Below are 115,343 nucleotides of genomic sequence, written 5' to 3' on the forward strand. Positions count from 1 at the left end.
ACTCGCTCCAATCCCAGCCGTCCAACGCCATCGCGCATGCGCTGGCCAAGGAGGGCCTGGCCGTCGGCGACCTGGACCTGATCGAGATCAACGAGGCGTTCGCCGCCGTCGCCGTGCAGTCCATGAAGGACCTGGGCGTCACCACCGACAAGGTCAATGTCAACGGCGGCGCCATCGCGCTCGGCCACCCCATCGGGATGTCCGGCGCCCGCATCGTGCTGCACCTGGCGCTTGAGCTGAAGCGCCGGGGCGGCGGCGTCGGCGCTGCCGCCCTCTGCGGCGGCGGCGGCCAGGGCGACGCCCTGATCGTCCGGGTGCCCCGGGCCTGACCCACGGGTCGGGGGGTGCCTCCGGGGCTCCGCCCCGGAGGCACCCTCCTTGTGTCCCGCCCCGCCTGCCTCTGCGCCCCGCCCCGGGGCACACCCCTTGCGTACGGTCCCCCGGCCACCCTTCGCGTCCCGCTCCCCGGATACTCCTCGCCTCCAGCCTCCCGCCCCCGTCCCACCCCTCGCCTCCCGCCTCACCCCTCGCGTCCCGTCTCCCGCCTCACTCCTTGCGTCCCGCCCCCCACTCCTTGCGTCCCGCCTCCCGTCCCACTCCTTGCGTCCCGCCTCCCGCCTCACCCCTCGCGTCCCGCCCCCCCACTCCTTGCGACCACCGACTGCCGGAAGAGATGACCTTCATGATCGATGTGCCGACGCTGGTGGAGCAGGCGCGGCAGGGCCGCCCCCGTGCGGTGGCCCGGCTGATCTCGCTGGTGGAGAACGCCTCCCCGCACCTGCGGGAGGTGATGGCCGCGCTCGCCCCCTACACCGGCCGCGCCTACACGGTGGGGCTCACCGGTTCGCCGGGCGTCGGCAAGTCCACCTCCACCTCCGCGCTGGTCACCGCCTACCGCAAGCGCGGCAAGCGGGTCGGCGTGCTGGCCGTCGACCCCTCCTCGCCGTTCTCCGGCGGGGCGCTGCTCGGTGACCGGGTGCGGATGCAGGACCACGCCACCGACCCCGAGGTCTACATCCGCTCCATGGCGACCCGAGGCCACCTGGGCGGGCTCTCCTGGGCGGCACCGCAGGCGCTGCGGGTGCTGGACGCGGCCGGCTGCGAGGTGATCCTGGTGGAGACGGTCGGGGTGGGCCAGTCCGAGGTGGAGATCGCGGCGCAGGCCGACACCACCGTGGTGCTGCTGGCCCCGGGCATGGGCGACGGCATCCAGGCGGCCAAGGCGGGCATCCTGGAGATCGGCGACGTCTTTGTGGTCAACAAGGCGGACCGGGACGGCGCCGACGCCACCGTCCGGGAACTGGGCCATATGCTCGCGCTGGGCGAGTCCCGCAAGCCGGGCGACTGGCGTCCGCCGATCGTCAAGACGGTGGCGGCGCGCTCCGAGGGCGTGGACGAGACGGTCGAGGCGCTGGAGAAGCACCGCGCCTGGATGGAGGAGCGCGGCGAGCTGGCCGCCCGCCGCCGGCGCCGGGCCGGTGACGAGGTCGAGGCCATCGCGGTGGCGGCGCTGCGCAGCCGGATGGGCGACCTGCACGGCGACCGCCGGCTGGAGTCGCTGGCCGAGCGGGTGGCGGCGGGCACCCTGGACCCGTACGCGGCCGCCGATGAGCTGGTGGACGGCGTCACCCAGGCTTGAGCAGGCCGGTCAGCCTCGGCCGCGCAGCGCCCGCAGATGCTCGGCGACGGGGGCCAGCGCCTCGTACAGCGCGGCGATCTGGTCCTCGTCGAAGCGGTCGATGAAGTGGTGCCGGACGCTGCGCACATGCTCCGGGGCGACCTTGCGCAGCACCTCCCAGCCCTTGTCGGTGAGGACCGCGTACAGGCCCCGGCGGTCGCCCGGACAGCCCTCGCGGACCACCAGCCCGGACTTCTCCATCCGGGTGATCTGGTGCGAGAGGCGGCTCTTGGACTGGAGGGTGGCCGTGGCCAGGTCGGTCATCCGCATCCGGCGCTTGGACTCCTCGGAGAGCACCACCAGGATCTCGTAGTCGTTCATGGCCAGCCCGTGCGGCTGGAGCTCCCGACCCAGCTGGTACTCCAGCAGCCGGCTCACATCGAGGTGGGCACGCCACAGCCGCTGCTCCTGGGCGGTGAGCCAGGGCGCCCGGTCCTCAGCCGGGGTGTCGGCGGCCGGGGATGCGGTATGCGTGTCCATGCGGTCATGATACCTGATGAAGTTGAACTTTGTACAAAGGTCGGGGTCCGCGCCGCTGCGGCCCCCGACCCACCACCTGACCCGCAGGAGGCGTCAGAGCCCGAAGCGCCGCCCCAGGTCGCCCAGCCCCGGGACCTGCTGGCCGCCGCCGTACGGCCGACCGGTCTGCGAGGCGGCGCCCGCACCCGGGATACCCGCCTCGTTGGGCACCCGGCCGATGTCGATGTCGGCCATCAACTGCTCGGACGACTGGAGCAGCACCTGCCCCGCGCCGATGAACTCGAACTGGTGCTCCTCGCCGGAGACCCCGCCCAGCCCGGTCAGCTGCCGGATGCCGCCCAGGACGCCCCGCAGATAGCTGTGGTCGTAGTGGTGGCAGGGGGACGGGCAGTCGGCCCAGCCGACCAGCGCCTGCGGATCGACCCGGATCGGCGGCTCCACGAAGTGCACCGGCCCATTGGACGCCGCCACGAACTTGCCGGTGCCGATCAGGGTGAGGAACCCCGGGATGATCGACTGCTTCAGCGACAGCTCGGGGTCGAACGCCAGCAGATTGCCGGACCGGACCGTGAGGTTGCCGTCCTCCAGGTCGTAGGAGTTCAGGTCGAACGCCCGGTCGGCCAGGATCATCTTGCCCTGACCCTCCGCAACCACCCAGTCGGCGGCGTGCAGCGGCGAGTGGAAGCTCTTGCCGATCAGGGAGTCCAGCGGCCCATGGCCGATGCCATGGAACTGGATGTTCCCGTAGTACGCGACCATCTTCCCCTTCTGGAGGAAGTACTGGCCGTTGAGGTCCACCGAGAAGGCATGGTCGTTGACGTTGTCGTTGCTGGGCAGCGAGTGCGCGTCATGCACCACCGGACCGCCCGCCGGCGTCTGCGGCAGCGGCGGCCCGCCGAACTGCTGCGGCGGGTAGCCCTGTTGCGGGTAGCCCTGCTGCGGCGGGTACCCCGGGGGCTGCGGCGAGTAGGACATCAGAGCTTCTCCTCACTGGCCTGCACATAGACCATCCCGTGGCCGGACAGCTCCAGCTGGAATGCCTCACCCGAACCCCGGCCGATCATGTCGCGCCAACCCAGCGCCGAGGACAGCTTGTTGCGGACGTCGCCCCGGTGCGCCACATACGCCTGCGGGTCCACATGGATCGGCTGCTGCGGGCTGATCGGCAGCTCGATGACGCCCCCGTGGGCCATCACCGCCACCGAGCCCTGGCCGCTGAGCTGGGTGGTGAAGAGCCCCTGCCCGGTCACCTGGCCGCGTACCAGGCCCATCACCCCGCCCTGCGAGCCCATGAACATGGTGGACTGCTGAAGGGTGCCGTCGAAGGCGAGCAGCCGGTCGGCCTCCACATAGAGGGTGTCGCCGGTGAGGTCGATCACATGCACATGGTGCCCGCCGTGCCCGAACATCACCCGGCCCTGGCCCTCGACCGTCATCAGCGGGGTGTCCTCATTGGCCACCCGGCGGCCGAGCATCGACATCATGCCGCCCTGGCCGCCCATCAGATTGGGCGCGAAGGTGACCTGCCCGCTGTAGGCGAGCATCGCGCCGCGCTGGCTGAACACCCGCTGGCCGGGGAAGAGCTGGGCCTCGACCATCTTCCCGTTGATCCTGGTGAACGGCATCAGACGTTACCGCCGATCGTGCTGCGCTCCGACGGCTGCACATACACCAGGCCGTCGCCGGTGAACTCGATCTGCATCGCCTCGCCGCCCCCCTCGCCGAAGAAGGTGCTGAACCCCGCCCCGGACTTGAAACCCCGGTTGAGGTTGCCGGTGTGCGCGATGTACGCGCCCGGGTCGACCCGCAGCGGCATCCCCTGGGAGACCCGCAGGATGATCGCCGGTCCGTCCGACATCACCGCCGCCCAACCCTGGCCCTCCACCTTGGTGGTGAAGAGGCCGTTGCCGGAGGCCGCGCCGTGCAACCCGGTGAAGGAGGTGCCGGTACGGAGCGTCGCCTCGGTGCAGAGCAGGTTGTCGGCCTCGACAAAGAGCGTCTCGCCGTTCAGCCGGACCAGGTTCACCTCGGTGGCCCGGTCCGCGAAGTAGCAGGTACCCTGCCCCTTCACCTCCATCACGGTCATCTGCTCACCGGTCAGACGGCGCGTCACCATGCCACGCAGGCCGTCACCCCCGCCCGTGAGCTTCTTGAACGACATCTGGCCGCTGTAGGCGACCATGGACCCGTTGCGGGCCTTGACGGCGTCGCCCATCATGTCGACGGCGAGCACCTTGGACCCCTGGAGCCGAAACTGTGCCACGGGCCACAAGGTAACGGCGACCGGTCCGGTAGGCGAGAGGCACGCGCCGTACCGGTACCGATCCGGGACATTCCAGGGACAGCCGGGCGCGCTTCAGTCCGCCGCAGCGGCCGCAGCCGCCGGGTCGGCCGTCGGAATCACGGCTGTGACGGCGGCTGTGACGTGGCTCGCAACGGGTGCCCTGCGGCGGGGGAGCGGAGTGCGGATGGTGATAATGGGGGCGAGCTTGTGCGTCCGTTCACAAGCATCCGCCCCCATGTCAGTGAGGTCATCCGCCGTGAAGAGCAGCGCCGTCCACCGTCTGCGCCTCGTCTCCGCCCCCGAGGCCGCCTCCTTCCTCGTCCTGCTGGTCTGCGCGGTGCTCAAGCGCACCACCGAGTTCAATGCGGTGCCGGTGATGGGCATGGTGCACGGCGTGCTCTTCGTCCTCTATCTGCTCTTCCTCGCCGACGCCTGGAAGAAGCAGCGCTGGGACGCCCGGCGCGGGGTGCTGATGCTCGTGCTCTCCGTCCTGCCCGCCGGGGGCTTCTTCGCCGAGCGGATGCTGGCCCGCGAGGAGCGGGAGGGCTACACGCCGGCCGGGGCCGCAGAGGCCGCAGAGGCCGCAGAGGCCGCAGAGAAGGCCGCCGCCTGATGATCGTCGCCTTCTCGGTCACCCCGCTGGGCGTGGGTGAGGACGTCGGAGAGTATGTCGCTGAGGCGGTGCGGGTGGTCCGGGAGTCCGGCCTGCCCAACCGTACCGACGCCATGTTCACCTCGGTCGAGGGCGAGTGGGACGAGGTGATGGCCGTGGTCAGGCGGGCCGTCGACACCGTCGTCGCCCGCGCCCCCCGGGTCAGCGTGGTGATCAAGGCGGACATCCGCCCCGGAGTGGTGGACGGCCTCACCGCCAAGGTCGACTCCGTCGAGCGGTATCTCGCCTCGGAGTCGGACCAGAGATGAGCCAGGGGCCCGGGCGCACCGCCCGGGCCCCTGGAGGGCATCGCGTCAGTTGACGTTGACGCCGGTCCACGCGGCGGCGACCGCGTTGTACTCGGTGGAGCCGCTGCCGTAGAGGTCCTTGGCGGCGTTGAGGGTGGCGGTGCGGGCGGACGCGTAGTTGGTGGTCGAGGTCATGTAGACGGTCAGCGCCCGGTACCAGACGGCGGCGGCCTTGTCGCGGCCGATGCCGGTGACCGTGCTGCCGCTGTAGGTGGGGCTGTTGTAGCTGACGCCGTTGATGCTCTTGGCGCCGCTGCCCTCGGCCAGCAGGTAGAAGAAGTGGTTGGCGACGCCCGAGGAGTAGTGGACGTCGAGGTTCTTCACGCTGGACGACCAGTAGTCGGCGGAGGCGCCGTCCTTGGACGGCTTGTCCATGTAGCGCAGCGGCGTGCCATTGCCGTTGATGTTGATCAGCTCGCCGATGAGGTAGTCCGGCTTGTCGGTGGGCAGGTTGGCGTAGAACTCCACCATGGTGCCGAAGATGTCCGAGGTCGCCTCGTTGAGGCCGCCGGACTCGCCCGAGTAGTTGAGGCGCGCGGTGCGGCTGGTGACACCGTGGCTCATCTCATGGCCGGCGACGTCCAGTTCGGTGAGCGGGTGGGTGTTGCCCGAGCCGTCGCCGTAGGTCATGCAGAAGCAGGAGTCGTCCCAGAAGGCATTGACGTAGTTCTTGCCGTAGTGGACGCGGCTGTAGGCGCCCTTGCCGTCGTTGGCGATGCCGTTGCGGCCGAAGGTGTTCTTGTAGAAGTCCCAGGTGACGGCGGCGCCGTACTGGGCGTCCACCGCCGCCGACTGGCCGTTGGAGACGGTGCCGGTGCCCCAGATGTTGTCGGCGTCGGTGTAGAGGGTGCCGCTGCCGCTGGTCTTGCCCGCCAGGTCGGTCGTGTACTGGTTGCCCCGGGAGGCGTCCTTCAGCTGGTAGGTCGAGCCGGACTGGGTGGTGGTCAGCGGGACCGTGCCCACGAAGATGCCCTGGCCGGTGCCGGCCGCGGTCTGGATCGCCTCGTGCTGCTGGAGCACGGCGCCCGAGGCGGCGTCGGTGACCACATGCTGCTCGCTCGGGGTGCCGTCGGCGCGGGTGCCGCTGACCACGGTCTCGTACGCCAGCCGGGGGGTGCCCGAGGCGGCCCAGACGACCAGCTGCGGGGCGTCGGCCGTGCCGACCGCCGCCAGCGGCGCCTCGTCCTTGTCGGAGGTGTCGCCCACCAGCGCCTTGACGGTGGTGGTCGCCTTGGCGGCGGCCTTGGCCGAGGTGAGGCCGGGGGTGAGGCTCTTCAGGTCGAGGGCGCGGCCGGTGGCCCGGTCCACGGACTTCACGGCGCCGCCGGCGGTCTGGTGCACCACCAGGTCGCCGCCGAGCACGGGCAGGCCGCCGTAGGTGCGGTCGTAGCGCAGGTGGCGGGTGCCATCGGCGTCCACCACGACATCCCTGACGACCAGCTTCTCCTGGCTGCCGAGGGCCAGCGACCGGGCCAGGCCGGGCGCCTGGGTGGTGGCCTGCTCGACCAGCTGGGCTCGCTGCCCGGCGGCGGCCGGACCCGAGAGCGACCCGGGAAGGGCATTGGCCGTACCGGTGCTCGCCTGTATGCCCACGACGAGCATGGCCGAGGCCGAGAGGAGGGCTCCGGCTGTCAGCTTTCGCTTCACTGTGTTCCCTTTCGGTACCACCGCGGGTGCGCGGTCGCGCCTCGCTCCGGGGCGTCGGGTGAACGCCTTCGTGGGCGGAACGGGCGCTGACGTGCTGCTCCGTGCGGTCTCACGGCGTGCGCGCTGGGTGGGCGCGGACGCCGTACGGAGCTGGCTGGCGAGAAGCATGACAATTGAAGACCTGAATTGACAGGTCTCGTTCATCTATTGGCGGACTCTCGCCACGGCCCCGACGCCCGCTGCCCGTCCGACAGCCGCCAACCGGTCGTCGGCTGCGGGGCCGACCCAGGCGCGGTGGGTGGGGCGCGGGCGATCCGCCGGGTGATCACCGGACGACGGGCGGCCGGTCCTTCCAGGTGGCGGGGGGTGGCCACGGCGTCCGCGCACCGACACGCGACCGCGGATCACCCCGGCGCGGACCGGCCGCCGCAGCGGCGGATCTCCGCCACCGGCCGCCCCGGCGACCGGCCTGTGGACCGGCCTGTGGACCGACCTCGGCCGCCCGCCCCGGCGCCGGTACGGTGGGGGCGTGCCCAAGCCGCTCAGCCTTGACTTCGACCCGATCGCCCGCGCCGACGACCTGTGGGCCAGGCGCTGGGGAACCGTCCCCGCGATGGCCGCGATCACGTCGATCATGCGCGCCCACCAGATCCTGCTCGGCCGGGTCGACGCGGTGGTCAAGCCGTACGGGCTCACCTTCGCCCGCTATGAGGCGCTGGTGCTGCTCACCTTCAGCCGGACCGGGGAGCTCTCGCTCTCCAAGATCGGCGAGCGGCTGATGGTCCACCCCACCAGCGTCACCAACACCGTCGACCGCCTGGAGCGGGCCGGCCTGGTCTCCCGCCGCCCCAACCCGCTCGACGGCCGGGGCGTGCTCGCCGCCATCACCGACCAGGGCCGCCGGGTCGTGGAGGCCGCCACCCGCGACCTGATGGCCATGGAGTTCGGCCTGGACGAGTACGACCCCGACCGGTGCCAGGAGATCTTCGACATCCTCCGCCCGCTCCGCATCGCCGCCGGCGACTTCGCCGACCCCGAGCCCGCCCCCACCACCGGCCACGCCGACACCGCCGAGCCCGCGACCCGCCGCTGAGCGCGCTCGCCGGGCGGGGTTACCCTCGGGGAGGCGGTGCCGAGTCCGGACGTGCCGCCTGGACCCCTGGCATGTGAGGCGAACGCCGTGAAGTCGAACCCCCTGCTGACCTGGTACCGGGTGCTGGCCTATGCGACCGGCTGCGCGCTGCTGCTGCTGTGCGGCTTCATGGTCGCCAAGTACGGCTTCGGCGCGGGCAAGGACGCCACGCTCTATGTGGCGCAGCTGCACGGCTACCTCTACATGGCCTACTTCGTGGTGGCGTTCCTGCTGGGCATGAAGCTGAAGTGGCCGCTGGGCAAGCTGGTGCTGGTGCTGCTGGCCGGGACCATCCCGCTGGCGTCGTTCTTCGCCGAGCGCCGGGTGGTGCGCGACGCGGCGCCGCAGAAGGCGGTACCGGAGCCGGTCGGCGTCTGACCCGAGGCTGTGCGGCGGGCGGTTCCTTCCCGAGGGGAAGGGGCCGCCCGTTCCCGTCGACAAATACTAGGACGTCCGAGTAAATTGGTTGGACGTCCTAGTAATCGCACGGGAGCGGGGTCGCGGCATGGATGCCGAGGAGATCGAGGCGGGCCGGAGCCGCTGGCAGCAGCGGTACGACAACGCGCGGAAGCGCGATGCGGACTTCACCACCCTCTCCGGGGACACGGTCGAGCCCGTCTACGGGCCCGCGCCCGGGCAGCCCGTGGAGGGCTTCGAGCGGATCGGCTGGCCCGGCGAGTACCCCTTCACCCGGGGGCTGCACCCCACCGGGTACCGGGGCCGGGCCTGGACCATCCGGCAGTTCGCCGGGTTCGGCAACGCCCGGCAGACCAATGAGCGCTACCGGATGATCCTGGACGCGGGCGGCGGCGGCCTCTCGGTGGCGTTCGACATGCCGACCCTGATGGGCCGCGACTCCGACGACCCGCGTGCGCTGGGCGAGGTGGGCCACTGCGGGGTGGCGATCGACTCGGCCGCCGACATGGAGGTGCTCTTCGAGGGCATCCCGCTGGGCGAGGTCACCACCTCGATGACCATCTCGGGGCCGGCCGTCCCGGTCTTCTGCATGTACCTGGTGGCCGCCGAGCGCCAGGGCGTGGACCCGGGGGTGCTCAACGGGACCCTCCAGACGGACATCTTCAAGGAGTACATCGCCCAGAAGGAGTGGCTCTTCGCCCCCGAGCCGCATCTGCGGCTGATCGGCGACCTGATGGAGTACTGCGCGGCCGGCATCCCCGCCTACAAGCCGCTCTCGGTCTCCGGCTACCACATCCGGGAGGCCGGAGCCACGGCCGCGCAGGAGCTGGCCTTCACCCTGGCCGACGGCTTCGGCTATGTGGAACTGGGCCTCTCCCGGGGACTGGACGTGGACGCCTTCGCCTCCGGCCTCTCCTTCTTCTTCGACGCCCACCTGGACTTCTTCGAGGAGATCGCCAAGTTCCGCGCCGCCCGCCGCATCTGGGCCCGCTGGATGCGCGAGGTGTACGGGGCGAGGACCGACAAGGCGCAGTGGCTGCGCTTCCACACCCAGACCGCCGGGGTCTCGCTCACCGCGCAGCAGCCGTACAACAACGTGGTGCGCACCGCCGTGGAGGCGCTGTCGGCCGTCCTCGGCGGCACCAACTCGCTGCACACCAACGCCCTGGACGAGACCCTGGCGCTGCCCTCGGCACAGGCGGCGGAGATCGCGCTCCGCACCCAGCAGGTGCTGATGGAGGAGACCGGGGTCGCCAATGTCGCCGACCCGCTGGGCGGCTCCTGGTACGTGGAGGCGCTCACCGACCGGATCGAGGCCGAGGCGGAGGCGATCTTCGAGCGGATCCGCCGCATGGGCGAGCGCAACGGCGGGGCCGAGCACCCGGTGGGGCCGATGACGGCGGGCATCCTGCGCGGGATAGAGGACGGCTGGTTCGTGGGCGAGATCGCCGAGTCGGCGTTCCGCTACCAGCAGGCGCTGGAGAAGGGCGAGAAGCGGGTCGTCGGCGTCAACTGCCACACCTCCACGGTCACCTCCGACCTGGAGATCCTGCGGGTCAGCCATGAGGTGGAGACCGAGCAGGTGAGGCTGCTGACCGAACGCCGGGCAGCCCGCGACGACGCGGCCGTGCGGGCCGGGATCGCGGCGATGCTGGAGGCCGCCCGGTCCGGGGCGAACATGGTGCCGCCGATGCTGGAGGCGGTGCGGGCAGAGGCCACGCTGGGCGAGATCTGCGACGCGCTGCGCGAGGAGTGGGGCACCTACACCGAGCCGCCGGGCTTCTGAGGCCGGGGGAGGCCGGGGGAGCCCGGGGGAGCCCGGGGTACGGACCGGAGGGGCGCCACGGAGACTGACCCGTGACGCCCCTCCCTCGTCATGCCTGCCTGTGTCCTGCCTGCTCGGGTCGGGCCTGCTCGGGTGTCGGGGGGAGGCCGGAGAGCGGGGCCAGCAGCAGGGTGGTGAAGCGGCGGACCCAGGACTCGGAGGCGGGTTGGCCGCTGACCAGGATGCGGTGCTCCACGGCGCCCGCGATGGTGTCGAAGATGAGGTCCACCTCCTCCCGGGCGGCTGCCTCGTCCTGGTCGGGCGGGAGTTCGCCGCGCGCCTGGGCATTGGTCCGGCCCTGGCGGACCAGCCGCTTCTGCGGGTCCACGATGGCCTCCCGGATGCGGCGGCGCAGCAGCGGGTCCCGGGTGCCCTCGGCGAAGAGCGCCAGCAGCGCCGCCTGCGTCTCGGGCCGGGAGAGCAGCGCGGCGAACCGGTGCACCACAGCCTCCACATCGGCGCGCAGCGAGCCCAGGTCGGCCATCTCTAGGTCGTCGAAGAGGTCCGCGACGGCGTCCACCACCAGTTCGTTCTTGGACGGCCAGCGGCGGTAGACGGTGGTCTTGGCCACCCCCGCGCGGACCGCGACCTGCCCCATGGTCAGCCCGCCCCAGCCCAGGTCGGCGAGGGCGGCGCGGGTGGCGTCGAGGATGGCCCGGTCGGTCGCGGCGTTGCGCGGCCGGCCCTTGGCGCGGGCGGAGGCGTCCGTCGGTAAGGCCACGAGCGGTCTCCTGGGTGGGGAGGGGCGCATGGGTGGGGTGCGGCGCAGGGGTGGCAGGGGAGCGCGGCAGGCAGCGTCGGTGCTGTCGGGCGAGGGTATACCCGTACGCGGGCGGCCCCGGGGCACGGGGGCGGTGCGCGGAGTGAGCTGTTTCACGACGGCGGCGTCTCCGGCGGTGTGTTCCGCCGGGGCGCCCGAAGATACGCTACGAGCCGTAGCGAAAAGCAGCGGCAACCAGGGCGCGGGTGGGGACCCGTGCCGACAGGTCCAGCGCAGGGCCCGGAACCGGGCGCCATGGCGCGCGCAGCGGCCCCCGGCCCCGCGATCCGGCGGGGTGGGCGGGTACGGAGCGTGCGGCTGCCGGGCGGTGTCCGGCCCGGGTCGTGGGCACCCGGGCAGGGGCGTTCCGGGCGCGATGGCGACACTCGGGTGCGGCGGCCTTCGGGGGGATGGCGTCCGCACCCCTTCGGACGGGGGAGGATAGAGCCATGCAGCCACGGAACATGTCCATGCGCGGCGTGGTCGACCTCGCCGCGGTGAAGGCGGCCGGCGAAGCCGCCCAGAAGGCGGAGCAGTCGCGGGCCGAGCGGGCCCGCCAGGTAGCGGCGGGAGGTGCACCCCCGGCGCCGGAGTCCCTCGTCGTCGACGTCACCGAGGAGACCTTCGAGGCGGAGGTCGTCCAACGCTCGGCGGAAGCGCCCGTCGTGGTCGACTTCTGGGCCGAGTGGTGCGGGCCGTGCAAGCAGCTCAGCCCGATCCTGGAGCGGCTGGCCGAGGAGTACGCCGGGCGGTTCGTCCTGGCGAAGATCGACGTCGATGCCAACCAGATGCTGGCGGCGCAGTTCGGCATCCAGTCCATCCCGTCGGTGATGGCGGTGGTGGCGGGCCAGTTGGTGCCGCTCTTCCAGGGCGCGGTGAACGAGGCCCAGGCCCGCCAGTACCTGGACCAGCTGATCCTGGTGGCCGAGCAGCGGTTCGGCATCACCGGGCTCGGCGCGGCCGAGGCGGGGGAGCCCGGCGAGGCCGCGGCCCCGGCGGTACCCGAGGACCCGACCCTGGCGGCGGCGCATGACGCGCTGGACCGGGGTGACCTGGGCGGTGCCATCCAGGCGTACCGGAATGTGCTGGCCGACCGGCCGGGCAGCGAGGAGGCCAAGCTGGGCCTGGCCCAGGCCGAGCTGCTCCAGCGGGTGCGGGACAAGGACGCGCAGGCCGTACGCAAGGCCGCGGCGGAAGACCCGAAGGACGTCCAGGCACAGCTGGACGCGGCCGACCTGGACCTGGTGGGCGGTCATGTCGAGGACGCCTTCGGGCGGTTGGTCGACACGGTGGGCCGTACGGCGGGGGAGGACCGCGACCGGGCGCGGGTCCATCTGCTGGGCCTCTTCGAGGTGATCGGAGCGGAGGACCCCCGGGTGGCCAAGGCCAGGACGGCGTTGGCCCGGGTGCTCTTCTGAGGCACCGAGGGCGACCTTCGGTGCCACGGTGATTTGGCGACAATGAAGGAGCTTTACCAAATCTTGATAACACCCCGGGGTGGTCACGGCGAGTGGCCACCCCGGGGTTTTTTGTCCCTGTTTCGCAAGGCCGCTCCCTCCCTGCATCTGCGTGAGTTGACGCTCCGTGTCCGCCGGATGCTCAGCGTGGCCGGTCGGCCGAAGTGTTGGATTACTCGTCAGTAATGGAGGTCTTGTGCTGGCGCGTGGTTTGGACCACGATCGGCCACGCTCGGTCCCTTGCTCCCCACGCCGGCAGCCGGCCGGGAGGGCGAAGCGGGGGTCCCCACCGGGCAGGTTCCGGCTCCGGCCGGCGCCTTGGGGGCAGGGGGGTCTTCGCCGTCCCGGCGAAGCCTGCCCTCATCGGCCGTGCACCCCGCACGGTCGCTGGTTGTCGCTCGGGGGTGATCGCCGATGACGTCGGTTGGACGACACGCGCCGACGGAGCCGACGGCGCTCCTTCCCGAGGACGTAGCTCTTCTCCCCATCCCAGGCCAGGGCCCGGTGAGGCACCACGGCCGGAGGTGTACGTCCGAGAAGGAGGACATGTATGTCCCAGACTTACGGCAAGACCCGCTGGACGCGGTTCGCCGTCGTGATGGTGCCGACCATCGCGGCCACCGCCGCGATCGGCGTCAGCGTGGCCCAGGGCGCGCTGGCCGCGTCGATCAATGTCTCCGGCCAGCAGTTCAAGGTCTCCGCCGGACACCTTGAGGGCACCGGCTTCGCCCAGTACGGCTCGGTGGACGTCGAGAAGGCGGGTGTGCCGCACGCGGTCGCGGTCTCGTCCTTCAAGAACGCGACCATCAACAAGCTGTGCCAGTCGGTGGTGCTGGACGCCCCGCTGATCGGCAAGGTGTCGCTGAACATCAACGCCGGCGACAATCCGAAGAAGCCCGTCGAGGCCGAGAACCTCTACATCGACCTGGACGACCTCAGCGCGGACGCCACCTTCACCAACATCAACATCGGTGTCGCCGCCGGGGCCATCTCCAAGGGCAACGTCAACCCGGCGGACCGTGCGGCGGCGGGCCAGCTGGGCGCCGGCGCCCAGTTCGAGAACTCCTTTGCACAGGAGGCCGACAAGGCGTCCCTCGACGGTGTGAAGCAGACCGCGTGGGCCACCTCGGCCGGTACCTTCAAGCTGAACGGCCTGCACCTGACCGTCAAGAAGGGCGTCTCCGAGTGCTTCTGATCCGCCGTCATGCGGATCGGCCGCACTCCTCCTCCCGGTCCGACGGCCGCCGGGTCTGACGACCGAGCGGTGGGGAGGGGCCGCCCCGGGCTCCTCCCCACCTCTGCACCACCAGCTGCTACTCCACAGGGAGCTGCAACGTGACCAGCGCGTCCGCGCCCGTGCGGCCCGATGACGTCGGCGCCTTCATCCGGACCTTCCGCAGATTCCGGGACTGGTGCCAGCGCCGACCCTTCTGGGGCGGTCTGCTGGCGATCATCGCGGGACTGCCCATCCTGTACTTCCCGTACGCGCATCTGAGCCTCGGCGGGCTGACGTTCGCCATGGCCACCACCGGCGGGGCCGGAGCCCTGATCATCGGCGTGCTGATGATGGTGCTCGGCGTCAGTGTCTGGGTGCAGCCCATGACCCGGGTCTTCGCCGGTGTGGCGACCATCCTGCTGGCCCTGGTCTCCATCCCGGTCTCCAACCTCGGCGGCTTCGGGTTCGGCCTTGTCCCCGGCCTCATCGGGGGCGGGCTGATGGCCGCCTGGGCCCCGCTCAAGGAACCGGCCGCCCCGGCGCCGGTGAAGTCCGTGACCGTTCCGCCGCCGCCTGTTGCGCCGCCGACTGCCGTACCGCCGCCTGCTGCGCCGCCGACCGTCGTGCCGCCGACCGATGGGCTGCCCGTGCAGCGCTCCGGGGCTGCCGAGGCCGACGCCCTCGGGGGCTCGGAGCCGGGTGAGCAGGGTGCCGGTGCCGCAGGGGAGGCCCGATGACGGACGAGGACATCAGCGACGAGGGGTCGAGACCGCCCGCCGGTGGCCCTCGCCACGCGGCCCCGCGCGGGCAGTTGCGCCGCAGGCTGCACTTGCCCGCAGGCAGGGTGCTGGCCATCGCCGCCGTCCCCACCGCGCTGCTGATGGGCGCCGGTTACACGCCGACCCTGGCGCTGGCGGACGAGTCCTCGGCCAAGGCGGGGGCCCGGACCTGCGCCACCGCGACGGACACCCCCGTGCCGGACGCCACCCCGTCGGCGACCGGGAACGGCAGCTCCGAGCCCGCCCCGGGCGGCGGCTCACCGACCGCCGAGCCCTCGGCGCTGGAGTCCAGCACGCCCGCGCCCCAGCCGACCGAGCCCGCCGAGCCGACCGAGCCCGCCGACACCACGGCGCCGGACCCGACCGAGGCCGCGTCCGGGCCCGCGTCGGGGCCCACGTCGGGGCCCACGTCCGTCTCGCGCGGCACCCTGGACGCGTCGGCGGCCCGCAGGCTCACCCGGGCGGTCCGGGTGCCTGCGGCCCTGGCCGTTCCGGCCGCCTCGGCGACCCGGGGCACCGCCGCTGCCCATGCGCAGTCCCAGGGCCTGATCGGCGACCTGCTCGGCGGGGTCGGCGACCTGCTGACCGGCGGTTCGGCGTCGTCCTCGCCCTCGCCGTCGGCGTCATCGACCTCGATATCGCCGCCGCCTGCCGACCCCTCGCCCGAGAACACGACGCCCGAGCCGTCGACCCCCCAGCCGTCGACCCCCCAGCCGTCGACCCCCCAGCCGTCGACCCCGGCGGGGAAGGGCGGCAGGGCACCCAAGCCCAAGACGGCCAAGGACACCGCCGCCAAGGCGGCAGCCGCCGAGACCACCGGCTCGCCCTCGGTCACGGCCACGCCCGCGTCCACGCCCATGCCCTCCGAGAGCGCCGATGTGGACCCGCTGTGCGCCACCGACGCCTCCGGGCTGAAGGCCAGGACGGAGCCCGGCGGGGGAGTCGTGCCGGACCAGCCCTGGACCCTGAAGTCCAGCCGCCTGGCGCTGCACGGCGCGGTGTTCGGCGGCGTGGTCGAGGTCACGACCAGCTCCGGCACCGCCAAGCGGGTGCTGAAGTTCACCGTGGACAGCATCGACATCGGCGACCTGGACATGTCGACCATCGAGTACAACGCCAGGACCACCCATGTGAAGAGCCGCCCCGGCTCCACCTCGACCATGCGCAGCGGCCCGATCGTGATGTACACCGAGTCGCTCACCGGCCATCTCTCCAGGCTGGTCGGCGTCCCGGTCCCGGACGTGGGCGCGATCACCCTCACCCCGGACACCCTGCCGAAGTTCCTGTACGACCTCATCGGCAAGGTGCCGGTCCCGCTGGACCTGGAGCTGACCGGCGTCAAGGCCGTGCAGGCCGGGCAGTTCGGCGGCACCCTGAAGATCCCGGGCATGCACCTCTACACCGACGGCGAGCCCTACGACGGCTGAACGACGACGGCGCGGGACGCCCCCTTTTTCCAGGAGGCGCCCCGCGCCGTCATGCTGACCTATCGTCAGGCAGTGGCGTTCTCGCCGAGGTGGTGCACCCGGACCATGTTGGTGGTGCCGGGAACGCCGGGCGGGGAGCCGGCGGTGACGATCACCGTGTCGCCCGCCTGGAGGCGGCCCAACTCCAGCAGCTCCTCGTCGACCTGCGCGACCATCGCGTCGGTGTTCTCCACCTGGGCGGAGACAAAGGTCTCCACGCCCCAGCTGAGCTGGAGCTGGTTGCGGGTGCCCGCGTCCGGGGTGAAGGCGATCACTGGGATCGGCGAGCGGTAGCGGGAGAGCCGGCGGGCGGTGTCACCGGACTTGGTGAACGCCACCAGCGCCTCGGCCGAGAGGAAGTCGCCCAGCTCGCAGGCGGCGCGGGCGATGGAACCGCCCTGGGTGCGCGGCTTGCGGCCCGGGTTGAGCGGCTGGAGGCCGCGGGAGAGCAGCTCCTCCTCGGCGGCCTCGATGATCCGGCTCATGGTGCGGACCGTCTCGACCGGGTACTTGCCGACGCTGCTCTCGGCGGAGAGCATCACCGCGTCGGTGCCGTCCAGGATGGCGTTGGCCACGTCGGACGCCTCGGCGCGGGTCGGCCGGGAGGCGTGGATCATCGACTCCATCATCTGGGTGGCGACGATGACCGGCTTGGCGTTCTGCCGGCAGAGCGTGATCAGCTGCTTCTGGACCAGCGGCACCCGCTCCAGCGGGTACTCCACGGCCAGGTCGCCACGGGCGACCATCACGGCGTCGAAGGCGAGGACGATCTCCTGCATCGCCTCCACCGCCTGCGGCTTCTCGATCTTGGCGATGACGGGGACCCGGCGGCCCTCCTCGTCCATCACCGCGTGGACCCGCTCGATGTCCGCGGCGTTGCGGACGAAGGAGAGGGCCACCATGTCGACGCCGAGGCGCAGCGCGAACCGCAGGTCCTCGACGTCCTTCTCCGACAGCGCGGGCACATTGACGGCCGCACCGGGGAGGTTGATGCCCTTGTTGTTGGAGAGCACGCCGCCCTCGACCACCACGGTCTTCACCTGGGGGCCGTCGACGCTGACGACCTCCAGCGCGACCGCGCCGTCATTGATCAGGACCGGGTCGCCCTTCTTCACATCGCTGGGCAGGCCCTTGTAGGTGGTGCCGCAGATGTGCTGGTCACCGGGGACGTCCTCGGTGGTGATGATGAATTCGTCGCCGCTCTCGACGGTGACGGGACCCTCGGCGAAGGTGGCAAGGCGGATCTTGGGGCCCTGGAGGTCGGCCAGCACGCCGATGGCGCGGCCGGAGTCCTCGGAGACCTGGCGGACCTTGAGGTACCGGCCTTCGTGCTCGGCGTGGGAGCCGTGGCTCATATTGAGGCGGGCCACGTTCATCCCGGCCTCGACGACGGCCTTCAGCTGTTCGTAGCTGTCCGTCGCCGGACCCAGGGTGCAGACAATTTTCGCTCGGCGCATATGGATCATTCTATCCGTTCGTGCTATAGGTGCATTCCGGTCGTTTAGGCTCTGATCGCCTGTGAATTGTCTCGGAATGCGGACGGCTCGTGGGACGGTCGGCGGCGGTTCACCCCCGGGACCGGTGCACCAGCGCGAAGGTCTGCCGGGCGATCTCGAACTCCTCGTCGGTCGGCACCACGGCCACCGCCACCCGGGAGTGGTCGGCCGAGATCAGCCGGGGACCCTGCGGCGGCAGGGCGTTGCGCGCGGGGTCGACCGCGATGCCGAGCCCCTCCAGGCCCGCCGTCGCGGCGGACCGCACCGGGGCGGAGTTCTCGCCGACACCGGCGGTGAAGGCCAGCGCGTCCACCCGGCCCAGCACGGCGCAGTAGGCGCCGATGTACTTGCGCAGCCGGTGGATGTACACATCGAAGGCGGTCCCGGCCTCGGCGTCGCCCTGCTCCCGGCGGCGGACGATCTCCCGCATGTCGTTCTCCCCGCAGAGGCCCAGCAGCCCGCTGCGGCGGTTGAGCAGTTCGTCCAGGGCGTCGACCGACAGGCCGCCCACCCGGTGCAGATGGAAGACCACCGCCGGGTCGATGTCGCCCGACCGGGTGCCCATCACCAGGCCCTCCAGCGGCGTCATCCCCATGGAGGTCTCCACGCAGACCCCGCCGGCCACCGCCGAGGCGGAGGCACCGTTGCCCAGGTGCAGCACGATCACATTGACCTCGGCCGGGTCCCTGCCCAGCAGCGCGGCCGTGGAGCGGGAGACGTACTGGTGCGAGGTGCCGTGGAACCCGTAGCGGCGCACCGAGTACCGGTCGGCCACCGCCCGGTCCAGGGCATAGCGGGCGGCGTGCTCCGGCAGCGTGGCGTGGAAGGCGGTGTCGAAGACGGCCACCTGCGGCAGGTCGGGGCGGAGCGACCGGGCCACTTCGATCCCGGTGACATTGGCCGGGTTGTGCAGCGGTGCCAGCGGGGTCAGCGCACGGACCTCGTCCAGCACCTCGTCGGTGACCAGGGTCGGTGCGGTGAACCGGGTGCCGCCGTGCACCACCCGGTGCCCCACCGCGGCCAGGCCGGGGGCGTCCAGGCCCAGGCCGTCGGCGCGCAGCTCCTCGGCCACCGCCTTGAGTGCCGCCGCATGGTCGGGGAAGAGATGGCTCTGCTCGCGCGGCTTCCCGCTGCCGGACGTGTGGACGATACGGCCGCCGTCGCCCTCGCCGATCCGCTCGGCCAGGCCGCCGGCCAGCCTGCGGCCGTCCGCCATGTCGACCAGCCGGTACTTCACCGACGAGGAGCCGCAGTTGAGGACGAGGACCCGGGTGGCCCCACGGCCGCCGCCCGGAGTCACGGCGTCCGGAGTCACGGCGTCCGGGGTCAGGGGATCGGGGCTCACGGGGGTCGGCTCCTCGGTCGGTGGGACGCCGGTCACCGCTCGCTCCGGCCCTGGGCCTGCACGGCGGTGATCGCGACCGTATTGACGATGTCCTGCACCAGGGCGCCGCGTGACAGGTCGTTGACCGGCTTCCGCAGCCCCTGCAACACCGGGCCCACCGCCACCGCACCGGCCGAGCGCTGCACGGCCTTGTAGGTGTTGTTGCCGGTGTTGAGGTCGGGGAAGACCAGGACGGTGGCGCGGCCCGCCACCTGGGAACCGGGCAGCTTGGTCGCGGCCACGCCCGGGTCCACCGCCGCGTCGTACTGGATCGGCCCCTCCACCAGCAGGTCCGGCCGCTGCTCGCGGACCAGCGCGGTGGCCTCGCGGACCTTGTCGACATCCGCGCCGGAGCCCGAGGTGCCGGTGGAGTAGGAGAGCATCGCCACCCGGGGCTCCACACCGAACTGGGCGGCGGTCCCGGCCGACTGGATGGCGATGTCGGCCAGCTGCCGGGCGTCCGGGGCGGGGTTGACCGCGCAGTCCCCGTAGACCAGCACCCGATCGGCCAGGCACATGAAGAAGACCGAGGAGACGATGGCGGCGCCCGGCGCGGTCTTGATGATCTCGAAGGCGGGGCGGATGGTCGCGGCCGTCGAGTGGACCGCGCCGGAGACCATGGCGTCCGCCAGACCCTCCTGGACCATCAGGGTGCCGAAGTAGGAGACATCGGCCACCACGTCATAGGCGAGCTCGGCGGTGACGCCCCGGTGCTCCCGGAGCTTGGCGTAGACCTCGGCGAAGTTCTCCCGCAGCGGGGAGGTGGCCGGGTCCACGATGCGGGCGACCGCGCCACCGGCCCTCCGCTCCTCCGCCCCGGTGTCCAGGCCGAGGTCCACCCCGAGGTCGGCCGCGCGGCGGCGGATGGTGTCCTGGTCGCCGAGCAGGGTCAGGTCGCAGATATTGCGCCGCAGCAGCACCTCGGCGGCGCGCAGCACCCGCTCCTCGGTGCCCTCGGGCAGCACCACATGGCGGCGGTCCGCCCGGGCCCGCTCCAGCAGGACGTGCTCGAACATCATCGGGGTCACCCGCTCCGAGCGGCTCAGCTCGATCCGGCTGATCAGCTCGGCGGTGTCGACATGGAGCTCGAAGAGGCCCAGGGCGGTCTCCGCCTTGCGCGGGCTGGCGGCGGTGAGCCGCCCCTCCAGGCCGGAGAGCGAGGCGGCGGTGACCCAGCTGCCCTCCGGGGCCACCACGACCGGGGTGCCGGGGGCCAGCCGACCGGCCAGTGCCATCACATCGGGGCCGGGGCGGATGCCGAGGGTGAGCAGCACGCCGGCTATCGGCGGGGAGCTGGCGGCATGTGCGGCGAGCGTGCCGACCAGCAGGTCGGCGCGGTCCCCGGGGGTGACCACCATGGCGCCCTCGGTGAGGGCGGCCAGGAAGGTCGGCAGGGTGGCGCCGCCGAAGACGAACCCCCGGACGTCGCGGGCCAGCCCGGTGGCGTCGCCGAGCAGCACCTCCGCGCCGGTGGCCTGGACCACCTGGGCCACGGTGGGCGCGGCCAGCGCCGGCTCCTCGGGCAGGATGTAGCAGGGGACGGGCGGGCGGGTGGTCAGTCGGCGGGCGATCTGCTGCTTGTCCGCCGGGGTCACCCGGTTGGCGACCATGGCGAGGGTGTTGCAGCCCAGGTCGGTGTAGGCGCGATAGGCATTGCGTACCTCGGCGACCACCGCGTCGGCGCTCTCCCGCAGGCCGCCGACCACCGGCAGCACCCAGGCTCCGAACTCATTGGCCAGCCGGGCGTTGAAGGCCAGCTCGTCCGGGATGCTGGTGTCCGCGAAGTCGGTACCGAGCACCAGCATCGCCTGGCACTTGCGCTCCAGCGTACGGAACCGCTCCACCAGCACGGAGACCAGCTCGTCCACGCCGCGCTCGGCCTGGAGGGCGGTGGCCTCCTCATAGGTGAGGCCGTAGAGGTCCGCCGAGGGCAGGTCGATCCGGTAGCGGCCGCGCAGCAGCTCCACCACATGGTCGGTCCCGGGGCCGCCCGCTGCGGCGGTGTGGACCAGCGGACGGAAGACCCCGACCCGGTCCACATGGCGGGTCAGCAGCTCCATGACCCCCAGCTCGACCACCTGCCGGCCGTCCCCGCGACCGATGCCGGTCACGTACACGCTGCGCGCCACGCGTTCTTCTCCGTTCCATGGGCCTGCTGTGCCGTCCTGCTCCGGGCGCACTGCCGGCGCCGCGCCGAGGCACGCTCTCGACCATACCCGCGTCCCGGATGCGCTCGGCCACGACGGCGGGCCCCGGACGGGGACGGGGGACGGAGGTCCCGGGAAGAAGGGCCAGGCAGGGGCCTCGGCCGGAGCGCGGCCGGGCCGTGGAAGCGCGGTCGAAAATATGGACGGGCGCGTGGCCGAGGGTGCGGGCGGTCGGCAGCCGGCCGGCAGTGGGCAGCGGGGCGGCCGGCGGTCGGTGGTCGGCGGTCGGTGGCCGGCCGGTGGGGGATGGGGGGCGCGGACGGCCGCCCGGGACTCCTCCCGGACGGCCGCCCACGTCTCGCCCCTCGGTCCCCCCTCGGCGAGTCTCCCCCCTGGAGCCCTTCTCCCCCTGGGCTCCCTCTCCCGCGCCGGGGAATCCCCCTACCCCGCGCGGGCCCCTCGGCGTCGGGTCCGGCTCCCGTCGGACGGTCCCCCGACCGTCCACGGCCCCCCGGTCGTACGGGGCCGGACCTCGACACCCGGCCTGCTGGTCCCGGCTACTCGGCCACCGTGGCGTCGGGTGCCTGAAGCTGCATCAGCGTGGCCGTGAGGCTGTAGACCAGGGTCCTGCCCTGGATGCTGTTCCCGGCGTGCTCATCGATCCGGCCGGTGACGGTGACCCGCTGCTGGTCGCCCGGGTCGAGCTTGAAGTAGTCCGCGAACCCGGCGTAGTCCGCGTCGGTCCGGGTGTATGGGACGTCCCCGGACTGCGGTGCATTGGGCCCCAGGCTGTGGGCCAAGGCGTCGTCCAGGTCGATGTCGAACTCCTTCCCCCCGAGGTACCGGCCGCCGCTGCCGCGACGCTCGATGGTGATGTGCAGATGGAAGTACTTGAGGTCGGCCTCCCGGACGGCCTGGACGCTTCCGCTTGATGGACCGGCCGTTGGTGAACCGAAGGTCTTGGCAGGGCCCTCGGCGCCGTCCCGGTGCAGGGCGAGCCGTACCTTGCCGCTCAGCGAGCCGCTGCCGGTGAAGACGGCCGTGAGCGTAGGCAGTGGGCTGCCCGGCACCAGGTCGGTCGCCGACGGCCCCGGGGCGGTGGAGGCGGAGCCGAAGGTGAGCGTGCCGGACTGCACCGTCGTGGAGCCGGTGTTCTGCGTATCGGTGAACCAGGCATACGTCCCTCCGGTGACGGCCACCGCAGCGGCGGCCAGGGATACCGATCCGGCGAGCGCGGCGACCTTCCTGCTGCTCCTGAACACGCTCATCCCGTCCCGACCGCCCTCATGTCCGCCCGCCCGCCGCTGCACCCGACAGGGCGGGGCAGCTGCCCGTCCGCACCTCCCTGCCGGTGCGGCGTCTGACGACAACTGTGCCGGGGTGCGCCCACCCCGCACATCACCAAAGCGCGGTAAGCGCCTATCCCCACTTTTGACGATGCGTGGCGACCGCCGGACGGCAAGGATCGACCGGGCGACCGGTGTCAGGGCCTCCGGCCGCGACGCACATACCGCCCGGCGGCCCACCGGCCGGGCGGCAGGCAAGAGCGGGAGATCATCTGTATGGCGACCACCGCTCCCCGGGCGAGGGGAACGCACCGTCGCCCCGCAGCCGGGCGCACGGCGCAGGGCGGAGCCGGGGGAGTGCGGCGCCTTCGCGGCCTCGGCCGCACCACGCCGGCGGAGCCCGGGCCGCCGCGCGGCCCCCGCAGCGCACCCGCCGGGCGTGCCCGCGTGCTGCGCACGGCCGGCCATGCGCTGCTCCTGCTGGCCGCCACGGCGGCGGGCGCGCTGGCCCTGGCGCTCACGCTGCTCCCCCTGGCGGTGCACGGCTCGGTGCTCACCGTCCTCACCGGCAGCATGGCCCCGACCATCCCGCCCGGCTCAGTGGTGGTGGACCGGCCGGTCCCGCCGGAGCTGATCAGGACCGGTGACATCGTCACCTTCCGGGCCGGCCGCTCACCCGGCGGCGGCGAGCAGCTGGTCACCCACCGGGTCGTCGCCGTCCACAGCAGCCGGGTCGGCCTCTCCTTCACCACCAAGGGCGACGCCAACCGCGTGGACGACCCCGGCCGCCGGGACGCGTCCGATGTCCGGGGCCGGGTCTGGTTCCACCTGCCGCAGGTCGGCCTCTGGCGGCAGCGGCTGCTCTCCCGGGCGGGCGCGCTGGTCGTCGGCGGGCTGGCGCTGGGCATCTGGGGCGCCCGCACCCTCGCCTGGGCGCTGCGCCCGGGCGAGGGTGCGGACAGCGATCCGGACAGCGACGCAGACGGCGGCCCTGGCCGTGACCCGGCCGGCGGCCCGGCCGGTGACCGGGGCGGCGAGCCGCAGCGGCCCGCCCCCCGGCGGCCCGGTCGCCGGGCGCACGGCATCGTGGAGTGGGACGGCGGTGCCTGACCCCGGACGCCACCGCCGGCGGCCCACGCCCACCGCCGTTCCGGGGCCCCTGCGGCGCCTGGCCGCCGCCGTCCTCTTCGGCGCCGCCGGTGCCTGTGCCGGCACCCTCTGGGGTTCCACCGGGGCCTGGTTCACCGATATCACCGAGTCCGAGACCGTCCATGTCGACACCGCCCCCGAAGCCCCCGAAGCCCCCGCCGCCCCCGAAGCCCCCGCCGCCCCCGAAGCCCCCGCCGCCCCCGACCCCGGCGCAGAAACGCACAGCCTGGACAGCACCCCCACCGACCGGGCCGCCACACACCGGGCCCCCACCGACCGGCCCACAGCCGCCCCGCCACCCGGTGGCCACTCCGGCCCCGGCTCCGGCTCCGGCCCCGGCTCCAGCCTCGGCTCCGGCTCCAGCCCCGGCGCAGCGGGCCGCACCCGGGGGCGTGGACCCTAGTGCCTCGCCCGTCGACCTTTGCCCCGCCCACCGCCCCGGCACGCACAGCTGCCGCGTTGGCGAACCACCCACGGACAACCCCGGGACGCCTCGCTCCCGGGCAGACGTCGGCAGGCGTGGACCCTAGCGGGCATGGCGTTGCGATGGGGGGAATCCGCCGGTTCGGCACCGGTTGTCGGTGCGCTGGACTACTATCCGTCACGCTGCGGTGCAGTACGGTTGCACCGCGTTGATCTGCCCGCCTGCGGGCCGCGTCCCAGCCCGCCGCCTGCGCGTCCGGGCCGGGCCGGGGTTCGCCTCGGCGGCTGGGGGATGCGTATGACAGCCGGACACCAGACCTCCGCCCGCCGGGAGCACCGGGCCCCACGGCGACCGCTGCCCTGGGTCCCGAGCCGCTGGGGACCGACCGGCGACCTGGTCGCCACCGCCGCCGCAGCGGGCGCCACGGCCCTGCTGGTCGCGGCGGGCTCGGCCGGCCGGCTGCTGCCGCTCCGCCAGACCCATCTGCTGCTCGTCCTCGCCGCCGCCGGCGCCGGGGCCGCAGCGGTCGGCATCGCCGCCCTCACCCCCCGGCTGGCCGGTGGGATCGGCCGCCCGCACCCCTATGTCGCCGCCGCCCTGCTGCTGCACAGCCTGGTGCTGATGCCCGCCTCGGTGGTGGACACCAGCTCCGACCAGGCGCTGCGCTGGCTCGCCGCCACCCGCTTCACCGCCTCCGGCTGCTTCGTCCTGCTGCTGGCCGCCGCTCTGCTCCCCCACCCGCCCCGCTGGACCCGGGGTCTGCGCGGCGCCCTGGCCGCCGTGGCCCTGACCGCCGCCGGCGGCCTGCTCGGCCCGTCCCTCGGGGGCCTGCACACCGCCCTGGGCGGACACCGCCCGGCCGCCCTGGTGGTGATCACCGGCTGGCTCGCCGTCGCACTGGGCCACCTCCGCACCGGGCTGCGCCGCCGCGACCGGCTGCGCAGCCGCCTCGGATTGGGGCTGACCGTGGCCGCCGTCGCCCAGCTGGGCCGGGTACTGGCCGGCCACCCCGCCTGGGCGCCGGACCTCACCTCGGCCGCCCTCCGGCTGCTCGGCCTGTCGATCGTGCTGGCCGCGCTGATCGCCGACTTCCTGCACCAGGCCGACCAGGTGGAAGGCCGCCTCCAGGCATCGGACCACCGCGCCCGGCAGGCCGCCGAGCGCGACCATGAGATGCGCAATGTGCTCGCCGGGCTCTCCGGCGCCGCCTATCTGCTGCGCGCCACCGGCTCCCGGCTGGACCCCGGCGAGCAGGCCGAGTTGGGCGCTGCCGTCCAAGCCGAGCTGGAGCGGCTGCGGGAGTTGCTGGCCCGCGACGGCGACCGCCCGCCGGGCGCCCCCGGCGGCCATGAGGTGGAGCCGGTGCTGCGTCGGCTGGTGATGCTGCGCCGTACGGTCGGCGCCGATGTCGAGCTGACAGCCGACCCCGGACTGCGGACCACCGTGCCCGCCTCCGTGGTGGCGCAGACGGCCACCAATCTGCTCGCCAACTGCGAGCGGCACGCCCCCGGCGCCCGGGTCCGGGTGACGGCCCGGCTGCGGGACGGCCGGGTCCGGGTGGAGGTGGCCGACGAGGGGCCCGGCCTGGCCCCCGGCGCGGAGCAGCAGGTGCTGGGGCGCGGGGTGCACGACTCCGGGGCGGGCGGCAGCGGCCTCGGCCTCTACGTCAGCGCCCGGCTGCTCGCCGAGCACGGCGGCACCGTCCGGCTGCTGCCCCGAGACCCGCTGCTGCCGGGCTGTACGGCGGTGCTGGAGCTGCCCGCCACCGAGGCTCCGCGCTCACACGCGTCCGCCGCCTGACGGGCCAAGCCCGGCGCACCCGCCCGGCGAACCCGCCCGGCGAACCCGCCCACGAACCGCCCCCACCGCCACCTCCGGGGAAGACCGTGACCGTTCTTGTCATCGACGACCACCGGCTTGTCGGTACCAGCCTGGTGCTGGCCCTGCGCGGGCACGCGCTGGACGCCCGCAGCGCCACCGGCCGTACCCTCGCCGCCCTGCTGGACGAGGCCGCCGCGCTGCCGCCCGGCCTGGTCCTGCTCGACCTGGACCTCGGCCGGGGCGACGACGGCACCGAGCTGGACGGCGTCGAGCTGGTGGCCCCGCTCTGCGCGGCCGGCTGGACGGTGCTGGTGGTCACCGGCACCTCCGACCGGTCCCGGGTCGCCGCCGCGGTCTGCCGGGGCGCGGTGGGCTGGGTCGCCAAGTCGGCGCCCTTCGAGGACCTGGTGCGGGCGGCGGTGGACGCTGCGGCGGGCTTCCCGGTACTGGCCCCCGCCGAGCGGGCCGAACTGGTCGCCCTGCACCGCCGCACCGTCGCCGACCGCACCGGCCGCCCCGCCGACCGGGACCGCCTGCTGGACCGGTTGACCCCCCGTGAGCTGGAGGTGCTGCGAGCGCTCGCCGAGGGCAAGCGGGCCCGCGCCATCGCCGAGGAGTCCTGGGTGGCGCTCTCCACCGTCCGCAGCCAGATCCGCGCCATCCTCACCAAGCTGGAGGTCAACTCCCAGCTCCAGGCCGCGGCGCTGGGCCGTGAACTGCTGGCCCCGCGCCGCGACCGTGACTGAGAGTGGGTCTGAGCCGGAGAGACCCCGGCCCCCGCTCAGGCCGGGCGGAGCCAGATGGTGGCCAGCGGCGGCAGTACCAGTTCGGCGCTGAGCTCGCGGCCGTGCCTGCCCTCCGCCTCGGCCTTGACCGGGTCCGGGTTGCTGACCCCGCTGCCGCCGTAGACCGCGGCGTCGGTGTTGAGCACCTCGGTCCAGAGGCCGTGCGATCCCGCCGGGGCGTGCGGCAGGCCCACCCGGTAGCCCTGCCGGACCACCGGGGAGAAGTTGCTGACCACCACCAGCGGGCGCCCGGCGGTGTCATAGCGGACGAAGGAGAAGACATTGTCCTCGGCCGCGCCGCCGTCCAGCCAGGAGAAGCCGTCCGGGCTGGCGTCCAGCTCCCACAGCGCGGGGGTCTCGCGGTAGGTCCGGTTGAGGGCGCGCACCAGCTTCTGCACGCCCCGGTGGTCCTCGCTGGCCGGCCAGTCCTTCTCCAGCACCCACCACTGCGGCCCGGTGTCATGGTCGAACTCGGCGCCCTGGGCGAACTCCTGGCCCATGAAGAGCAGTTGCTTGCCCGGGTGGGACCACATGAAGGCCAGATAGGCCCGCAGGTTGGCGCGCTGCTGCCACCAGTCACCGGGCATCTTGGAGACCAGCGACCCCTTGCCGTGCACCACCTCGTCGTGGGAGATCGGCAGGATGTAGTTCTCGGAGTACGCGTACACCATCGAGAAGGTCATCTCGTTGTGGTGGTACTTGCGGTGCACCGGGTCCTTGGACATGTAGACCAGGGAGTCGTGCATCCAGCCCATGTTCCACTTCAGGCCGAAGCCGAGGCCGCCGATGCCGGTGGGGCCGACGACATGGGTGGGCCGGGTGACGCCGTCCCAGGCGGTGGACTCCTCGGCGGAGGTCACCGCGCCGGGGCAGCGCCGGTAGACGGTGGCGTTCATCTCCTGGAGGAAGGAGACCGCGTCCAGGTTCTCCCGCCCGCCGTACCGGTTGGGCGTCCACTGGCCGTACTCACGCGAGTAGTCCAGGTAGAGCATGGAGGCCACCGCGTCCACCCGCAGCCCGTCCACGTGGTACTCCTGGCACCAGAAGACCGCGTTGGCGACCAGGAAGTTGCGGACCTCGGTGCGGCCGTAGTCGAACTCCAGGGTGCCCCAGTCGGGGTGCTCGGCCCGCTGCGGGTCGGCCGGCTCGTACAGCGGCTCGCCGTCGAAGCGGGCCAGTGCGAAGTCGTCCTTGGGGAAGTGCGCTGGCACCCAGTCGACCAGCACCCCGATCCCGGCCCGGTGCAGCGCGTCCACCAGGAACTTGAAGTCGTCCGGGGAGCCCAGCCGGGCCGTCGGCGCGTAGTAGTAGGAGACCTGGTAGCCCCAGGAGCCGCCGAAGGGGTGCTCCATCACCGGCAGGAACTCCACATGGGTGAAGCCCAGGTCGGAGACGTACGCGGGCAGCACCTCGGCGAGGTCCCGGTAGGAGAGGCCCGGCCGCCAGGACGGCAGGTGGACCTCGTAGACCGACATCGGCGCCCGGTGCTGCTGCGCCGCCTCCCGGGCCGCCATCCACTCCTGGTCGCCCCACTCATAGCTGGAGGTGTGCACCACCGAGGCGGTGTCGGGCGGGCACTCGGCGGCGCGGGCCAGCGGGTCGGCCTTCTGGATCAGCCGCCCGTCGCGGGTGCGGATCTCGTACTTGTAGCGGGTGCCCTCGGCCATCCCCGGTACGAACAGCTCCCAGACGCCCGAGGCGCCCAGCGAACGCATCGGGTAGCAGCAGCCGTTCCAGCCGTTGAAGTCGCCGACCAGCCGCACCCCCACCGCATTGGGGGCCCAGACGGCGAAGGAGGTACCGGTGACCGGCCCCAGCCCGGTGTCGTAGCTGCGCACATGGGAGCCCAGCGCCTGCCACAGCTGCTCGTGCCTGCCCTCGCGGATCAGATGCAGATCCACCTCGCCGAGCGTGGGCAGGAAGCGGTAGCCGTCGTCCTGGACGTACTCCACCCCGGCGTAGGTGATCAGCAGCCGGTAGTCGGGGACCAGTTCCACCGGCAGCAGCCCGGTGAAGAGGCCGTCCCGCTGGTGGACCAGCTCCGCGCGGCCGATCGGCGTCTCCACCACCACCCGCTCGGCCATCGGCCGCAGCGCCCGCACCGCGACCCCGCCCGGCACCGGGTGCGCTCCCAGCAGGCCGTGCGGGTCGTGGTGGGCGCCCGCCACCAGCCGGTCGATCTCCCCGGGGGCCAGTGGCGCCTCCGGCAGCCGGATGGGCTCCGACCCCGCCTTCCCCGCACCCCCGGCGGACGCCCCGGCGCTCGGGGGCCGCGTGTCGGCGGTCGTGGCGGCGGCCTCCGGCGCACCGGCCGGCGTCGGCCCGGCGGCAGCCGCCGCCGCTCCGGTGGGCGCGGACTCCGTATCGGGGCGCGGCGCCACCACGGACGGCTGCTGCCGCTGGAGCTGCGAAGTCGGGCGGGTCGGGTCGGGCGCGGTCACGGCCGATGCCTCCTCGGGCGGGTCTGTGTCGCAGGGATCTCGGATGTCAGGGGGTCTGGGGTGTCAGGGAATCTGGGGTGTCAGGGAATCTCGGGTCAGGGCTTGGCTGAGCGGTCGGTTGTACCGGGACGGCCCGGGTCACACCTGGCCGGTGCCGGCAGCGAGTCGGCGCACGGCGGACATCGGGATCGGCAGCCAGTCGGGCCGGTGCCGGGCCTCGTAGACCACCTCGTACACCGCCTTGTCGATCTCGAAGGCCCGCATCAGCGCCGGGTCGGTACGCGGGTCCTCGCCGCCGCCCGCCGCGTACCCGGCGCAGTACGCCGCCCGGTTGCGGACCGCCCAGGCGGTCGCCAGCCGGGCCAGGTGGTCCCGGTCGGCCGACTGCCGGCCGCCGCCGCGCGGGTCGGGCACGGTGGCGGGCTGCTCGGCGAGCAGATGGGCGGCCGCGTAGTCGAAGGAGCGCAGCATCGCCGCCACATCCCGGATGGCGGGCTGGAGCCGCCGCCGCTCGGCCAGCGGCTTGGCGGGCTCGCCTTCGAAGTCCAGCAGCACCCAGCCGTCGGCGGTGCGCATCGACTGGCCCAGGTGCAGATCGCCGTGGATGCGCTGGATGCGTACCGGCCGCTCGTCGCGGGCCGGGTCGGCCAGCGCCCGGAAGGCGTCCTGGAGGGCCGGGCGGTACGGCAGCAGGTCGGGCACGGCCACGGTGGCGGCGTCCAGCCGGCGGGCCATGCCGGCCGCCAGCTGGTCGGTCTGCGCCCGGTCCAGGGCGCCGACCGGCAGCGTACGGCCCAGCGCCAGGTGGACCTCGGCCGTGGCCCGGCCCAGCAGGAACGACTCTGCGGAGAAGTTGCCGCTGATGTGGTCGGCGGGCCGCCCGTCCCGGCCGCTGGACCACTCCGGCTCGGAGCAGAGCCGCTGCACATGCTCCAGCGCCAGCTCCCATCCGTCGGCGGCGCCTGCCAGGAACTGCTGGAGCAGGCCCAGGGTGGCCGGGTCGGACTCGCCGCTGCCCGCCAGCCGGGTCTCGAACCAGGCGGCCGGCCTCGGGATGCGGGTGGAACCGGCCCGGGCCAGGGCCAGCGACAGCTCCAGGTCCGGGTTGACCCCGGGGCTCACCCGCCGGAAGAGCTTGAGAATCAGGGAGTCGCCGTAGACCAGCGAGGTGTTGCTCTGCTCGGCGGTCACCGCCCGGCCGACCAGCCCGCCGGGGATCTGCGCGCCGGGCAGCCGGCGGAAGGCCAGCGGGCCCACCTCGCCGGGCTCGGCGAACCGGGTGAGCAGCCAGCGGGTGAGGTCGGTGTCATGGGCCGCGTCATAGACCACGGTGCCGTCGTAGGGGCCGCCGGACAGCCTCCCGATGGCGGCCCGGCCGAGCCTGCCCGGCAGGTCGGCGCGGGCGGCCAGCAGCAGCTGGTAGACATCGGCGGTGGACTGGTCGTCGCCGCCGGTGCGCTGCTCGACCCGGAGCAGCAGATGGATCAGGGCGGGGTCGCCCTCCAGCAGGGGGGTGGCGGCAAGCGGCGTGATCCCGGTCACCGGCCGCCCCTTCCCGGCGAACCAGCGCTGGCCGGGCAGCCAGGAGTGCAGCAGCGGGAGTGCCGCGCCGATCAGGGCGTCGGTGCCGGCCTGGGTACCGGCGCGGGCCGCGGTGCCGCTGCGCGGTCCGCTGTTGACGGTGGCTCGTCGAGACCGGGAGGTGTCCGACATGACTCCCTTTCCCCGGATGACACGGTTTGCCCGGCTCGGGTGGGTTGGCCGGATTTGCCAGTCTTCCGGATTTCGGCGGCGCGGCGGCTCCGGCACGCGGTCAAGGGACCGCATGTCACGCCATGGGCGGTGTGTGGGTTCTCTTGTGGTCTCCGTACGTGGTGCTACGTGGTGAAACGGGTGCTGCGTGGTGGTACGAGGTGCCGATCCCCCTTCCCGGAGCGGCCGACGAGGCCGCCCCGGGAAGGGGGTGAGCCGGGTTCCCCGGAGGGTCAGAGCGCGTCGGCCCGGCGCAGCCGGAACCAGTAGAAACCGTGCCCCGCCAGGGTGAGCAGGTACGGGAGTTCACCGATCGCCGGGAAGCGCACCCCGCCGATCAGCTCCACCGGATGGCGGCCCGTGTACTCGCGCAGGTCGAGTTCGGTCGGCTGCGCGAACCGCGAGAAGTTGTTCACGCACATGACCAGGTCGTCCCCGTACTCGCGCACAAAGGCCAGCACCGCCGGGTTGCTGGACGGCAGCTCGGCGTAGCTGCCCAGACCGAAGGCCGGATTGAGCTTGCGGATCTCGATCATCCGGCGGGTCCAGTGGAGCAGCGAGCTGGTGTTGCTCATCTGCGCCTCGACATTGGTCACCTGGAAGCCGTAGACCGGATCCATGATGGTCGGCAGATTGAGCCTGCCCGGGTCGCAGGAGGAGAAACCGGCGTTGCGGTCGGGTGTCCACTGCATGGGGGTGCGCACCCCGTCGCGGTCGCCCAGCCAGATGTTGTCGCCCATGCCGATCTCGTCGCCGTAGTAGAGGACGGGCGAGCCGGGCAGGGCGAGCAGCAGCGCGGTGAAGAGCTCGATCTGGTTGCGGTCGTTGTCCAGCAGCGGCGCCAGCCGGCGGCGGATGCCCACATTGGCCCGCATCCGGGGATCCTTGGCGTACTCCGCGTACATGTAGTCGCGCTCTTCGTCGGTGACCATCTCCAACGTGAGCTCGTCGTGGTTGCGCAGGAAGATGCCCCACTGGCAGCCGGACGGGATCTTCGGGGTCTTGGCCAGGATCTCCGAGACCGGGTAGCGGGACTCCCGGCGCACCGCCATGAAGATCCGTGGCATCACCGGGAAGTGGAACGCCATATGGCACTCGTCGCCGCCGCCCTCGAAGTCGCCGAAGTAGTCGACGACGTCCTCCGGCCACTGGTTGGCCTCGGCCAGCAGCACCGTGTCCGGGTAGGCGGCGTCGATCTCGGACCGCACCCGCTTGAGGAAGGAGTGCGTCTCCGGGAGGTTCTCGCTGTTGGTGCCCTCGCGGGCGTAGAGATAGGGGACGGCGTCCAGCCGGAAGCCGTCGATGCCCAGGTCCAGCCAGAACTTCAGCGCCGCGATCACCTCCTCCTGGACCGCCGGGGAGTCGAAGTTCAGGTCCGGCTGGTGGGAGAAGAAGCGGTGCCAGAAGTACTGCTTGCGCACCGGGTCATAGGTCCAGTTGGACGTCTCGGTGTCGACGAAGATGATCCGCGCGTCGGGGTACTGCTTGTCGTCGTCGGCCCACATGTAGTAGTCCCCGTACGGCCCGTCCGGGTTCTTGCGGGACTCCTGGAACCACGGGTGCTGGTCGCTGGTGTGGTTCATCACGAAGTCGATGATCACGCGCATGCCGCGCTGGTGGGCGGCGTCCACGAACTCCACGAAGTCGGCCAGGTCGCCGAACTCCGGGAGCACCGCGGTGTAGTCCGAGACGTCGTATCCGCCGTCGCGCAGCGGCGAGGCGAAGAAGGGGGGGAGCCAGAGGCAGTCCACCCCCAGCCACTGGAGGTAGTCCAGTTTCGCGGTGAGCCCCTTGAGGTCTCCGACACCGTCTCCGTTGCTGTCCTGGAAGGAGCGGACGAGGACCTCGTAGAAGACCGCGCGCTTGAACCACTCCGGGTCGCGGTCCTTCTGCGGGGTGTCCTCGAATGTGTCGGGAACTGGCTCGTTGACGATCACTCTGCGGTCCTCCGAACCGTGAGGATGTGCGCCGGCTGCTGGGACGGGTCGAGCCGGACGTAGTTGTGCTGACCCCAGCGGTAAGTGGCACCGGTGAGCTCGTCGCGCACCGTCAGGTGGTCGTGCCACTCCAGCCCGAGAGCGGGCAGGTCGAGGGAGACGGTGGCCTCCTGGGGGTGATGGGGGTCGAGGTTGACCACCACCAGGACGGCGTCGTCAGGGTCGGCGGCGGCATCGGGGCCGACGCCGCCGCCCGGGATGTGCTTGGAGTAGACCAGCAGCGCATCGCTGTCCGCGTGGTGGAAGCGGAGGTTGCGCAGCTCGCGCAGCGCCGGGTGGTGCCGGCGGGTCCGGTTGAGCGTGGTGATCAGCGGGGCCAGGGAGCGGCCCGCCGCCTCCGCCGCAGCCCAGTCGCGCGGCCGCAGCTGGTACTTCTCGGAGTCCAGGTACTCCTCCGAGCCCGGCCGGACAGGCGTCCCCTCGTACAGCTCATAGCCCGCGTACATCCCCCAGGCGGGGGACAGGGTGGCGGCCAGCACGGCGCGCAGCGCAAAGGCGGGCGGGCCGCCGTGCTGGAGCGCGGCATGCAGGATGTCGGGGGTGTTGACGAAGAAGTTGGGGCGCATATACGCGGCCGCCTCGCCGCTGAGCTCGGTGAGGTACTCGGTCAGTTCCTGCTTGCCGGTGCGCCAGGTGAAGTAGGTGTACGACTGGTGGAAGCCGACCTTGCCCAGGGTGTGCATCATCGCCGGGCGGGTGAACGCCTCGGCCAGGAAGAGCACATCGGGGTCGGTGCGGGCGATGTCGCCGAGCACCCGCTCCCAGAAGACCACCGGCTTGGTGTGCGGGTTGTCCACCCGGAAGATCCGCACCCCGTGGTCCATCCAGAAGTGCAGCACCCGCAGCGTCTCGCGGACCAGCCCGTCGAAGTCCCGGTCGAAGTCCAGGGGGTAGATGTCCTGGTACTTCTTCGGCGGGTTCTCCGCATAGGCGATGGAGCCGTCGGCGCGGTGCCGGAACCACTCCGGGTGCTTGTTGACCCAGGGGTGGTCCGGGGAGCACTGGAGCGCGAAGTCCAGGGCCACCTCCAGGTCCAGCTCGCGGGCGCGGGCCACAAAGGCGTCGAAGTCGTCGATGGTGCCCAGGTCCGGGTGGATCGCGTCATGGCCGCCCTCGGGGGAGCCGATCGCCCACGGCGAGCCGACATCGTGCGGGCCCGCCGCCAGCGAGTTGTTGGGGCCCTTGCGGTAGGCCCGGCCGATGGGGTGGATCGGCGGCAGGTACACCACGTCGAAGCCCATCCCGGCGACGGCCGGCAGCCGCTCGGCGGCGGTGCGCAGGGTGCCGCTGCGCGGCGGCTCCAGCCCGGCCGGGTCGACCACCGCGCCCTCCGAGCGGGGGAAGAACTCGTACCAGGAGCCGAACAGCGCCCGCTCCCGGTCCACCTGGAGCGGCAGCGGCCGGGAGGCCGTCACCAGCTCGCGCAGCGGATGGCGGTCCAGTACCCGGGTGACCTCGGCGGAGACCGCGGCCGCCAGCCGGGTCATCGGCGGCAGGGCGGAGTCGCGCAGCGCCTCGACGGCGGCCAGCACCGCCGCCCGGCCGCCCTGCTCGGGTACGCCGGTGGCTGCGCGTTCCAGCAGTTGGGCGCCCTCCTCCAGTACCAGGGCGGTGTCCAGTTCGGCGGGGACCTTGATCCTGGCGTGGTGGCGCCAGGTCTCCACCGGGTCGCTCCACGCCTCCACCGTGTACGTCCAGAGCCCGGGGCCGGTGGGGGTGACCTCGGCGCCCCACCGGTCGGTGCCCGGGGACAGCTCCCGCATCGGCGTCCATGGACCGGGCTGCCCGGCGGGGTCGCGCAGCACCACATTGGCGTTGACCGCGTCGTGGCCCTCCCGGAAGACGGTCGCCGTCACCGGGAAGGTCTCCCCGACCACGGCCTTGGCCGGCCGCCGGCCGCAGTCGACCAGGGGGCGGACGTCCAGCACCGGGATGCGGCCGACCAGGGTCCCGCTCTCCGCCGCTGCCGCCGGGGGGGTTGTTGGGGCGGTCTTCCGGGCGGCTGTCTTCTTGGCCGGAGCCTTCGTCGCCGTCTTCTTGGCCGGAGCCTTCTTCGCCACTGCCTTCTTCGCCGGGGCCTTCTTGGCGGCCTTCTTCGCCGTCGCCTTACGGACCGTCGACTGCTCGGCGTGCTCGGCGTGCTCGGCTCGCTCGGCGTGCCCGACGTGCTCGGCGGCGGGCCTGGCCACGGCTTCGGCGGCGGCTCCGGCGGTCGGCGTCTGCTGCGTCGGCACCGGAGCGGGGGAGTCGGCCGTCAGGGCCGCCCGGGTCGGTTCGGCCTGCGGCGCCCGTCCGGTGACCCGGCCGGGGGCGCCCGGCGGTGTCGTCGGGTTGGACGGTGTCCGCTTCTCGTCGTGCATGGCGAAGCTCCTGCCCGCGATCGGCGGCAGCTCCCACCTGGATGCCCACCACGTCCGGAACTGGGCGGCGAGCCCGGGGGAGTACCGGGAGGACTGATGTCGGGACGACGGACCGGGTCCAGTTGCGGTCCCGGAGAGCCTTCCCCCGCCTTCCCGTCCGGCAACCTGTCGGCAGCCGGGCCACCGGCGGCACGCCCTTGAGAGGGTCCGGGCGCACTCCGGCACGCGCCTCGATCGGAGGCGCCTCGACAGCCGTCCCGGAGGGTGGTCCGGACGAGCAGTCGCACCCGACTCGACAACGAGCGCGCACAGGACGAGGACACGCGGACATCAGCCACCGGTGATCATGTCGACGCGGAAGCGGATACAGGCGGGAAGGAGGGAAATCCGGGCAGGACCCGCACCGGAGCGACACCCTGGCCGCACCTGTGCGAGGAGCCCTCGCCCCGCACGCATCCTCGCACCGGGGTCCGCCGCCACGCAGCAGTTTGGTCCTGTCTGCGGCGTGTCTCGGTCACCGTCGGACGCCCCCCGGGCGACCCCGCACGCCGGGCGCGTGAGCCGCCGACCGCCGTGCGCCCCCTGCGCCGCCGCATGCGGCCGTACGCGCCCGGCGTGACCTCCCCGCTGGGCCGAACGGCCCTCGGAGGCCGAGTTGACGCTGCTTCTGCGGCACCCCCGAGGTTAGGCTTCGCCGAGTGAAGGCAATCCGCAGATTCACAGTCCGCACCGTCCTGCCCGAGCAACTCCAACCGCTGCACGAGCTCGCCCTCAACCTGCGGTGGTCCTGGCACCCGGAGACCCGGGAGCTCTTCCGCTCCGTCGACCCGGAGGTCTGGGAGTCCACCGGAAAGGACCCGGTACGCCTCCTCGGCGAGGTCCCCGCGGCCCGGCTGGCAGCCCTCGCAGCCGACCGGCGCTTCCTGCGCCGCCTCCACGACACCGCCGACGAACTCCAGGACTACCTCACCGGCCCCCGCTGGTACCAGTCCGCCCTGACCGGTGACGACGGTGAGCCGCTGCCCGCCGGTATCGCCTACTTCTCCCCCGAGTACGGGATCGCCGCCGCCCTGCCGCAGTACTCCGGCGGCCTCGGCATCCTGGCAGGCGACCACCTCAAGGCCGCCAGCGACCTCGGCGTGCCCATCATCGGGGTCGGCCTCTTCTACCGGCACGGCTACTTCCGCCAGTCCCTCTCCCGGGACGGCTGGCAGCAGGAGCGCTACCCCCTGCTCGACCCCAACGAACTCGCCGTCAGCCTGCTCCGCGAGACCGACGGCAGCCCCTGCCTGGTCGTCCTCCACCTCCCCGGCGGCCGGCGGCTGCACGCCCACATCTGGAAGGCCCAGGTGGGCCGGGTCCCGCTGCTGCTCCTCGACTCCGACATCGAGGAGAACTCCGCCGCCGAGCGCGATGTCACCGACCGCCTCTACGGCGGCGGCAGCGAGCACCGGCTGCTCCAGGAGATGCTGCTCGGCATCGGCGGAGTCCGCGCCGTACGCACCTTCTGCCGCCTCACCGGCCACCCCGACCCCGAGGTCTTCCACACCAACGAGGGCCACGCCGGCTTCCTCGGCGTGGAGCGCATCCGCGAGCTGACCGGCGGCCCCGGCCTCGACTTCGCCGCCGCCCTGGAGGCGGTACGGGCCGGCACCGTCTTCACCACCCACACCCCCGTCCCGGCCGGGATCGACCGGTTCGACCGCGACCTGGTCACCCGCCACTTCAGCGGGGACGCCGCACTCACCGGCGTCCCCGTCGAGCAGGTGCTCGCGCTCGGCGCGGAGACCTGGGAGGGCGGCGACCCCCGCCTCTTCAACATGGCGGCCATGGGACTGCGCCTGGCCCAGCGCGCCAACGGGGTCTCCACCCTGCACGGCGAGGTCAGCCGCTCCATGTTCAACGGCCTCTGGCCCGGCTTCGACGCCGCCGAGGTCCCCATCACCTCCATCACCAACGGCGTCCACGCCCCCACCTGGATCGACCCCGCCGTCGTCCGGCTGGGCGCCCGCGAGATCGGCGCCCAGCACGCCGAGAGCGCCATGATGGTCGGCGAGGCCCGGCACTGGCACGGCGTCCAGTCCATCGCCGACGCCGACATCTGGGAGCTGCGCCGGGCGCTCCGCGCCCAGCTGGTCGACGAGGCCCGCCGCCGACTGCGCGCCTCCTGGCGGCAGCGCGGCGCCGGAGACGCCGAACTCGGCTGGACCGGCTCGGTGCTCGACCCCGACATCCTCACCATCGGCTTCGCCCGCCGGGTGCCCTCGTACAAGCGGCTCACCCTGATGCTGCGCGACCCCGACCGGCTGCGCCGCCTGCTGCTGCACCCCGAGCGGCCGGTGCAGATCGTCATCGCCGGCAAGGCCCACCCGGCCGACGACGGCGGCAAGCGGCTCATCCAGGAGATGGTGCGCTTCTCCGACGACCCGGCGGTGCGGCACCGCATCGTCTTCCTGCCCGACTACGACATGGCCATGGCCCAGCACCTCTACCCGGGGTGCGACGTCTGGCTGAACAACCCGCTGCGCCCGCTGGAGGCGTGCGGCACCTCGGGGATGAAGGCAGCGCTCAACGGCTGCCTCAACCTGTCGGTGCTCGACGGCTGGTGGGACGAGTGGTTCGACGGCTCCAACGGCTGGGCGATCCCCACCGCCGAGGGGACCGGGGTCGGCGGCACGGTGCAGGGCGCCGGGATGACCGGCGGCCAGGGCATCGACGACGAGCGGCGCGACGACCTGGAGGCCGCCGCCCTGTACGACCTGATCGAGCACCAGGTGGCCGCCCGCTTCTACGACCGGGGGTCCGGCGGCCTTCCGTACCGCTGGATCGAGATGGTCCGCCACACCCTGGTCCACCTCGGGCCCAAGGTGCTCGCCGGACGGATGGTCCGCGAGTACGTCGAACGGCTCTATGCGCCGGCCGCTGCGGCGCAGCGGCGGCTGGCCGGGCCGGTGCCGGACGGCACGCCGTACTCCGGCGCCCGTGGGCTCGCCGAGTGGAAGGCCCGGGTGCGGGCCGCCTGGCCGGGGGTCCGGGTGGAGCATGTGGAGGCCGGCGGTCCGGCCGACGCCCCCGAGCTGGGCTCCACGCTCGCCCTCCGGGTGCAGGTGGCGCTGGGCGCGCTGGAGCCGTCCGACGTGGATGTCCAGGTGGTGGCCGGCCGGGTGGACGACAGCGACCGGATCACCGATGCGAGCACGGTCTCGCTGAAGCCGTCCGGCCGCCCCGACCTCGACGGCCGCTGGCTGTACGAGGGCCCGCTGGAGCTCAGCCGCACCGGCCCCTTCGGGTACACGGTCCGGGTGCTGCCGGCCCACCCGATGCTGGCCGCCACCGCCGAACTCGGCCTGATCGCGGTCCCGCCGGAGTCCGCCGGGATGGACGCCGGACTGCTGCGCTGACACCCCGCCGACACCCGTCGGCCGACGCCCCCCACCCACCCGGGTGAGGGGCGTCGCCGCTGGCCGCTGCCCGCTGCCCGCCGACCGGGACCGTCGCCTAGACCAGGCTCTCCCGCCAGGCCTGGTGCAGATCGGCGAAGCGGCCGGCGGAGCCGATCAGCTCGGCGGGGGAGCCGTCCTCGATGACCCGGCCCTGGTCCATCACCAGGACCCGGTCGGCGATCTCCACCGTGGAGAGCCGATGGGCGATGATCACCGCTGTGCGACCGGCCAGCACCGTGCGCATGGCCTCCTGGACGGCCCGCTCACCGGGGACGTCCAGCGAGGAGGTGGCCTCGTCCAGGATGAGCACGGCCGGGTCGGCGAGCAGGGCGCGGGCGAAGGCGACCAGCTGCCGCTGGCCGGCCGAGATCCGGCCGCCGCGCTTGCGGACATCGGTGTCATAGCCCTCCGGCAGGGCGGCGATGAAGTCATGGGCGCCGATGGCCCGCGCCGCCTGCTCCACCTGTTCCCGGCTGGCCCCGGGACGGCCGACCGCGATGTTGTCGGCCACCGTCCCGGAGAAGAGGAAGGACTCCTGGGTGACCATCACCACGCCGCGCCGCAGGTCCGGGGTGGCGAGGTGGCGCAGGTCCACGCCGTCCAGGGTGACCCGGCCGCCGGTGGGGTCGTAGAACCGGGCCAGCAGCTTCGCCAGGGTGGACTTCCCGGCGCCGGTGGCGCCGACCACCGCGACGGTCTGCCCGGCGGGCAGCAGCAGGTCGAGCGGGGGCAGCACCTCCTTGCCGGTGCGGTAGGCGAAGGAGACGCCGTCGAAGACCACCTCGCGGCCCCGGGCGGCGGCCTCGGCCCGTTCGGGCAGCGGCACCGGATCGGACGGCTCGGCGACGGTGGGCTCATGGGCCAGCAGCCCGGCGATCTTCTCCAGCGCCGCCGAGGCCGACTGGTAGCTGTTGAGGAACATCGCCAACTGGTCGATGGGGTCGTACAGCCGCCGCAGATAGAGCACGGACGCGGCCAGCACCCCCAGCTGGAGGCTGCCGTCGGTGACCAGGTAGGCGCCCCACAGCACCACCCCGGTGAGCCACACATTGGCGGTGGCGCGGGCGGTGGCGACAAAGCGGGCCATCTCCAGCATGCCGTCCGCATTGGCCTTGGCATACAAGGAGTTGACGGTGGCGAAGGCCGCGTCATTGGCCCGCTCGCGGCGGAACGCCTGAACCGGCCGGATACCGTTCATGGTCTCGGTGAAGCGGACGATCACCGTGGCGACCGCGGTGCGCGAGGTCCGGTAGACCTTGCGCGAGCGGCGGCGGAAGGACCGGGCGAGCAGGAACATCGGCAGGAAGGAGGCCAGCGAGGCCAGGCCGAGGCGCCAGTCCATGACCAGCAGCAGCACCGAGACATAGGTCACCGAGAGCGCCACCGCCAGCAGCTCCTGCAACCCCTCGTTGAGCAGCTCCCGCAGGGCGTCCACATCGCTGGTCGCCCGGGAGATGATCCGGCCGGAGGTGTAGCGCTCGTGGAAGTCCAGGCTGAGCCGCTGGGCGTGCCGGAAGATGCGGCCTCGCAGGTCCAGCAGGATGTCCTGGTTGATCCGGCCGGAGATCCGGATGAAGGCGCGCTGGAGCAGCGTGCCGAGCAGGGCGCAGCCCAGATAGGCGGCGGTGACGGCGATCAGCGGGCCGGAGTCGTGGTCGCGCAGCGCGGGGATGGCCCGGTCGATGGCGACCGCCACCAGCAGCGGCCCGGCCTGGAGCGCGGCCTGCTCGACCAGGATCAGCAGCATGGCGGTGGCGATCCGCCGCCGGTGCGGGCCCATCAGGGAGAGCAGCAGGGCCCGGGGTGCTCCGACCGGGACGGGGATGTCCTCGTCCTCCGGGGTCGACCCGCCGGGCGCGGGCGCCGTGGCGATGGATACGCCGGGAGGGGCGCCGGGAGGGGCGTGCGGAGGAGCGTAGGGCTCGGCCGGGAGGGCGTCCTGCTCCGAGTCGGTGGCGGAGGTCATCGGGCGGTGCTCCCTTCGCGGACCCGGTCGGCCGGGTCGCCGGACATCAGCTCGCGGTAGGCCGGGCAGGACTCCAGCAGCTCCTGGTGGGTGCCGACCGCGCTGATCCGGCCGTCGGCCAGCAGGGCCACCCGGTCGGCGAGCAGCACGGTGCTCGGCCGGTGCGCCACCACCAGGGCGGTGGTACCGGCGAGCACCTGCCGTAGCGCGTTCTCCACCAGGGCCTCGGTGTGTACGTCCAGGGCGGACAGCGGGTCGTCCAGGACCAGGAACCCGGGGCTGCCGACCACGGCGCGGGCCAGCGCCAGCCGCTGGCGCTGGCCGCCGGAGAGGCTGAGGCCCTGCTCGCCGACCTGGGTGTCCACCCCTTCGGGCAGCCGGCGGGTGAAGTCCGCCTGGGCGGTGTCCAGGGCCCGCTCCAGCGCCTGCGGCCCGGCCTCGGGGGCGCCCATCAGCACGTTCTCCCGTACCGAGGCGGAGAACAGGGTGGGCTCCTCGAAGGCCACCGCCACCAGTTCGCGCAGCCGCTGCCGGGGCAGGTCGCGGATGTCGGTGCCGTCCAGGGTGATGGTGCCTGCGGTGGCGTCGTACAGCCGGGGGAGCAGCGCGGTGAGTGTGGTCTTGCCGCTGCCGGTGGCGCCCACCAGCGCCATCGTCTCGCCGGGCCGGATGTGCAGATCGACACCGCGCAGCAGGTCGGGGGTGTCCGGCGGGGCGTCCGGGTAGCGGAAGCCGACCCCGGTGAAGCGGATGCCGTCGGGCTCGGCGCCCTCCGGCCGCAGGTCGGTACGGGGGGTGTCCTGCTCCTCGGCCGGCCGGGCGTCCATCACCTCGAAGAACCGGTCGGAAGCGGTCGCCGCCTCATTGCTGTACGCCAGCAGCCAGCCCAGCGACTCCACCGGCCAGCGCAGTGCCAGCGCGGTGGAGAGGAAGGCGACCAGGGTGCCTGCGGTGAGGTGGCCGTGGGCGACCAGGACGCAGCCCACGCAGAGCGCCACGCCCAGGGCGAGCTCGGGCAGGCCGACGATCACCGCCCACAGGTCGGCCAGCAGCCGCGCCTTGCGCAGTTCGGTGGAGCGCAGCTCGCGCGCCTGGTCGCGGAAGCGCCGGGCCATGGTGCGGTGGCGGCCGAACGCCTTGAGGATGCGGATGCCGAGCACCGACTCCTCCATCACCGTGGCCAGGTCGCCGATCTGGTCCTGGGCCCGGCGGGCGACCGAGCTGTACCGCGCCTCGAAGAAGGAGCAGAGCACCACCAGCGGGGCGGCGGGGAGCACCAGGATCAGGCCCAGCCGCCAGTCCAGCGAGAACATGATGGCGACTCCGGTGAGGAAGGTCGCGGAGTTGACGATCAGGAAGACCAGCGCGAAGGCCAGGAAGAGCCGCAGGGTGAAGAGGTCCGACGTGGCCCGGGAGAGCAGCTGCCCCGACGCCCAGCGGTCGTGGAAGGAGACCGGCAGCCGCTGCAACCGGGCGTAGAGGTCGCCGCGCAGGGTGCGCTCCACCCGGGAGAGCGGACGGGCGACCAGCCACCGCCGCACGCCGAAGAGACCGGCCTCGGTCAGCCCCAGCAGCAGGAGCAGCCCGGCCGGCGGCCAGAGCGCGGCCGTGTCGTGGTGGGCGACCGGCCCGTCCACGATCCGCCGCAGCACCAGCGGCACCAGCAGCGCCGCGCAGGAGGCGAGCAGGGCGGCGCAGACGGAGCCCGCGAGGAACCAGCGCACCGGCCGGACGTAGGGCCACAGGCGCAGCAGCGAGCGTACGGCGGAGCGTTTCGGGACGGGGTGCGGAGCGGGGGCGAGGGTGTGTTCGGGCATCGTTCGCGAGCGTACGACTCACCACTGACAACCACATCCGGTTTTTCCGGGGGCCCGTCCCAGGGCCCGCCCCCGGACAGCACGATAGGCCGGGACGGCTTCGCCATCCCGGTGTGCTGCATCCCAAGTGCGCTGGGGCGTTACCTGTTAGGCGTCAGCTCCACCAGCCGCCTGCCGGAGTCGGACACGATGTCGATGCTGCTGATGTCCTCCGGCCGGGCCGAGGTGGAGGCGGGCACCGCCGCCGTGTCCGCGTAGCCCGACGCCCAGGTGCCGCCGGTCTCCGTCCGGCCGTCCCGGGTGTGCACCACCATGGAGCAGCGGATGCCCTGCGGCAGCCCGTTCAGCGTCAGCTCCACCTGGGTGCCCCACGCCTTGCGTACCAGCCCGGCGGTGGCGGCGACATGGGTGGTGGCGTCGGTCGCCTTCAGCGTCGCCGCCACCGGCTGGGCGGTGGGTCCGTCGGCGCGGGTCACCCCGAGGTAGACCGCCGCTCCGGTGGCGCAGGCGGCCACCGCCACCGAGGCGGCGGTGAGCAGCCGCCGGGCCTGGCCCTCCCGGCGGTGCGACACCGGGACCACCGGCGGCGGTGCCTCCTCCGGCTGCGGCGGGCGCGGCTCGTACGGCGACGGGACCCCGCGCCCGGTGGGGCGGAAGGGGTCCCAGCCCGGCGGCGCCGCCGGCTCCTGCGGCGGCACGGTCCGGGTGGCGGCCGCCACCCGGGGGACCGCCTCGGCCGCGGCGGCGGTCTCCGGCATCTCCTCGAACGGCGTGTGCCGCAGCAGCCCGGGCAGCGGGGCGAGCTGGACCAGCTCGTCCCGGCAGCGCGGGCAGTCGGCGAGATGCCCTTCGAGCGCCGTGCGCTCCCCGCCGTCGAGCGCTCCGAGCAGATAGGCGCCCAGAGACACGCTCTCCTGGCACGTCATGGTGCTGTCACCCCTCGCTCCTCCAGCACGTTCCGCAGTGCGCGCAGCGCGTAGTAGCAGCGCGACTTGACCGTCCCGGCGGGTATACCCAGATGCTGGGCGGCCTCAGCCACCGTACGCCGCAGGTAGTACACCTGGATCAGGACCGCGCGGTGGTCCGGCCGCAGCCCGCGCAGCGCCTCCGCCATCTGCCAGCTCTCCAGCATCCGGTCCAGCTCGTCCTCGCCGCGTCCGGGCGGCTCCTCCTCGCCGAGCGGGCTCTCCTGCGGCCGTGCCTGGGTCCGGCGGAAGGCGGAGACCACCAGGTTGTGGGCGACCGTGTGGAGCCACGGCCCGGCCCGCTCCGGGTCCAGGGTGGCCCGGTGCTGCCACGCCCGCAGGAACGTCTCCTGCACCAGGTCCTCCGCCCGCTGGTAGTCGCCGTGCAGCAGGCGCAGGACGTGGCCCAGGACCGAGCGTCCGTACCGTGCGTACAGGGCACGCACCCACTCCGAGTCGCTGTGGGCCGTCGTCGTTGCTGTGATTGTCTGCTGCATGGGTCCAGTACGCCCGGTGCGGCGGGACGGTTCAAGGCACCCTAGATTCCCTTAAGGATGACCTGAGGCTGCGGTTATGACGGAGTGTCCGCCGTGCGCAGAAGGAGCAGTGAGCGACCGCGCAGGGTGACCTCCGCACCGGCCGCCGGCCGCCCGACCGGGGGTGCCGCCTGCTCCTCCGACCAGGTGTCCACCACGGTCTGCCAGCCGGCCGCCCAGGGCTCGCCGGGGAGGGTGAAGACCACGTCCTGGTGCGAGGCGTTGAGCAGCAGCAGAAAGCTGTCGTCGAGCACCGGCAGGCCGGCCGGGTCGCGCTCGCCGATGTCCGTACCGGAGAGGAACATGCCCAGCGCGCCGGTCGGCGCGTACCAGTCCGCCTCGGTCATCTCCCGTCCCCCGGCGGTGAACCAGGCCAGGTCGCGCAGCCCGCCCGGCTGCGCGGGCCGCCCGGAGAAGAAGGCCCGCTGGCGCAGCACCGGGTGCGCGCGGCGCAGCCGTACCAGCCGGGCGGCCAGGTCGAACAGCGCCCGCCAGCCGGGGTCCTCCAGCAGCGACCAGTCGATCCAGCCGGTCTCGTTGTCCTGGCAGTAGGCGTTGTTGTTGCCGCCCTGGGTGCGGCCCATCTCGTCGCCGGCCACCAGCATCGGCACCCCGGTGGAGAGCAGCAGGGTGGCCAGCATGTTGCGCAGCTGCCGGCGGCGCAGCGCGGTGATCCCGGGGTCGTCGGTCTCGCCCTCGTGGCCGCAGTTCCAGGACCGGTTGTCGTCGGTGCCGTCGCGGTTCTCCTCGCCGTTGGCCTCGTTGTGCTTGCCGTCGTAGCTGACCAGGTCGCGCAGGGTGAAGCCGTCGTGCGCGGTGACGAAGTTGACGGAGGCGTAGGGGCGGCGGCCACCGCGCTGGTACAGGTCGGAGGAGCCGGAGAGCCGGTAGCCCAGCTCCCGGACGTCCGGGCGGGCGCCGCGCCAGAAGTCCCGCACGGTGTCCCGGTACTTGTCGTTCCACTCCGCCCACAGCGGGGGGAAGCCGCCGACCTGGTAGCCGCCGGGCGCGACGTCCCAGGGCTCGGCGATCAGCTTGACCCGGCTGAGCAGCGGGTCCTGGGAGACCGCCGCCAGGAACGGCGAGTGCATGTCGACCCCGTCGCTGCTCCGGGTCAGCGCCGCCGCCAGGTCGAACCGGAAGCCGTCCACCCCCATCTCGGCGACCCAGTAGCGCAGCGAGTCGGTGATCAGCCGGACCACGTGCGGCTGCCGGGTGTCCAGGGTGTTGCCGCAGCCGGTGTAGTCGGCGTAGCCGCGCGGGTGCAGCGGCGGCAGCCGGTAGTAGGCGGCGTTGTCGATCCCCCGGAAGGAGAGGGTGGGGCCGCCCTGGCCGCCCTCCGCCGTGTGGTTGTAGACCACGTCCAGGATCACCTCGATCCCGGCCCGGTGCAGCGCCCGCACCATCCGCTTGAACTCGCCGACCTGCTGCCCCCGGGTGCCGGAGGAGGAGTAGCCGGCGTGCGGCGCGAAGTAGGCGAGGGTGTTGTACCCCCAGTAGTTGCGCAGCCCGCGCCGCTGGAGGTGGTCCTCGCTGGCGTACTGGTGGACCGGCAGCAGCTCCACCGCGGTCACCCCCAGGCGCACCAGGTGGTCCACCGCGGCGGGGTGGCCGAGCCCGGCGTAGGTGCCCCGCAGCCGCTCGGGGACGCCGGGGTGCCGCATGGTGAAGCCTCGGACGTGCACCTCGTAGAGGACCGTCTCGGCCCAGGGCGTCTTGGGCCGCCGGTCGTCCTCCCAGTCGTCGTCGTCCTGGACCACCACCGCCTTGGGCACATACGGCGCCGAGTCGCGGTTGTCCCGCACCGTGTCCGCCACCTCGGCCTCCGGCCAGTCGCGGACCGAGCCGCACTGCGCGTCATGGCTGCGCGGCTCCCCGTCGACCGCCCGGGCGTAGGGGTCAAGCAGCAGCTTGGCCGGGTTCCAGCGGGCGCCGGTCCACGGGTCCCAGCGGCCGTGCACCCGGAACCCGTACCGCTGCCCCGGCCGCACCCCGGGGAGGAAGCCGTGCCAGGTCTGGAAGGTCTGCTCGGTGAGCCGGTGGCGGGTCTCGGTGCCGTCGTCGTCGAAGAGGCAGAGCTCCACCGCCTCGGCGCCGGCCGCCCAGAGGGCGAAGTTGGTGCCCGGGGTGCCGTCCGGCGCGGTACGGAACCGGGCGCCCAGCGGCTGCCGGCTGCCCGGCCAGGCGGGCTCGGGCTCCGGGTCGGCGTACGGCGCCGCGTACGGCCCGGTCGGCACCAGCCGCAGCCCGGCGCCCGGGCGTGGCTCGGCGTGGGCGCGGGCGCGGTCCTCGTCGTCCGGTCCGCCGCCGTCGACCTGCTGCCATGCCGCCATGGCGCACCCTCCCAGCGCGGGGCGTCCCGTGCCCCGTAACCTCTTGTCTCCCCAGAACGGGGGCGGCTGTCACGCACGGAATCCGGCAGCGACCCTCCGTGAACGCCCTGCCGCTTTGGGTGACGCCGCCGTGTCCCCTGCGGGCGGCGGCTCGTTGGGCCGGACGCCGGGGCATCGCGCCCGGCGCGGCCGGCACCAGCGGGATCGGCCGTCCGAGGGAGTCCAGGGAGGGGCCGGGATGCAGCTCGGAAGTACCGTGCGGCGCAGCCGCAGCGCGCGCGCCGCCGTCGGCGGGGCGCTGGTGGCCCTGGCGGCGCTGGCGGGATGCGGTCCCGTCGCTACCGGGGGCTCCTCCTCGGACGGCGTGCGGCTGCCCCGGGTGTCCCGCGCCGTGATCGCGATCACCCCCGCCGACGGCGCCGCCGAGGTGCCGCCCACCGGCGCCGTCCGGGTCACCGCCACCCACGGCCGGCTGACCTCGGTACGGCTGGCCGACGACAGCGGGCACACCGTCCCCGGGCGGCTGACGCCCGGCGGCGCGGTCTGGGAGCCGGACGGCCGGCTGGCGCTCTCCACCCGCTACACCCTGGACGCGGTGGCCCGGGACCCGGAGGGTCTGGAGGCGGCCCGGCACGCGGCCTTCTCCACGCTGGTGCCCAAGCACACCTTTGTGGCCTTCTTCACACCCGAGGACGGCTCCACGGTCGGCGTCGGCATGCCCGTCTCCCTCCGCTTCACCCGGTCGATCACCGACCGTGCCGCCGTGGAGCGGGCGGTCCGGGTCTCCTCGGACCCGCCGGTGCCGGTCAGGCTGCACTGGTTCGGCGACCGGCGGCTGGACTTCCGGCCCAAGTTCTTCTGGAGCCCGGGCACCCGGGTGGTCCTCTCGCTGGGGCTCAGGGACCAGGAGGGCGCCCCCGGCGTGTACGGGGTGCAGGACAAGGAGGTGCGGTTCACCGTCGGCCGCTCCCAGGTCTCCACCGTGGACGTCGGCTCCCGCACCATGGTGGTCCGCCGTGGCGGGCACCTGCTGCGCACCATCCCGATCTCGGCCGGCAGCCCGCAGCACCCCACCTACAACGGCTATCTGGTGATCTCCGAGAAGTACGCGGTGACCAGGATGAACTCCCACACCGTGGGCCTGGGCAGCGAGTACGACATCCCCGATGTGCCGCACGCCATGCGGCTGACCGGCTCCGGCACCTTCGTACACGGCAACTACTGGGCCGCCCCCTCGGTCTTCGGCACCCGGAACACCAGCCACGGCTGTGTGGGCCTGCCCGATGTCAAGGGCGGCGGGGCCAGGACGCCCGCCGGCTGGTTCTTCTCCCGCTCCCTGCTGGGGGACGTGGTGCGGGTGGTGGGCTCCGGCGACCGCACGGTCGCCCCCGACAACGGGCTGGGCGACTGGAACCTGCCCTGGGCTCGCTGGAGCCCGCAGGGTAACTGACGCCCGGCCGTCTTCCCGCATCCCTCCCTGAACGCTTTCAGAACCTCCCGTTATCCTCGGAGATCGCCTGCGCGAAAGATTCGCGGCCGATGCAACCGGAACCGCACCACAGCGTGTCTAGTGGAGTGGAAACCGGGAGGGGAGCACACACGTGAAGCCGGAACAGGCGGCACCCGCCGCGATACGCCCCAACGTCCTGAAGGGCGTACTGGCACTGCTGCTGGGGGCGCTGCTGGCGCTGGTCACGGCCTGCAGTTCCGGTGGTGCGAAGTCTCCGGACTCGGCCGCCGGTCAGCCGGGCGGCGACAAGGGCGCCAGCCAGGCCGACAAGGCCGCAGCCGAGAAGACCTCCGACGCCGTGGTGTCCATCACACCGAAGGACGGCGCCAGCAATGTGGCCACCCGTGACGGGCTCAAGGTGGCCGTCAGCAAGGGCAAGCTGACCTCGGTCAAGGTCACCTCGGAGAACGGCACCGCGGTCGAGGGCGCGATGGCCGCCGACGGCACCAGCTGGACCCCGTCCGACGTGCTGGGCACCGGAACCAAGTACACGGTCGAGGCGCACGCCAAGGACGCCAAGGGCCTGGAGGCGGTGGAGAACTCCACCTTCACCACGCTGACCCCGGCCAACACCTTCATCGGGTACTTCAACACCGAGCAGGGCCAGACCTACGGCGTCGGCATGATCGTCTCGCTCAACTTCAACAAGGCGATCACCAACAAGAAGGACGTCCTGGACCACATCAGTGTGACCGCCAACCCGTCGGTGGACGTGGTCGGCCACTGGGTCGGCAACCAGCGGCTGGACTTCCGCCCGGCCGAGTACTGGGCGGCCGGCACCAAGGTCACGCTGCACCTGGGGCTCAACGGCGTCGAGGGCGCCCCCGGCGTCTACGGTGTGCAGTCCAAGGACGTGAAGTTCGAGATCGGCCGCTCCCAGGTCAGCCTGGTGGACGCGGAGAAGCACACCATGGTGATCAAGAAGAACGGCGCGGTCTCCCGGACCATCCCGATCTCGGCCGGCTCCCCGCAGAACACCACCTACAACGGCAAGATGGTGATCTCCGAGAAGTACGTCCAGACCCGGATGAACGGCGACTCGGTCGGCTTCAAGGGCGAGTACGACATCAAGGACGTGCCGCACGCCATGCGGCTGACCACGTCCGGCACCTTCATCCACGGCAACTACTGGGGCGCTCCCAGCATCTTCGGCTCCCAGAACACCAGCCACGGCTGCGTGGGCCTGCGTGACGCGCAGGGCGCCGGCGACCCCAACACCCCCGCCGCCTGGTTCTACGCCCACTCGCTGATCGGCGATGTGGTGCAGGTGGTGAACTCGCACGACCGCACCGTGGACCCGTTCAACGGCATCAACGGCTGGAACATGTCCTGGTCGCAGTGGAAGGCCGAGAGCTGACCGACCTCCCCCCGCGCCACCGAGGCCCGGTCCCCAGGCACGCCACGTGCCCGGGGACCGGGCCTCTCCCGTACCGCACGCTAGGGTCGGCCCGGCAGCATCTCGCCTGACCACACCCTCACTGCCCACGGGAGGCCGCAATGACGCGCACCGTCCACCTCGACGTCGAGGACGGCATCGGCACCATCCGCCTGGACCGCCCGCCGATGAACGCCCTGGACGCCGCGATGCAGGACCAGCTCCGCGAGGCCGCCGAGGAGGCGGCCCGCCGACCGGAGGTACGCACCGTCGTGCTGTGGGGCGGCGAGAAGGTCTTCGCCGCCGGCGCCGACATCAAGGAGATGCAGGCCATGTCGTACGCCGACATGGCCGAGCGCGGCGCCCCGCTCCAGGAAGCCTTCACCGCCGTGGCCCGCATCCCCAAGCCGGTGGTGGCCGCCGTGACCGGCTACGCCCTGGGCGGCGGCTGCGAGCTGGCCCTCTGCGCCGACATCCGGATCGCGGCGGAGAACGCCCGGCTCGGCCAGCCGGAGATCCTGCTCGGGCTGATCCCCGGCGCCGGGGGCACCCAGCGGCTGTCCCGGCTGGTCGGCCCCTCCCGGGCCAAGGACCTGATCTTCACCGGGCGGCAGGTGAAGGCCGACGAGGCGCTGCGCATCGGCCTGGTCGACCAGGTGGTGCCCGCCGAGGAGGTGTACGCCGCCGCTCGGGCCTGGGCCGCGCGGCTCGCCGCCGGACCGGCGCTGGCGCTGCGGGCGGCCAAGGAGGCCGTCGACCGGGGTCTGGAGACGGACCTCGACTCCGGCCTGGCCATCGAGCGCGGCCTCTTCGCGGGCCTCTTCGCCACCGAGGACCGCGAGACCGGCATGCGCAGCTTTGTGGAGGAGGGGCCGGGCAAGGCGAAGTTCCGCTGACCGCGCCCGCTCTGCTGGTTGCGCTGTGTGACTAGTGATCCTTTCGCGGTTTGCCTCCCCGGGGGGCCCGAACCCGACATGATGGGGCGCATGGTGGGCCCGGGCGAAGCAGAGCAGTCGCAGTACCCGAGCCCGGGCTTCCCGGAGGAGTTCGCCCGGGACGAGCTGGAGGTGGCCTTCTTCGACCGGCTGGCCGCCCCCGCCGTCGACGAGGTGCGGCTGCCGGCGCGGCCCGAGTCGGCGGCCGAGGCGCGGCGGCTGACCCTCTCCGTGCTGGAGCTCTGGGGCCTGGTCCAGCAGCGGGAGGCGGCCGAGCAGTTGGTCGGCGAGCTGGTCGCCAATGCGGTCAAGCACACCGGCGGCCGGACCGTGGGCCTGCGCTTCGTCCGCCGGCCCGGCTGGCTCCGGGTGGAGGTGCGCGACCCCTCGCGGGCGCTGCCGTGCCTGATCCGGGTGGAGCCCGCTGCGGACTCGGGGCGCGGGCTGCACCTGGTGGAGACCCTGTCGGACCGCTGGGGCGCGGATCTGCTGTCCCGGGGCAAGAGCGTCTGGTTCGAACTGCGGGTGCGCGAGCGCTGAGCGCTGGGTGCCGGGCGCTGGGCGCTGGGCGCTTGGGCGCCGGGAAAAGCATGCGGGGCCCCCGTGCGCCGAGGTACGGCGGCGGGGGCCCCTGCGCGTCACCGCGCAGGCCAGGGGGGTGCGTGCCACGCGGTGCGGAACGGCCGTGCCGGGTCGGTGCGGAGGGCCGTGGTCTACGGCTTGACTATCGCATGGGCCGGGGCGTTCGGGCAAACCATGCCCCTCGTATTCAAAGGTGTACAGATCCTTTTGCCTTGGAGTTCATGAGTATGCAGCCCGCGCGACCTTGAGTCGGGCGGGTTTTCGCCGAGGTGAGCGGGGTACTCCGCCGCCCGTGACCGATCGCGAGACAGTCGACCGCCTGGTCCGGGCCCATGGACGCACCTATGCCGCCGACGCCGGTATCCGGCTGCGGGACAGCCCCGGACCGCTCTACGAGCTGCTGGTGCTCTCGGAGTTGGCCAGCACCCGGATCCGGGCCGAGGTGGCGGTGGCCGCCGCGCGGGCCCTCTTCGCCGCCGGGATGCGGAGCCCGGAGCGGATGCGGGAGGCGAGCTGGCAGCAGCGGGTGGACGCGCTGGGGGAGGGCGGGTACCGGCGCTATGACGAGTCCACCGCCACCCGGCTCGGCGACGGCGCGCAGTTGCTGCTGGACCGCTGGAAGGGCGATCTGCGCGCCCTCCACCGGGAGGCGGGCGACTCGGTCGAGGCGCTGGCCCGGGCGCTCCAGGAGTTCCCCGGCATCGGACCGGCCGGCGCCGACATCTTCCTCCGCGAGGTGCAGGGGGTCTGGCCGGGCGTCGCACCCTACTTCGGCGCCAAGGCGCTCCAGGGCGCCGACCGCCTCGGCCTGCCCGCCGACCCCGCCGCGCTGACCCGGCTGATCGGCCGCCACGACCCCGCAGCCTTCGCTGCCGCACTGGTCCGCGCGGCTCTGCACAAGGACGTGGCGGAAGGTCTGCGGGCATCCAACTAAACCGGTTCGGCTCATACCGTTGTGATCTTCGTAGTGCGCGTTTACGCTGAGGTCCGCGCCGGATGTCATCGACCATTCAGGCGGGTCGACAGGTTGTTGCCCCCTGTCCCCGAGGCGACAATCTCGCCGGTCGATGCGATGGCGAAGCCCCAGGCCGGAGCGGCGGGGCCCTTCTCGGTCGCCGGACTGTGTCGCGACCCCACCTGGAATCCACGGGATTCCTCCGCAATGGGAGTCGTCCGATGAGAAAACGTATTGCAAGCGCGGTGGCGGCACTATTCGCCCTCTTCGTGCCCATGTTCGCCGTAGCCCAGCCCGCCCATGCCGCCACCGGCTTCCATGTGAGCAACGGGCGGCTGCTGGAGGGCAATGGCAATGACTACATCATGCGAGGCGTGAGCCACGCCCACACCTGGTACCCCGACAAGCTCAGCTCGCTCGCTGACATCAAGAAGCTGGGCGCCAACACCGTTCGGGTGGTGCTCGCCACCGGCGACCTGTGGACCAAGAACAGCGCCACCGATGTGGCGAACGTCGTCGCCCAGTGCAAGGCGAACCGCCTGATCTGTGTGCTGGAGGCGCACGACACCACGGGTTACGGCGAGCAGAGCGGCGCCATCACCCTCTCCAAGGCCGCGGACTACTGGATCAGCATCCAGAGCGCCCTGACCGGCCAGGAGAACTACATCATCATCAACATCGGCAATGAGCCGTACGGCAACAACAACACCTCCGGCTGGACCGCCGACACCACGGCCGCCATCAAGAAGATGCGCAACGCCGGTTTCCACCACACCCTGATGGTCGACGCCCCCAACTGGGGTCAGGACTGGTCCGGCACCATGCGGGACAACGCCAAGACCGTCTTCGCCGCCGACGCGGACGCCAACACGGTCTTCTCCATCCACATGTACGGCGTGTACACCAACGCCAGCCTCGTCAGCAACTACCTCAACAGCTTTGTCTCCGCCAAACTCCCCATCGTGGTCGGCGAGTTCGGCAATATGCACAGCGACGGTGACCCGGACGAGGACTCGATCATGTCCTACGCCCAGTCGCTGAAGCTCGGCTACCTGGGCTGGTCCTGGAGCGGCAACGGCGGCGGCGTCGAGTACCTCGACATGGTGACCAACTTCAACGCCTCCCAGCTCACCAGCTGGGGCCAGCGCATCTTCAACGGCGCCAACGGCATCAAGTCCACCGCCAAGGAGGCTACGGTCTACTCCGGCGGCGGCACCACCGGTGGTACCACCTCCGGCACCACCTCCGGCACCACCTCCGGTACCACGGCGGGCACCACCAACGGCGGGACCACGGCCGGGACCACCACCGGTGGCACCACCTCCGGCACCACGGCCGGTACGACGACCGGTGGCACCACGGCCGGTACGACCACCGGTGGCAGCACCACGGGCGGCAACGGCAACAACGCCGGCTGCACCGCCACCTACTCGCCCAACTCCTGGAACGACGGCTTCACCGCCGACGTGACGGTCAAGGCGGGCAACACGGCCATCAAGTCCTGGAAGGTCACCTGGACCTTCAGCGGCAACCAGAAGGTCACCTCCTCCTGGAACGCCAATGTGACCCAGAGCGGCACCTCGGTGACCGCGACCAACATGAGCTACAACGGCTCGGTGGCCGCCAACGGCACCACGTCGTTCGGCTTCCAGGGCACCTACAGCGGCACCAACAGCACCCCCACGCTCACCTGCACCGCGAGCTGATCCCACGCACCACTCGCACCACCAGGGGCCCGTCCCGCCGCATCCGCGGCGGGGCGGGCCCCTGCCGTTGCGCATGGTTCGGGCCCCTGCGGGCAGACGCAGGCCCGCACCGGGTTTGCGCTAACGTTGCCGAGTCTTGTGCTTACCGGGGAACTGAGCAGGGGGCAGGCATGGATCAGCAGCTGCATGTGGACCTGGAATGCCTCCAGGAGTGCTGGGACGAACTCGCCAAGGTCGCCGGCCGCCTCGACCCCCTGATGGACGATCTGCACCGAGGCTTCCGCCAGGTCGGCGAGGAGTGGAGCGGCGCCGCCTCCGAGCGGTTCGCGCAGTACTTCCAGGAGTGGTACAGCAGTTCGGACCTGCTGCTGCGCTCGCTCCAGCACCTGCGCAGCGTGCTGGGCACCGCCCACTTCAACTACAGCGCGGCCCGGGACGCCAATCTGCGGATGTGGTGCGCCGAGTGACCCCGGTGTCCAGACTGGCTCCGGTCCGTGTCGACCCCGAGGTCCTCTACCGTGCCGCCACCCGGATCGCCGCCGGCCAGGCCGACATCCACGACGGCTGCTGCCTGCTGACGGGCCGTCTCCAACCGACGGCCGGGATGGCGGCGGGGCAGCACGCCGCCTGCTTCGCCGAGGCATACGACCAGGCGGTGGCGGCCGTCCTGAACGCCCTCCGCAGCGTGGTGGACGCGCTGGGGCTGATGTCCCACTGCCTCACCGCGACCGCCAACAACCTGGTGCTGGCCGACCACTCCAGCCATGCCACCACGCCGCATGCCCACCCCGACACCCGTTCGCTGCACGACACGGTCGCGGCGCCGCGCTATCGGATGCCGCTGACCGCCGGGGGCCCGGGACTGCCGAGGATTCCGGCGTTGGAGGACGCCGCCTACGCCTGGCGGAAGCTCACCGAGGCGCTGACCGAGGCCGGCGGGATGATGAACGTCTCGCTCTGGCCGCTGTACGGCGACGCCCACGGCCCGGAGTTGGACGCCGTGCACCACCACTGGTCGACCCTCTGGCGGGGGCCCGACCACGAGCGGTCGCTGCTCTCGGCCGCGGCGGTGGCCTGCGGGCGGCTGGGCTCTGCGTGCCTGGACGTGGCCGCCGCCATGGCGGAGGACCTTGGCGACCCGGGTTCGTCCGCCGTGTCGGCTGCCGCGCTGCCCGCCGCCGGGCTGCTGCGGGACCTCCCGTCCCTGCTCCGGCGCGCCGTGGACCGGGTGCCGCAGCTCCGGGTCCATCAGGCGGAGACCCGGCCCTGCCCCCGGGTACCGGAGACCGGGCCGCTGCCGGCGGCGGCCTGGTCTCCGCCGCGCCGCCGGGCTCCGGTCTCGGCGGTCGGCCTGGACAGGCAGCAGGTCGCCCGGCTGACCGGTGGCCGGGTGTCCGGCGGTGTCCCGGCGCATGTCGATGTGATCGGCGCGGATGGGGAGTTCGTCCTGGTGGCCGACTCGCCCAGGGTGCTCGGCGCCAAGGAGCTGGAGGCGGCGCTGCACGGGCTCAGGGAGGCGGCGGGACGCTGGGAGGTCCCGGCGCTCGCCTACTTCCCGCACGGCACGGGCCCGGACACCCTGGCGCTCGCGCGCGCCGTGCTGGGTGAGCGGGGGGTCCGTCTCTTCGGGTGAGGTTGGCCGGGCCGGGGGCGTCAGCGTCCGAGGTAGGGAGCGAGGGTTGCCGCGACGCCGGGCCTGGACACCCTGGCGTTCGCGCGCGCCGTGCTGGGTGAGCAGGGGGTCGTTTCCTTTGCGTGGCCGGCCCCGGGGGTGTCACTGTCCCAGGTGGGGCGCGAGTGTCGCCGCGACGCCGGGGCAGCGCAGGTAGTTCCTGGCGTAGTGGAAGCCGAAGCCGCTGTGGATGGTGTCGGTCAGGTCCAGGGCGATCCCGTCGAAGGCCCTGGCGAGCAGCGGCGGGATCGCCACCGGGTCGCCGGGGTCGGCGATGTTCACCCAGCGGGCGACGTTCGGCGGACGGGTACCCCGGTCGGCGAGCGGGCCGGGCAGCAGCCGTTCGAAGACCGCGCCGGGCAGTGCCAGCGGTGAGCCCAGGGTGACCAGCAGCTCCACCTTCAGCTCGGGGTGGGCGTGCAGGGCCTCGTAGGTGACGACCGTGCCGAGCGAGTGCGCCACCACCACGGTCGGCCGGTGGTCGCGGATGCGGGACGCCACCTCCTCGCGTGCGTTTGTACGGGCCGGGCCGTCGGGGGTCCGCAGATAGGCGGCGACCTCGCGGAAGAAGACCCTGACGAAGAGGCGGGTGAGCCGCCCGTTGAGGCTGAACTTCTCGGCCACCCACCCGGCCGTGTGCCGCAGCGGCAGGGTCAGCGCGCCCTGGGCCACCGCAGCGGGGGCGCCCAGTTCCGCCAGCCAGTCGGCGTACAGCCGCGCCTCCAGCGGGTCCTGCCAGTCGTCGTCCCCGTCGTCCCCGTCGTCCCCGTCGTCGCCGTCGTCGCCCTGGGCTGCCTGACGTCGGGTCAGGTGCGGGGCGTAGTAGGCCATCGCCACATCGAAGCGGTCGGGGTCGGTCCCGAGCCCGGCGGCGAGGTCGCGGGCCCAGTCGGCGGAGTAGGCGGCGCACACCTCGGCGGGGGTGCGGCGGGGGTCGTGGCAGCCGACGCCGTGCACGGCCACCACCGGCAGCGGTGCGGAGCGTGGATCTGTCATGCGGGGTCTCCCTGAGTACGGGGCGGGGTGAGGGCGATGACCTCGTGGCCCATGCCGGCCACGGTGGTGCCGTCGGCGGCCACGGCGACGCAGGTGAGGTCGTCGGGCAGGACGAGGGTGCCGAGCGGGGCGCCGGTGGCCAGGTCCCAGGCGCGGGCGGTCCGGTCGCTTCCGGTGGTGACGGCGGTGGGGCAGCCGTCCACAGTGAGCGCGGCGACGGCGGTGACCGCCGCGCTGTGGCCGTGCAGCAGGTGCAGCTGCTCGCCGGTGGCCAGGTCCCACACCCGGGCGGTCCGGTCGCTTCCGGCGGTGACGGCGGTGGGGCGGCCGTTCACGGTGAGGGTGGTCACGGCGGTGACCGCCGCGCTGTGCCCGTGCAGGGTGCGCAGCAGCGTGCCGTCGGTGAGGTCCCACACCGAGGCCACCCGCTGGTTGCCGGCGGTGACGGCGGTGGGGCGGCCGTCCACGGTGAGGGCGGCGACGGCGGTGACGGCCGCGCTGTGGCCGTGCAGGGTGCGCAGCAGGGTGCCGGTGGTGAGGTCCCAGACCCGGGCGGTGGCGTCGTGTCCGGCGGTGACGGCCAGTGGGGTGCTGCCGGGTGGGTCGAGTACGGCGACCTGGGTGACCCGGTCGCGGTGGCCGGTGAGGGTGTGCAGGCAGTGGCCGGTGGTGAGGTCCCAGACCCGGCCGGTGCCGTCGTTGCCGACGGTGACCGCCGCCGGGACGCCGCCCAGCAGCAGCACCGCCGCGTCCCGGACGCCCAGCGTGTGGCCGTGCAGGGTGCGCAGCAGGGTGCCGGTGGTGAGGTCCCAGACCCGGGCGGTGGCGTCGTGTCCGGCGGTGACGGCCAGTGGGGTGCTGCCGGGTGGGTCGAGTACGGCGACCTGGGTGACCCGGTCGCGGTGGCCGGTGAGGGTGTGCAGGCAGTGGCCGGTGGTGAGGTCCCAGACCCGGCCGGTGTGGTCGTCGCTGACGGTGACCGCCGCCGGGGCGCCGCCGAGGGAGAATGCGGCCACCGAGGCCACCCGGCCGTGGTGGCCGCCGCGATCGGAGACGGCGGCGTCGGTGCGGAGGCTCCAGATCCGGGCGGTGCCGTCCCGGCTGGCGGTGACCGCCGTCGGCCGTCCTTCCAGGTCGACCACGGCGACGGCGGAGATCCCGGCCGTGTGCCCGGCGAGGAGCTGCCGGGTCTGGCCGGTCGTCAGGCCCCGGACCGCAGCGGTCCCGTCGTCCCCGGTGGTCAGCGCGGCCGGTCCGCCGTCGACCGAGTCGAGAGCGGGGAGGGCGGCGACATCGGTGAACCGCTGCCCCGCCCCGGTCGGCAGCCGGGTGAGACGGCCGGCGGGCGGGTCCCAGAGCGAGGCCGAGCCGTCGTAGCCGACGGTGACCACCAGCGGCCGGCCGTCCCGGTGGACGACGGCTGCCGCCTGGACCGCGTGCAGATGGTGGTGGACGCTCTCGAAGAGGGTCTCGGCGGTGGCGAGGTCCCACACCCGGACCGTGCCGTCATTGCTGCCGGTGACGGCGGCGGGCCTGCCGTCCAGCGGCAGCACGCAGAGTGCCTCGATGGAGTCCTGGTGGCGGGTGTACGTCAGCAGCGGTTCACCGTCGGCGGCATCCCACACCCGGGCGGTGCGGTCGTATCCGGCGGTGACCGCGACGGTACGGCCGCCGACGGTGGCGGCGGTGGCGGCGGTGACGGCCGCGCTGTGGCCGCGCAGCGTACGGAGCAGGGCGCCGGTCGCCGGGTCCCAGACCAGCACGGTGCCGTCCGCACCGCCGGTGAGGACCGCCGGTCGGCCGTCCATTCCGCCCAGGGGGAGGACGGCGACGGACTCCACGCCCGCCGCGTGCCCGGTGAAGGTGCTGACCACCTGGCCGGTGGAGAGGTCCCACACCCGGGCCGTGCGGTCCCGGCCGGTGGTGACGGCGGTCGGCCGCCCGTCCAGGACGAGCGCCGCCACACCGGTCAGCGGCAGCTCGTGCCCGACCAGGGTGGCCAGCAGCGACGACGACGTCTGGCCGCTGGTGGCCCACCGGGGGGCCCAGGAGGCCGATGGCCGGACGAGGCCCGGAAGCAGGTCGTCGGCCCGCAGCCGGGCGGCGTCCAGTCCCAGGATCTGCCGGCGCTGCTCCGGCTCCAGCGCATGGTGGACGCCGTACGAGGCGCGGTAGACGGCGGCGGCCAGCAGAGCCGGTCGGCCGACCGCCGCCGGCAGCACCGCGAGGATCGACGCCGGGTGGCCGTGCACCAGGAACTCGCCGTCCAGCAGCAGGTCGTCGATGGCATCGGCGTGTGCCGCGTGGGCGGCGATGTGATGCAGCAGATAGGGGTCGGCGGCGTGCCATGCCCGGCCGTGCGGCGCCGGGGGTACGGCCCGGAGCAGCCGCTGGTACACGGCCTGCCCATGGGCGGTGCCGGGCACCCGGCTCATCCCGGGCCTCCCGCTGGTTCCGCTGGTTCCGATGGTTCCGCTGGGCCGCCGCCGGTGCCCAACGGGTCCAGCCGCAGTTGCTCCGCCAGGCTCTCGTGGAAGAGCCGGTAGAGCGTGGTGCCGTCCACCTCCACGTCCCGGCGCAGATAGAAGCGGGCCCCGTCCAGGGCGTGGCGGACCTCGCCGGTCGGCAGCGGCCCGTCGTCCGGGTGGCCGGGGGTGAAGGCCGCCGCGACATGCCGCACCACGCGTTCGGGCATGCCCAGGCCCTGCGCGTGGGCGAGGGCCGCCAGGACGGACCGTAAGAGGGGCCCCTCGCCGGACCGGGCCAGGTCCATCTCCAGCAGGCTGGGCAGGTCCCTCGGGACGGCGTGGCCGAGCCGCTCGGCGGCGCCCGGATCGGGCTCGGCGGGACGCTCCAGCACCTGCCGTACATAGAGTCCGGCCACCAGGAACTCCCCCCAGTCCAGCGGGCCCGCCCCGGTGGGAGGGGGATCGGGGTCGCCGACGCCGGTGAGCCGGGCCGCGATGCCATGGGCCAGCCGCCGCGCGGACTCCACCATGCCCACCCGGCCGTAGGGGGTGTCCACGGCGAGCAGATCGACGATGTAGGCGTGCAGCGCCTCGTACACCTCCTCCGGGGTGGCCCGGTCCAGGTGTGTCAGCGCCCCCTCCGCGTCGGCCGAGGCCAGCAGCGGCGCGGACGCCGGGTCCTCCCGCGTCCCGACCAGCAGCCGCAGCCCCGCCCCGGCGTCCTGGGCGACGGTACGGGCCAGCGGCAGCAGCAGGGCCCGGGTGACGTCCTGGGGGCGCTCGGCCTCGTCCAGCGCGTCGATCACCACGCTGTACGGACGGCCCGGACGGCTGCCCGCCAGCCGCAGCAGGCTCTCGGCACCCCAGCCGCCCTCGGGCCGGTCGCCGTCGCGTCCGCCCAGCTGCCGCGCCACCGAGTCGGCGATCTCCGCCAGGGTGCGGCGGCGCGCATGGACGACCGCCAGCCGGTCGTTCTCGGCGGGCCGGTGCGCCAACCCGGTCCAGAGCTGCCGCGAGGACCCCCGCAGCAGGGGGTGCGCCGCGCACACCAGGACGCCCAGCAGCGCCGACTTCCCGGCCCCGGGCTTGCCGGTGACGACGCGCAGCGCCTTGCCGTGCCCGTCGAACCAGCCGGTGAGCGTGCGCAGCTCCCGTCGGCGCCCGTGGAAGTACCCATGGCCGACGCCCCGCCCCAGCGGTTCGGCCCCCGAGCCATGGCTGAGGAAGTGCCAGGCGTCGAAGGCGCCGTCCAGCGACTCCAGCGCGGGCAGCAGCTCCTCGCCGCCCGCCCCCGCCGGGGCGGTGCGGTCCCGTCGGCCGGGCCGGTGGCGGGGGTTGGGGAAGAACGGCAGATGGTCCAGGCGCGCGGTGAAGGGGATCCGGCTGACGTCGATCTCCTGCACATAGCCCTCGACGGCACTGAGCTCCGCGACCTCCCGGTCGATCTCCCGGGCCACGGTCTCCAGCGGCAGGTACGGCAGCGAGTCGTCCACCCGCAGCTCGTCGTCGCGGTAGCGGCGCAGCACGGTCGCGGTGGCGCGGCTCAGCCGGCAGTCGAACGCCTTGCTGTCCCGGGCGGTCGCCGCGATCACCCAGAGGCGGCGCCGCTCGGGCCGCATGCTCTGGTGCCACGGCAGTGAGGCGGCGGCCCCGGAGTGGCAGAGGTCCAGGATCAGCAGGGTGAGCGGCCGGTCCTCCTCGGGGTGGTCCTCGACCCGGCTGATCCAGGAGTCGACCGACTCCTCCACCCGCCTGCCGTCGCGCCCGATGACATAGAGGTGCCCGCTGCCCCTGCGGGCCAGGTCGCCATGGCCGACCACATGGACCACCAGCACGCCCCGCGCCTCGCCCAGCGCCTCGGTCACCTGCTCGGTGAGCCGGTCGGCGTGGTCGGCGTCATCGGCGGGCCGGGGCCGCTCGCGGTAGCCGAAACCGTCCAGCGCCGCCACGATCGAGGCGGCGTGCTGGGGTGCCTCCAGCAGCGGTGCCAGGGCGTCCAGGGCCGGCGGGCCCTCCTCCGGCCCTCCCGACCCACCTGACTGCGGCACCCCGATGGCCACGACGGAGCGCGCGGCAACCCCCGCCATCCCCCTGCCCCCTCAGGCTTGCCGGAATGGAAACGCTCAGGAGGATACTGATCCGGCCATGGCGGCGGTGGCACTTCGGGAGACCCGGGGCGGACCAACCCCGGTCAGCACTCGATGACGTTGACCGCCAGGCCGCCGCGCGAGGTCTCCTTGTACTTGACCTTCATGTCGGCGCCGGTCTCCTTCATGGTCTTGATGGCCTTGTCGAGGGAGACATGGTGGCGGCCGTCGCCGCGCAGCGCCATCCGGGCGGCGGTGACGGCCTTGACGGAGGCCATGCCGTTCCGCTCGATGCAGGGGATCTGGACCAGGCCGCCGACCGGGTCGCAGGTCAGGCCGAGGTTGTGCTCGATGCCGATCTCGGCGGCGTTCTCCACCTGCTCGGGGGTGCCGCCCAGCACCTCGGCCAGACCGCCGGCCGCCATCGAGCAGGCGGAGCCGACCTCGCCCTGGCAGCCGACCTCGGCGCCGGAGATGGAGGCGTTCTCCTTGAAGAGCATGCCGATCGCGCCGGCGGCGAGCATAAAGCGGACGATGCCGTCCTCGTCGGCGCCCGGGATGAAGGTGAGGTAGTAGTGCAGCACGGCCGGGATGATCCCGGCGGCGCCGTTGGTGGGGGCGGTGACCACCCGGCCGCCGGCCGCGTTCTCCTCGTTGACGGCCATCGCGTAGAGGGTGACCCACTCCATGGCGTTGGCCGGGCCGATGCCCTCGGTGCGCAGCGCCCGGGCGGCGGTGGCGGCCCGGCGGCGGACCTTGAGGCCGCCCGGCAGGATGCCCTCGCGGGTCATCCCGGCGTCGACGCACTCCCGCATCACCCGCCAGATCTCCAGCAGCCCGGCTCGGATCTCCGCCTCGCTGCGCCAGGCCCGCTCGTTCTCCAGCATCAGCGCGGAGATGGAGAGCCCGGTGGTGCGGGTGAGGTGCAGCAGTTCCTCGCCGGTGCGGAAGGGGTGGCGCAGCACGGTGTCGTCGGGCTTGACCCGGTCGGCGCCGATGGCGTCCTCGTCGACGACGAAGCCGCCGCCGACCGAGTAGTAGGTCTTCTCCAGCAGCGGCACCCCGGCGGCGTCGTAGGCGCAGAGGGTCATGCCGTTGGCGTGGTAGGGCAGCGAGCGGCGGCGGTGCAGGATCAGCTGGGTGTCCGGGTCGAAGGCGATCTCCTGGGCGCCGAGCAGGCTGAGCCGGCCGGTCGCCTTGATCCGCTCCACATCCAGGTCGGCCTGGGCGATGTCGACGGTGCGCGGGGAGTTGCCCTCCAGGCCGAGCAGCACGGCCTTGGGGGTGCCGTGGCCGTGGCCGGTGGCGCCGAGGGAGCCGAAGAGTTCGGCGCGGACGGAGTCGGTCTGGGCCAGCAGCCCTTCGGATTTCAGCCGCCGGGCGAACATCCGGGCGGCGCGCATCGGGCCGACCGTATGCGAGGAGGACGGGCCGATGCCGATGGAGAAGAGGTCGAAGACGCTGATGGCCACGGGTGGGGCTCCCGGGGGTCACCCCCACGGTGGTGGGGAAGGCGAACCCGTTCGGCCCTCGCTCCGGGGTACCGGGCGGACGGCGACGGGTGGGGCAGGGGGTGCGGGGCGGGCGGTCGGGTCTCGGCCGCCCGCCCCGCCGTCTCGCGCGGGAGACGCGGAGACGTTGGGACGCGGAGATGTCGAGACTCTGGGAACGCGCAGAGAGGGGGTCCCCTCTCAGGGTGCGGTCAGAGCTCGGGGTAGAGCGGGTGCTTGGCTGCCAGCGCGGTGACGCGGGCCTTCAGCGACTCGGCCTTGGCCTGGTCGAAGCCCGGCTTCAGGGCCTCGGCGATCACCTCGGCGACCTCGCGGAAGTCCTCCGCCCCGAAGCCTCGGGTGGCCAGCGCCGGGGTGCCGATCCGCAGACCGGAGGTGACCATCGGCGGGCGGGGGTCGAACGGCACCGCGTTGCGGTTGACGGTGATGCCGACCTCGTGCAGCCGGTCCTCGGCCTGCTGCCCGTCCAGCTCGCTGTTGCGCAGGTCGACCAGGACCAGGTGGACGTCGGTGCCGCCGGAGAGGACGGCGACGCCCGCCTCGGCGGTGTCCGCCTGGGTGAGGCGCTCGGCCAGGATCTTCGCGCCGTCCAGGGTGCGCTGCTGGCGCTCCTTGAACTCCTCCGAGGCGGCGACCTTGAAGGAGACCGCCTTGGCGGCGATCACATGCTCCAGCGGGCCGCCCTGCTGGCCGGGGAAGACCGCGGAGTTGATCTTCTTGGCCAGCGCGGCCTTGGAGAGGATCACACCGCCGCGCGGGCCGCCCAGGGTCTTGTGGGTGGTGGTGGTCACCACGTCCGCGTACGGCACCGGGGAGGGGTGCAGCCCGGCGGCCACCAGGCCGGCGAAGTGCGCCATGTCCACCATCAGGTAGGCGCCGACCTCGTCCGCGATCCGGCGGAAGGCGGCGAAGTCCAGCTGGCGGGGGTAGGCGGACCAGCCGGCCACGATCAGCTTGGGCCGGTGCTCCTTGGCGAGGCGCTCGACCTCGTCCATGTCGACCCGGCTGGTCTTCTCGTCCACGTGGTAGGCGACGACGTTGTACAGCTTGCCGGAGAAGTTGATCCGCATGCCGTGGGTGAGGTGCCCGCCGTGCGCCAGGTCCAGGCCGAGGATGGTGTCGCCCGGCTGGAGCAGGGCGAACATCGCGGCGGCGTTGGCCTGGGCGCCGGAGTGCGGCTGGACGTTGGCCGCCTCGGCGCCGAACAGCTCCTTGATGCGGTCGATCGCGATCTGCTCGACCACGTCGACATGCTCGCAGCCGCCGTAGTAGCGGCGGCCGGGGTAGCCCTCGGCGTACTTGTTGGTGAGGACCGAGCCCTGCGCCTCCATGACCGCCACCGGGGCGAAGTTCTCGGAGGCGATCATCTCAAGGGTGGTCTGCTGCCGGTGCAGCTCGGCGTCGACCGCGGCGGCGACCTCGGGGTCGAGGGCGTGCAGGGACTGGTTGAGAACCGTCATCAGGGGTCTTCCGGTGAAGGGGCGGGCGGGGAGACCGGGGCGGCCGCAGACGGGGTCATACCGCTGCGGCCGCTGCGGGGAGGAGTCTCAGCCGCCGGTGAAGGCGGAGTACTCGTCGGCGCTCAGCAGGCCCTCGGGGTCGCCGTCGAGCCGGACCTTGAACAGCCAGCCGTCCTCGAAGGGGCCGGAGTTCACAAGCGCGGGGTCGTCCACCACGGCCTGGTTGACCTCGGTCACCTCGCCCGAGGCGGGGGAGTACAGGTCGCTGACCGACTTGGTGGACTCGAGCTCCCCGCACGGCTCACCTGCGGTGATGGTCTGGCCGACCTCCGGAAGCTGCACAAAGACCACGTCACCGAGGGCGTCGGCGGCATGGGCGGTGATGCCCACGGTGGACACGCCGCCCTCCGGGACGGTCAGCCACTCGTGCTCCTTGCTGAACTTCAGATGCTGCGGGTTGCTCATGGCGGCAATTCTCCAGGATGGGATGCGGGTACGGCGAAACGGGCCGGGACACGGGTTGGGACACGGCCGGGAACGGGGGGTGGCGCGGAGGTCAGCGGGCGCGCTTGTAGAAGGGCAGCGCCACGACCTCGACCGGCTCGTGGCTGCCACGGACGTCCACGGCGGCCGGGCTGCCGGGGGCGGCGTGGGCGGCGTCGACATAGGCGATGGCGATGGGCTTGCCCAGGGTCGGGGACGGGGCGCCCGAGGTGACCTCGCCGATCGGCTCGCCGGAGGCGGAGACCACGGCATAGCCGGCGCGGGGCACCCGGCGCCCGGGGGAGACCAGGCCGACCAGCACCCGCGGCGGGTGGGACTCGGCGTCGGCGGCGGCCTTCTCCAGGGCGGCGCGGCCGACGAAGTCCCCGCCGTTGGTGGTCTTGTCGAACCGCACCACGCGGCCGAGCCCCGCGTCGAAGGGGGTGGTGGCGGTGGTCAGCTCATGCCCGTACAGCGGCATGCCGGCCTCCAGGCGCAGCGTGTCGCGGCAGGAGAGGCCGCAGGGGACCAGGCCCCGGTCGGCCCCGGCCTCGGTGAGCCGCTGCCACAGGTGGACGGCGTCGGCCGGGGCGGCGAACAGCTCGAAGCCGTCCTCGCCGGTGTAGCCGGTGCGGGCCAGCAGCACCTCGCGGCCGGCCACGGTGGCGGGCAGGCAGGCGTAGTACTTGAGCCCGGCCAGGTCGGCGTCGGTGAGCGAGCCGAGCACGGCGGTCGACTCCGGGCCCTGGACGGCGATCAGCGCATAGGCGTCGCGGTCGTCGCGGACGCTGGCGTCGAACCCGGCGGTGCGGGCGGTGAGCTCGTCCAGCACCAGCTGGGCGTTGGAGGCGTTGGCCACCACCAGGAACTCGGCGTCCCCGGTGCGGTAGACGATCAGGTCGTCCAGGATGCCGCCGTCCTCGCCGCAGATCATGGTGTAGCGGGCGCGGTGCAGGCCGAGCGCGGAGACAAAGCCGACCAGCGCGTGGTCCAGCGCCTCCCCGGCCTGCGGGCCGGTCACGGTGATCTCGCCCATGTGGGAGAGGTCGAAGAGGCCGGCCCGGGTGCGTACGGCGTTGTGCTCCTCGCGCTCGCTGCCGTAGCGCAGCGGCATGTCCCACCCGGCGAAGTCGGTCATGGTGGCGCCGAGGGCGCGGTGGACGGCGTCCAGGGCGGTACGGCGGGGTCCGGCGGTCATGGTGGTGCTCCTCGGTGGGCTTGACTCTCGGGTACGTGAACGGGCATGCGGACGGAAACGGGCGGACCGGCAGGGCATGCGCGGGGCATGCGGCGGCTCGGGTCTCCCCATCTGTCGTCGCAACCTGAGAGCTTCACCGCGCCCGCCCCCGAGCGGGGGCGACGGCGGGCTTGCACCGTGGGTGGGAGCACGGCTGACCGTGTCCGCTTTCCAGATGTGCCTCGCCCGCGCGGTAGCTGTGCCTGAGAGATTCCGGGGAGGAGTTGCTCCTTCGGCGCCGACGTCGGCCGCCCCGACGGAGTCGGGTTCGGACGGTCGGGCTCTCCCGCGCGGGTTCGAACGGCCGGTATGGAGTTGGGCGCGCTCATCATGACACGGGCGGGGCAGCGGCGCGAGGTCGGCTCGGGGAGCGGCGGACCGGGCCATTCCCCGGGGATTGTCATTGCCCTTTCCTGGGGAATTCGGGATGCGTTCCCGGTGGAGCGGGTCACCGGGGTGGTCGGGGTGGGGACAGGTGGGGGCGGCGCCGCTGCGGCGGGGTGCCCGGCTCTCGGTACGGAGCCGCCGGGGGCGGGCCGGGACGGCTAAGGTTCGGGTTCGGGGGCGGGTACGCCCTCCGGCAGGCACGTGAGAACGGCGGTTCAGGTCAGATGGGCTTTCCGGCGGGCGGCGCCCCCATGGAGTACCCGGCGGCGGAGTACCCGGCCGGGGAGTACCCGGCGGCGGGATACCCGGTCGTGGAGTATCCGGTCGTGGAGTATCCGGCGGCGGCGTGGATGGACGGCGGGAACTGGCCCGCCAATGAGCTGGAGCAGGTGCTCTCGGCCGCGCTGGGCGACCCGGGGGCGACCCCGAGGGTCTTCGAGGTGCTGGCCCGCAGCCAGGTGTGGGTGCCGCTGCCCGGGGGCGGCGGCCCGGACAGCCCCGGCCTGGACCTGCCCACGATCGAGCTGGCCGGAGCCCCGTACGTCCCGGTGTTCTCCTCCGAGGAGACCTTCCGGCGGATCGCCGGGGGGATGGCCTGCACGGTCGCCCCGATGTGGGAGTTCGCCCGGGGGCTGCCGGTGGGCGTCGGCATCGCGGTCAATCCGGAGGCGCCGGTGGGCGTCCCGGTCCCGCCCGAGGGCGTGCATGAACTCTGCCGGGGCCCCCGCGACGACCGCTGGGCCGCCACTCCGGCGCCGGGCGCCAGGGTGGCGCTGCGCGAGCCCGCACCGCACGAGGAGCCACTGGACTTCCTGGCGGCGGCGGCCACCGAGCTCTCCCGGGTACCCGTGGTGCTGACCGCCCGCCGGGCACTGGCCTCCGTCGAGCACACCGAACCCGTCCTCTTCGTCGGCGTGGAGCTCCACAGCCACCAGCCCGAGGACAAGGCGGCGGCCACCGAGGCGCTCGGCCGCGCACTGGGCGCCGTACCGCTGCCCTGGCAGGTCAACATCGTGCTGCTGGACATCGCACAGGACCCGGTCGGCGAGTGGATGGCGCACCGGGTCGCCCCGTTCTTCACCCGGGCCTGACCCCGGGCCGGGTGGTATGACGCCCGGCCCCCGGGCGCCGTAGGGTGCTGCCGGACGCAGGCAGAAGGTGAGGGCGGAGTTGAGCGCGGGAGCGGCAGGCGGCGGCGCGCACGGGCAGTGGACCCCCGGGACCCCCGGGCCGGTGGAGCGTGCCCTGCGCGAGGTGGCGCCGGGCCGCTATGACGCGTACGAGGCGCTGCTGCACGCCATCGCCGACGGGCAGCTGTGGATGCTGCTCTGGCAGGGCAGCCCGGGCAGCCCCGACGCCCAGTACGGGAACATGGAGGTCGGCGGGGACGGCTATGTGCCCTGCGTGACCTCGCCCGAGCAACTCGCGGCCAGCGGCTGGACCCGCGCCCATGAGCAGATCTCCGGCCGGGACATCGCCACCGCCCTCTACCGGGACCGCTGGGGCCTCTGGCTGGACCCGCACGCCCCGGGCGGCGGCGTCGGCGTGCCCTGGGCCGACCTGCGGAGGATCGCCGCCGGGCTGGACCGGCTGCCGGCCGGCCCGCTGGCGCTGAGCGAGCCGCAGGTGCAGGCGCCGCACTACTACGCGCTGCTCACCCAGCAGGCGTACACCACCCCGGTGGTGCGGGCGCTGCGCCGGGCCTGGGTGCGGCCGGTGATCGGCGAGCCCTACCTGGCGATCGGCCTCGACCTGTACGACACCGGGCCGCAGGCCGTGGAGGCGGTGCGGGTCATGATGCAGCGGTCCATCGCGGTGGCGCCGGAGGGGCTGGCGGTCTCCACGGTGGCGATGGCGGACGAGTACGACCCGGTGGCGATGTGGATGGCCGCGTACGCCCGGCCGTTCTTCGACCGCGAGCTGATGGCGGGCGGGCCGCAGTCGGCCGTGCCGCAGCAGCCGGGGCCGCCCCCGGGGTACGGCTATCCGCAGCAGGGCCGGCAGTACGGCTACCCGCCCCCGGGCTACCCGCCGCCCCCGCAGTGGCCGGGGTATCCGCCGCCGCGCTGACCGCAGGCGAGGCCTCAGGTCCACCGGCCACCCCGGGCTACCCGCCGCCGCCGCAGTGGCCGGGGTACCCGCCGCCGCGCTGACCGCAGGCGAAATGCCAGGTCCACCGGCCACCCCGGGCTACCCGCCGCCCCCGCAGTGGCCGGGGTACCCGCCGCCGCGCTGACCGCAGCCGAGGCCTCAGGTCCACCGGCCTTTCCTGGCGGTCTGGATGACGGTCCTTCAGCTGAATTTCAGGATATAGGTGACAGGCAGTCAGCTCGGCTCGCCAATAGAGGTGACAGTCACTCAGCTCGGCCGCAGGCCCTCGGCGGGCAGCAGGCCCAGGGGCGGGCTGCCCAGGTCCAGCAGGGCTCGGTGGAAGCGGGGCAGGGTGAAGGCCGGGCCCCAGGCGGCGCGGGTGCGTTCCCGCAGGGCCCGGATCTCCAGCTTGCCCCAGGTGTAGCGGCCGTAGCAGGCGTCGAAGGTGCCGCGCCGGGCCTCGGCGGCGGCGCCGGTCCTGGGCAGATGGGCGTCGGCCATAAAGCGCCGGGTGGCCTCCGCGACGTCCATGGCGCCGGTGTGCAGACCGATGGCGCAGGCCAGCCGGGTCACCCGGACCAGCGCCTCCAGGGCCACCCCCACGGCGAACCGGGCGTCGCCGCCCCGGAACCCCTCCTCCAGGCAGACCTCCTCCGCGTAGTGCGCCCAGCCCTCGCAGAAGGCGAGCGAGTGCAGCGCGCGGCGGACGGGCGTCGCGGCGCGGCGGAGCGACCGGCCGTGGGCGAAGTGGCCGGGGGCGACCTCGTGCGCGGTGATGGCGGGCAGCGTGGTGCGGGAGAAGACGGTGAGCCACTCCTCGCGTTCTCCGGCCGGTCGGCCGGGGTCCGGCGGGGCCAGGTGGTACCAGGAGGGCGCGTCGGGTTCGCCGGGGCCGGACCAGGTCATCATCGCCGTCGACCAGCGGCGGGACTCGGGTGCCGGGCCGACCAGGCAGACCCCGTCGGTGTGCGGGGCGAGTCCGCGTTCCCGGGTGAAGGCGATCAGCTCCTCGGTGAGCCGGGCGGCCTCGGGGACGACCCCGGCCGCGTCGGGGTGGTCGGCGAGCAGCCGGGGGACCAGCCGGGCGGGGGTACGGCCCGGGTCGAGGGCGCGGCAGGACTCGGCGAGCAGGGCCCGCAGCCGGTCGCGTTCCGCGTCGGCGCGCTCGGCGAGGCGGCCCAGGTCGACGGGCAGGCATTCCTGACTGCTCATCAGCAGAGCCAGTCCCTCCGCTCCGAGGGCGAAGTCCGGGTCCCCGTACTCGGCGGCGCGGGCGAGGTGCCCGACCAGGCGGGCGTGGGCGGCCAGGGCGTCGGCGGTCTCGGTGCCCTGGTCGGGGTGGAGCCCGGTGGCGAGTCCGCGGACGGTGCCCAGCAGGGCCCCGGCGACGGGGGCGGCGAGCCGGTCCAGGGAGGCGATGGCGCCGTCCACGGCGTCCGGCCAGGCGGCCAGGTGGCGGCGGCGGGCGATGGCGCGCTCCTCGGCGGGTGCGTACTCCCTGTCGTAGCAGGCCACTTCGAGGTTGGCGAGGTGCAGATAGGGGTCGCGGCGGTGCAGTTGGAGGGTGCCCAACTGGGCCCGCAGGGACTCCTCGAAGGCGGTCAGATGGGCGTCGTCGTGCGAGCCGGGGACGACGGTGGCGTCGCCGGTCCGGCGGGCACGCCGCAGCGCGTCCAGCCCGGCCCGCACACCGTCGGGGGAGAGGTCCTGCACCCGGCCGTCGTACTCGTGCAGACCGGCCGTCTCGCGGACCGTCGGAACCATCAGGTCGCACACCGCTCGCAGGCGTTCCTCCATGGCACTGGACGGTAGCCGCGCGCCGAGCAGGGGTGGGAGGCGTGTACCGGTCTACCCGCGTCCCTCTTGAACAACTTCGCAGTGTTACAGCCACGTGAAAGAAAGTATTCGTCTATCTCGGGTATGCATGCAGGCAGATCACAGTTACGCAAACATCCCCGGGGGGGTCTGGCGCACCGCTATCCGGACGAAGGAGAGTTGCGCCGCACGCCGTGAGTCGAGGACGCCTCACACGACGCACCGACAGCCAGTGCGCCGTATCGGCGGCCCTCACCCCGGGCCGTGTCCGCGAGACCAGCGGCAGAACGTACCTGCGCATCCAGCACGGCCGTCCCACCAGGACCGGGCCTTGCGCAGACTGCACGGCTCCACCACGCCCGACGCTCCATCAGCAACGCCGCACCACTGCACCCAGGCACCAACCGTGAACTGCGACCGCAGCCACCGGGCCCGTCATCAGCGGGCCCGCCACCGACTGCGGTCTGGGCACCGCGTGCCGGTCACCGCCGGCTAGGGGGTCTCTACCGACATGACTGCTCCACTGCACGACAGCGGAACCGCGACGATCGAGGTTCCCGAGCAACTGCCTGAGGTGCAGGGGAAGAAGATCGAGGGCAGATCGCCCGGCCGTATTGCCTGGGACCGCCTCAAGCGGGACAAGGTGGCTCTGGGCGGCGCCGTGGTCGTCCTTCTGCTGATCCTGGCCGCAGTCTTCGCCCCGGTACTCACCCATTTCTTCGGCCACCCGCCGGACGAGTTCCACCAGGACATGATCAACCCCGACCTGGGCACCCCCAAGGGCGCCTTCGGCGGGATGAGCAAGGACTTCCTGCTCGGCGTCGACCCGACCTTCGGCCGCGACGTGTTCAGCCGCATCCTGTACGGCGCCCGGATATCCCTGGTGGTGGCCTTCCTGGCAGCCATGGTGTCGGTGGGGATCGGTGTGCTGATGGGCACCGCCGCCGGGTACTTCGGCGGCTGGGTGGACGCGGTGATCAGCCGGGTCATGGACCTGCTGCTGGCCTTCCCTCAGCTCCTGTTCGCCATCGCCCTGGTCTCGGTCATGCCGGACAACCTGCTGGGCCTGAGCGGCACCGGCGTCCGGATGGCTGTCCTGATCATGGTCATCGGCTTCTTCGGCTGGCCCTACATCGGGCGCATCGTCCGCGGCCAGGCACTGTCGCTGCGCGAACGGGAGTTCATCGACGCGGCCAAGAGCCTCGGTGCGGGTTCCATCCACATCGTGCTCCGCGAGCTGCTGCCCAACCTGGTCGCCCCGATCCTGGTGTACGCGACACTGATCATCCCGACCAATATCCTCACCGAGGCCGCTCTGAGCTTCCTGGGCGCCGGCGTGAAGCCGCCGACCCCCTCCTGGGGCCAGATGCTCTCCGAGGCAGTGCACATCTATCAGGCGGACCCCACCTACATGGTGGTCCCCGGCCTCGCGATCTTCATCACGGTACTTGCGTTCAACCTCTTCGGTGACGGTCTGAGGGATGCCCTCGACCCGAAGGGCAACTGACCGGACCGTCCAATGAACCACCCCTGTCCGCCCGGTGCGGGCTCCGGTCTCACCGGGCCACGTGCGGACACCCAGCAGGCTTGCTCCGGCTCCTGCGGCAACCGGCGACCCACCATCCAGGGTCGCGACTACCACGGAGGATCGACAGCAGTGATGAATCGCAGCAGAACTCTTGCAGCGGCCGGTCTGGTCGCCGCGCTGGCACTCACCGCCTCCGCTTGCGGTGGCTCCAAGGGCGGCGGCAGCTCCAGCAACGGCGGCAAGGCCAAGCCGGCTGCCGGCGCCGGCTTCAACGCGGCGGTGGGCAATGTCGTCAACGCCTCCGCCAAGACCGGCGGCACCCTCAACCTCTGGAGCAGCCAGGACGCCGACTCCTGGGACCCGGCGCGCGGCTACTACGCCTTCGTCTGGAACATGGAGCGCTTCTACGCCCGCACCCTGCTGGCGTACGACTCCAAGCCGGGCAAGGACGGCCTGGAGCTGGTGCCCGACCTGGCGGCCGACAAGCCGGAGATCTCCGCGGACGGCAAGACCTACACCTTCAAGCTGAAGGACGGTCTGAAGTTCGAGGACGGCTCGCCGATCACCTCCAAGGACATCAAGTACGGCATCGAGCGGGTCTTCGCCCAGGACGTCATCAGCGGCGGTCCGACCTACCTGGTCCAGTCGCTGGACCAGGGCCAGAAGTACCCCGGCCCGTACAAGGACAAGTCCGCCGACAAGCTCGGTCTGAAGTCCGTCCAGACCCCGGACGACCAGACCATCATCTTCAAGCTGACCAAGGCCGACTCCTCCTTCCCGTACCTGCTGGCCATGGGCTCCGCCTCGCCCGTGCCGCAGAAGCTGGACACCGGCGCCCGCTACGGCCAGAAGCCCGTCTCCTCCGGCCCGTACAAGTTCGAGTCGTATGAGCCCGGCAAGTCGCTGACCCTGGTCCGCAACGACCAGTGGGACCCGAAGACCGACCCGTTCCGCAAGGCGCTGCCGGAGAAGGTCACCCTGACCATCACCAGCAACGCGGACGACATGGACGCCCGTCTGCTGGCCGGCACCGCCGACCTGGACATCGGCCAGACCGGCGTGTCGCAGGACGCGCAGATCAAGGTCCTCCAGGACAGCAAGCTCAAGGCCAACACGGACGACCCGTTCAACGGCTTCATCCGCTATGTCTCGCTGGTCCCGAAGGTCGCCCCCTTCGACAACGAGCACTGCCGCAAGGCCGTCCTGTACGCGGCCAACCCGACCGACCTGCAGACCGCCCGTGGCGGCCCGACGGCCGGCTCGACCTACGGCAACATGCTCCCCCCGAACATCCTCGGCTCGGACGACTACGACCCGTTCAACCTGACCCAGGGCAAGTCCCAGGTCGACAAGGCCAAGGACGAGCTGAAGCAGTGCGGCAAGCCTGACGGCTTCAAGACCACCATCGCGGTCCGCAACAACAAGGACAAGGAGGTGAAGACCGCTGTCGCGCTCCAGAACGCGCTCAAGGCCGTGGGCATCGACGCCGCGATCGACCAGTACGACGGCAAGCTCCTCTCCTCCGTCGTGGGTGCGCCGGACGTCGTCCACAAGAAGGGCTACGGCCTGATCGTCATGGGCTGGGGCGCCGACTACCCCAACGGCTCGGGCTTCCTCCAGCCGCTGGTGGACGGCCGCTTCATCGCCACCAACGGCAACAACAACTTCGCCGAGATCAACGACCCGGAGATCAACGGCCTGTTCGACAAGGCCGCGGGTGAGACCGACCCGGCGGCGGCTGCCGACATCTACAAGCAGATCAACCACAAGGTCGTCGACGGCGCCTACTACCTGCCGGTCGTGGCGGACAAGGCGCTCAACTACCGCAACCCGCGGCTGACCAACGTCTACGTCCACGAGGCCTTCGGCATGGTCGACTTCCAGGCCCTCGGTACCAGCGACGGCAAGTGACCCGCCGTCCACCCAGGTAGTTCGCACAGCTAGTCCGAAGGGCAGGTGAAGGCCTTACCGGGGCCGAGCGCAGTGCTCGTGTATCTCATCCGACGGCTCGTCAACGTCGCCGTCCTGCTGCTGGTGGTCTCCGCGATCACCTTCGGCATCTTCTTCATGGTGCCGAAGCTCACCGGTAGCGATCCGGCCCTGTACTACGTCGGAAAGATCGCCGACAAGGCCGCTGTCGAAGGCATCCGCCACAAGATGGGCCTCGACAAGCCGATCATCGAGCAGTACGGCCTGTTTCTGAAGGGCATCTTCGTAGGGCGTGACTACAGCCAGGGGGCTGACATCACGCACTGCGCGGCGCCGTGCCTCGGCTACTCCTTCAAGACCGAGCAGGAGGTGTGGCCGCTGCTGCTGAACCGGCTCCCGGTCACCGGCTCGCTCGCCGCCGGCGCCTCGGTGCTGTGGCTGCTGCTGGGCACCGCGACCGGCATCGTCTCCGCGCTGCGCCGCCGGACCTTCCTGGACCGCGCCACCATGGTGACGGCCCTGGCCGGCGTCTCGCTGCCGATCTACTTCACCGGTCTGCTGGCGCTGTCGGTCTTCGTCCACACACTCGGCTGGTTCCCCAACGACTATGTCGACTTCGGCGACGATCCGGTGGCCTGGGCGCAGAACCTGATGCTCCCCTGGATCAGCCTGGCCTTCCTCTATGCCGCGACCTACGCCCGGCTCACCCGGGCCACGCTGCTGGAGGTCCTGGGCGAGGACTACATCCGGACGGCCCGGGCCAAGGGCCTCAAGGAGCGGACGGTCATCGGCAAGCACGCCCTGCGCTCCACGATGACCCCCATCCTCACCATCTTCGGGCTGGACATCGGCGCGCTGATCGGCGGCGCCGTGCTCACCGAGTCGACCTTCAACCTCCGGGGCATGGGCTACGAGGCCGTCCAGGCCATCGCCCAGAGCGACCTGCCGGTGATCATGGGTGTCACCCTCTTCGCCGCCTTCTTCATCGTCATGGCCAACCTCGTGGTTGACCTCCTCTACGCAGTCGTCGACCCCCGGGTGAGGCTCGGATGAGCAAGCTGACCAAGACCTCCGGCGCCCCCGACAGGTCCACCGGGCACGCCGTGGAGTCCGCCGCCGAAGCGCCCTCGGAGTACCTGGCGGTCCGCGACCTGCGGGTGCACTTCCCCACCGACGACGGCCTGGTGAAGTCCGTCGACGGCCTCACCTTCGGGCTGGAGAAGGGCAAGACCCTCGGCATCGTCGGCGAGTCCGGCTCCGGCAAGTCCGTCACCTCGCTGTCGATCCTGGGCCTGCACAAGGCCGGCGGCAACCGCAGCCGCAACGCCCGGATCACCGGCGAGGTCTGGCTGGACGGCGAGGAGCTGATCGGCGCCTCCCCCGACCGGGTCCGGGAGCTGCGCGGCCAGAAGATGGCCATGATCTTCCAGGACCCGCTGACCGCGATGCACCCCTACTACTCGGTGGGCGCGCAGATCGTGGAGGCATACCGGGCGCACCACCCCGGCGTCTCCAAGAAGGACGCCAAGCGGCGTGCCGTGGAGATGCTCGACCGGGTCGGCATCCCGCAGCCGGACAAGCGGGTCGACGACTACCCGCACCAGTTCTCCGGCGGTATGCGGCAGCGCGCCATGATCGCCATGGCCCTGGTCAACGACCCGTCGCTGCTGATCGCCGACGAGCCCACCACCGCCCTGGACGTCACCGTGCAGGCCCAGATCCTGGACCTGATCCGGGATCTCCAGAAGGAGTTCGGCTCCGCGGTCATCATCATCACCCACGACCTGGGCGTGGTGGCCGAGCTGGCCGACGACATCCTGGTGATGTACGGCGGCAAGTGCGTGGAGAAGGGCCCGGCGGCGGACATCTTCGAGCGCCCCGAGCACCCGTACACCTGGGGTCTGCTGGGCTCCATGCCGCGCCTGGACCGCGAGCTCCAGGACCGGCTGGTACCGGTCAAGGGGTCCCCGCCCAGCCTGATCAACGTGCCCGAGGGCTGCGCCTTCCACCCGCGCTGCCCGTACGCCGACCGCACCGAGGGCCGATCCCGCACCGAGGTGCCCAGGCTCAACCAGGTCGGCGACGACGGCCGGCACCTGGCGGCCTGCCACATGTCCGCCGAGCTGCGGCACCGCATCTTCACCGAGGAGGTCGCGCCGCGGCTCTGAGCCGCCGGGGCGACCGCTCGGGAACCAGCACGACGTCGAGGAGACGAGACCCGATCATGACGGACAGCGAGAGCGCGGCCAAGCCGGAGACCCCGGCCCCGGCCCCGGCGTCCGACCGAGAGCCGCTGCTCAAGGTGACCGGACTGACCAAGCACTTCCCCATCCAGAAGGGGCTGCTGCGCCGTCAGGTCGGTGCCGTGCAGGCGGTGGACGGAGTCGACTTCACGGTGGCGCCCGGTGAGACCCTGGGCGTGGTCGGTGAGTCAGGCTGCGGCAAGTCGACCACCGGGCGGCTGGTCACCCGGCTGATGGAGCCGACCGCCGGGACGATCGAGTTCGAGGGCAGGGACATCACCCACCTGTCCACCGGGAAGATGCGGCCGCTGCGCCGCGACATCCAGATGATCTTCCAGGACCCCTACTCGTCGCTCAACCCCCGGCACACCATCGGCACCATCGTCGGTGCTCCGTTCCGGTTGCAGAAGGTGCAGACCGAGGGCGGCGTGAAGCGGGCCGTGCAGGAGCTGCTGGAGCTCTGCGGCCTCAGCCCGGAGCACTACAACCGCTATCCGCACGAGTTCTCCGGCGGCCAGCGGCAGCGCATCGGGATCGCCCGGGCGCTGGCGCTCAAGCCGAAGATGATCGTGGCGGACGAGCCGGTCTCGGCGCTGGACGTCTCCATCCAGGCGCAGGTGGTCAACCTGCTGGACGACCTCCAGGCCGAGCTGGGCCTGACCTACCTGATCATCGCCCATGACCTCTCGGTGGTCCGGCACGTCTCCGACCGGGTCGCCGTGATGTACCTGGGCAAGGTCGTGGAGCTGGCGGACCGGGACGCGCTCTACTCCCGCCCGATGCACCCGTACACCACCGCGCTGATGTCGGCGGTGCCGGTGCCGGACCCCAAGCGCAAGGCCAAGCGGGAGCGCATCCTGCTGACCGGCGACGTGCCGTCGCCGATCAACCCGCCGAGCGGCTGCCGGTTCCGCACCCGCTGCTGGAAGGCCCAGGAGAAGTGCGCCACCGAGGAGCCGCCGCTGACGGCGCTGCTCACCGGCCACCAGGTTGCCTGCCACTTCCCGGAGAACGCCCCGGGGAGCGAGGGCAGGGAGGAGACGGCCGCAGTCGCCGGATGACCGCGGCCCTGCCGGGCGGGATGCGCGCATCGCGCACCCGCCCGGTACAACTCTGATGTGACCTCGCAGCTCTTCAGCCATGACGTCCAGCACACCCTGGACATCGCAGGCATCTTCGTCTTCGCACTCTCCGGCGGCCTGCTGGCGGTGCGCAAGAACCTCGACATCTTCGGCATCGCCATGCTCGCGGAGGCCACCGGCCTGGGCGGCGGCGTGCTGCGGGACCTGATCATCGGCGCGGTGCCGCCGGCCGCCTTCACCGACATCGGCTACTTCATCACCCCGCTGGCCGCCGCCGTCGTGGTCTTCTTCCTCCACCCCGAGGTGGAGCGGATCAACTGGACCGTGCAGTCCCTGGACGCCCTCGGCCTGGGCCTCTTCGCCGTCACCGGCACCGCCAAGGCGCATGACTACGGGCTGGGCGCGGTCGCCTCGGTGGCGCTGGGGGTGGCCACCGCCGTGGGCGGCGGCGTGATCCGCGACGTGCTGGCCAACGAGGTGCCCTCGCTGCTGCGCTGGGACCGGGAGATCTACGCGGTGCCCGCCCTGGCGGCGGCCATCCTGGTGGCGGTGCTGATCGCCGCCCATGCGCTGGGCCCGGTCACCGGCACCGGCGCCGCCCTGGTCGCCTTCGCACTGCGGATGCTGGCGCTCAGGTACGGCTGGCGCGCGCCCCGGGCCTGGCACCGCATCGGCTCTCGCACCAGCGAAGAGTAGGCCGCCCGCCGTACGCCAGGGAGATCGCCTCGGCGGTGCAGAGCAGCTCCGGCAGCAGGTCGGCCAGGACCGGCGGCAGCCCGTCGGGGCCCGCCGGGGGCGCGGCCGGGGCGGAGATCGAGCAGGCCGCGATGGCCCGGTCGCCGACCCCCCGGATCGGCACCGCCACCGCGTTCACCGTCTCGTCCACCTCGCCGAGGTCCCGGGCCCAGCCCTGCTCCCGCACCGCGTCCAGCTCCGCCAGGTACTCCTCCGGGGAGCGGATGGAGCGGCTGGTGTGGGCCGGGAAGTCCAGCGCGGCCACCCGCTCGCGGCGCTGCTCCTCGGGCAGGTCGGCAAGGAGCACCTTGGCCGAGGCGGCGGCGGTGGGCGCGGCCGGGCGGCCGATCCGCGAGGCGCCGCCGAGCCAGCAGTGCGGCGGCACGGGATAGCGGCTCTCCACCTTGTCCACATGGATCACCTCGCCGTCCTCCAGCACCGCGAGATGGACCGTGTGGCCGTAGCGCTCATTGAGGGCCACCAGGTACGGCGAGGCCACCCGGCGGACGTCGAACCCCTCCAGCGCCGACTGGGCCAGCGAGAAGAGCCGGCCGCCCAGCCGGTAGCGGTGGTCGTCCTGGCGGTGCGCGAAGCCGTGCTCCTCCAGGGTGTGCAGCAGCCGCATGGCGGTCGACTTGTGCACGCCCAGGCGCTTGGCGGCCTGGTCCAGCGAGGTCGGGCCGTCGGCCAGCGAGGCCAGTACGGTCAGCGCCCGGTCCACGGACTGCGACATGGCGCCCCCCTGTGCGGACCTCGCGGGCCCTGCGGATGCCGGTGGGGCAGCACGTTAGCGAGCGGTTGCGCAGGGCGCAACGGTCGTTGGCGAGTTCGACGGGCCCTAGAATTGGTGAGCCATGCCCTATCTCGACCATGCGGCGACCACTCCGATGCTCCCCGAGGCGATCAGCGCCATGACCGCGCACCTCGGCAGCACCGGCAACGCGTCGTCCCTGCACGCGGCGGGACGACGCGCCAGGCGCGTCGTCGAGGAGTCCCGGGAGGCGCTGGCGCGCGCGCTCGGTGCCAGACCCAGCGAGGTGGTCCTCACCGGAGGCGGCACCGAGTCCGACAACCTGGCGGTCAAGGGCCTCTACTGGGCGCGGCGCGACGCCGACCCGGCCCGCACCCGGGTGCTGTGCAGCCCGGTGGAGCACCACGCGGTGCTGGACACCGTGCAGTGGCTCGGCGACCACGAGGGCGCGCGGGTCGAGTACCTGCCGGTGGACCCGGTCGGCCGGGTGCACCCCGACGCGCTGCGCGCCGCCATCGAGGGCGGCGCCGGCCCGGAGTCGGTGGCGCTGGTCACCGTGATGTGGGCCAACAACGAGGTCGGCACCGTGCAGCCGGTCGCCGAACTCGCGGCGGTGGCGCATGAGTACGGCATCCCGGTGCACTCCGACGCGGTGCAGGCGCTGGGTCAGGTGCCGGTCTCCTTCGCCGAGTCCGGGCTGGACGCGATGACCGTCACCGGGCACAAGGTCGGCGGCCCGTACGGGGTCGGCGCCCTGGTGCTCGCCCGCTCCTTCACCCCCGTCCCGCTGCTGCACGGCGGCGGCCAGGAGCGGGACGTCCGCTCCGGCACCCTGGATGTGCCCGCCGCCGCCGGGTTCGCCACCGCCGCCCGGATCGCCGTGGAGCGGCAGGCCGAGCACGCCAAGGCCGTCGCCGCCCTGCGGGACGAGCTGGTCGCGGTGGTGCTGGCGGCCGTCCCCGACGCGGTGCTCAACGGCGATCCGGACCCGGACGGGCGGCTCCCGGCCAATGCGCACTTCTCCTTCCCCGGCTGCGAGGGCGACGCGCTGCTGATGCTGCTGGACGCCCGCGGCATCGAGTGCTCCACCGGCTCCGCCTGCTCGGCGGGGGTGCCCCAGCCCAGCCATGTCCTGCTGGCGACCGGCGCCGCCCCCGACCTGGCCCGCGCCTCGCTGCGCTTCTCGCTCGGCCATACCAGCACCCCGGACGATGTGGCGGCGCTGGCGGAGGCCATCGGGCCGGTGGTGCAGCGGGCCCGTAACGCCGGGCTCGCCTCGGCACGCCGCTGACCTCGACCCGTACCCTGGTGGCCATCATGAGTGACTTCCCTGCGACCCCTGCCGCCGCGAGCGGACGCCCGCTGCGTGTCCTGGCGGCGATGTCCGGCGGGGTGGACTCCGCCGTCGCCGCCGCCCGGGCGGCCGAGGCCGGCCATGAGGTGACCGGCGTCCACCTGGCGCTCTCCGCCAACCCGCAGTCGTTCCGTACCGGCGCCCGGGGCTGCTGCACCCTGGAGGACTCCCGGGACGCGCGGCGGGCCGCCGACGTCATCGGCATCCCCTTCTATGTGTGGGACATGGCCGAGCGGTTCCGGGAGGACGTGGTCGACGACTTCGTCGCCGAGTACGCGGCGGGCCGCACCCCCAACCCCTGCCTGCGCTGCAATGAGAAGATCAAGTTCGCGGCGCTGCTCGACAAGGCGCTGGCGCTCGGCTTCGACGCGGTCTGCACCGGCCACTACGCGCGGATCGCGGACGGCCCCGGCGGGCGCGAGCTGCACCGCGCCGTGGACGCCGCCAAGGACCAGTCGTATGTGCTGGGCGTACTCGACGCCGACCAGCTGGCGCATGCGCTCTTCCCGCTCGGCGACACCCCCAAGGAGTCGATCCGCGAGGAGGCCGAGCGCCGGGGCCTGGCGGTCGCCCGCAAGCCCGACAGCCACGACATCTGCTTTATCGCGGACGGCGACACCCAGGGCTTCCTGGCCCAGCGGCTGGGCACCGCCACCGGTGACATCGTGGACCTGGACGGCACCAAGGTCGGCGAGCACGAGGGCGCGTACGGGTTCACCATCGGCCAGCGCAAGGGCCTGCGGCTGGGCCGCCCTGCGGCCGACGGCAAGCCCCGCTATGTGCTGGACATCTCCCCGGTGGACAACCGGGTCACGGTGGGTCCGGCGGACGCGCTGGAGGTGGTGGCGCTCACCGCCGTCAAGCCGCGCTGGTGCGGCCCGGCCCCGGCGGGCCCCGGCGAGTACACCGCCCAGCTGCGGGCGCACGGCGGCGAGGTCCGGGTCACCGCCGAACCGGCCGGCGGCGAGCTGCGGGTACGCCTCGCCGAACCGGCCCGGGGGATCGCGCCCGGTCAGGCGGTGGTGCTCTACCAGGGCACCCGGGTGGTCGGCTCGGCCACCATCGCCGCCACCGAGCGGCGCAGCACCGCGCCCGCCTGACGGAGCGGGCTGACGGAGCGGGCGCCGACGGACCGGGCTGACGGAGCGGGCGGGGAACCCCGTGGCATCCGGCTCGGCGGCCGTGATACCTCTGGGAACACCATGGATATCACCGTCTTCTGCTCCGCAGCCGCCCTCGACGACCGCTACACCGCCCCGGCGAAGGAGTTCGCCGCCCTGCTCGGGAAACGCGGCCACACCCTGGTCTGGGGAGGCTCGGACGCCGGGCTGATGGGCGTGCTCGCCGACGGCGTCAAGGAGGCCGGCGGCCGGCTGGTGGGGATCTCGGTCGAGCTGCTGGCCCACAAGACCTACCGGGGCGCCGACGAACTGGTGATGGCCCGCGACCTGCCCGAGCGCAAGGCCGCACTGCTGGCCCGGGGCGACGCCATCGTGGTGCTGGTCGGCGGCCTGGGCACGCTGGACGAGCTGACCGAGGTGCTGGAGCTCAAGAAGCACGGCCTGCACACCAAGCCGGTGGTGGTGCTGGACAGCGCGGGCTTCTTCGCCGGGCTGCGCAGTCAGCTGGTCCGGATGGCGGCCGAGGGGTTCCTGCCCCGGCCGCTGGACGAGCTGGTCTTCTTCGCCGAGGACGCCGACTCCGCGCTGGCCTACCTGGAGGCCGCAGGCGAGGCGTCGGCCGCCTGAGCCGGAGCCGTCCATGGTAGGAATCGCACCATGGGTACGCATCTGATCACGGGGGCAGGGTCCGGCATCGGCGCGGCGGTCGCGCGGCGGCTGGCCGGGCGCGGCGAGCAGCTCTGGCTGCTGGCCCGGGACGCCCGGCGGGCCAAGGAGCTGCGCGAGCGGTTCCCCGGCAGCCGTACGCTGGTCGGCGACCTGGCCGAGCCGGAGCGGCTCTCCTGGGCGTTCGGCCAGCAGGAGCTGCCGGTGGAGCTGGACTCGCTGCTCCAGGTGGCCGGGGTGGTCGAGCTGGGCACGGTGGGGGAGCTGTCCGCCAAGGTCTGGCAGCACACCCTGGCCGTCAACACGGTCGCCCCGGCGGAGCTCACCCGGCTGCTGCTGCCCTCCCTGCGGCAGGCCCGGGGCCAGGTCGTCTTCGTCAACTCGGGCGCCGGGCTGCGGGCCGACGCCCACTGGGGCGCGTACGCGGCCAGCAAGTTCGCCCTGCGGGCGCTGGCCGACGCGCTGCGGGCCGAGGAGCACGCCCACGGGGTGCGGGTCACCAGTGTCCACCCGGGCCGCACCGCCACCCCGATGCAGGAGAAGGTGCACGCCCAGGAGGGCAAGGAGTACCGGCCCGACGCCTGGATCGACCCCGAGTCGGTGGCCACCACCGTCCTCACCGCCCTCGACCTGCCCCGCGACGCCGAGATCACCGACCTGTCGGTCCGCCCGGGCCACTGACCGTGCCCGGCGGGCCCCGCGGTCTCGTAACCTTCCGGGGTGAGCACTGAGCACCCCTTCCCCGAACTGCTGGCCGCCGCGACCGGCGTCGGCTCGATGCCCGGCACCGACGCCCGGGAGGCCGCCCGGACCGTCGTCGGCGAGCTTGACGCCCTGCCGCACCTCCCGGAGCTGCCCGCGCGGGGGCCCGGCGCGGACATGATCGGGCGCGGTGCCGGGCTGCTGGTGGAGCTGTATACGCAGGTGGAGCCGTCGGGGTGGCGGTTCGCCGACCGGCCCGGGCGGGACACCCGGCGGGCGAACTCCTGGCTGGTCGAGGACCTGGACGCGCTGGAGGAGTTCACCCAGGGCTGGACGGGCCCGCTGAAGGTGCAGGCCGTCGGGCCGTGGACGCTGGCCGCCGCGATCGAGCTGAAGCACGGCGAGAAGGCCCTCGCCGACCCGGGCGCCTGCCGGGACATCGCCGGGTCGCTGGCCGAGGGGCTGCGCAGGCACCTCGCGGACGTACGGCGGCGGGTGCCCGGCGCCGAGGTGGTGGTGCAGCTGGACGAGCCCTCGCTGCCCGCCGCGCTGGCCGGGCAGGTCCGTACGGCCAGCGGCTTCCAGCGGCTGCGGGCGGTGGACCGGCAGATCGCCGAGGAGGTGCTGCGCGGGGTGGTCCGGGCGGTGGACGCACCGGTCGCGGTGCACTGCTGCGCGCCGGGGGTGCCGCTGGCGCTGCTGCGGCGGGCCGGTGCGGCGGCGGTCTCGCTGGACCTGACCCTGCTGACCCAGCGTGACGACGATGCGGTGGGGGAGGCGGTGGAGGGCGGCACGCGCATCCTGGCCGGGGTTCTCCCCGGCACCGACGCCGCGTTGTCGGACCCTGCCGGTAGTGTCGCTGTTGTCAGGAGGTTGTGGCGCAGGCTGGGGTTCGACCCCGAGTCGCTGGCCCGCCGAGTCGTGGTGACGCCGAGCTGCGGGCTGGCGGGGGCATCCCCGGCCTACGCCCGCCGTGTGCTGTCACAGAGCGTCACGGCGGCCAGGAGCCTGGCGGACACGCCGGAGTAGTAGGCGTATCGAGGTTTGGGAGGCTCGCGTGGCCGGTGACGGCAAGGTCGTGGACCTGGCGGAGGTGCCGGCGGACGTCCGGGAGCGGCACTCCACGCTGGCGCAGGAGATCGAGGACCACCGCTTCCGCTACTACGTCAAGGACGCGCCCGTCGTCAGCGATGCCGAGTTCGACACGCTGATGCGGGAGTTGGAGGGGCTGGAGGAGCGCTATCCGGTGCTCCGCACCCCCGACTCGCCCACCCAGAAGGTCGGCGGCGCCTACTCCAACGAGTTCGCCGAGGTCGAGCATCTGGAGCGGATGCTCAGCCTGGACAACGCGATGAACGACGAGGAGCTGGACGCCTGGGCCGAGCGGATCGCCCGGGAGCTGGACGGCATCCCGTACCACTTCCTCTGCGAGCTCAAGGTGGACGGCCTGGCGGTCAACCTCACCTATGAGAACGGGCGGCTGGTCCGCGCCGCCACCCGGGGCGACGGCCGCACCGGTGAGGACATCACCGCCAATGTCCGCACCATCGCCGAGATCCCCGACATGCTGCGGACCGACGGCGGGCACCCCGCTCCGGAGCTGGTGGAGATCCGCGGCGAGATCTATCTGCCGACCGAGAAGTTCACCGAGCTGAACGCCGCGCTGGCCGCCGAGAACGAGCGCCGCAAGGCGGAGAACGAGCAGCGCACCGCCGAGGGCAGGCGACCGCTGGCGATGGTCCGGCTCTTCGCCAACCCGCGCAATGCCGCCGCCGGGTCGCTGCGCCAGAAGGACCCGCAGGTCACCGCGGGCCGCCCGCTGCACATGGTGGTGCACGGCATCGGCGCCCGCCGGGGGCTCGACCTGGACTGCCAGTCGCACGCCTATGACCTGCTGCACGCCTGGGGGCTGCCGACCGCCCGGCACAACAAGGTGGTCGGCTCGCTGGCCGAGGTCAAGGAGTTCATCGCGTACTTCGGCGACAACCGGCACTCCGTCGAGCACGAGATCGACGGCGTGGTGGTCAAGGTGGACGAGATCGCCCTCCAGGGCCGCCTGGGCGCCACCTCCAAGTCCCCGCGCTGGGCCATCGCCTGGAAGTACCCGCCGGAGGAGGTCACCGCCAAGCTGGCCTCCATCCGGATCGGCATCGGCCGCACCGGCCGGGCCACGCCGTATGCGGTGCTGGCCGAGCCGGTGAAGGTGGCCGGCTCCATGGTGCAGTACGCCACCCTGCACAACCAGGAGGTGGTCAAGGCCAAGGGCGTACTCATCGGGGACACCGTGGTGCTCCGCAAGGCGGGGGACGTCATCCCGGAGATCCTGGGCCCGGTCGAGGACCTGCGGGACGGCACCGAGCAGGAGTTCACGATGCCCCGGGAGTGCCATGAGTGCGGCACCGAGCTGCGGCCCATGTCCGAGGGCGACATCGACCTGCGCTGCCCCAACGCCCGGCACTGCCCGGCCCAGATCCGGGAGCGGATCGCCTACCTCGGCGGCCGTGAGGCGCTGGACATCGAGGGGCTGGGCTATGTCGCCGCCACCGCCCTCACCCAGCCGCTGGAACCGGCCGACCCCCCGCTGGCCGACGAGGCGGGCATCTTCGACCTGAAGATGGAGCAGCTGCTGCCCATCCGGGTGCTGGTCCGCGACCCCAAGTCGGGCCTGCCCAAGCTGGACGACCGCACCGGCAAGGAGAAGGTGGTCTCCTTCTTCGCCACCACCAAGGGCGAGCCCAAGAAGACCGCCCAGCTGCTGCTGGACAATCTGGAGGCCGCAAAGCAGCGACCGCTCTGGCGGTTCGTCAACGGGCTGTCCATCCGCCATGTCGGCCCGGTCGCCGCGCAGGCGCTGGCCCGGGAGTTCCGCAGCCTGGAGCGGATCGGCGAGGCCGGCGAGGAGGAGTTGGCCGCCACCGAGGGCGTGGGGCCGACCATCGCGGCGGCGATCACCCAGTGGTTCGCCGAGGACTGGCACCGCGAGATCGTCCGGCGCTGGGAGGCCGCCGGCGTCCGGCTGGAGGAGGAGGCGGTCGCCGACGAGGGGCCGCGCCCGCTGGAGGGCCTGACCGTGGTCGTCACCGGCACCCTCGCCTCGCACACCCGGGACGGGGCCAAGGAGGCCCTGGTCTCCCGGGGCGCCAAGGTCACCGGGTCGGTCTCCAAGAAGACCGCCTTTGTGGTGGTCGGCGAGAACCCCGGCTCCAAGTACGACAAGGCCGTGCAACTGGGCGTGCCGGTGCTGGACGACGACGGCTTCGCCGTCCTGCTGGAGCAGGGGCCGGACGCCGCCCGCGCCCTGCTGGGGCTGCCCACCGCCGAGGAGGACTGATCCGGAGTCACCTCCCTCGGATGCGAGGAGAATTGGTGCACTGGGTTACCGGATGACACCGCTCCGTGGTAGTGCACGTTCGGATGTCCGAAACCCTGCCCGTGCCCCGTACATGGATTTACCCTTGAACGCAGCCTGCCCGCGCGAGCGGGGCGCGGCGACAGCGCTGTCGCGTGCGGAGATCACCAGGTGAGGCACCCACCACCCGCACTGTGAGCAGCCGCTCGACCGTGCGGGCGGTGCCGCCCTGCGCCGCCGTGGTCCGGGAGATGTGCGACTCCGGGACCGGACGACGGGTCAGGCACCGGGCAGCGGCACAGGCAGGCAGGGGCGGCTCGGCGGGGCGGGGACCGACGGAGGATCTGCGCATGGAACGGCACTCCAGGGACGCATCCCCCTATCCACTGCACGGGGTGACCGGTGCGGCACTGCTGCTCGGCATCCTGCTCGCGGGCGCCGCCCCGCTGATTCCGCTCGCCATCCTGGTCGCGCGGTATGAGGCGGAGCTGCTGCCGCTCTTCGCGGTGCCGCTCGCGGTCCTGGTCGCCGCCTGGCGGATCGCCCGCGACCGGGCCCGCGACCAGCTCACCGACCCGCTCACCGGACTGGCGAACCGTCAGGCCCTGCTGCTCGCCGCCCGGGCCGCCATCGCGGAGGGCAGCAGCGTGCCCCCACCGGCTCCGGTCGGCCGGGTCGGGCTGATCCTGCTGGACCTGGACCGCTTCCGGTCCCTCAACGACACCCTGGGCCACGCCGCCGGCGACCGGCTGCTGGTCCAGATCTCCCACCGGCTGCACGCCGCCCTCAGCAGCGGCGAGCTGCTGCCCGGTGCGGTGCCGGGCGGGCGGCGCGGCAGCGACCCCTTCTCGGTGCTGCCGCCCGCCGTGCAGGGCGGCCGGCGCGTGGTGGTGGCCCGCATGGGCGGCGACGAGTTCGCCGTCCTGCTGCCCGGCGTCGGCTGCTCGGTCACCCTCCAGCGGCTGGCCCGCGCCCTGATCGCCGAACTCGCCGCACCCAGCAGCCTCGACGGGCTGCTGCTGGTCCTGGAGGCCAGCGCCGGGGTCTGCATCTTCCCCGACCACGCCGGCGACGCCGAGACCCTGCTGCGCCGCGCCGACGTCGCCATGGGCCACGCCCAGCGCGGCCGTACCGGCGTGGAGGTGTACGACCAGGAGCGCGACGCCGACACCCCGATCCGGGTCGGGCTCCTCGGCGACCTGCGGCGCGCACTGGAGGCGGGCGAGGTCGAGCTGCACTACCAGCCCAAGGTCGCCTTCGACGGCCGGGTGGTCGGCCTGGAGGCGCTGCTGCGCTGGGACCGGCCCGGTCGGGGCCGGATCAGCCCGGAGGAGTTCGTGGGGCTCGCCGAGTCCAGCGGCCTGATGCCCAGGCTCACCGACTACGTCCTGGACGCCGCCGTCCGCCAGCTCGCCGAGTGGCGCTCCCAGGGCCTGGAGGTGCAGGTCGCGGTGAATGTCTCGCCTCGCGACGTGCTCACCCCCGGGTTCGCGGCGGGCGTCGCCGACCGCCTCGCCCGGCACGCCGTACCGCCACAGGCCCTCCAGCTGGAGATCACCGAGCGGCTGCTGCTGGACGACTCCCGCCGGGCCGCCGACACCCTGGACGAGCTGCGCCGCCACGGGGTGGGGATGTCCCTGGACGACTTCGGCACCGGGCACTCCTCCCTGGTACGGCTGCGCAGCCTGCCCGTCGGCGAGCTGAAGATCGACCGGTCGTTCGTCTCCCGGATGGTCGCCGACGACCATGACGCGGCGGTGGTGCGGTGCTCGGTGGAACTGGCGCACTCGCTGGGGCTCACCGTGGTCGCCGAGGGCGTGGAGGACGACGAGACCTGGGAGCAGCTGCACAGCTTGGGCGTGGACGCCGTACAGGGCTGGCTGGTCTCCGCCGCGCTCCCCGCCGACCAGGCGTCCGCCTGGCTGCGGGTGCGTCGGGCCGCCCTGCCGCCCGCCGAGCGGGTCGTCCGCCCCGCCCTGCCGGAGACCCCCGCCGCGGCCCCTGGGACCTACCGCGCCCCGCCCTCCCACCCCTCCCGGCCCCGGACACCCACCTCCCCACCGCCGCCCCACCCCCCTGACCACCACCCCCGCGCGCGCCCGCATCTCCCGACCGCCGCAGTGCCCGCGCGCCCCCGTCCCCGCGCCCCCGCAGCCGGGAGCCCCATCCCCACCGCGCCCCGCACTGCTGCCCGTCGCCCGTCATCCCCGCACCCGCATCTCCCGACCGCCGTCTCGCCCCCCAACCGCAGCCCCCGCCCCCCGTAGCCCCATCTCCTGACCGCCGCCTCGGCGACCCGCAGCCCTATCTCCCCTCCGCCGCCCCGGCGACCCGCAGCCCCATCTCCCTACCGCCGCCCCGGCGACCCGCAGCCGGCGGTTGCGCAACTCTATGAATCCGCGCATGGTTCGCTGCTCCCGCGCCCCCGGAATGCCGCTGCCCCGCGCGGCGGCGCCTCCCTAGGATGGGCAGGCGCCCGGCCCCTTGACGTACGGCGGGGCCATAGGATGGGGCGCACAGAGAAGAGGACGGGTCGGCCGTGCGGGCCGCCGTCCGGGCCGGTCCGCCGCGACCGGCCTCACCAGAACTCACCCTGAGGATCGCTGCATGCCAGGCATCACGCGCGAGGAGGTCGCCCACCTCGCCCGGCTGTCGCGTCTGGAGCTGAAGGCCGAAGAGCTCGACCACTTCGCCGAGCAGCTCGACGTGATCATCGGCGCGGTCGCCCGCGTTTCCGAGGTCGCCGGACAGGACGTCCCGCCGACCTCACACCCGCTTCCGCTGACCAATGTCATGCGGGCGGACGAGGTGCGGCCGTCGCTGACCCCGGCCGAGGCGCTCTCCGGTGCACCCGCCGCAGAGGAGCAGCGCTTCCGTGTGCCGCAGATCCTTGGGGAGGACTGACCCACCATGACCGACCTGATCCGGTACACGGCGGCCGAGACCGCCGCCGCCATCGCCTCCGGCGACGTCTCCGCCACCGAGGTCGCCCAGGCGCACCTGGACCGCATCGCCGCCGTGGACGAGAAGGTGCACGCCTTCCTGCACGTCGACACCGAGGGCGCGCTGAAGGCCGCCCGCGCCGTGGACGACCAGCGCGCCCGTGGCGAGGAGCTGGGCCCGCTGGCCGGTGTCCCGCTGGCGCTGAAGGACGTCTTCACCACCAAGGGCGTCCCCACCACCTGCGGCTCGAAGATCCTCGAAGGCTGGGTGCCGCCGTACGACGCCACCCTGACCCGCCGCCTCAAGGAGGCCGGCGTCGTCATCCTCGGCAAGACCAACATGGACGAGTTCGCCATGGGGTCCTCCACCGAGAACAGCGCCTACGGCCCCACCGGCAACCCGTGGGACCTCTCCCGCATCCCCGGCGGCTCCGGCGGCGGCTCCTCCGCCGCGCTGGCCGCCTTCGAGGCGCCGCTGGCGATCGGCACCGACACCGGCGGCTCCATCCGCCAGCCCGGAGCGGTCACCGGCACGGTCGGCGTCAAGCCGACCTATGGCGCGGTCTCCCGCTACGGCCTGGTGGCCTTCTCCTCCTCGCTGGACCAGGGCGGCCCCTGCGCCCGCACGGTGCTGGACGCCGCGCTGCTGCACCAGGCCATCGCCGGGCACGACCCGCTGGACTCCACCTCCATCGACGCCCCGGTGCCGCCGGTGGTCGAGGCGGCCAAGCGGCGCGACATCCGGGGTATGCGGATCGGCGTGGTCAAGGAGTTCGGCGGCGAGGGCTACCAGGCCGGCGTGATGCAGCGGTTCCACGAGTCGGTGGAGCTGCTGCGCGAGCTGGGCGCCGAGGTCGTCGAGGTCTCCTGCCCGTCCTTCACCCTGGCGCTGCCCGCGTACTACCTGATCGCGCCCAGCGAGGCCTCCTCCAACCTGGCCCGCTTCGACGCCATGCGGTACGGCCTGCGGGTGGGCGACGACGGCAGCCGGTCCGCCGAGGAGGTCACCGCGCTGACCCGCGAGGCCGGCTTCGGCCCCGAGGTCAAGCGCCGGATCATGCTCGGCACCTATGCCCTCTCCTCCGGCTACTACGACGCGTACTACGGCTCGGCGCAGAAGGTCCGCACCCTGATCTCCCGGGACTTCGACGCGGCCTTCGCCGGGGTGGACGTGCTGGTCTCGCCGACCACCCCCACCACCGCCTTCCCGATCGGCGAGCGCGCCGACGACCCGATGGCGATGTACCTCGCGGATCTGTGCACCATCCCGTCGAACCTGGCCGGCAACGCGGCGATGTCCGTGCCCTGCGGCCTGGCGCCGGAGGACAATCTCCCGGTCGGCCTGCAGATCATCGCCCCCGCGATGGCGGACGACCGCCTCTACCGGGTAGGCGGTGCGGTCGAGGCCGCATTCACCGAGAAGTGGGGACACCCCCTGCTGGAGGAGGCACCGGCACTGTGAGCAGTTCCGTGAAGGAGAGCAAGGCAGCGAAGCTCAAGGGCTTCAAGCACAGCAGACCCGGCCTGTACCTGGGTATCGGCAGCAGCGCCTTCGGCGCCATCGGCGTCATCCGGGACGCCAGGGCGGCCCGGGGCGAGCGTGACACCCTGAAGCTGGTCAACGCCGTCGTCGCCGCCGTCGCCCTGGTCACCAGCACCGCGCTGCTGATCCGCGAGCTCAAGCAGCTCGGCGACGACGACATCCTGCTGGGCTGAGCCCGCGCCGGAGCCGGCCGGTGGGCACACCGGTCGGCTCCCCCAGAACTTTTCCGTGAATGTGAAGAAGGGGACGCTGTGAGCGTCGTGAACCTGGTGTCGTTCGAGGACGCCCTGGCGTCGTACGACCCGGTGATGGGCCTGGAGGTCCACGTCGAGCTGGGCACCGCCACCAAGATGTTCTGCGGGTGCTCGACCGCCTTCGGTGCCGAGCCCAACTCCCAGGTCTGCCCGACCTGCCTGGGCATGCCCGGCTCGCTGCCGGTGGTCAACGCCGTGGGCGTGGAGTCGGCGATCAAGATCGGCCTGGCGCTGAACTGCGAGATCGCCGAGTGGTGCCGGTTCGCCCGGAAGAACTACTTCTACCCGGACATGCCGAAGAACTTCCAGACCTCGCAGTACGACGAGCCGATCGCCTTCAACGGCTATCTGGACGTCGAGGTCGACGGCGAGACCTTCCGGGTCGAGATCGAGCGCGCCCACATGGAGGAGGACACCGGCAAGTCCTCCCACATCGGCGGCGCCACCGGCCGCATCCACGGCGCCGAGTACTCCCTGGTCGACTACAACCGGGCCGGTATCCCGCTGATCGAGATCGTCACCAAGCCGATCACCGGAGCCGGTGCCCGGGCCCCCGAGGTCGCCAAGGCGTATGTCGCCGAGCTGCGCGAGCTGATCAAGGCGCTGGGCGTCTCCGAGGCCCGGATGGAGATGGGCCAGATGCGCTGCGACGTCAACCTGTCGCTGCGGCCCATCGGCCAGGAGAAGTTCGGCACCCGCTCCGAGACCAAGAACGTCAACTCGCTGCGCTCGGTGGAGCGCGCCGCCCGGTTCGAGATCCAGCGGCATGCCGCCGTGCTCTCCGAGGGCGGCACGATCGTCCAGGAGACCCGCCACTTCCACGAGGAGGACGGGTCCACCACCTCCGGCCGGATCAAGGAGGAGGCGGAGGACTACCGCTACTTCCCCGAGCCCGACCTGGTGCCCGTCGCCCCGTCCCGCGCCTGGGTCGAGGAGCTGCGGGCCGGGCTGCCCGAGCTGCCGAGGCTGCGCCGCCAGCGGCTCCAGCAGGAGTGGGACCTGTCCGACAAGGACATGCAGGCGGTGCTGAACGCCGGCGCCATCGACCCGATCCTGGAGACGATCGCCGCCGGCGCCCCCGCCGACCAGGCCCGCAAGTGGTGGCTGGGCGAGCTGGCCCGCCGGGCCAACGAGACCGGCACCGACCTCACCGCCCAGCCCATCACCCCGGCCCAGGTGGCCCGGGTCTGCGCGCTGGTCGCCGAGGGCTCCCTCAACGACAAGCTGGCCCGCCAGGTCATCGACGGCGTGCTGAACGGCGAGGGCGAGCCCGACGAGGTCGTCGCCAAGCGCGGCCTGGCCGTGGTCTCCGACGACTCCGCGCTCGGTGCGGCCGTCGACGAGGCCATCGCGGGCAACCCCGGTGTCGCCGACAAGATCCGCTCCGGCAAGGTCGCCGCCGTCGGCGCCCTGGTCGGCGCGGTCATGAAGGCCACCCGTGGCCAGGCCGACGCGGCCCGCGTCAAGGAGCTGATCCTGGATCGGCTCGGGGTCCAGGGCTGAGGACGGACCTCCCTAGGTACCAGGTACTCGGACCGGCTGCTCGGACGCTGAGTACCCCGGCCACAGCGGCGCCGCCGCCCCGAATCGGGGGCGGCGGCGCCGTCGTATCCACGCTCTGAGCCATCCCGGCCACCGCTCTAAGCCCCCCGGGCCCGGGAAGATGCGGCACCCTGCCGATGCGGCGCACCCCCCTGGGCGAGGAGTCTCCTCGGTAGGACGACAGCCCGGCCGACCCGGCCGGAGCAGGGAATCCCGAAGGGGGCACCGCCATGATGGACTACGAGTTCATGCACTACCGCGCGAGGGAGCTGGAGCGCCGGGCCGCCCATGAGCGGCTGGTCAGCGAGGCCCGGGCCGCCCGGCGTGAGCGCGCCCGGAGCGAGCGGGCGGAGGCCGGGCGGGCGGAGCGCCGCCCAGGGCTGCTGCGCCGGCTGGCCAGCACCACCCGCCCGAGCCGTGCGGAGTCGGCGCCGACCAGGCTGGGCGAGTGCTGACCGCCCGGCCGCCGGCGGCGGCGAGGCCGGAGGGGAGGGACGCCCAGGGCGCCCTCCCCTCCGGCCGTCCGGGCGGCGCCGAAATCCTCCGGCCGCTGTCAGACCCTTGTGGCATGCTCGGCGACGTGGAGCACCTATCCGTCAGCCCCGTGTTCGTCGGCCGCAGCCGCGAGTCGGCCGTCCTCGCCGAGGCTCTCGGGCGGGCCGACACCGGGCTGCCGCAGGCCCTGCTCATCGGCGGCGAGGCCGGGGTCGGCAAGACCCGGCTGCTGGAGGAGTTCCTGACGTCCGCCTGCGCGGCCGGGGCCGTCACCGCGACCGGCGGCTGCCTGGAGGTCGGCGCCGAGGGCCTGCCGTACGCGCCGCTGGTCACCGCCCTGCGCCGACTGCACCGGGCGCTCGGCAGCGAGCTGGAGCAGGCCGCCGACGGCCATGAGAGCCGGCTCGCCCGGCTGCTGCCCGACTTCGGCGAGGCCGCGCCCGAGGCCAATGACGAGTACGGCCGCGCCCGGCTCTTCGAGCACACCGCCCGGCTCTTCGAGCGCCTCGCCGCCGACCGCACCCTGGTGCTCGCCGTGGAGGACCTGCACTGGTCCGACCGCTCCACCCGGGAACTGCTCGCCTACCTGATCCGCACCCTGCACCGGGCCAGGGTGGTCGTCGTCGCCACCTACCGCACCGACGACCTGCACCGCCGCCACCCGGTGCGGCCCTTCCTGGCCGAGCTGGAGCGGATGCGCACCGTCCAGCGGCTGGAGCTGCCCCGGCTGGCCCGCGCCGAGGTCGAGCAGCAGCTCGCCGGGATCCTCGGCACCGCAGCCCCCGACCGCGAGCTGGTCTCCCGCATCTACCGCCGCTCCGAGGGCAACCCCTTCTTCGTCGAGGAGCTGGCCTGCTGCGCCACCGAGGGGTGCGACGTCGGCCTCAGCGAGTCGCTCCGCGACATCCTGCTGGTCCGCGTGGAGGCGCTGCCCGAGCGGGCGCAGACCGTCGTCCGGGTCGCCGCCGAGGGCGGCTCCAGCGTCGAGTACGGCCTGCTCGCCGCCGTGCTGGCGCTGCCCGAGGACGACCTGATCGAGGCGCTGCGGGCCGCCGTCGGCGCCAACATCCTCGTCCCCGACCCGGAGGGCGAGGGGTACCGCTTCCGCCATGCCCTGGTCCGCGAGGCCGTGGTGGACGACCTGCTGCCCGGCGAGCGCAGCCGGATCAACCGCCGCTACGCCGACGCGCTGGAGGCCGACCCCGCCCTGGTCCGCTGCGATGTCCGGGCCGCCCGGCTGGCCAGCTACTGGTACCACGCCCACGACCCGGCCCGGGCGCTCCCCGCCGTGCTGCACGCCGGGCGTGAGGCCCGCCGCCGCAATGCCTTCGCCGAGCAGCTGCGGATGCTGGAGCGGGCGCTGGAGCTCTGGGACGACGTACCCGACCAGGTCCTGCTGGGGCTGCGCGCCTACGACTACGCCGACGAGTCATACCCGCCGTGCAGCTGCGACCCCGGCACCTGCGACGACGACTGCGAGCGGCTGCGCTTCGCGGATGTGCTGGCCGAGGCCACCGTCGCCGCCCGGCGGGCCGGCGACCGCGACCGGGGCCTGCGGTTCATCAAGATGGCGCTGCGGCAGGTGGACGAGCGCACCGACCCGCATCGCGCGGCCTGGTTCTGGCTTCAGCGCGGCCGCGCCGTGCGCTACTACAACGGCACCTTCGGCCGCCCCGAGCTGGAGCACGCCCGCGCCCTGGTGGAGGGCGGTCGCGCCACCGCCGTCCAGGCCGATGTGCTCAGCCGGATCGCCGCCGACGGCATGCTCACCTGCCCGACGCGCACCCATATCGAGGTGGCCGAGGGCGCCGCCGCCATCGCCCGCGAGGTCGGCGCCCGGACGGTGGAGCTGCACGCCCTGCTCACCCTGGGCACCCTGCGCTGCGACTTCGGCGAGACCGAGGCGGGCCTGGCCGGGCTGCGCGAGGTGTGCGCCGGCGCCGCCGAGCTGGACGACCCCGACCTGCACTGCCGGGCCGTCAACAACCTGGCCTCGCTGCTGGAGCAGCTGGGGCGGTCCGAGGAGGCCGTGCAGGTCGCCCGGGAGGGCCTGGAGCTCTCCCGGCGGTACGGGATGATCCGCTACAACGGCGCCATGATGACCGGCAACCTCGCCGAGCCGCTGATCTCGCTCGGCCACCACGAGGAGGCCGCCCGGCTGCTCGCCGAGACGGACGACCCGCCGGCCGACACCGTCAACGACGACTTCCTGGAGCGGCTGCGCGGTGAGCTGGCGCTGCTCCGGGACGACCCGGCGGAGGCGGGCCGCCATCTGGTCGGCGCCCGCAACCGGGCCAACACCGCCCAGCCGCAGAAGCTGCTGCCCGCCGCCGACCTGGCACTCCGCCTCGCCGCCCGCACCGGCCGCTTCGCCGACGCCCGGGCCGAGCTGCTGGCCGCCGCCGGCGACGGCTTCCCGGTCGGATTCGAGCAGTACGCCTGGCCGCTGCTGGTCCACGGGGTGGCGGCCGAGGCCGACTCCCGGGGCCTGCCCGCCGCCGACCCCGGCCGGGCCGAGGTGCTGGCCCAGGTCCGGGCCGCGGCGGCGCCGCTCTCCCGGGCGGTGCCGCTCTACCAGGGCTGGGCCCTGCTGCTGGACGCCGAACTCGCCCGCGCCGAGGGCCGGGACACGCCCGATAACTGGCTCCCCGCGCTGGAGGTGCTCCGCTCGATCGGCCGGCCGTACCCGCTGGCATCGGCGCTGCTGCGGGCGGCGGAGGCGCATGCGGCGGCCGGGGCCCGGGAGGAGGCGGGCGCCCTGCTGCGGGAGGCCGAGGCGGTCGGTCGGATCCGGGACGACGTCCGCCTGCTGCGCGAGGTCGCGCTCTTCGCGGAGCGGGCCCGGCTGGCCGTGGACGGCGGCGCCACCCGGCTGGCGGCTGCGGCGGCCCGTACGGCCGAGGACCCGGTGGCGGCGCTGGGGCTCACCGCCCGGGAGCGGGACGTACTGCGGCTGCTGGCCCTCGGCCGGACCAACCGGCAGATCGCCGAGGAGCTCTACATCTCGCCCAAGACGGCCAGCGTGCATGTCTCCAACATCCTGGCCAAGCTGGGCGTCGGCGGCCGGGGTGAGGCGGCGGCGGTGGCGCATCGGATGCGGTTGTTCCCGGGGGACGGTGTGGCCGTGGTGGGGGGCGTCTGAGGGGCTGGGCGTCGGCGGCCGGGGCGAGGCGGCGGCGGTGGCGCATCGGATGCGGTTGTTTCCGGGGGACGGTGTGGCTGTGGTGGGGGGCGTCTGAGGGGGTGGGCGTCGGCGGCCGGGGCGAGGCGGCGTCTGAGGGGACGGCGGCCGGACGGGTCAGCTGGAGGGTGGGCGCTGGACGACGACGCGGCCGGAGTCGAGGTTGATCGGCCCCTTGCCCGGTGCGCCGTCGCCCTCCTCGTCGCGGGTGACCAGCAGACGGTTGCGCTCGTCCTCCTGATGCTTGCGGCCGGGTGCGAACAGCTCCTCGAAGATCCCGCCGAACACGGTTCCTCCCTTCCCGGCCGAGGATCGGGTCCGCACGGCCGTACGAACCATCCTCACCCCGCGCCGCCGTCCGGCCAACCCCCGTCCCCACACCCGCGCGGCGCCCACGCCCGGCGGAGGCATAGATTCGGACACATGTCTGCTCCCGCCGCCGCACTGCTCCCGTATGAACCGGCCCAGTTCGAGGGGCTGCCGCCGGATCTGCCCGTTCATGTGTGGGACGGCGCCGCCCCGCCGCCCCCGCAGGAGATCCTGGACACCGTCGGCTTCTTCACCGTGCCCTATCTGGGCACCGCCGCCGCCCTCCCGCTGCTGCCCCGGATGCCCGCGCTGCGGGTGGTCCAGACGCTCACGGCGGGCGTGGACGACGTCCTGCCGTATCTGCCCGCCGGGGCGGTGCTCTGCAACGCCCGGGGCGTGCACGACGCCTCCACCGCCGAACTGGCACTGGCGCTGATCCTGGCCTCGCTCCGCGACATCCCCGGCTTTGTGCGGGGCCAGGACGCCGAGCAGTGGCGGTCCGGCTTCTACCCGGCGCTGGCCGACCGCACGGTGCTGGTGGTCGGGTACGGCTCGATCGGGACGGCGATCGAGGACCGGCTGACCCCGTTCGAGTGCCGGGTCCGCAGGGTGGCCCGCACCGCCCGGCAGACCCCGCGCGGCCCGGTGCACCCGCTCTCCGCGCTGCCGGACCTCCTCCCGGAGGCCGATGTGGTGGTGCTGGTGGTCCCGCAGACCGAGCAGAGCCGTGGACTGGTCGGCACGGAGTTCCTCTCCCGGATGCGGGACGGCGCGCTGCTGGTGAACGTCGGCCGGGGGCCGGTGGTGGACACCGCCGCGCTGCTCGCCGAGCTGGAGTCGGGACGGCTGCGCGCGGCGCTGGACGTCACCGACCCCGAGCCGCTGCCGCCGGGCCACCCGCTCTGGCATGCGCCCGGTGTGCTGATCAGCCCGCATGTGGGCGGCAGCAGCTCCGCCTTTCTGCCGCGCGCGCTGCGCCTGGTGAGTGCGCAGCTGCGCCGGTACGCCGCCGGGGAACTGCCGGACCATCAGGTGCACCACCGGCCGGAGCAAGGGGTCTGACGGGCCGTTTTCCCCCGACTGTGCTGTTCTCCCCGGATCCGGTTCATGTCCCCGCGCCCTTGCCGTTACTGTGAGTTGTGCAAGTGTATCGCTGAGTGACGGGAGGTGTATCCTCTCGTCCGGAAGTGCGGGCGGGGTGTGGCCTTGGCCGAACCTTTGGGCCCGGAGGGGGAGATATCGGTTGACTTCCACCGATGCCGGGCTGCCCGAAGTGCCGCAGTCCGACGCCCGGACCACCGGGGCCACCCGGCTGCCCCGGCTGCTGCTCGCCGTGGTCTGCTGCGCCTATGCGGTCGGGGCCGCCACCGGCTGGGGGTCCACGGCGGTGGCCGCCTTCATGGGTGACTTCGGCCTGGCCGGAGCCGCGCTCGCCGCCTCCGTCTCCTGCCTGGTGCGCGGCTGCCGGGTGCGCGGCCGGGCCCGCCCCGCCTGGCTGCTCTTCGGCACCTCCTCCCTGATGGCCGCCCTCGGCAATGGCACCTGGGGCTGGTACGAGGTGGTGCTGCACGTCCCCGTGCCCTACCCCTCCATCGCCGACTACGCCTTTCTGCTCTTCGCGCCGCCCGCCATCGTCGGCCTGCTGGTGCTCGCCCACCGGCCGCACACCCCGGCCGGCTGGGTCTGCCTGCTGCTGGACGGCTGGCTGATCACCGGCTCGCTGCTCACCCTGAGCTGGAGCGTGGCGCTGGCCCGCATCGCGCGCGGCGAGGAGGGCAGCCCGCTCCAGCTCTCCCTGGCACTGGCCTATCCGCTGCTGGACATCCTGCTGGTCAGCATTGTGCTGGGGCTGCGCTTCCGGGGCCGCGACGGCAACCGGACCGCCGTGAACACGGCCATACTCGCTCTGGCCGTCACGGTGATCAGCGACGCGCTGTGGACCTCGCCGACGCTGCGCAACGGCTACCACTCGGGCGAGTTCCTGGACGCCGGGTGGTTCGCCGGCAGTGTGCTGCTCGCCTGGGCCCCCTGGGTGCCGGGGCGCTCCCGGCGGCGGTCCGGGCCGCTGCCCGACCACCCCTCGATGGCCGGCCGCCGCCGGGCCGTCTCCTGGTTCAGCGCCCTCACCCCGTACCTGGCCGCCGGGGTCTGCACCGCCGCGCTGCTCTACAACACCCTCGGCAGCCGCTCCATGGACCGGGTGGTGCTGGTCACCGCCTGCACGGTGGTGCTCGCCCTGATCGTCCGGCAGGGCATCACCCTGCTCGACAACATCTCGCTGGCGCAGGAGCTGGCCCAGAAGGAGGCCCACTTCCGCTCGCTGGTCCAGGGCTCCAGCGATGTCATCATGATCGCCGGTCCGGACGGTGTGCTCTCCTATGTCTCCCCGGCGGCGCTCGGCGTCTACGGCCGCGACCCGGCCGGGCTGGTCGGCGGCCGGCTGCTGGACCTGGTCCACCCCGACGACTCCGGCCATGTGCTGTGGGAGGTCAGGCGGTTCCTGGCCAAGGGGCCCGGGACCGAGCCCTCCGCCCGGGTGGAGTGCCGCATCCGCTCCGGCGGCGGGGAGTGGCTCCATGTGGAGTCCACCATCAACCGCTACCGCGACGGCCTGATCCTCAACAGCCGGGACGTCACCGAGCGGGTCCGCCTCCAGGCGCAGCTCCAGCACAACGCCTTCCACGACCCGCTCACCGACCTGCCCAACCGCGCCCTCTTCACCGACCGGGTGCGGGCCGCCCTGTCGGGGGTGCGCGGCGAGGGCCGCACCGTCGCGCTGCTCTTCCTCGACCTCGACGGCTTCAAGGCGGTCAATGACACCGCCGGTCATGCGATCGGCGACGAACTGCTGGTCCGAGCCGCCCGCCGCCTCCAGGAGGCGGTACGCGCCGAGGACACTGTGGCCAGACTCGGCGGCGACGAGTTCGCCGCGCTGGTGGCCGGGCGGCTCGACGAGGACCATGTCCGCGACATCGCCGAGCGGCTGCGCACCGTCCTCTCCCAGCCGTACCGGCTCGGCGGCTCCGAGCTGACCGTCGCCGCCAGCATCGGCATCGCCTTCGCCGAGCCCGGCGCCGCCCCGGCCGAGCTGATGCGCAACGCCGACCTGGCGATGTACCGGGCCAAGTCGACCGGCAAGGACCGGGTCGCCGTCTACTCCCCGGAGCTCCGCGCCGATCTGGCCCGCCGCACCGGGCTGGAGCAGCGGCTGCGCGGCGCCGTCCGGGACGGCCGGCTCACCCTGCTGCACCAGCCGGTGGTGGACCTGGTGAGCGGCGAGGTCGCCGCCGTGGAGGCGCAGGCCCGCTGGCGGTCCGCGCAGGGGCTGCTGCTCACCCCGGCGGAGTTCCTGGCGGTCGGGGAGGCGGGCGACCGCACCGCGCGCCTCGCCCGCTGGCTGGTCCGGCAGTCCGTGGCGGAGGCGGCGGTCCGCTGGCGCGGCGACCGGGAGCGGGGCGACCGCGAGGTGCCGGTGGCCGTGCGGCTGCCCGCCCGGCGGCTGGTCGCGCCCGGCGTCTTCGAGACCGTCGAGCAGGCGCTGCGGGAGAGCGGCCTGCCGCCCCGCCGGCTGATCCTCGCCGTGGGCGGCGGTCCCGACGACACCCTGGGCGGCAGCCTGGACGAACTGGCCCGCCGGCTGGCCGAGCTGCGCCGGCTCGGCGTCCGGGTGGCCCTGGACGGCTTCGGTACCGGCCCTGCCTCGCTGACCTGGCTGCGGCGGCTCCCGGTGGACGTGCTCCGGCTGGACCGCTCCCTGGTACGCGGGGTGGCGGAGTCGGCGGTCTCCCGGACCCTGGTCGGCCATGTGCTGCGGCTGGGCCGCGACCTCGGCCTGCTGACGGTGGCCGAGGGGGTGGACGGGCCCCGGCAGGCCGCCGTCCTCCGGGAGCTGGGCTGCCGTCATGCGCAGGGGCTGCACTTCGCCGGGCCGCTGGACGACCACCGGCTGCGCGGGGTGCTGCTGCGGCGCAGCCTCCCGGTGCCGGGGCCCGGGGCCCCGCCGTCGCCCCGGCCGCCGTCGACCACTCTTTCGGAGGGCTGCGCGGACCGCAGGCGGGAGCGGGTGCCGCGCCACCATCAGGTCTCCGACCTGCCAGAACGCCGTTCCATCGAGGGTCCGCATGATGAGACTCCCGTCCCACCCGCTTGACACCACCCTTGGCCCAGGAGGAAGGTCAAGGCCATGCGCACCCGAATTCTCGTACTTGGCGAGCGCGTCGGCTGACCCGGACAGCAGTACCGGATCGCAGAATGCCGACGCGCTACCCCTCGCATGCCCTGGGCACGAGGGGTTTTTTGTTGCACAGAACCCGTTCCACCACCGCCCCGAACCGCCGGAAGAACCCGAAGAAGGCGTGAAGGGCCGCGATTCGCAGTCCACCGCAGGCGCCGCGCACCATGGAAGACAGCAGCCACGTGACGCCGAGCGACCGCCCAGGGCCCCTCACCCTGTGCGCAACCGGAGAAGAGACAGAGCAGATGAATGAGCAGGCCGCCCCGCATCGCGGGGACCACCCGGCAGCCCACTCCGCTACCGGCTCCCACGCCGCAGAGACGATGACCGGCGCCCAGTCGCTCATCCGCTCCCTTGAGGCCGTAGGCGCCGACACCGTCTTCGGCATCCCGGGCGGCGCCATCCTTCCCGCGTACGACCCGCTGATGGACTCCGCCAGGGTCCGCCACATCCTGGTCCGCCACGAGCAGGGCGCCGGCCACGCGGCGGAGGGCTATGCGCAGGCCACCGGCAAGGTCGGCGTCTGCATGGCGACCTCCGGCCCGGGCGCGACCAACCTGGTCACCCCGATCGCCGACGCGTACATGGACTCCGTCCCCATGGTCGCCATCACCGGCCAGGTGGCCAGCGCCTCGATCGGTACGGACGCCTTCCAGGAGGCGGACATCTGCGGCATCACCATGCCGATCACCAAGCACAACTACCTGGTCACCGACCCAGCCGAGATCCCCCGGGTGATCGCCGAGGCCTTCCACATCGCCTCCACCGGCCGCCCCGGCCCGGTGCTGGTCGACATCGCCAAGGACGCCCTCCAGAAGCAGACCGTCTTCCGCTGGCCGCCCGAGACCTCGCTGCCCGGCTACCGGCCCGTCACCAAGCCGCACGCCAAGCAGATCCGCGAGGCCGCCCGGCTGCTGGTGAACGCCAAGCGCCCGGTGCTCTACGTCGGCGGCGGTGTGCTCAAGGCCCGCGCCACCGCAGAGCTGCGCATCCTCGCCGAGCTGACCGGCGCCCCGGTCACCACCACCCTGATGGCCCTCGGCGCCTTCCCGGACAGCCACCCGCAGCACCTGGGCATGCCCGGAATGCACGGCACCGTCCCGGCGGTCACCGCACTCCAGAAGGCCGACCTGATCTTCGCCCTGGGCGCCCGCTTCGACGACCGGGTCACCGGAAAGCTGGACAGCTTCGCCCCGCACGCCAAGATCGTCCACGCCGACATCGACCCGGCCGAGATCGGCAAGAACCGCGCCGCCGACGTGCCGATCGTCGGCGACGCCCGCGAGGTGCTGGCCGACCTGATCGTGGCCGTCCAGGCCGAGCACGAGGCCGGCCGCAAGGGCGACTACACCGCCTGGTGGAAGCGGCTGAACGAGTGGAAGACCACCTACCCGCTCGGCTACGCCCCCGCCCCGGCGGGCGAGCTCTCCCCGCAGCAGGTGATCGAGCGGATCGGCCAGCTGGTCGGCCCGGACGCGATCTACGCGGCGGGCGTCGGCCAGCACCAGATGTGGACCTCCCAGTTCATCGGCTTCGAGAAGCCCGCGACCTGGCTGAACTCCGGCGGCGCCGGGACCATGGGCTACGCCGTCCCGGCGGCGATGGGCGCCAAGGCCGGCTGCCCCGACACCCAGGTCTGGGCGATCGACGGCGACGGCTGCTTCCAGATGACCAACCAGGAACTGGTCACCTGCGCGCTCAACAACATCCCGATCAAGGTCGCGGTCATCAACAACGGCTCGCTGGGCATGGTCCGCCAGTGGCAGACCCTCTTCTACAACCAGCGGTACTCCAACACCGTGCTGCACAGCGGCCCGGGCCACGACGGGGTGGCACCCCCGGCGGCCGGCACCCGCGTCCCGGACTTCGTCAAGCTGGCCGAGGCCATGGGCTGCTACGGGCTGCGCTGCGAGAGCCCCGACCAGCTGGACGCGGTGATCAAGGAAGCGATGTCGATCAACGACGCCCCGGTCGTCATCGACTTCATCGTGCACCAGGACGCCATGGTGTGGCCGATGGTCGCCGCCGGCACCAGCAACGACGAGATCATGGCCGCCCGCGACGTCCGCCCCGACTTCGGCGACGAGCTGGACTGAGACCACCCCGCAGGGACCCAGCAGAACCGAGGAAGCCTCTCCCATGTCCAAGCACACGCTCTCCGTCCTGGTCGAGAACAAGCCCGGCGTGCTCGCCCGCATCGCCGCGCTCTTCTCCCGCCGGGGATTCAACATCGACTCGCTCGCCGTCGGGCCCACCGAGCACCCCGACGTCTCCCGGATGACCATCGTCGTCCAGGTGGAGGACCTCCCCCTGGAGCAGGTCACCAAGCAGCTCAACAAGCTGGTCAACGTGATAAAGATCGTCGAGCTGGACCCGGTCGCCGCCGTCCGGCGCGAACTGGTGCTGGTGAAGGTCCGCGCCGACGCCGAGACCCGCTCCCAGGTCACCGAGATCGTCCAGCTCTTCCGCGCCAAGACGGTCGACGTCTCACCCGACGCCGTGACCATCGAGGCCACCGGCAGCTCCGACAAGCTCGAAGCCATGCTCCGCATGCTGGAGCCGTACGGCATCAAGGAACTGGTGCAGTCCGGCATGGTGGCCATCGGCCGTGGCGCCCGGTCCATCACCGACCGGTCGCTGCGCGCCCTCGACCGCTCCGCCTAGAGACGCCCGCGTCTCAACAACCGACTACCTACCGCACCCGACAACCCGGTCCGCGTACGGTGAGTACGCAACCGGTGTCACCACCATCACGCAAGGAGATGTGCCCCCGTGGCCGAGCTGTTCTACGACGACGACGCCGACCTGTCCATCATCCAGGGCCGCAAGGTCGCGGTCCTCGGCTACGGCAGCCAGGGCCACGCCCACGCCCTGTCGCTCCGTGACTCGGGCGTCGATGTGCGGGTGGGCCTGCACGAGGGCTCCACCTCCAAGGTCAAGGCCGAGGAGCAGGGCCTGCGCGTGGTGACGCCGGCCGAGGCTTCCGCCGAGGCCGACGTGATCATGATCCTGGTGCCGGACCCGATCCAGGCGGACGTCTACAAGGAGTCCGTGGAGCCGCACCTGAAGGACGGCGACGCGCTGTTCTTCGGCCACGGCTTCAACATCCGGTTCGGCTTCATCAAGCCCCCGGCCAATGTCGACGTCTGCATGGTCGCCCCCAAGGGCCCGGGCCACCTGGTCCGCCGCCAGTACGAGGAGGGTCGCGGCGTCCCCTGCATCGTGGCCGTCGAGCAGGACGCCACCGGCAAGGCGTTCGAGCTGGCCCTCTCCTACGCCAAGGGCATCGGCGGCACCCGCGCCGGCGTCATCAAGACCACCTTCACCGAGGAGACCGAGACCGACCTCTTCGGTGAGCAGGCGGTCCTCTGCGGCGGCGCCTCGGCGCTGGTCAAGGCGGGCTTCGAGACCCTGGTCGAGGCCGGCTACCAGCCGGAGATCGCCTACTTCGAGTGCCTCCACGAGCTGAAGCTCATCGTCGACCTGATGTACGAGGGCGGCCTGGAGAAGATGCGCTGGTCGATCTCCGAGACCGCCGAGTGGGGCGACTACGTCACCGGCCCGCGGGTCGTCACCGACGCCACCAAGGCCGAGATGAAGAAGGTCCTGTCGGAGATCCAGGACGGCACCTTCGCCACCACCTGGATGGCCGAGTACAAGGGCGGCCTGAAGAAGTACAACGCGTACAAGAAGGCCGACAGCGAGCACCTGCTGGAGACCACCGGCAGGAAGCTGCGCAAGCTGATGAGCTGGGTCGACGAGGAGGCCTGAGCCTCCCCGGCGGCGGCGGCCGTCCCCACCGGGGGCGGCCGCCGCCGCGCTTCACCCCTCCGCCCGAGCCTAAGTTTTTGTCCGGCCTGTAGATCCCGTGCGAGTGATTCCGCCGTGAGGGAAGAGGTCGGCACTCCGTACGTCGATACACTTCCGAGTGCGCGTCAGGCTCACAGCGTCGTGCGTCTTCAACGCGGCATGCCACCATTCCCCATGCCGCTGTTCCCGTCGCCGGAAACAGCCCCGCGAGGTACGCCACCCACGACCCGCGGCCGGGGGAGAACCGGACAGTAAGGACAAACTGTCGTGAGCGCTGCAACACATCAGAAGCCTGTCGTTCTCATCGCCGAAGAGCTCTCGCCCGCCACCGTCGACGCGCTGGGTCCGGACTTCGAGATCCGGCACTGCAACGGCGCCGACCGGGCCGAGCTGCTGCCGGCCATCGCCGACGTCGACGCCATCCTCGTCCGCAGCGCCACCAAGGTGGACGCGGAGGCCATCGCCGCCGCCGGGAAGCTCAAGGTGGTCGCCCGGGCCGGCGTCGGCCTGGACAATGTGGACGTCTCCGCCGCCACCAAGGCCGGCGTGATGGTGGTCAACGCGCCGACCTCCAACATCGTCACCGCCGCCGAGCTCGCCTGCGGCCTGCTGATCTCGGTCGCCCGCAATATCGCACCGGCCAACACCGCCCTGAAGAACGGCGAGTGGAAGCGGTCCAAGTACACCGGTGTCGAGCTGGCCGAGAAGACCCTCGGCGTGGTCGGCCTCGGCCGGATCGGCGTGCTGGTCGCGCAGCGGATGTCCGCCTTCGGCATGAAGGTGGTCGCCTACGACCCCTACATCCAGGCCGCCCGCGCCGCCCAGATGGGCGTCAAGCTGCTCTCCCTGGACGAGCTGCTGGAGGTGTCGGACTTCATCACCGTCCACCTCCCCAAGACCCCGGAGACCCTCGGCCTGATCGGCGACGAGGCGCTGCACAAGGTCAAGCCCACCGTGCGGATCGTCAATGCGGCCCGTGGCGGCATCGTCGACGAGTCGGCGCTGGTCAGCGCGCTCAAGGAGGGCCGCGTCGCCGCCGCCGGCCTGGATGTCTTCGCCAAGGAGCCGTGCACCGACTCCCCGCTCTTCGAGTTCGACAATGTGGTGGCCACCCCGCACCTGGGCGCCTCCACCGACGAGGCCCAGGAGAAGGCCGGCATCGCCGTCGCCCGCTCGGTGCGGCTGGCGCTCGCCGGCGAGCTGGTCCCGGACGCGGTCAACGTCCAGGGCGGCGTGATCGCCGAGGATGTACGCCCCGGCCTGCCGCTCGCCGAGAAGCTCGGCCGCATCTTCACCGCGCTGGCCGGCGAGGTCGCCGTCCGGCTCGATGTCGAGGTGCGCGGCGAGATCACCCAGCATGACGTCAAGGTGCTGGAGCTCTCCGCGCTCAAGGGCGTCTTCGAGGACGTCGTCGCCGAGACCGTCTCCTATGTCAACGCGCCGCTCTTCGCCCAGGAGCGCGGCGTCGAGGTACGGCTGACCACCAGCAGCGAGTCGCCGGAGCACCGCAACGTCATCACGGTGCGCGGCACCCTCGCCGACGGCAGCGAGGTGTCGGTCTCCGGCACCCTCTCCGGCCCCAAGCGCATCCAGAAGATCGTCGGCGTCGACTCCTTCGACGTGGACGTGGTCCTCACCGACCACATGGCGTTCTTCCAGTACGAGGACCGGCCGGGCGTGGTCGGCACCCTCGGCCGGATCCTCGGCGACGCCTCCATCAACATCGCGGGCATGCAGGTCGCCCGGGACGACGAGTCCGGCCAGGCGCTGGTGTCGCTCACCGTGGACAGCGAGATCCCGCAGCCGGTGCTGGGCGAGATCGCCGCCGAGATCGGCGCCCGGTTCGCCCGCTCGGTGGACCTCGGCGACTGACCCCGCCCCACCCGGTCCCGCACCTGCGAGGGCCCCGCTGCCACCCGGCGGCGGGGCCCTTGTGCATTCCCTCGCCGGGGGGTGGCCGTCTCAGATAGTAGGAAGTCCGAGTAATTCCGCGACATCGGTCGCCACCTCGGCGTACCGTGAAGAAGCCATACGGTTCGCGGCCCTTGTGTCCGGCCAACCCCGCCGGACTGCCGCCCGTCTGTGCCGTACGCGATTGGGCAGGCCACCCCTGCCGGCGTACCGCCGCCCCCGCCATGTCGAGGCCCTGCACCCAGCACAGCTGCATCTCCCCTGCCCCGGAATGACACGGAACGGAGTCCCGGTATGCCCACCACCACGCCTGACACCACCGCCAAGCGCGAGGACACCGCGCGCCGCAACGCCGCCGCAGCCCTCCAGCGGGCCCTGGACCGCCGTGACAACGGCGGCGCGACCGGCCACTGACCCCCGGACGCCACTGATCGTCCGGACGGGTGAGGCCGAAATCGCCCGAACGAGTGCACCCGGCCGCCCCCGGGCCCGCCGCCCAGGCCTCTCGGCGGGCCGATCGTAATTTGATCCCTCCGGGAGGGTGATCGCCGCTCGCGCGGTGCGTGCGGCCGCCGACCGGCTGCGGAGGGCCCCCGTACCTCCGCAGCGGGCCGCGGATCAGTCAACCCCTTCCGGGGGAGGCCGATCCGTGCGTACGCCCCGACCCCAGGACACCGTCCACCGCCGCCGGGCCCTGGTACGCCGGGCCGCAGCGGGCAGCGTGGTGCTCGCCCTGCTCGCGGCCCCCGGCCTGCTCGACCACACCCCACCGGGCGGCGCCGAACCCGTCTCCCGGGCCGAGACCGCCCCCACACCGGACGGCGACCCGGTCACCGCCCTGCTGGAACTGGACACCGCCACCAGCTGGCAGGCGTGGCGCAGCGCCCAGGAGAGCGCCCGCCGCGCCCGCCGCTCACCGGAGGCCACCCGCCGCGCCGCCGCGTCCGCCGGTGGACAGCAGCGCCGCATGATCGCCACTGCCGCCGACCGCATTGCACAGGAGCTGCGCACCGCCGTCCCCGACGCCCAGGTCCTCTACCGCACCCTCGCCGTGGTCTCCGGCCTGGCCGTACGGGTGCCCGCCGGGGAACTGGGCGCACTGCGCTCGCTGCCCGGCGTCCGCGCGGTCCACCCGATCGCCCACAAGCACCGCGCCAACGCCTACTCCGTACCGCTCACCGGCTCTCCCACCGTCTGGGCCGGAACGGACGCGGTACCCGGGAACACCGGGCAGGGCGTCACCATCGGCATCGTCGACAGCGGCATCGACTACACCCACGCCGACTTCGGCGGCCCCGGCACCGCCGCCGCCTTCAAGGCCGTGGACGGCAGCCGGCCCGCACCTCCCGGGCTCTTCCCCAACGCCAAGGTCGTCGGCGGCTGGGACTTCGTCGGCGACGACTACAACACCGACCCCGCCGAGCCGTCCTACGACCCGAAACCGCACCCGGACGCCAACCCGCTCGACTGCACCGCCAACGGGCACGGCACCCATGTCGCGGGCACCGCCGCCGGGTTCGGCGTCACCCGCGACGGCGCGACCTATACCGGCCCCTACCGGCCGGGGCTGGACCCCGACTCCTTCCTGGTCGGCCCCGGCGCCGCGCCCGGCGCCCGGCTGTACGCGCTGCGGGTCTTCGGCTGCAACGGTGCCAGCGACGAGATCGCCCACGCCCTGGACCGGGCCGCCGACCCCAACCAGGACGGCGACTTCTCCGACCGGCTGGACGTGGTCAACCTCTCCCTCGGCGGCAGCTTCGGCGACCCCGGCGACGGCGACGCGGTGGCCGCCGAGCGGCTGGCCGCCACGGGCACGGTGGTGGTCGCCTCGGCGGGCAACGACGGCGATGTCTACGGCGTCGGCTCCAGCCCGGCCATCGCCCCCCGGGTCATCTCCGTCGCCGCCTCGGTCGACGGCCACACCGACGCCGACGGCATCCGCATCCTGCCCCCACCCGGCGCGAGCCCAGGCGCCGCAGCCGCTGCCCCGGGCGGCCCGGCCTCCGGCGGCGGGGGAGCGGGCACGGTGGGTTCAGGCCCGGGCGGCCCGGTGCAGGGTTCAGCCGGGCGGCCCGGCTTGGGTGACGCGGCGTCGGCCAGTGGGGGCACAGGCGGCGGTGACGTTGCCTCGTCAGTGCGCGCCATCGGGCCCGGCCTGGGTGGCGTGGCTTCGGCCGGCGGGGGAGCGGGTCCGGGCGGCCCGGTCGGGCGGCCCGGTCCGGGGGGTGGGGGCGGCGCTACCGCTGCTGTCCGGGCCGGCCGGCCCGTGCCGGGCGGGCCCGCTGTGGATCCGGGCGTGCCCGTGGAACCCGGGCCCGAGGCCGGGGCTGTCGTGCCCGCTCACTGGAGCAGCAAGTACACCGGATGGGACACCCAGGACGTCACCGGGGAGCTCGTCCTGCCCGGGCCAGGCAACGCCGACGGCTGTACGCCCTTCGGGCCCGCCGACGCCGCCCGGCTGCGCGGCCGGGTCGCGGTGGTCGCCTGGACCACCCGGGACTCCGACCGGGCCTGCGGCTCCGGCGCCCGCGCCGACCGGGCCGCCGACGCCGGGGCAGTCGGGGTGATCTTCGCCGCCGACGGCGACGAGATCGGCGAGATCGCGGGCAACGCCCGCATCCCGGCCGTGATCGTGGCCCGGGAGGACGGCGAGCGGCTGCGCGCCGCCGCCGCGTCGGCCACCCCCGTACGGGTGCAGCTCGCCGCCCCCGGCAACACCCTGCGCGGCTCGGTCGCGCAGGACCAGCCGGAGCGGACCGACATGCTCGCCGAGTTCTCCTCCCGGGGCAATGGACTGCCCGGCCTGGTCAAGCCGGACATCACCGCGCCCGGCGAGACCATCCTCTCCGCCGCCGTGGGCACCGGCAGCCGGGGCGTCCGCAAGGACGGCACCTCCATGTCGGCGCCGCACCTCGCCGGAGTCGCCGCCCTGGTCCGCGCCGCCCACCCGGAGTGGACGGCGGAGCAGGTCAAGGCCGCCCTGATGAACACCGCCAACGCCGACCTGACCACCGGCCCCAGGGGCACCGGAGAGGTGTACGGGCCGGAGCGGGTGGGCGCCGGGCGGGTCCGCGCCGACCTGGCCGTCCGCACCCCCGCCATCGCCTATGCGGTCGGCGAGGGGGTGCCGACCGGCGCGGTGGGCGTCTCCTTCGGCGAGGTGCCGGTCACCGGCCCGCTCTCGCTCACCCGCGAGGTGGAGGTCCGCAACCTGGGCGACCGGCCGCTCACCTACCGCACCGGCTACCGCGCCGCCACCGAGGTCCGGGGGGCGGGGTACACGGTCTCCCCGGCGGAGGTGGCCGTCCCGGTGGGCGGCACCGCCCGGGTCCGGGTCACCCTGGCGGTACCGGTGCCCGCCGCGCTGGACCGGCACCCCGACCCGACCCTCGAACTGCGGCAGGCCGGACACGCCCGCGTCTACCGTCCGGAGGCCTCCGGCCGGCTGCTGCTCACCCCCGTGGGCGACGCCCCGGAAGCGCCGCAGCTGCGGGTGCCGGTCTTCGCCGCCCCGCGCCCCGCGTCCGAGCTGGCCGGGGAACTCTCCGCCCGCCTGCCGATCGACCTGGCGGGCCGACCGGGCCTGCTGCTCCGGATCGGTGGCGAAGCCGCCCCCGCCGGGCCGAGGGCCGAGCCGTCCTCGCTGGTCAGCGCCTTCGTCCTGGGCGGTCAGGGCACCCGCTGGCCGGACTGCGGCCCCCGCCACTCCCCGGGCAGGGACTGTGCCTCCTCCCCCCGGGACCGGATCGCCGACCTGCGGCTGGCGGGCGCGGCCAGCGATGCACCGGCGGTCGCCGCCCGGGGCGGCGACCCGCTGGAGGACGGCATCCTCTATCTGGTGGCGACCACCTGGGCGGCGGCTGCCACCCCGGTGGGCAAGGCCGCGGTGCGGGCTTCGCTGGACACCGACGGCGACGGCCGCACCGATGTGGTGGTCGAGGCCGACCGGCTGACCGGCAGCGATGTCCTGGTCGCCCGCACCCTGGACGCCACCACCGGCAAGGAACTGGATGTGCAGCCGCTCAACGGCCGGTGGGGCGACACCGACACGGGCCTGCTGGACAGCGACACCGTGGTGCTGCCGGTGCGGCTCTCCGCACTGCCCGGCCTGCGGCAGAGCACCGCGCGGATCCGGTACGCCCTGTGGACCGGGCTGCCGCAGAGCAGCGGCGTCCCCGATGCGGGCCGCGCCCTGGACGCGATCGGGCTGGTCGACGGCCACCCGTCGCTGCCGCTGAATGTGCTGCACCCGGCGCTGGACATCCGGGTCGGCGCGGGCGGCCGGGCGGCGGTGGCGGTGCCGGAGGAGCCGGGCACGCTGCTGGCGGTGCGCCGCGACCTGTGGGCGTACGCCTTGCAGGGCCCGGGCGCGCTGCTGCTGGTCCACCATGGCAACGCCGCCGGCCGGCGCACCCAGGTGGTGCCGCTGCCGATCTGGTGAACGCCGCCGATCTGGTGAACGCCGGGCCCGGCCCGACCGGTCACACCCCGCCGGTCGGGCCGCTGACCAGCCATCGTCCATATAGCGGACACGGGATGTCAGCCCCTGGACGGCCGAGTAGGGTTCCGGACATGTCTCGCAGCATCCGCCTCGCAGTGATCCCCGGTGACGGTATCGGCCAGGAAGTCGTGGCCGAGGGCCTCAAGGTGCTCGGCGCGGCGCTGCCGTCCGGCACCAAGGTCGAGACCACCGAGTACGACCTCGGCGCCCGCCGCTGGCACGCCACCGGAGAGACCCTGCCGGACTCGGTGCTGGAGGAGCTCAAGGGCCACGACGCCATCCTGCTCGGCGCGGTCGGCGACCCGTCGGTGCCGTCCGGCGTGCTGGAGCGCGGGCTGCTGCTCAAGCTCCGCTTCGCCTTCGACCACCATGTCAACCTCCGCCCGGGCAAGCTCTTCCCCGGCGTGAAGTCGCCGCTGGCGGGCGAGCCGCAGATCGACTTCGTGGTGGTCCGCGAGGGCACCGAGGGCCCGTACGTCGGCAACGGCGGCACGCTGCGCGCCGGAACCCCGCACGAGGTGGCCACCGAGGTCTCGCTCAACACCGCCTTCGGCATCGAGCGCGTGGTCCGCGACGCCTACCGCCGCGCCGCCGCCCGGCCGCGCAAGAAGCTCACCCTGGTCCACAAGAACAATGTGCTGGTGCACGCCGGCCACCTGTGGAGCTCGATCTTCGCGCGGGTCGGCCAGGAGTTCCCCGAGGTCACCACCGACTATCTGCATGTGGACGCGGCGACGATCTTCTTTGTCACCCAGCCCGAGCGGTTCGACGTGATCGTCACCGACAACCTCTTCGGCGACATCCTCACCGACCTGGCCGCCGCCGTGACCGGCGGGATCGGGCTGGCCGCCAGCGGCAACATCAACCCGAGCGGCGACTTCCCGTCGATGTTCGAGCCGGTGCACGGCTCCGCGCCGGACATCGCCGGTCAGGGCAAGGCCGACCCCACCGCCACGGTGCTCTCGGTCGCCATGCTGCTGGAGCACCTCGGTCTGGCGGAGGAGGCCGCCCGGATCGAGGCGGCCGTCGCCGCCGACCTCGCCGAGCGGATCGACGGTCCGGTCCGCTCCACCTCCCAGATCGGCGACGCGCTCGCCGCCCGAGTAGCCGGCTGACCGGCACTCACCCGCGCCCTTCCCCGCGAAGCGGCCCGGACAGCTTGCCGGAACACGGGCTCCGCCCCCGGCAGGCATCCCGGGCCGCTTCGCGACGTTTCGCAGGGGAATCACCACCGACCGTGACCGACCGGTCGTTCGATACCCCACGGCTGTCCGACCCGGCCCTCGGGATGCGACCATCGAACCTGGGCCCCGGTCCCTCGGCTGTGCCGAGAGGCGTCCGGCGGCCCGCCACGACGAGACGGTGAAGGACTCACGCAGCCATGACCACGGCACCCCTTGCCCAGGCCCCCCTCACGATCGCACTCAAGCCCTCCTCGCACCCGCTGCCCGCAGCGGAGCGTGAGGCCCGGCTGGCCAGCCCCGGCTTCGGCCGCGTCTTCACCGACCACATGGTGACCATCCGCTGGACCGAGGGCCAGGGCTGGCACGACGCCCAGCTGGTGCCGTACGGGCCGCTGGAGATCGACCCGGCCAATATGACGCTGCACTACGGCCAGTCGATCTTCGAGGGCCTGAAGGCATACCGCCGGGCCGACGGGAGCATCGCCACCTTCCGGCCGACCGCCAACGCCGAGCGGTTCCAGTCCTCCGCCCGCCGGCTGGCCATGCCCGAGCTGCCGGTGGAGACCTTTGTCGAGGCGGTCGAGGTGCTGGTCCGGCAGGACCGCGACTGGGTGCCCACCCAGCCCGAGCAGTCCCTCTACCTGCGGCCCTTCATGTTCGCCACCGAGGTCGGCCTCGGCGTGCGCCCGGCCGACGAGTACCTCTTCATGCTGATCGCCTCCCCGGCCGGGGCCTACTTCCCCGGCGGCGTCAAGCCGGTCTCGGTCTGGCTCTCCGAGGAGTATGTGCGCGCCGCACCCGGCGGCACCGGCGCCGCCAAGTGCGCCGGCAACTACGCCGCCTCGCTGGTCGCCCAGGCCCAGGCCGCCGAGAAGGGCTGCGACCAGGTCGTCTGGCTGGACGCCGTGGAGCGCCGCTGGATCGAGGAGATGGGTGGCATGAACCTGTACTTCGTGTACGGGGAGGGCGAGGACGCCCGCATCGTCACCCCCGAGCTCTCCGGCTCCCTGCTCCCCGGTATCACCCGCGACTCCCTGCTGCGGCTGGCCGCCGACCTCGGCCATGAGACCGCCGAGGCCCGTATCTCCATCGACGACTGGAAGAACGGCAACGCCGACGGCACCCTCACCGAGGTCTTCGCCTGCGGCACCGCCGCCGTGATCACCCCGGTCGGCTCGGTGAAGTCCACCCGCGCCGACTGGACCGTCGGCAGCGGTGAGCCGGGCCCGGTCACCATGCGGCTGCGTGAGGCCCTGCTGGCCGTGCAGACCGGCCAGGCCCCCGACACCCACGGCTGGATGCACACCATCTGCTGACGCCCACCCCACCGCAGACGTCCGCGCGGGCGGCCCGATGATCCCATCGGGCCGCCCGCATGGTGAGACCGGTTCGGTCGAAGCGGCAGAGCTGTGCAAGACTGCGACCGTGTCCTCGCTCGTCGTGATTATTGGCAGCAGGCGCGCCGGTCCGCAGTGACCGCTCCGACGAACCGACTCGGAGCGACCATCGTGTCCCAGACCCGCGCGCAGACCTCTCGCACCCGCGAGGGGTCTTTTGTTTTGGACCGGCGACGTGAGACCTCCCACAAGGAGGCCGAAGACGCCGATCGGCGCCCGCGGGGAGGGGGACAGTGGAGCCGGGAACCCGGCAGGCACTACCCACCCGGACAGGAGATCCACGGCCATGACCGAGGCCAGCAGCAGCGAGGCCGCCAGCAACAAGGCGGTCGGCAACCAGGAGAGCATCAGGGAGACCGGCCCTTCGGGCGACGCCTTCCACGTCTTCGACACCACCCTGCGCGACGGGGCGCAGCGCGAGGGCATCAACCTCACCGTCGCGGACAAGCTCACCATCGCCCGGTACCTGGACGAGTTCGGCGTCGGCTTCATCGAGGGCGGCTGGCCCGGCGCCAACCCCCGCGACACCGAGTTCTTCGCCCGCGCCCAGACCGAACTGGACCTGCGGCACGCACAGCTGGTCGCCTTCGGCGCCACCCGCCGGGCCGGTGGCAGCGCCGCCGAGGACCCCCAGCTGGCCGCCCTGGTAGCCTCCGGCGCCCCCGTGGTCACCCTGGTCGCCAAGTCCCACGACCGCCATGTGGAACTGGCCCTGCGCACCACCCTGGAAGAGAACCTGGAGATGGTCCGGGACAGCGTGCGGTATCTGCGCGCCGAGGGCCGCCGCGTCTTCATCGACTGCGAGCACTTCTTCGACGGCTACCGGGCCAACCGGGACTACGCCCTCGCCGTGGTACGGGCCGCCCATGAGGCCGGCGCCGATGTGGTGGTGCTCTGCGACACCAACGGCGGCACGCTCCCCGGTGAGCTCCGCGCGATCGTCGCGGAGGTGCTCGCCGAGACCGGTGCCCGCATCGGCATCCACGCCCAGGACGACACCGGCTGCGCCGTCGCCAACACCCTGGCCGCCGTCGACGCCGGGGCCACCCATGTGCAGTGCACCGCCAACGGCTACGGCGAGCGGGTCGGCAATGCCAACCTCTTCCCGGTGGTCGCGGCCCTGGAGCTGAAGCTCGACCGCCGGGTGCTGCCCGCCGGCCGGCTCGCCGAGATGACCCGCATCTCGCACGCCATCGCCGAGGTGGTCAACCTCTCGCCCTCCACCCACCAGCCCTATGTCGGCGTCTCCGCCTTCGCCCACAAGGCGGGGCTGCACGCCTCCGCCATCAAGGTCGACCCCGACCTGTACCAGCACATCGACCCCGAGCTGGTCGGCAACACCATGCGGATGCTGGTCTCCGACATGGCCGGCCGCGCCTCGGTGGAGCTCAAGGGCAAGGAGCTCGGCTACGACCTCTCCGCCGACCGCGACCTGGTCGGCCGGGTGGTCGCCCGGATCAAGAAGCAGGAGAAGGCCGGGTACAGCTACGAGGCCGCCGACGCCTCCTTCGAACTGCTGCTCCGCGACGAGGTGAAGGGCAGCCGGGAGCGCTTCTTCACCGTGGAGTCCTGGCGGGCCATCGTCGAGCAGACCCCGGCGGGCGGCGCGGTCAACGAGGCCACCGTGAAGCTCTGGGCCAAGGGCGAGCGGATCGTCTCCACCGGCGAGGGCAACGGGCCGGTGGACGCCCTCGACCGGGCGCTGCGCACCGCGCTGGAGCGGATCTACCCGCAGCTGGCCAAGCTGGAGCTGGTGGACTACAAGGTCCGCATCCTGGAGGGGCGGCATGGCACCGGGTCGGAGACCAGGGTGCTGGTCGACACCTCCGACGGCACCCGCGAGTGGTCGACCGTGGGCGTGGCGTCCAATGTCATCGCCGCCTCCTGGCAGGCCCTGGACGACGCCTACACCTACGGCCTGCTGCGCGCCGGAGTGGACCCCGAGGCATGACGGACCGGGAGCCGGCGGCAACCGCCGCCGGCTCCCCGGTGTCCGGACTCAGCGCAGCCGGGCCAGCAGCGCGTGCTCGACGAGGGTGATCAGCGCGGACTTGGCGCTGTCGCGGCGTCGGGCGTCGGTGGTGATGATCGGCGTGTCCGGGCCGAGCTGCAGGGCCTCGCGGACCTCCTCGGGACTGTGCGGCTGGTGGCCGTCGAAGCCGTTGAGGGCCACGACGAACGGCAGTCCGCTGTTCTCGAAGTAGTCCAGTGCGGGGAAGCAGTCGGCGAGCCGGCGGGTGTCGACCAGGACGACGGCGCCGATGGCGCCTCGGACCAGGTCGTCCCACATGAACCAGAAGCGGTCCTGGCCGGGGGTGCCGAAGAGGTAGAGGATCAGGTCCTCGTCGAGGGTGATGCGGCCGAAGTCCATGGCCACCGTGGTGGTGGTCTTGCCCGCCGTGTGGGTGAGGTCGTCGATCCCGGCCGAGGCCGAGGTCATGACGGCCTCGGTGCGCAGCGGGTTGATCTCGGAGACCGCGCCGACGAGGGTGGTCTTGCCGACACCGAAGCCGCCCGCGACGACGATCTTCGCGGAGGTGGTGGCGCGGGTCGCGGCAGCCGGGCTAGAGCTTGCGAAGTCCACTGAGGACCCTTTCGAGCAGTGTCACGTCGGGCTGTCCGCCGGATTCGCCCCCGGCGGCGGGCTGGTGGATGGCGACGAGGCCGGCTTCGGCCAGGTCGGCGACGAGGATGCGCGCCACGCCGAGAGGCATGGAGAGCAGCGCGGAGACCTCCGCGACCGACTTGATCTCGGTGCAGAGCGTGCAGATGCGCTGGTGCTCCGGAAGGAGGGTGCCGATCCGCTCCGGAGAGGCCGTGGACGAGACCAGGGCCTCGATCGCCAGCTCGTAGCGCGGGCGGGTGCGCCCGCCGGTCATGGCGAACGGCCGGATCAGCGGCTCGTCGTCATGGCCGTCCCCGGTGTCCTCGGGGAAGTCGTCGGGGAAGTCCTCGGCATAGCTGTCGGGGACCTGCTGCTCGGGGTACGGGTCGGCCGGTGCGGTCTGCCCGTAGCCGCCGCCGTAGGGGTCGGTGTCCTGGTGCTGCGGATAGGGAGACTCGTACTGCTGCCGGCCGTAGTCCTGGTCGTACCCATCGGGGCCTGT

General features: G+C 73.0%; 86 protein-coding genes and 2 riboswitches (2 of these 88 only partly in view). Of the genes, 55 read left to right on the forward strand and 31 right to left on the reverse strand.

What is annotated here, in order from left to right; translation table 11 throughout:
* Together C7M71_RS20865 and meaB are read left to right on the forward strand one after the other, a co-directional pair.
* A protein-coding gene (locus tag C7M71_RS20865) for an acetyl-CoA C-acetyltransferase (RefSeq protein WP_111491522.1) crosses the window boundary here: on the forward strand, positions 1-329 show its end. It extends 874 nt beyond the left edge of the window; only the last 329 of its 1,203 coding nucleotides appear in the window; the start codon falls outside the window, past its left edge; it ends in the stop codon at positions 327-329.
* A 353-nt stretch (positions 330-682) separates the two neighbouring features.
* Complete coding sequence (gene meaB / locus C7M71_RS20870) at positions 683-1,639, forward strand: methylmalonyl Co-A mutase-associated GTPase MeaB (protein ID WP_111491526.1); 957 nt, start codon at positions 683-685, stop codon at positions 1,637-1,639.
* A 9-nt stretch (positions 1,640-1,648) separates the two neighbouring features.
* On the opposite strand, the gene C7M71_RS20875 is transcribed toward meaB, so the two are convergent.
* The 4 genes from C7M71_RS20875 to C7M71_RS20890 form a co-directional block, all read right to left on the reverse strand.
* Positions 1,649-2,158, reverse strand: a complete 510-nt coding sequence (locus C7M71_RS20875; protein WP_111491521.1) for a MarR family winged helix-turn-helix transcriptional regulator — start codon at positions 2,156-2,158, stop codon at positions 1,649-1,651.
* 93 nt (positions 2,159-2,251) lie between these two features.
* Positions 2,252-3,133, reverse strand: coding sequence for an AIM24 family protein (locus C7M71_RS20880; protein ID WP_111491520.1), 882 nt, complete (start codon positions 3,131-3,133; stop codon positions 2,252-2,254).
* The gene (locus tag C7M71_RS20885; protein WP_111491518.1) at positions 3,133-3,783 is read right to left on the reverse strand and encodes an AIM24 family protein; all 651 of its coding nucleotides are present in this window, start codon (positions 3,781-3,783) and stop codon (positions 3,133-3,135) included. Before C7M71_RS20885 ends, C7M71_RS20880 begins: the two co-directional genes overlap by 1 nt.
* Entirely contained in the window at positions 3,783-4,421 is a 639-nt protein-coding gene (locus tag C7M71_RS20890; protein ID WP_111491516.1) for an AIM24 family protein, read from the reverse strand. Before C7M71_RS20890 ends, C7M71_RS20885 begins: the two co-directional genes overlap by 1 nt.
* A 256-nt stretch (positions 4,422-4,677) precedes the next feature.
* Here C7M71_RS20890 and C7M71_RS20895 point away from each other — a divergent pair, with 256 nt between their 5' ends.
* Both C7M71_RS20895 and C7M71_RS20900 read left to right on the forward strand, forming a co-directional pair.
* Positions 4,678-5,055, forward strand: coding sequence for a DUF3817 domain-containing protein (locus tag C7M71_RS20895; protein ID WP_111491514.1), 378 nt, complete (start codon positions 4,678-4,680; stop codon positions 5,053-5,055).
* A complete protein-coding gene (locus tag C7M71_RS20900) occupies positions 5,055-5,363 on the forward strand; it encodes an MTH1187 family thiamine-binding protein (RefSeq protein WP_111491513.1) in 309 nt (102 codons plus the stop codon). The genes C7M71_RS20895 and C7M71_RS20900 overlap by 1 nt, the downstream gene beginning before the upstream one ends.
* Before the next feature lie 45 nt (positions 5,364-5,408).
* Here C7M71_RS20900 and C7M71_RS20905 read toward each other — a convergent pair whose 3' ends face one another.
* Positions 5,409-7,004 (reverse strand): M4 family metallopeptidase, encoded by a 1,596-nt coding sequence (locus C7M71_RS20905; protein ID WP_111491511.1) that lies wholly within the window; start codon positions 7,002-7,004, stop codon positions 5,409-5,411.
* A 574-nt stretch (positions 7,005-7,578) separates the two neighbouring features.
* On the opposite strand from C7M71_RS20905, the gene C7M71_RS20910 reads away from it, so the two are divergent.
* The 3 genes from C7M71_RS20910 to C7M71_RS20920 all read left to right on the forward strand — a co-directional run bounded on the left by C7M71_RS20910 (position 7,579) and on the right by C7M71_RS20920 (position 10,384).
* Positions 7,579-8,142: a MarR family winged helix-turn-helix transcriptional regulator gene (locus C7M71_RS20910; RefSeq protein WP_111491509.1), complete on the forward strand. Its 564-nt coding sequence runs from the start codon at positions 7,579-7,581 to the stop codon at positions 8,140-8,142.
* 87 nt (positions 8,143-8,229) lie between these two features.
* Positions 8,230-8,559 (forward strand): DUF3817 domain-containing protein, encoded by a 330-nt coding sequence (locus C7M71_RS20915; protein WP_229758825.1) that lies wholly within the window; start codon positions 8,230-8,232, stop codon positions 8,557-8,559.
* Positions 8,560-8,686: 127 nt separating this feature from the next.
* Positions 8,687-10,384, forward strand: a complete 1,698-nt coding sequence (locus C7M71_RS20920) for an acyl-CoA mutase large subunit family protein (RefSeq protein ID WP_111491507.1) — start codon at positions 8,687-8,689, stop codon at positions 10,382-10,384.
* A gap of 88 nt (positions 10,385-10,472) precedes the next feature.
* Here C7M71_RS20920 and C7M71_RS20925 read toward each other — a convergent pair whose 3' ends face one another.
* A complete protein-coding gene (locus tag C7M71_RS20925) occupies positions 10,473-11,174 on the reverse strand; it encodes a TetR/AcrR family transcriptional regulator (RefSeq protein ID WP_111491505.1) in 702 nt (233 codons plus the stop codon).
* A 458-nt stretch (positions 11,175-11,632) separates the two neighbouring features.
* Between C7M71_RS20925 and C7M71_RS20930 the strand changes: the two genes are divergently transcribed.
* From C7M71_RS20930 to C7M71_RS30770, 4 genes are all read left to right on the forward strand, one after another.
* On the forward strand, positions 11,633-12,601 hold the full coding sequence (locus C7M71_RS20930) for a tetratricopeptide repeat protein (RefSeq protein WP_111491503.1): 969 nt from the start codon (positions 11,633-11,635) through the stop codon (positions 12,599-12,601).
* 589 nt (positions 12,602-13,190) lie between these two features.
* Positions 13,191-13,835, forward strand: coding sequence for a DUF6230 family protein (locus C7M71_RS20940; RefSeq protein WP_111491502.1), 645 nt, complete (start codon positions 13,191-13,193; stop codon positions 13,833-13,835).
* A gap of 140 nt (positions 13,836-13,975) precedes the next feature.
* Complete coding sequence (locus C7M71_RS20945) at positions 13,976-14,593, forward strand: DUF6114 domain-containing protein (protein ID WP_229758827.1); 618 nt, start codon at positions 13,976-13,978, stop codon at positions 14,591-14,593.
* Positions 14,590-16,062 (forward strand): hypothetical protein, encoded by a 1,473-nt coding sequence (locus C7M71_RS30770; protein WP_162824320.1) that lies wholly within the window; start codon positions 14,590-14,592, stop codon positions 16,060-16,062. Before C7M71_RS20945 ends, C7M71_RS30770 begins: the two co-directional genes overlap by 4 nt.
* A 65-nt stretch (positions 16,063-16,127) precedes the next feature.
* On the opposite strand, the gene pyk is transcribed toward C7M71_RS30770, so the two are convergent.
* From pyk to C7M71_RS30775, 4 genes are all read right to left on the reverse strand, one after another.
* Positions 16,128-17,558 carry a pyruvate kinase gene (gene pyk / locus C7M71_RS20960; protein ID WP_111493757.1) on the reverse strand — a complete coding sequence of 477 codons (1,431 nt, stop codon included), beginning with the start codon at positions 17,556-17,558 and terminating at the stop codon, positions 16,128-16,130.
* A gap of 109 nt (positions 17,559-17,667) precedes the next feature.
* Complete coding sequence (locus C7M71_RS20965; protein ID WP_194104090.1) at positions 17,668-18,897, reverse strand: acetate kinase; 1,230 nt, start codon at positions 18,895-18,897, stop codon at positions 17,668-17,670.
* Between the two features lie 77 nt (positions 18,898-18,974).
* Entirely contained in the window at positions 18,975-21,110 is a 2,136-nt protein-coding gene (pta, locus tag C7M71_RS20970; protein ID WP_111493755.1) for a phosphate acetyltransferase, read from the reverse strand.
* Between the two features lie 575 nt (positions 21,111-21,685).
* Complete coding sequence (locus C7M71_RS30775; RefSeq protein ID WP_111493753.1) at positions 21,686-22,396, reverse strand: SipW-dependent-type signal peptide-containing protein; 711 nt, start codon at positions 22,394-22,396, stop codon at positions 21,686-21,688.
* A gap of 375 nt (positions 22,397-22,771) precedes the next feature.
* On the opposite strand from C7M71_RS30775, the gene C7M71_RS20980 reads away from it, so the two are divergent.
* The 4 genes from C7M71_RS20980 (at position 22,772) to C7M71_RS20990 (ending at position 26,554) form a co-directional block, all read left to right on the forward strand.
* Positions 22,772-23,524, forward strand: coding sequence for a signal peptidase I (locus C7M71_RS20980; protein WP_162824321.1), 753 nt, complete (start codon positions 22,772-22,774; stop codon positions 23,522-23,524).
* On the forward strand, positions 23,517-23,966 hold the full coding sequence (locus tag C7M71_RS30780) for a hypothetical protein (RefSeq protein WP_162824322.1): 450 nt from the start codon (positions 23,517-23,519) through the stop codon (positions 23,964-23,966). Before C7M71_RS20980 ends, C7M71_RS30780 begins: the two co-directional genes overlap by 8 nt.
* Before the next feature lie 318 nt (positions 23,967-24,284).
* On the forward strand, positions 24,285-25,787 hold the full coding sequence (locus C7M71_RS32705; protein WP_111494691.1) for a sensor histidine kinase: 1,503 nt from the start codon (positions 24,285-24,287) through the stop codon (positions 25,785-25,787).
* A gap of 86 nt (positions 25,788-25,873) precedes the next feature.
* Entirely contained in the window at positions 25,874-26,554 is a 681-nt protein-coding gene (locus C7M71_RS20990) for a response regulator transcription factor (RefSeq protein WP_111494693.1), read from the forward strand.
* 35 nt (positions 26,555-26,589) lie between these two features.
* Here C7M71_RS20990 and glgB read toward each other — a convergent pair whose 3' ends face one another.
* The 4 genes from glgB to C7M71_RS21010 all read right to left on the reverse strand — a co-directional run bounded on the left by glgB (position 26,590) and on the right by C7M71_RS21010 (position 34,729).
* The gene (gene glgB, locus C7M71_RS20995) at positions 26,590-29,034 is read right to left on the reverse strand and encodes a 1,4-alpha-glucan branching protein GlgB (RefSeq protein WP_114914468.1); all 2,445 of its coding nucleotides are present in this window, start codon (positions 29,032-29,034) and stop codon (positions 26,590-26,592) included.
* Between the two features lie 138 nt (positions 29,035-29,172).
* Entirely contained in the window at positions 29,173-30,747 is a 1,575-nt protein-coding gene (locus tag C7M71_RS21000) for a maltokinase N-terminal cap-like domain-containing protein (protein WP_162824323.1), read from the reverse strand.
* A 272-nt stretch (positions 30,748-31,019) separates the two neighbouring features.
* Entirely contained in the window at positions 31,020-32,723 is a 1,704-nt protein-coding gene (gene treS, locus C7M71_RS21005) for a maltose alpha-D-glucosyltransferase (protein ID WP_111492314.1), read from the reverse strand.
* Complete coding sequence (locus C7M71_RS21010; protein ID WP_229759182.1) at positions 32,720-34,729, reverse strand: alpha-1,4-glucan--maltose-1-phosphate maltosyltransferase; 2,010 nt, start codon at positions 34,727-34,729, stop codon at positions 32,720-32,722. Before C7M71_RS21010 ends, treS begins: the two co-directional genes overlap by 4 nt.
* Positions 34,730-35,841: 1,112 nt before the next feature.
* On the opposite strand from C7M71_RS21010, the gene glgP reads away from it, so the two are divergent.
* The gene (glgP, locus tag C7M71_RS21020) at positions 35,842-38,544 is read left to right on the forward strand and encodes an alpha-glucan family phosphorylase (protein WP_111492312.1); all 2,703 of its coding nucleotides are present in this window, start codon (positions 35,842-35,844) and stop codon (positions 38,542-38,544) included.
* A gap of 97 nt (positions 38,545-38,641) precedes the next feature.
* On the opposite strand, the gene C7M71_RS21025 is transcribed toward glgP, so the two are convergent.
* From C7M71_RS21025 to glgX, 5 genes are all read right to left on the reverse strand, one after another.
* The gene (locus C7M71_RS21025) at positions 38,642-40,552 is read right to left on the reverse strand and encodes an ABC transporter ATP-binding protein (protein WP_111492311.1); all 1,911 of its coding nucleotides are present in this window, start codon (positions 40,550-40,552) and stop codon (positions 38,642-38,644) included.
* Positions 40,549-42,369, reverse strand: coding sequence for an ABC transporter ATP-binding protein (locus C7M71_RS21030; RefSeq protein ID WP_111492310.1), 1,821 nt, complete (start codon positions 42,367-42,369; stop codon positions 40,549-40,551). Before C7M71_RS21030 ends, C7M71_RS21025 begins: the two co-directional genes overlap by 4 nt.
* A gap of 140 nt (positions 42,370-42,509) precedes the next feature.
* Positions 42,510-43,277: a zf-HC2 domain-containing protein gene (locus C7M71_RS21035; protein ID WP_162824324.1), complete on the reverse strand. Its 768-nt coding sequence runs from the start codon at positions 43,275-43,277 to the stop codon at positions 42,510-42,512.
* A 14-nt stretch (positions 43,278-43,291) separates the two neighbouring features.
* The gene (locus tag C7M71_RS21040) at positions 43,292-43,831 is read right to left on the reverse strand and encodes a sigma-70 family RNA polymerase sigma factor (RefSeq protein ID WP_111493016.1); all 540 of its coding nucleotides are present in this window, start codon (positions 43,829-43,831) and stop codon (positions 43,292-43,294) included.
* 74 nt (positions 43,832-43,905) lie between these two features.
* The gene (glgX, locus tag C7M71_RS21045) at positions 43,906-46,203 is read right to left on the reverse strand and encodes a glycogen debranching protein GlgX (protein WP_111493015.1); all 2,298 of its coding nucleotides are present in this window, start codon (positions 46,201-46,203) and stop codon (positions 43,906-43,908) included.
* Positions 46,204-46,441: 238 nt separating this feature from the next.
* Here glgX and C7M71_RS21050 point away from each other — a divergent pair, with 238 nt between their 5' ends.
* The 8 genes from C7M71_RS21050 (at position 46,442) to C7M71_RS21085 (ending at position 54,899) form a co-directional block, all read left to right on the forward strand.
* Positions 46,442-47,653: a L,D-transpeptidase gene (locus tag C7M71_RS21050; protein WP_111493014.1), complete on the forward strand. Its 1,212-nt coding sequence runs from the start codon at positions 46,442-46,444 to the stop codon at positions 47,651-47,653.
* 151 nt (positions 47,654-47,804) lie between these two features.
* Positions 47,805-49,070 (forward strand): L,D-transpeptidase, encoded by a 1,266-nt coding sequence (locus C7M71_RS21055; protein ID WP_229758828.1) that lies wholly within the window; start codon positions 47,805-47,807, stop codon positions 49,068-49,070.
* Between the two features lie 140 nt (positions 49,071-49,210).
* Positions 49,211-49,984 carry an enoyl-CoA hydratase/isomerase family protein gene (locus C7M71_RS21060; protein WP_111493013.1) on the forward strand — a complete coding sequence of 258 codons (774 nt, stop codon included), beginning with the start codon at positions 49,211-49,213 and terminating at the stop codon, positions 49,982-49,984.
* Between the two features lie 90 nt (positions 49,985-50,074).
* The gene (locus C7M71_RS21065) at positions 50,075-50,563 is read left to right on the forward strand and encodes an ATP-binding protein (RefSeq protein WP_229758829.1); all 489 of its coding nucleotides are present in this window, start codon (positions 50,075-50,077) and stop codon (positions 50,561-50,563) included.
* A 334-nt stretch (positions 50,564-50,897) separates the two neighbouring features.
* Complete coding sequence (locus tag C7M71_RS21070; protein WP_111493012.1) at positions 50,898-51,539, forward strand: endonuclease; 642 nt, start codon at positions 50,898-50,900, stop codon at positions 51,537-51,539.
* A gap of 266 nt (positions 51,540-51,805) precedes the next feature.
* Positions 51,806-53,266 (forward strand): cellulase family glycosylhydrolase, encoded by a 1,461-nt coding sequence (locus C7M71_RS21075; protein WP_322975183.1) that lies wholly within the window; start codon positions 51,806-51,808, stop codon positions 53,264-53,266.
* 170 nt (positions 53,267-53,436) lie between these two features.
* Positions 53,437-53,733 (forward strand): WXG100 family type VII secretion target, encoded by a 297-nt coding sequence (locus tag C7M71_RS21080; protein WP_111490169.1) that lies wholly within the window; start codon positions 53,437-53,439, stop codon positions 53,731-53,733.
* 5 nt (positions 53,734-53,738) lie between these two features.
* The gene (locus C7M71_RS21085; RefSeq protein ID WP_162824325.1) at positions 53,739-54,899 is read left to right on the forward strand and encodes a WXG100 family type VII secretion target; all 1,161 of its coding nucleotides are present in this window, start codon (positions 53,739-53,741) and stop codon (positions 54,897-54,899) included.
* 141 nt (positions 54,900-55,040) lie between these two features.
* Here C7M71_RS21085 and C7M71_RS21090 read toward each other — a convergent pair whose 3' ends face one another.
* From C7M71_RS21090 to gcvT, 7 genes are all read right to left on the reverse strand, one after another.
* The gene (locus tag C7M71_RS21090) at positions 55,041-55,934 is read right to left on the reverse strand and encodes a serine peptidase (protein ID WP_111490171.1); all 894 of its coding nucleotides are present in this window, start codon (positions 55,932-55,934) and stop codon (positions 55,041-55,043) included.
* A complete protein-coding gene (locus tag C7M71_RS21095) occupies positions 55,931-58,369 on the reverse strand; it encodes a WD40 repeat domain-containing protein (RefSeq protein ID WP_111490172.1) in 2,439 nt (812 codons plus the stop codon). The genes C7M71_RS21090 and C7M71_RS21095 overlap by 4 nt, the downstream gene beginning before the upstream one ends.
* Positions 58,366-60,489: a hypothetical protein gene (locus C7M71_RS21100; RefSeq protein WP_111490173.1), complete on the reverse strand. Its 2,124-nt coding sequence runs from the start codon at positions 60,487-60,489 to the stop codon at positions 58,366-58,368. Before C7M71_RS21100 ends, C7M71_RS21095 begins: the two co-directional genes overlap by 4 nt.
* Positions 60,490-60,593: 104 nt before the next feature.
* Positions 60,594-61,961: an L-serine ammonia-lyase gene (locus tag C7M71_RS21105; protein ID WP_111490174.1), complete on the reverse strand. Its 1,368-nt coding sequence runs from the start codon at positions 61,959-61,961 to the stop codon at positions 60,594-60,596.
* Between the two features lie 230 nt (positions 61,962-62,191).
* Complete coding sequence (locus C7M71_RS21110; RefSeq protein ID WP_111490175.1) at positions 62,192-63,460, reverse strand: serine hydroxymethyltransferase; 1,269 nt, start codon at positions 63,458-63,460, stop codon at positions 62,192-62,194.
* Between the two features lie 87 nt (positions 63,461-63,547).
* Positions 63,548-63,925: a glycine cleavage system protein GcvH gene (gcvH, locus tag C7M71_RS21115; RefSeq protein ID WP_111490176.1), complete on the reverse strand. Its 378-nt coding sequence runs from the start codon at positions 63,923-63,925 to the stop codon at positions 63,548-63,550.
* 91 nt (positions 63,926-64,016) lie between these two features.
* Positions 64,017-65,141, reverse strand: a complete 1,125-nt coding sequence (gene gcvT / locus C7M71_RS21120; protein WP_111490177.1) for a glycine cleavage system aminomethyltransferase GcvT — start codon at positions 65,139-65,141, stop codon at positions 64,017-64,019.
* A 101-nt stretch (positions 65,142-65,242) separates the two neighbouring features.
* Positions 65,243-65,361: riboswitch (glycine riboswitch) on the reverse strand.
* A riboswitch (glycine riboswitch) is annotated at positions 65,362-65,479 on the reverse strand.
* 312 nt (positions 65,480-65,791) lie between these two features.
* On the opposite strand from gcvT, the gene C7M71_RS21130 reads away from it, so the two are divergent.
* Together C7M71_RS21130 and C7M71_RS21135 are read left to right on the forward strand one after the other, a co-directional pair.
* Complete coding sequence (locus C7M71_RS21130) at positions 65,792-66,658, forward strand: enhanced serine sensitivity protein SseB (RefSeq protein WP_407675927.1); 867 nt, start codon at positions 65,792-65,794, stop codon at positions 66,656-66,658.
* Between the two features lie 79 nt (positions 66,659-66,737).
* Positions 66,738-67,637 (forward strand): enhanced serine sensitivity protein SseB C-terminal domain-containing protein, encoded by a 900-nt coding sequence (locus tag C7M71_RS21135; protein ID WP_407675928.1) that lies wholly within the window; start codon positions 66,738-66,740, stop codon positions 67,635-67,637.
* Between the two features lie 288 nt (positions 67,638-67,925).
* Here the strand turns inward: C7M71_RS21135 and C7M71_RS21140 are convergent, their stop codons facing one another.
* Positions 67,926-69,455 carry a DUF885 family protein gene (locus C7M71_RS21140; protein WP_111490179.1) on the reverse strand — a complete coding sequence of 510 codons (1,530 nt, stop codon included), beginning with the start codon at positions 69,453-69,455 and terminating at the stop codon, positions 67,926-67,928.
* A 529-nt stretch (positions 69,456-69,984) separates the two neighbouring features.
* On the opposite strand from C7M71_RS21140, the gene C7M71_RS21145 reads away from it, so the two are divergent.
* The 6 genes from C7M71_RS21145 (at position 69,985) to C7M71_RS21170 (ending at position 76,951) form a co-directional block, all read left to right on the forward strand.
* Complete coding sequence (locus tag C7M71_RS21145) at positions 69,985-70,980, forward strand: ABC transporter permease (protein ID WP_111490180.1); 996 nt, start codon at positions 69,985-69,987, stop codon at positions 70,978-70,980.
* Between the two features lie 153 nt (positions 70,981-71,133).
* Positions 71,134-72,912 carry an ABC transporter substrate-binding protein gene (locus tag C7M71_RS21150; protein ID WP_111490181.1) on the forward strand — a complete coding sequence of 593 codons (1,779 nt, stop codon included), beginning with the start codon at positions 71,134-71,136 and terminating at the stop codon, positions 72,910-72,912.
* 72 nt (positions 72,913-72,984) lie between these two features.
* Complete coding sequence (locus C7M71_RS21155) at positions 72,985-73,983, forward strand: ABC transporter permease (protein WP_111490182.1); 999 nt, start codon at positions 72,985-72,987, stop codon at positions 73,981-73,983.
* Positions 73,980-75,098: an ABC transporter ATP-binding protein gene (locus C7M71_RS21160; protein ID WP_111490183.1), complete on the forward strand. Its 1,119-nt coding sequence runs from the start codon at positions 73,980-73,982 to the stop codon at positions 75,096-75,098. Before C7M71_RS21155 ends, C7M71_RS21160 begins: the two co-directional genes overlap by 4 nt.
* A gap of 56 nt (positions 75,099-75,154) precedes the next feature.
* Positions 75,155-76,234 (forward strand): ABC transporter ATP-binding protein, encoded by a 1,080-nt coding sequence (locus tag C7M71_RS21165; RefSeq protein WP_111490184.1) that lies wholly within the window; start codon positions 75,155-75,157, stop codon positions 76,232-76,234.
* Positions 76,235-76,291: 57 nt separating this feature from the next.
* Positions 76,292-76,951 carry a trimeric intracellular cation channel family protein gene (locus C7M71_RS21170; RefSeq protein ID WP_111490185.1) on the forward strand — a complete coding sequence of 220 codons (660 nt, stop codon included), beginning with the start codon at positions 76,292-76,294 and terminating at the stop codon, positions 76,949-76,951.
* Here the strand turns inward: C7M71_RS21170 and C7M71_RS21175 are convergent.
* Positions 76,887-77,723, reverse strand: a complete 837-nt coding sequence (locus C7M71_RS21175) for an IclR family transcriptional regulator (RefSeq protein ID WP_111490186.1) — start codon at positions 77,721-77,723, stop codon at positions 76,887-76,889. The genes C7M71_RS21170 and C7M71_RS21175 overlap by 65 nt on opposite strands.
* A gap of 121 nt (positions 77,724-77,844) precedes the next feature.
* Here C7M71_RS21175 and C7M71_RS21180 point away from each other — a divergent pair, with 121 nt between their 5' ends.
* The 13 genes from C7M71_RS21180 (at position 77,845) to C7M71_RS32960 (ending at position 94,851) form a co-directional block, all read left to right on the forward strand.
* Positions 77,845-79,032 carry a cysteine desulfurase family protein gene (locus tag C7M71_RS21180; RefSeq protein ID WP_111490187.1) on the forward strand — a complete coding sequence of 396 codons (1,188 nt, stop codon included), beginning with the start codon at positions 77,845-77,847 and terminating at the stop codon, positions 79,030-79,032.
* Between the two features lie 26 nt (positions 79,033-79,058).
* Complete coding sequence (gene mnmA, locus C7M71_RS21185) at positions 79,059-80,195, forward strand: tRNA 2-thiouridine(34) synthase MnmA (RefSeq protein ID WP_111490188.1); 1,137 nt, start codon at positions 79,059-79,061, stop codon at positions 80,193-80,195.
* Positions 80,196-80,297: 102 nt separating this feature from the next.
* The gene (locus C7M71_RS21190) at positions 80,298-80,843 is read left to right on the forward strand and encodes an LOG family protein (protein ID WP_111490189.1); all 546 of its coding nucleotides are present in this window, start codon (positions 80,298-80,300) and stop codon (positions 80,841-80,843) included.
* A 30-nt stretch (positions 80,844-80,873) separates the two neighbouring features.
* Positions 80,874-81,563, forward strand: a complete 690-nt coding sequence (locus tag C7M71_RS21195; RefSeq protein WP_111490190.1) for an SDR family oxidoreductase — start codon at positions 80,874-80,876, stop codon at positions 81,561-81,563.
* Positions 81,564-81,602: 39 nt separating this feature from the next.
* Positions 81,603-82,613 (forward strand): methionine synthase, encoded by a 1,011-nt coding sequence (locus tag C7M71_RS21200; protein WP_265737669.1) that lies wholly within the window; start codon positions 81,603-81,605, stop codon positions 82,611-82,613.
* Positions 82,614-82,641: 28 nt separating this feature from the next.
* Positions 82,642-84,915 carry an NAD-dependent DNA ligase LigA gene (gene ligA, locus C7M71_RS21205; RefSeq protein WP_111490191.1) on the forward strand — a complete coding sequence of 758 codons (2,274 nt, stop codon included), beginning with the start codon at positions 82,642-82,644 and terminating at the stop codon, positions 84,913-84,915.
* A gap of 368 nt (positions 84,916-85,283) precedes the next feature.
* Positions 85,284-87,200: a putative bifunctional diguanylate cyclase/phosphodiesterase gene (locus C7M71_RS21210; RefSeq protein ID WP_229758830.1), complete on the forward strand. Its 1,917-nt coding sequence runs from the start codon at positions 85,284-85,286 to the stop codon at positions 87,198-87,200.
* A 340-nt stretch (positions 87,201-87,540) separates the two neighbouring features.
* Positions 87,541-87,837 carry an Asp-tRNA(Asn)/Glu-tRNA(Gln) amidotransferase subunit GatC gene (gatC, locus tag C7M71_RS21215; protein WP_111494846.1) on the forward strand — a complete coding sequence of 99 codons (297 nt, stop codon included), beginning with the start codon at positions 87,541-87,543 and terminating at the stop codon, positions 87,835-87,837.
* Positions 87,838-87,843: 6 nt separating this feature from the next.
* On the forward strand, positions 87,844-89,337 hold the full coding sequence (gene gatA / locus C7M71_RS21220) for an Asp-tRNA(Asn)/Glu-tRNA(Gln) amidotransferase subunit GatA (RefSeq protein ID WP_111494848.1): 1,494 nt from the start codon (positions 87,844-87,846) through the stop codon (positions 89,335-89,337).
* On the forward strand, positions 89,334-89,591 hold the full coding sequence (locus tag C7M71_RS21225; protein ID WP_229758831.1) for a hypothetical protein: 258 nt from the start codon (positions 89,334-89,336) through the stop codon (positions 89,589-89,591). Before gatA ends, C7M71_RS21225 begins: the two co-directional genes overlap by 4 nt.
* A gap of 78 nt (positions 89,592-89,669) precedes the next feature.
* Positions 89,670-91,175, forward strand: a complete 1,506-nt coding sequence (gene gatB, locus C7M71_RS21230; protein WP_111494850.1) for an Asp-tRNA(Asn)/Glu-tRNA(Gln) amidotransferase subunit GatB — start codon at positions 89,670-89,672, stop codon at positions 91,173-91,175.
* Positions 91,176-91,444: 269 nt separating this feature from the next.
* Complete coding sequence (locus C7M71_RS21235; RefSeq protein ID WP_114914473.1) at positions 91,445-91,669, forward strand: hypothetical protein; 225 nt, start codon at positions 91,445-91,447, stop codon at positions 91,667-91,669.
* Positions 91,670-91,782: 113 nt separating this feature from the next.
* Positions 91,783-94,851, forward strand: a complete 3,069-nt coding sequence (locus tag C7M71_RS32960) for a helix-turn-helix transcriptional regulator (protein WP_114914474.1) — start codon at positions 91,783-91,785, stop codon at positions 94,849-94,851.
* Between the two features lie 156 nt (positions 94,852-95,007).
* Here the strand turns inward: C7M71_RS32960 and C7M71_RS31085 are convergent, their stop codons facing one another.
* Entirely contained in the window at positions 95,008-95,178 is a 171-nt protein-coding gene (locus C7M71_RS31085; RefSeq protein ID WP_175607718.1) for a DUF6191 domain-containing protein, read from the reverse strand.
* 135 nt (positions 95,179-95,313) lie between these two features.
* Between C7M71_RS31085 and C7M71_RS21245 the strand changes: the two genes are divergently transcribed.
* The 10 genes from C7M71_RS21245 to cimA all read left to right on the forward strand — a co-directional run bounded on the left by C7M71_RS21245 (position 95,314) and on the right by cimA (position 114,187).
* Entirely contained in the window at positions 95,314-96,261 is a 948-nt protein-coding gene (locus C7M71_RS21245) for a 2-hydroxyacid dehydrogenase (protein ID WP_111492062.1), read from the forward strand.
* 181 nt (positions 96,262-96,442) lie between these two features.
* Entirely contained in the window at positions 96,443-99,349 is a 2,907-nt protein-coding gene (locus tag C7M71_RS21250; protein WP_407675929.1) for a putative bifunctional diguanylate cyclase/phosphodiesterase, read from the forward strand.
* A 329-nt stretch (positions 99,350-99,678) separates the two neighbouring features.
* Positions 99,679-101,529, forward strand: coding sequence for an acetolactate synthase large subunit (locus tag C7M71_RS21255; RefSeq protein ID WP_111492063.1), 1,851 nt, complete (start codon positions 99,679-99,681; stop codon positions 101,527-101,529).
* Positions 101,530-101,572: 43 nt separating this feature from the next.
* Complete coding sequence (ilvN, locus tag C7M71_RS21260; RefSeq protein ID WP_111492064.1) at positions 101,573-102,097, forward strand: acetolactate synthase small subunit; 525 nt, start codon at positions 101,573-101,575, stop codon at positions 102,095-102,097.
* A gap of 108 nt (positions 102,098-102,205) precedes the next feature.
* Entirely contained in the window at positions 102,206-103,204 is a 999-nt protein-coding gene (gene ilvC, locus C7M71_RS21265) for a ketol-acid reductoisomerase (protein WP_111492065.1), read from the forward strand.
* Positions 103,205-103,510: 306 nt separating this feature from the next.
* Positions 103,511-105,115, forward strand: a complete 1,605-nt coding sequence (gene serA, locus C7M71_RS21270; RefSeq protein ID WP_111492066.1) for a phosphoglycerate dehydrogenase — start codon at positions 103,511-103,513, stop codon at positions 105,113-105,115.
* A 688-nt stretch (positions 105,116-105,803) separates the two neighbouring features.
* The gene (locus C7M71_RS21275) at positions 105,804-109,595 is read left to right on the forward strand and encodes a S8 family serine peptidase (RefSeq protein ID WP_114914475.1); all 3,792 of its coding nucleotides are present in this window, start codon (positions 105,804-105,806) and stop codon (positions 109,593-109,595) included.
* Between the two features lie 131 nt (positions 109,596-109,726).
* Positions 109,727-110,770: a 3-isopropylmalate dehydrogenase gene (locus tag C7M71_RS21280; RefSeq protein ID WP_111494059.1), complete on the forward strand. Its 1,044-nt coding sequence runs from the start codon at positions 109,727-109,729 to the stop codon at positions 110,768-110,770.
* Positions 110,771-111,036: 266 nt separating this feature from the next.
* Positions 111,037-112,155 (forward strand): branched-chain amino acid aminotransferase, encoded by a 1,119-nt coding sequence (locus C7M71_RS21285; protein WP_111494061.1) that lies wholly within the window; start codon positions 111,037-111,039, stop codon positions 112,153-112,155.
* A gap of 367 nt (positions 112,156-112,522) precedes the next feature.
* Positions 112,523-114,187 carry a citramalate synthase gene (gene cimA / locus C7M71_RS21290; protein WP_111494063.1) on the forward strand — a complete coding sequence of 555 codons (1,665 nt, stop codon included), beginning with the start codon at positions 112,523-112,525 and terminating at the stop codon, positions 114,185-114,187.
* A 48-nt stretch (positions 114,188-114,235) separates the two neighbouring features.
* Here cimA and C7M71_RS21295 read toward each other — a convergent pair whose 3' ends face one another.
* Together C7M71_RS21295 and C7M71_RS21300 are read right to left on the reverse strand one after the other, a co-directional pair.
* Positions 114,236-114,820: a GTP-binding protein gene (locus C7M71_RS21295; protein ID WP_114914476.1), complete on the reverse strand. Its 585-nt coding sequence runs from the start codon at positions 114,818-114,820 to the stop codon at positions 114,236-114,238.
* On the reverse strand, positions 114,801-115,343 hold the 3' portion of the coding sequence (locus C7M71_RS21300) for a DUF742 domain-containing protein (RefSeq protein ID WP_111495392.1). It continues 168 nt past the right edge of the window; only the last 543 of its 711 coding nucleotides appear in the window; the start codon falls outside the window, past its right edge; the stop codon is at positions 114,801-114,803. The genes C7M71_RS21295 and C7M71_RS21300 overlap by 20 nt, the downstream gene beginning before the upstream one ends.

Source organism: Peterkaempfera bronchialis (assembly GCF_003258605.2).
GTDB classification, from domain to species: Bacteria; Actinomycetota; Actinomycetes; order Streptomycetales; family Streptomycetaceae; genus Peterkaempfera; species Peterkaempfera bronchialis.

Bases quoted from the DNA above. Each gene is read 5' to 3' on its own strand.
- meaB (WP_111491526.1), top strand. From the start codon at position 683: ATGATCGATGTGCCGACGCTGGTGGAGCAGGCGCGGCAGGGCCGCCCC.
- C7M71_RS20875 (WP_111491521.1), bottom strand. From the start codon at position 2,158: ATGGACACGCATACCGCATCCCCGGCCGCCGACACCCCGGCTGAGGAC.
- C7M71_RS20880 (WP_111491520.1), bottom strand. From the start codon at position 3,133: ATGTCCTACTCGCCGCAGCCCCCGGGGTACCCGCCGCAGCAGGGCTAC.
- C7M71_RS20885 (WP_111491518.1), bottom strand. From the start codon at position 3,783: ATGCCGTTCACCAGGATCAACGGGAAGATGGTCGAGGCCCAGCTCTTC.
- C7M71_RS20895 (WP_111491514.1), top strand. From the start codon at position 4,678: ATGTCAGTGAGGTCATCCGCCGTGAAGAGCAGCGCCGTCCACCGTCTG.
- C7M71_RS20900 (WP_111491513.1), top strand. From the start codon at position 5,055: ATGATCGTCGCCTTCTCGGTCACCCCGCTGGGCGTGGGTGAGGACGTC.
- C7M71_RS20905 (WP_111491511.1), bottom strand. From the start codon at position 7,004: ATGCTCGTCGTGGGCATACAGGCGAGCACCGGTACGGCCAATGCCCTT.
- C7M71_RS20920 (WP_111491507.1), top strand. From the start codon at position 8,687: ATGGATGCCGAGGAGATCGAGGCGGGCCGGAGCCGCTGGCAGCAGCGG.
- C7M71_RS20925 (WP_111491505.1), bottom strand. From the start codon at position 11,174: ATGCGCCCCTCCCCACCCAGGAGACCGCTCGTGGCCTTACCGACGGAC.
- C7M71_RS20930 (WP_111491503.1), top strand. From the start codon at position 11,633: ATGCAGCCACGGAACATGTCCATGCGCGGCGTGGTCGACCTCGCCGCG.
- C7M71_RS20940 (WP_111491502.1), top strand. From the start codon at position 13,191: ATGTCCCAGACTTACGGCAAGACCCGCTGGACGCGGTTCGCCGTCGTG.
- C7M71_RS30770 (WP_162824320.1), top strand. From the start codon at position 14,590: ATGACGGACGAGGACATCAGCGACGAGGGGTCGAGACCGCCCGCCGGT.
- pyk (WP_111493757.1), bottom strand. From the start codon at position 17,558: ATGCGCCGAGCGAAAATTGTCTGCACCCTGGGTCCGGCGACGGACAGC.
- C7M71_RS30775 (WP_111493753.1), bottom strand. From the start codon at position 22,396: ATGAGCGTGTTCAGGAGCAGCAGGAAGGTCGCCGCGCTCGCCGGATCG.
- C7M71_RS32705 (WP_111494691.1), top strand. From the start codon at position 24,285: ATGACAGCCGGACACCAGACCTCCGCCCGCCGGGAGCACCGGGCCCCA.
- C7M71_RS21000 (WP_162824323.1), bottom strand. From the start codon at position 30,747: ATGTCGGACACCTCCCGGTCTCGACGAGCCACCGTCAACAGCGGACCG.
- C7M71_RS21025 (WP_111492311.1), bottom strand. From the start codon at position 40,552: ATGACCTCCGCCACCGACTCGGAGCAGGACGCCCTCCCGGCCGAGCCC.
- C7M71_RS21030 (WP_111492310.1), bottom strand. From the start codon at position 42,369: ATGCCCGAACACACCCTCGCCCCCGCTCCGCACCCCGTCCCGAAACGC.
- C7M71_RS21040 (WP_111493016.1), bottom strand. From the start codon at position 43,831: ATGCAGCAGACAATCACAGCAACGACGACGGCCCACAGCGACTCGGAG.
- glgX (WP_111493015.1), bottom strand. From the start codon at position 46,203: ATGGCGGCATGGCAGCAGGTCGACGGCGGCGGACCGGACGACGAGGAC.
- C7M71_RS21050 (WP_111493014.1), top strand. From the start codon at position 46,442: ATGCAGCTCGGAAGTACCGTGCGGCGCAGCCGCAGCGCGCGCGCCGCC.
- C7M71_RS21060 (WP_111493013.1), top strand. From the start codon at position 49,211: ATGACGCGCACCGTCCACCTCGACGTCGAGGACGGCATCGGCACCATC.
- C7M71_RS21065 (WP_229758829.1), top strand. From the start codon at position 50,075: ATGGTGGGCCCGGGCGAAGCAGAGCAGTCGCAGTACCCGAGCCCGGGC.
- C7M71_RS21080 (WP_111490169.1), top strand. From the start codon at position 53,437: ATGGATCAGCAGCTGCATGTGGACCTGGAATGCCTCCAGGAGTGCTGG.
- C7M71_RS21090 (WP_111490171.1), bottom strand. From the start codon at position 55,934: ATGACAGATCCACGCTCCGCACCGCTGCCGGTGGTGGCCGTGCACGGC.
- C7M71_RS21095 (WP_111490172.1), bottom strand. From the start codon at position 58,369: ATGAGCCGGGTGCCCGGCACCGCCCATGGGCAGGCCGTGTACCAGCGG.
- C7M71_RS21100 (WP_111490173.1), bottom strand. From the start codon at position 60,489: ATGGCGGGGGTTGCCGCGCGCTCCGTCGTGGCCATCGGGGTGCCGCAG.
- C7M71_RS21110 (WP_111490175.1), bottom strand. From the start codon at position 63,460: ATGACGGTTCTCAACCAGTCCCTGCACGCCCTCGACCCCGAGGTCGCC.
- gcvH (WP_111490176.1), bottom strand. From the start codon at position 63,925: ATGAGCAACCCGCAGCATCTGAAGTTCAGCAAGGAGCACGAGTGGCTG.
- gcvT (WP_111490177.1), bottom strand. From the start codon at position 65,141: ATGACCGCCGGACCCCGCCGTACCGCCCTGGACGCCGTCCACCGCGCC.
- C7M71_RS21130 (WP_407675927.1), top strand. From the start codon at position 65,792: ATGGGCTTTCCGGCGGGCGGCGCCCCCATGGAGTACCCGGCGGCGGAG.
- C7M71_RS21140 (WP_111490179.1), bottom strand. From the start codon at position 69,455: ATGGAGGAACGCCTGCGAGCGGTGTGCGACCTGATGGTTCCGACGGTC.
- C7M71_RS21145 (WP_111490180.1), top strand. From the start codon at position 69,985: ATGACTGCTCCACTGCACGACAGCGGAACCGCGACGATCGAGGTTCCC.
- C7M71_RS21150 (WP_111490181.1), top strand. From the start codon at position 71,134: ATGAATCGCAGCAGAACTCTTGCAGCGGCCGGTCTGGTCGCCGCGCTG.
- C7M71_RS21160 (WP_111490183.1), top strand. From the start codon at position 73,980: ATGAGCAAGCTGACCAAGACCTCCGGCGCCCCCGACAGGTCCACCGGG.
- C7M71_RS21165 (WP_111490184.1), top strand. From the start codon at position 75,155: ATGACGGACAGCGAGAGCGCGGCCAAGCCGGAGACCCCGGCCCCGGCC.
- C7M71_RS21175 (WP_111490186.1), bottom strand. From the start codon at position 77,723: ATGTCGCAGTCCGTGGACCGGGCGCTGACCGTACTGGCCTCGCTGGCC.
- C7M71_RS21180 (WP_111490187.1), top strand. From the start codon at position 77,845: ATGCCCTATCTCGACCATGCGGCGACCACTCCGATGCTCCCCGAGGCG.
- mnmA (WP_111490188.1), top strand. From the start codon at position 79,059: ATGAGTGACTTCCCTGCGACCCCTGCCGCCGCGAGCGGACGCCCGCTG.
- C7M71_RS21190 (WP_111490189.1), top strand. From the start codon at position 80,298: ATGGATATCACCGTCTTCTGCTCCGCAGCCGCCCTCGACGACCGCTAC.
- C7M71_RS21195 (WP_111490190.1), top strand. From the start codon at position 80,874: ATGGGTACGCATCTGATCACGGGGGCAGGGTCCGGCATCGGCGCGGCG.
- C7M71_RS21210 (WP_229758830.1), top strand. From the start codon at position 85,284: ATGGAACGGCACTCCAGGGACGCATCCCCCTATCCACTGCACGGGGTG.
- gatC (WP_111494846.1), top strand. From the start codon at position 87,541: ATGCCAGGCATCACGCGCGAGGAGGTCGCCCACCTCGCCCGGCTGTCG.
- gatA (WP_111494848.1), top strand. From the start codon at position 87,844: ATGACCGACCTGATCCGGTACACGGCGGCCGAGACCGCCGCCGCCATC.
- C7M71_RS21235 (WP_114914473.1), top strand. From the start codon at position 91,445: ATGATGGACTACGAGTTCATGCACTACCGCGCGAGGGAGCTGGAGCGC.
- C7M71_RS32960 (WP_114914474.1), top strand. From the start codon at position 91,783: ATGCTCGGCGACGTGGAGCACCTATCCGTCAGCCCCGTGTTCGTCGGC.
- C7M71_RS21245 (WP_111492062.1), top strand. From the start codon at position 95,314: ATGTCTGCTCCCGCCGCCGCACTGCTCCCGTATGAACCGGCCCAGTTC.
- C7M71_RS21255 (WP_111492063.1), top strand. From the start codon at position 99,679: ATGAATGAGCAGGCCGCCCCGCATCGCGGGGACCACCCGGCAGCCCAC.
- ilvN (WP_111492064.1), top strand. From the start codon at position 101,573: ATGTCCAAGCACACGCTCTCCGTCCTGGTCGAGAACAAGCCCGGCGTG.
- C7M71_RS21280 (WP_111494059.1), top strand. From the start codon at position 109,727: ATGTCTCGCAGCATCCGCCTCGCAGTGATCCCCGGTGACGGTATCGGC.
- C7M71_RS21285 (WP_111494061.1), top strand. From the start codon at position 111,037: ATGACCACGGCACCCCTTGCCCAGGCCCCCCTCACGATCGCACTCAAG.
- cimA (WP_111494063.1), top strand. From the start codon at position 112,523: ATGACCGAGGCCAGCAGCAGCGAGGCCGCCAGCAACAAGGCGGTCGGC.